This is a genomic window from Vibrio albus (assembly GCF_003144035.1).
GTDB lineage: Bacteria > Pseudomonadota > Gammaproteobacteria > Enterobacterales > Vibrionaceae > Vibrio > Vibrio albus.
This window is the reverse complement of sequence record NZ_QFWT01000002.1, coordinates 1-115,343: the sequence shown is the minus strand read 5'-3', so window position 1 is coordinate 115,343 and position 115,343 is coordinate 1. Positions and strand designations below refer to the sequence as shown.

Below are 115,343 nucleotides of genomic sequence, written 5' to 3'. Positions count from 1 at the left end.
GGATGGAGTGTTGGTAACGGCTCCGGAGAATATGCCCAGAATAACCGGTAGCGGAACGTCAAACAGGTGATAAATGGCCACGGTGACGACACCGCCTAGCAACACAATGAGAGCTGCGAAGGCATTCAGTTTCAGGCCTGAGCTACGCAGTGAAGAGAAAAAGCCGGGACCGACCTGAATCCCTATCGTATACACGAAAAGAATAAGGCCGAATTCCTGAATAAAATGTAAGGTATGCATATCCAGCTCAAGCTGCAGGATTTGTGCATAATGTCCGACGATAAGGCCGCCGAACAACACTCCTCCGATACCTAAACCGACACCGCGTATCCGCCAGTTTCCTATCCATAATCCCAGCACTGCTACCAGCGATAAAAGGCTAATAGAGAGTGCGATAGTACTCATAAGCCAACCTCCAGAAAGTAATTAGAATTCTTTTCCGCATTCGTTGCTTTGTCTGAACCGGGTTATTTTTATTGGGTATTTGCTGTCATTCCCGGTAATGCGATTAATTTTATATGGAAAGAGTATTGCCATTTATAAGCAAAGACTTAAGGTGTCTGTGTGGGTTATGTGCGGAAGAGCAAATAAAATTTCTGAAAAGCGAGCTTTAGATCAGATAATGGTATTTCATGGGGAAATCAGTCGTTCGGTTCAAGCAGGTTATACCAGAGATCCTCGCGATCAAATGGGATATTGTCTGGGAGAAAAGGGTTCTCTAGCTGAAACACTTTCCATGGGTGGGAGTGGAGTAACTCGATATCCTTATGGTTATATTTGAAAAAGACACGATCAAATGTTCCGTCTTTTATCATTATATTCAGGCCTCTTTCTATTCGGTCTGCCAGAGCCTTATTGTCTTTGTTTACAAAGAAAAACTTCGGTAGCGGGTAGTATAAAAGAATAGAATTTTGTATCACCATATCCGGGTATTGGTAAGACCTTTTTTCCAGTTCATCATAGATTTCATTAATACCTCGGGGAAAAAAGTCAAACCGCCCCGACATCAGCATCTTAAACATGCCCTCGTAGGTTGAGCCTTTGATGACTTTAAAATTATTCTGACGCAATATGTCCGCGTCTACCCAGGTTGCGCCTTGCCCGGCGGTGAACTGTTGTAACTCTTCTTTACTGGAGATGGAAGAAAATACGTTCTGGTTCGCCTTATCAATCAGCAGAAGCCGGTATCCCAGAATGCCTTTTCTTAATGGGATAGGAATGGAACGTAAGGCGTCTTCTCGTTTTTTGGTTGTGGAGGCCCAGATAACATTGGGGCCTCTCCCTTGTACTATCTCGTAGCGGAAACGGTCCGGATTCATCCTAAGATCGGTAGGACGAAGTGTGAACGGACCGTCAGTGACTTCTGTTTTCTCCAGAGCCAGACGGAGTATCTCAATAAAGTCGTTATCTCTTGTATCGAAAGCGGACTGTGCCGGAGGATAAATAACCTCCGTTATAGGGTGGCTGATGACCTTATCGGATCCAGATAACGGAACATCTGTGCTGTCTGCATGAGAGATAAAAGTAAGCCCGGAAAGCAGAGCGAACAGTATGAGATAGAAGTAACGTCGGTAAGAATAAGGATACATGTCAGGCAATCATCTACAGGCAAACGAAACAGCTACTTTATATATAGCCATGATCGTCGTAGGTTACCACAGATACAGGTTTAGTTATCCTCTCTGGCTTTTACCGTTTTACCTTGTTTCACCATCATCATCCAGAAATCGCAGGCTTCCCGGTCGGCTTTCGTTGGGTGACCCCAGGCTCCGCAGAGGTCTGTTGCCTTTCCTGGCTGTCGTTCAAATTGGCGGCAGTTACCACAACACTTTTTCATAAACATATCCATGATAAGTTGATTAGCGGGCAGTGTGCCTAAATTCGTCTCTGGATTAACTGATATGTATCAATTTCAGAATAAAAGAGTGCGCAAATGAAACAGGCCGTTAACCTTTATGCTTAAGCGCTATAACGGTATGGCTGTTTATTACGCTGTTACCTCGCTAGCCTGTGGTATCCGGAGTAATTTTCTTGTTTTTACAGAGAGTTGTTCTCTATACTGAAGAAAAGTGGTTCAAAAGGACATGTGATTTATGAAAGCATTTATTCAAACTCTGCCAAAAGTAGAACTCCATCTGCATATTGAAGGCTCTTTAGAGCCAGAATTGATGTTTGAGCTGGCAAAACGCAATCAAATCGAGATCCCTTTTGATTCGCCAGAACAGGTACGCGAAGCGTATCAGTTTGAAAACTTACAGTCCTTTCTGGATATCTATTATCAGGGAGCGAATGTTCTGGTCACTGAGCAGGATTTTTACGATCTGACCTGGGCCTACCTACAGCGCTGCAAAGCGGATAATGTCATCCATACCGAAATCTTTTTTGATCCTCAGACGCATACTCAACGAGGCATCGCTTTTGAAACGGTGATTAATGGTATCTATGGCGCTCTGAAACAAGGCGAATCTGAACTGGGTATATCCAGTCAGATCATTATGTGCTTCCTGCGTCACCTGGACGAAGATGATGCCTTTAAAACTCTGGAACAGGCGCTGCCATACAAAGACAAGATAATCGGTGTCGGGCTGGACTCTTCCGAGCAGGGTAATCCGCCGGAAAAATTTGCGGGTGTATTTAAAAAAGCCCTGGCGGAAGGATTTAAGACGGTCGCTCACGCGGGTGAAGAAGGCCCGGCCCAGAACATTATTGATGCCGAAGAGATGCTGGGAGTCAGCCGGATAGATCATGGTGTGCGCTGTACGGAAGACCGGAAATTGGTGCAGGAGCTGGTGAAAACCCGTATGCCGCTGACGGTCTGCCCTCTGTCTAATATCAAACTTAAGGTGTTTGAAGACATGTCACAGCACAATATCGTGGATCTACTCCGGAAAGGGTTGTGCGTCACCATCAATTCCGATGATCCGGCCTATTTTGGCGGTTATATGAATGATAACTTCCTCGCGGTTGCTGAGGCCCACCCCATCACGGATGAAGAAGCGGCGCAATTTACCTATAACGCGATTGAAGCCAGCTTTATTCCCGATGAGAAAAAAGCGCTTATGCGTGAATTAGTTACAGACTATGTGTTCCATTATCCCTATGAGATAACCTCCTGAGATAAACTGATCACATATTGCGACCTCATGGTTTTGCAAAAAATGAGATGTTTGTTCCAGCGGATTGATTGTATATTTACCGCTCTACCTGGAGAGGGGGTAAGTATATAATGAAAAATAATCAGCCAGTCACACAGAAGGAACAGCGTTTTCTCAGTTCAGAAGATTTGGTCTCAGTGACCGATTTAGATGGGAAAATTAAGTACATTAATGATGCATTTCTGTCGATCAGCGGGTTCACTAAAAAGGAATTGATCGGTCAGGATCACCATATCGTCAGGCATCCGGATATGCCGCCGGCAGCCTTTGCTGACTTATGGAAAACCGTGCGTACCGGTGAGCCCTGGCGGGGCATGGTCAAAAACCGCTGTAAGAATGGTGACTATTATTGGGTGGATGCCTTTGTCACCCCGATAATACGATCTGGTACTGTGATCGGTTATCAGTCGGTGCGTTCAGAACCTTCCCGGAGCCGGGTTGCGGAAGCTGAAGCCCTGTACGCCAAAATGCGTGCAAACCCTTCTATGCGATTACCCAAACTGCCTTTAGTCAGGCGTATCACTCATAAGCAGGTGATGACGATAGCATCGCTGATCAATCTGATCACGCTCGCGGCGGTAATGGCATTAAGCCTGCCGTCTTCTCCGATTCTAAGTTCATTGCTGATCATCCCAGCGTTGATGACAGTCTTTCTCTGGTGGCGAACGACGACGGGTATTCTGAAGCCTCTGGTGTACATCCGGGAGAGGTTACGGGATCTGTCCAGTGGCAATTACAACCAGCCCATTGAACTGAACCGGATGGATGAAATCGGCCGTTGTCTGGCTGGTGTCAAGTTGGTTCAGGCCCGCAATAAAACCATTCTGGGACAAGTGATCAAATCCAGCCAGGACCTGATAGATTCTGCGGAAGAGCTGTCTTCTACCAGCCAGTCTATGCTGACCAATATGCAGGTTCAGTCAAGTCACACAGAGCAAGTTGCGACAGCAATGAATGAAATGAGTGCAACGGTGAAAGAAGTGTCCGGAAACGCTCAGAATTCTTCAGATAAAACCACCGACGCACATAATACTGTTTTGGAAGGCGACAATGTCGTAACAAACGCTTTGTACGCGATGGAAGCCTTTTCTCAGGAGCTGAAAAAAACAACACTGCAAATGAATACCCTATCGACTGAAAGTGAGCAGATCAGTCAAATAACGGATGTGATTAGTGACATTGCGGATCAGACGAATCTGCTGGCTTTGAACGCGGCGATTGAAGCGGCCCGCGCCGGAGAACAGGGCCGGGGCTTTGCTGTTGTAGCCGATGAGGTGAGAAACCTGGCTCAGCGCACGCAGGGAGCAACTCAGGAGATCCGTACCATGCTGGATGCATTATCATCAGGTATTCAGCAATCAGCTTCGACCATTGAAACCAACAATGATGAGGCGCAGCAGACGCTGAAGAAAGTCGCTTCATCAAAAGAGATTTTTGCCGAGATAGCGGGTGATATGACGATGATTAATGACATGAGCATTCAGATAGCCACTGCTGCTGAAGAACAGAGTCAGGTCGCTGTGGATATGAGCCGTAATATAGAGAGCATCAGTGAACAGGCTAACCTGACGGAGCAGGATGCAAACCGTTTGCAGAAAAGAGCGGTCACTATCAATGATAATGCGATTCATCTGCAGGACCTGTTAAGTGATTTTGACCTAGGAATTGAAAAATAACCTTTTATTTTCATTTGGTTACAGTTACAGGGAGTAGCGCAACAGGATAGTCTGTAGGAGGTCACAAACCTTGAGGAGGCCGGAATGAAATATGTGTTACTTTTAGTGTGTACGCTGGTTTTAGCCGGATGCTGTAACGGTACCGGACCGGGGCCGGGCGCTTCGGCTAATAATCACGAAATGCCGTCAGTTGAAGACATGGTGTAGGTAGCTGAGTGACATTGATAACCAGTAAACTTTGATTACAAGGTTACGTTGAGCACACACCCAAGAATAAAGAGGATGGACTTGCGCCACCCTCTTTTTTATCTGCTAAAGGTTCCTGCCGGCTATGAGGTTTCAGATTTCAGATGCTTTTCCTGTTGTGGTAACCGGTTAATGCCAAGATCGTCCAGAATCATAAACATGCACGGTACCACAATGGATGCCAGCAGTGTCGCGGATATCAGCCCAAAGGCAATACTGGCAACGAGCGGGATCAGAAACTGCGCCTGAGTACTGGTTTCCGTCAACAGTGGCAGCAAGCCGGCAAACGTAGTCAGCGAGGTGATAAAAATAGCCCTGAACCGGTCATGAACGGCATCGGTGCATGCTTTGAGCAGGCTACTGCCCTGTGCTACGTGCTCTTTGATAAAATGAACCAGCAGAATATTATCGTTTACCACAATACCTGCAAGGGTGGCAAAACCAACCAGACTAGGAATAGTCAAATCCAGACCCAGCCCAAGGTGCCCCAGTACCACCCCAATCCATGCCATCGGTATTGCCAGTAATACCGCAAACGGCTGGCTGTAGCTCTGAAACAAGAACGTAAGGATTAAATAAATACCGATGATGCCCAGAGCAAAAAAGGTCAGCAGGGAAGTGCCGGTGTCTGCACTTTCTTTATCCTGCCCCTGAGATACAAAGCTGACGTCCGGAAAGCGTTGTTTACTGTTGGGTACAAAATCCTGATAGAACGTCTGCATAATATCCCGTGCGTTAGCGACGGTGGTATTGATGTTCCCCTGCACGGTGACGGTATTCAGTCCGTTAACCCGGTTGATACGAGAGAAAGCCAGCCTCTGCTCAAAATCTGCCACGCTGGATAGCGGCACCAGGCGGCCATTCGATGCGGTAACGGCGAGATCATTCAGCCCTTGAATACTTCCCTGGTGGGTAAATTCATCCAGTCTCACCGAGATGTCGACAACGTCACCGTTCTGAAATACCGTCAGGTCAGTGCTGCCCCGGATGGCACTTCGTAATGTCTGAGCGACCTGAGCTGCACTCACCCCCATCACACCGGCCTCATCCCGGAGCCTGACGTGAATTTCAGAGCGTCCGTACCGCAGATCATCCGAGAGGTTAAATACGCCATCGAAATTTTTCAGCCATTTCTGCAGCGAGCGGCTCACGGTTTTCAGTGTCTTAAGATCCGCGCCCTGAATCCGGATATCAATGCCATTACCGGCGATACCTCTTTCCTTATCGGTAAACTTCAGCGCAATCACATCGGCGACCGGGCCGGTTTTCTTCTTCCATTCCTGCACCAGCTTTTTGATACTGACCTGACGGAACTGAGCCGGTAACAGATCAGCGCTGACCGTGGCAAGGTGTGGGCCGGATTCTTTGGCATCCACATTGGTGTTGTACATAATGGTCTGGCTGTTAATTAAAGGGGGAGAATCCGGGTAATCGGCGGCATATTCTGTGTTGATCTCATCCAGAGCGGCAGTGATTTTCGCCACGACTTCTTCTGTTCGGGACAATAGGGTGCCCTGAGGAAGCAGTACCCGGGCCTGAAGCGTGTCGCTCTCAAGAGCGGGCATCGCTTTGAATTTAAGTAACCCGGCTGGTATGGATGCTGTCACAGCCAGCACCAGCATCAGCAATATGCCTATAGACAGATAAGGCGTTTTTACCGTTTTAGAGGCAACCGGCACGATAACCCGGTTCCGCACCGCTTCAAATCCGCGGATAAACCGGCTTCTTAATGGGTTTGGTGCCGTATTCTGGTGGCTGTGGCTGTGGCTGTGGCTGTGGCTGAGGTGGGCAGGCAGGATCAAAAAAGCTTCAAACAGGCTGACCAGCAGGGTGATCAACAGGATAATCGGGATATAACGCAATACTTCTCCCATCTTTCCGCTCAGGAACATCAGCGGGCCGATGACCATCATAGTGGTGGCAAAAGAGGCGATGACACCGGGGAGCACCTGTTTTGTGCCCTGAATAGCCGAGTCAATGGCGGACAGACCGGACTGACGTTTTGCGGCGATATTTTCCGCAATGATCAGGGAGTCATCCATTAACAGGCCGATGGCGACAATCATCCCCACCATGGTCATCATATTGATGGTGTATCCCAACATATACATCGCAAACACCGAGCCGAGAAAGGATACCGGCAGGCCCATGGTCACCCAGAAACTAAAGCGAATATTAAAGAACACCCACATCACCAGAAATGCCAGCAGTAGCCCCTGGAGTCCATTACTGGTTAGGATACGCAGCCGCTCTTTAATATTGATGCTGACATCCTGAGAAATATGCAGTGACACGCCTTCTGGCGCGATTTGCTGTTCTTTCTCCAGTTGTTTCAGGATGGCGTCTTTGACTTTCAGCGAATCCTGAAAATACGTTTTGGATACCTGCAACAGCGCAGCACGCTGCCCGTTAAACAGAATGGCGTCTTCATCCAGAGTAAATTGCTGCGTGACCCGGGCAATGTCCCCCAACTTCAGCTGAGATCCCTGGTCGCTGGTTTTGACGACAATGTTCTTCAACTCTCGTACGTTGTCACCCAGAGTATCGAAGCGGACACTGATTGCTTCCTGCTCACCGGTTAATACCCCCGCCGCCTGGCTGATGCTCTGCTGTTCTATCAGCCGGGTAAGGTCGGAGATACTCAGGCCATATTGCTTCAGTGTCCGGTCGGAGATGCGAACTTCCAGCTCCTGATCGGAGAATCCGTCAATCGTAACCTGAGCGATAAGAGGGTTGCTCTTAAACCGCTGTTTAACCTGTTTGGCGTACTGATACAGATCTGCCGGGGACATATTGCCGGTAATCGCCACACTGGCGACACTGGCGATCCGATCCAGTTTGGTAACACTGGTCTGTTCTACTTTGTCCGGGAAATCATTAATGGCATTGACCTGCTGCTGAATATCTGTCGTCAGCAGATCAATATCTTCACCGGGTGCAATTTCAGCATTGCCAATCGCACTGTTTTCACGGGCATCGCAGGTAAATTCTTTGATTCCGCTGAGTTGGTCAACGGCATCTTCGAGCAGTGGACAGACTTCGCTGGCGACCTCACCGGGAGTGGCTCCGGGGTATGACACTTTTATTTCGATGTCTTTCGTCGGAGTCACCGGAAAGGTGTCTTTCTGTAGTTTAGGCACAGCAAACAGACCCAACAGAAGAATGGCGATCATCAGGACGTTAGCTACGGTTTTGTGCCGGATAAAGTAACTGATCATTGAGCCTCTCCTTGTTTGCCCGCTGGCGGATATCCGGTTACTTTATTCAGCCACGCCACCATCTTTTTATCTGGCTGGGGTTTGAGGCTCATCCCCTCGACAGCCGATGTCAGCTTGCTGAGTACGACAATATCACCCGGGTTAAGTCCGCCCCGAATGACGGCAACCTGATCCTGAATAAAATCAACTGCGACGGTACGTTTTTCCAGTCTTCCTTCGGGAGTGGCCAGATAAACCTGATCATCATGTAAGGCGCTGACCGGAACCAGCATTTGGTTTTTCAGTGCCGGGGCCTTCAGAGTTACCTGGACAAAGGTGTCACGGATAAGAGGAGGTCGTTTACCCGGAATAGCCTGAGCATAAGGTTTATCCACGGTGATAATAATATTCTGGCTTTGGGTCTGGGCATCAAGACGTCCGCCGGAGCGGCTGACTTTTCCCTGCCAGCGGATAATGTTTTCTCCGGCTTTGAGCTCGACGATGGCCTCAAGGCTGGTATGGGCAGAGTTATCGGCTGCACTGTTGCTGCTGACGGCCTGATGCAGAGGACGCATTTTCCCTATCGGAAACTGGGCGTTAATTTCGACAGCATTAATACTGTCCGCCTGTAGCAGCGAGGTGCCTTTGTTGACGTAATCGGCCAGTCCGGTGCGGGTTTCGGTGATCCGGCAGTCAAATGGCGCACGGATAGTCGTGAGTTTGAGATCCCGGTTAGCCAGATCGAGCCGGGTTTTCAGTACCTGCTGTTCAGCCTGGTTAATGGCGAGATTATTCTTCAGTGTCTGTAACTGCTGCTTACTGGTTAGCAGGCTTCTCTGACTTTTCTCTTTTTCGGTACTGGAAATATGTCCGGTTTTACTTAAACGGGTGACTCGTTGTACCTCTGCTTCCTGCAACCGGAAGTCTTGTTCCGCGATACGGATAGAAGCATTTATGGTGTCATCTTTCAGACGGGCAACCTGAAGCTCCGCTTCTAACTGAGCAATAGTGAGCTGGTAGGCTGAAGGATCCAGCTTTAGCAGCGGCTCATCCTGATGGACAATAGCGCCATTTTTAAATTGTTCGGATACCCAGATAACGCGACCGGCGAGCTCTGACTGAGCGTCCCATTCATGTTCCGGCATCGTATGACCATACCCTTTGGCTGTTGGCTGAATAAGCCGGGGGGCCATCTTCAGCACTCTGACCACCTTTTTATTTACTTTAGGTTCGGCTTTGGGGGGCTCGGCTTTCATGCCCGGGGCGAGGGCGAGAAGGATACCGCCTAACAGGAGTGGCGGAATGATCATGGCTCTCTGTTTCCAACTGAATGTCGTCATGTTGTTATGTCCTTATTGACGAAATAAGCCCATACGGTATGGGCTTATGATGAACGGCTATTGAACGTTACCTCCAACAGAGGCTCACTGTTGGTTTATCCGGCGGCTGTTTGTTTGATGTTCCTGAAACTCAGCCCGGCTGATAAAACCGTCGCCATCCGTATCCAGATCGGCAAAATTTCTTGCCTGAATACTGTTTCTCAGCATACGTTGTTCATTTTGCCGTTCCGTTATTCTCTCCTGCCGAAACGCCGCAAATTCTGACGGGGAGATCATGTCATCACCATTGCTGTCAATTTTTCCGAACTGTGGTGCCTGGGCATTTTGGTTTGCCTGGCGGCCTTGACCTCCGCCTTTACCGTAGCTATTCATTTCGCTGGCATTTGCTGAATTAGCCCCATTTCCGGAGCCATTATTTCCCGGTCCTTTTCCTGCAATAGAAGGCATGGATATGATGCTCAGGGTCATTAATGCGACGGTCGTGATGTGTTTGATGTTCATAGAGCGTGCTCCTTTTGGCTTCTCTATAAGCATAGCTCTGAAAGAGAATGGTAAAAGTCCTAATACTGTAAAGTTAAGTAAATGCTAATGTAGATAGTCTAACAGAAAAAAGCCTGGGAGAGCGGGGAGGTTCTCCCAATATATTGAACTACACTAACACTATTGCAGTAATAAAAATGGCAGTAGGAAGATACAATTCTGATTGACTCTGAGGAGTGCACGATGGAGACAAATACCGGAGTAATTATCCTGATTTTTGTTGTTCTGGCGTTGCTGCTTGGAGCATTAGTCAAGTCCCTGCCCAGAGTGTTTAAATCACCCTATAGTGTGATCCTGCTGGTGATTGGCCTGGTCATCGCCTCTGTCAGCCGAACCAGTTATGTGCAGCAGAGCTATCCGGAGTTTCGGCAGGCGATGCTCGTGCTGACTGATATCGATCCTCATCTGATCCTGCTGGTGTTTCTGCCGACTCTGATTTTTGAATCTGCTTTCGGTATGGAAACTCACCTGTTCCGGCGAATGTTTAGTCAGATTGCCATACTGGCCGTACCAGGTTTGTTGCTAGCTTCCGCGCTGACAGCCGCACTCGCCCATTATGCCTTCCCCTGGGGGTGGTCCTGGACGGTCTGTTTCCTGTTTGGGGCCCTGATAAGTGCAACGGATCCGGTCGCTGTTGTTGCGTTACTGAAAGAAGTCAGTTCGAGAAAGCGCCTGGAAACGCTGATAGAGGGAGAATCACTGCTGAATGATGGTACGGCCATTGTTCTGTTTACGCTGTTTTACGGTATGTTAACGCTGTCTGGCCATGCGGAGACCGGCATTATAAGCATTAGCGGTCAGTTCTTGCTGGTCGTCTTGCTGGGAATGGGTATCGGAGCCTTGGTTGGGGCGATCGTTCTATTCTGGTGTAGCCGCCTGTTTAACCGGCCACTGGTGGAGATTACCTTAACGATCATTGCCGCTTACATTACTTACTATGTGGCAGAGAACCTGTTTCACGTTTCCGGGGTGGTGGCTGTGGTGACTCTTGGTTTGATGTTGGCCGGGTTTGGCCGGACGCGCATCTCCCCCGAAGTTTCCGACTTTTTACACCATTTCTGGCATATGATGGCGCATATTGCCAATACCATTATCTTTGTTCTGGTCGGTATTATTATCGCTACCCGTATCCGGCTGGATGTCCTTGACTGGTGGCAGTCTCTGCTGATCTTATATTTAGGCATTCAGGTAATTCGGGCTCTCACCGTTATGGTGTTTATGCCGCTGTTAAGACGGATCGGGGTAGGGATTACCAGGGAAAAAGCGATCGTACTGGTATGGGGAGGACTTCGGGGTGCCGTATCTCTGGCGTTGGCTCTGATCGTGACTCAGCATCATGTCCTAGAGAAGGAGCTGGCTGACCAGATTCTGTTTCTCACCGCTGGGGTGGTTGCTCTGACCATCATTATTAATTCTACCTCAATGACCTGGGTGCTGGAAAAGCTCGGTCTGGATAAGCTTCCTCCGGCCAAACAGGCCAGTTTGAATAAAGCCAAATACAGTATTAAACAACATATGCTGGAAGAGTTGCCTCAGCTGAAGAAGAATGAATTTCTGCATCGGGCAAACTGGAGCGCGTTGAGTAAGCCGTTAGATGATGTTTTAGCTCCAGAACTGCCAGTAAAACCAGAGAAAGCGAGTGCCGAGGAGCTAAGAGTTGCTTTTTATCGTCGCTTGCTGGAAACGGAGCGGCAGTTTTACTGGTCACAATTTAAACAGGGAGCCTTAACCGGAGCTGCGACATCACAACTGGTCAATGCAGTAGAGCATGCGCTGGACGGCGAACCTGAACTTGCTCCGCGTCAGAGCTTATTCGAGTTCTGGAAAACGCCGGCTTATATTAAGTTTTTCAGCAATACTCCCGTTATCAATAAAATGGTGGTTAATCTCTCGTTTGAGCGGCTGGCGCTCAGCTATGATACGGCGCGTGGTTTTATACAGGCACAGGAAGAGGTGGCCCGTCATGTCGCTGCTTTGGCTCCTTGTGTGAAAGACAGCGAAGGGGCGCTTCAGGATATTGAAATAAACAAAAGTCAGACTCGCGCTCATATTGACGCCTTGCGGGAGTATTTTCCCGATCTGTCGTACAGTCTGGAGACTCACTCAGCACATCGTCTGATGCTCAACCTTGAGCGAGCCCACACACAGAAGCTGATTGATGAGGGAGTCGTGGATGACAGTGAAGCACAGAAAATGATTCAGGCTGTCGAATATAAATTATCCCACCTGAAGCAGCAGCCCCACCGAGTCAGTGCCAGAGAGATCACCCGGCAGATAAGGGATATGCAATGGGCTGAAAAGTTAAAAGATAAAACGGTGATGGCTCTGGGTAAAATTGCCCACAGGCAGATATTTCAGGAAGGGGAACTTATTTTCCGTCAGCACCAGCACGCCCACGCGATAGCGATAGTGCTGCATGGCAAAGTCGGTGTTATCAGCACGCATGATGAACAAACAGCGGAATATGGGACTATTGTAGGTTGCAGTGCCTTTCTGACCGACAGCTACCGAACCAGTGCGAAAGCCGTGACACCAACAGAACTGATTTGGCTGGATCTGCCCAATCTGAAAGCGATCGCCTCGAAGGATAAATATCTGGAGGAGCTGCTTGCGGATGAGCTGGAAAGAGAAGTTCATCAATAGGCATGATGACATATCGGCACGCTCTGGTGACCGGCAGCGGATACCGGCAAAAACCAAGATAAAGATCTCTTTTTCATATTTTAATTAAAAAAAATACTCGGTTTCCTTGAAATTCACTGTATTGTCCCCATTTCTTCATCAAAGTTGGTGACGCAGACGGATTTTTCGCTGTTTTTGGTTAACTTTTTGAGAGAATTCAGGCTACGACTCGACAGCCAAATAGCATATCGCTAAAATGGCGCGTCTATTTTTGTCCTGAGGCTAATGAGAGATACCTTTTCCCTTCTTAGTTACGGGTCAGGATATCGCTGATTAGCCCGGTGCGGGAAATGATTTTCGTGCCGATACCCGATTTGAAACGGTGCCCGAGGGCGCAACACAAGGATGCAGTCGCACGTAATGCTGTGCGGCTCATACGCTCAGTAACACTGAGACAGTTTTGAGGTTTATAAATAATGCAAGCTACTGTTGAAACTCTAGAGGGCCTAGCGCGCCGTCTGACCATTACTGTTCCTGCTGCAAACATTGAAGATGCAGTAACAGCTGAACTTCGCAACATCGCGAAAAATCGTCGTTTTGACGGTTTCCGTAAAGGTAAAGTGCCTTTGAAAATGGTTGCGCAGATGTACGGTAAATCAGTACGTCAAGATGTGATGGGTGAAGTAATGCAGCGTCACTTTATCGAAGCCATTGTAAAAGAAAAAATCAATCCGGCTGGCGCTCCTACTTTCGAACCAGTAGAAAATGAAGCAGGTAAAGACCTTGTATTTAACGCAAGTTTCGAAGTTTACCCTGAAATCGAACTGAAAGGTCTGGAAAACATCGTTGTTGAAAAACCAGCAACTGAAGTAAACGACTCTGATGTTGATGAGATGATCGACACTCTGCGTAAGCAGCAGGCTGAGTGGGTTGAAGTTGACGAAGCGGCTGAAGAAGGCAAGCGTGCAACTATCGACTTCACTGGCTCTATCGACGGTGAAGAGTTTGAAGGCGGTAAAGCAGAAAGCTTCCCTCTGGAAATGGGTGCAGGCCGCATGATCCCTGGTTTTGAAGATGGCATCGCTGGTAAAACTGCGGGCATGGAATTCGAAATCGATGTGACTTTCCCAGAAGATTACCACGCAGAAAACCTGAAAGGTAAAGCAGCTAAGTTCCTGATCAAATTGATCAAAGTTGAAGCTCGTGAGCTTCCTGAACTGACAGACGAGTTCGTTGCTAAGTTTGGTGTTGCTGAAGGCGGCGTTGACGCACTTAAAGCAGAAGTTCGTAAGAACATGGAACGTGAACTGAAACAAGCTGTTAAGAGCCGTATCAAAGAACAAGCGCTTGACGGTCTGGTTAAAGAAAACGAAATCGATGTTCCTGCAGCACTTATCGATCAGGAAATCGGTGCGCTTCGTCAGCAAGCTGCACAACGTTTCGGTGGCAACCCTGAAGCGGCAGAACAACTGCCACGTGAACTGTTCGAAGAACAAGCTAAGCGTCGCGTAATGGTTGGTCTTCTGCTGGGCGAAGTAATCTCTTCTGAAGAGCTGAAAGCTGACGATGAAAAAGTTAAAGAGCTGATCACTGAAATGGCGACTGCTTACGAAGATCCTACTGAAGTTGTTGCTTACTACGAGCAAAATGAGCAAATGATGCAAAACATGCGTAATGTTGCTCTGGAAGAGCAGGCGATTGATGCGATTCTGGCAAAAGCTCAGGTTTCAGATAAAGAAATCGGCTTCAATGAGCTGATGAATCAGCAGCAGCCAGCAGCTTAATCTTAATAAAACTATACAGAAAGTTTGACATTGTTTTTACTTTTCTGTTAACAATGGTCCGTGTGAGGTATTCATTCGGGCCATTTATTTTAGGGATATAAGAACATGAGCTACCAAAACAACGACGCGATGTCACCAATTATGAATGCGCTGGTACCAATGGTGGTAGAACAAACTTCCCGTGGAGAGCGCTCATACGATATCTATTCACGACTGCTGAAAGAACGCATTATCTTCCTGACCGGTCAGGTTGAAGATCAGATGGCAAACATTGTTGCCGCTCAATTGTTATTTCTTGAGTCTGAGAATCCGGACAAGGATATTTTCCTGTACATCAACTCTCCGGGCGGGAGTGTGACAGCCGGTATGTCTATCTACGATACGATGCAGTTTATTAAGCCGGACGTCAGTACCGTGTGTATGGGACAGGCATGTTCTATGGGTGCATTCCTGCTTGCCGGTGGTGCTCAGGGCAAACGTCATGTGCTGCCAAACTCAAGAGTGATGATTCACCAGCCATTGGGTGGTTTCCAGGGCCAGGCATCCGATATTCAGATCCATGCACAGGAAATTCTGAGTATCAAACAGAAATTGAATCAACTGCTGGCAGATCATACCGGTCAGCCACTGGAAGTGATTGAGCGTGATACCGACCGTGATAACTTCATGTCAGGTGAACAGGCAGTTGAATACGGGCTGGTTGATTCAGTGCTGACTCGTCGCGGGGAATAAATTCCCCGAGGCAATTTGGTTAGAATTGATATACACTGAATCATATAAGTAAAGGCTAAAGAGGTTAGCGAATGACAGATAAAGGCAAAGAGAGTAGTAGCGGTAAGCTGCTGTATTGCTCTTTCTGCGGTAAAAGCCAGCACGAAGTGCGTAAGCTGATTGCAGGCCCTTCAGTATACATCTGTGATGAATGTGTTGATCTCTGTAACGATATTATTCGTGAAGAGATCAAAGAGGCTATGCCAACGAAAGAGTCGGAAGCATTGCCGACTCCGCGAGAAATTCGCAATCATCTGGATGATTATGTTATCGGTCAGGAACACGCCAAAAAGGTTCTTGCGGTTGCCGTTTATAATCACTACAAACGTCTTCGTAATGGTGATGTTACCGCTGATGGCGTGGAGTTAGGCAAAAGTAATATTCTGCTTATTGGCCCGACAGGTAGTGGTAAAACGTTGCTGGCTGAAACTCTGGCGCGTTTTCTTGACGTACCATTTACCATGGCTGATGCAACGACGCTTACTGAAGCCGGTTATGTGGGTGAAGACGTAGAAAACATCATCCAGAAACTACTGCAGAAATGTGACTATGACGTAGCAAAAGCTGAGCGCGGTATTGTCTACATTGATGAAATTGACAAGATTTCCCGTAAGGCTGAAAACCCATCCATAACGCGTGATGTATCTGGTGAAGGTGTTCAGCAGGCATTGCTGAAATTGGTTGAAGGTACCATTGCTTCTGTTCCGCCTCAGGGTGGACGTAAGCATCCTCAACAGGAATTTCTTCAGGTAGATACCTCCAAGATCCTGTTTATCTGTGGTGGTGCATTTGCCGGACTGGATAAAGTCATCGAGCAACGAGTTGCAACCGGAACGGGAATCGGCTTTGGTGCGGAAGTGCGTTCAAAAGACGAAACCAAGACGGTTGGCGAATTGTTCACTCAGGTTGAACCTGAAGATCTGGTTAAATATGGTCTGATTCCTGAATTTATCGGTCGTCTGCCGGTAACTGCAACGCTTACTGAGTTGGATCAGGACGCTCTTATTCAGATTCTTTGTGAACCTAAGAACGCATTGACTAAGCAGTATTCGGCATTGTTTGATTTGGAAAACACTGAGCTGGAGTTCCGGGAAGACGCGCTGCGTGCCATCGCTAAAAAAGCCATGGAACGTAAAACTGGTGCTCGAGGCCTTCGCTCTATTCTGGAAGGTGTGCTGCTTGAAACGATGTACGAGCTGCCATCTTCAAACGATGTGAGCAAAGTGGTTATCGATGAATCGGTTATCAATGGAGAGTCTGAACCTCTGCTGATATATGATGGCGCTGATAATCAGGCCGCCGGGGCTGAGTAAGTCATTCTTATAAATTAATCGAAAAGGGGGTAAGAAATTACTCCCTTTTTTTGTCTTTATTTTGTTGAATCCCCTGAAATTGCCCCCATATAATTTTGATAAGAACAAGCGGATAGAGAGACATATATGAACTTGGAGCGTTCCGAGCGTATCGAGATTCCCGTATTGCCGTTGCGAGATGTGGTTGTATATCCACACATGGTAATTCCTTTGTTTGTTGGTCGAGAAAAGTCCATTCGTTGCCTTGAGTCAGCGATGGAAAGCAACAAACAAATCTTGTTAGTCGCCCAAAAAGAAGCTGACACTGATGAGCCGAAAATAGATGATCTTTTCTCTATTGGTACTGTTGCGACGATTCTGCAACTTCTGAAGCTGCCTGATGGCACAGTGAAAGTACTGGTAGAAGGACAACAGAGAGCGAAAATCCATAGCTTTAAAGAAGACGATTTCTTTGTTGCTGATGCGGAGTTTCTGACAACACCTCTGATGGACGAAAAAGAAGAAGAGGTGATTGTACGTAGTGCGATCAATCAGTTTGAAGGCTTTATCAAACTGAACAAGAAAATTCCACCAGAAGTACTGACTTCTCTGAATGGTATTGAAGAAGCCGCTCGTCTGGCGGACACCATTGCGGCACACATGCCACTTAAATTGCCGGAAAAACAACAGGTACTTGAAATTATTGACGTCAATGAGCGTCTTGAGTTCCTGATGGGGCAGATGGAGTCGGAAATCGACCTGCTGCAGGTGGAAAAACGCATCCGTGGACGCGTCAAGAAGCAGATGGAAAAATCCCAGCGTGAGTATTATCTGAATGAGCAGATGAAAGCCATTCAGAAAGAACTGGGAGAAATGGATGATGCTCCGGATGAATTTGAGACTCTGAAGAATAAAATCGAAGAGTCAAAAATGCCGAAGGAAGCCAAAGATAAAACTGAGCAGGAACTGAACAAGCTGAAGATGATGTCACCGATGTCTGCGGAAGCGACAGTGGTGCGCAGTTATATCGACTGGATGGTTAGTGTTCCTTGGGCTAAGCGCTCTAAGGTCAAGAAAAACCTGTCAAAAGCGGAAGAAATTCTAAATGAAGACCATTATGGTCTGGAACGGGTGAAAGAGCGTATTCTGGAATACCTTGCCGTGCAGAATCGGGTCAACAAGCTGAAAGGCCCTATCTTGTGTTTGGTCGGTCCTCCGGGTGTAGGTAAAACGTCTCTGGGGCGCTCTATTGCGGCGGCAACCGGACGTAAGTATACCCGTATGGCTTTGGGTGGGGTGCGTGATGAAGCGGAAATTCGCGGTCACCGCCGTACTTATATCGGTTCTTTACCGGGCAAGCTGATCCAGAAAATGTCCAAAGTCGGAGTGAGAAACCCACTGTTCCTGCTGGATGAGATCGACAAAATGTCATCGGATATGCGTGGTGACCCGTCATCAGCGCTGCTGGAAGTATTGGATCCGGAGCAGAATAACTCGTTCAACGATCATTATCTGGAAGTGGATTATGATTTGTCCGACGTTATGTTTGTGGCAACCTCAAACTCGATGAATATTCCGGGCCCGCTGCTGGATCGTATGGAAGTGATTCGCCTGTCCGGTTATACCGAAGACGAAAAGCTGAACATCGCTAAGCGCCACCTGGTTGGCAAACAACTGCAGCGTAATGGTCTGAAACCGCATGAAGTTGAGATCGAAGATTCAGCCATCATTGGTATTATCCGTTACTACACTCGTGAAGCGGGTGTGCGGAGTATGGAGCGTGAGATTTCCAAAATCTGTCGTAAGGCAGTGAAAAATATCCTGCTTGACTCAAATCTGAAACAGGTGGTCGTTAACATCGATAACCTTAAAGATTACCTGGGTGTTCGCCGCTTTGATTACGGTAAGGCTGATGAGCATAACCGTATCGGTCAGGTAACCGGTCTGGCATGGACTGAAGTGGGTGGCGATTTGCTTACCATTGAAACTGAAGCTATGCCGGGTAAAGGTAAGCTGACTCAGACCGGCTCTCTGGGTGATGTGATGCAGGAGTCCGTACAGGCAGCAATGACTGTGGTGCGTACTCGCGCAGCGAATCTGGGAATCAACGAAGATTTCTATGAAAAGCGTGATATTCATGTGCATGTACCGGAAGGGGCGACACCAAAAGACGGTCCGAGTGCCGGTATCGCAATGTGTACTGCTCTGGTTTCAAGCCTGACAGGAAACCCGGTTCGAGCTGATGTAGCGATGACGGGTGAGATCACCTTGCGTGGTGAAGTGCTGCCGATTGGCGGACTGAAAGAGAAACTGCTTGCTGCTCATCGCGGAGGCATCAAAACGGTACTGATTCCGAAGGAAAATGAGCGTGATCTGGAAGAGATTCCGGATAACGTCATTGCTGACCTGGTCGTGAAGCCAGTACAGTGGATTGACGAAGTGCTCAGTGTTGCGCTGGAGAATGATCCCTCTGGATTTACTTTTGAGTCAGAAAAATAGTGATGTAGAGCATAAATAACTAAAAGAATCACGCTGATAGGTTGAAAAACACTTGTCAGCGTTTTTTTAGGAAGCTAAGTTAACCAACTATGGCGGAAGCTAGGTATTTCAAGGCTTGCGCTTAATTTTACATCAAATGGAACGTAAGTTACCGACTAAAAAAATAACGGGTAACGTTAAGGGGAATTACAGTGAACAAAACACAATTAGTGGAAAAAATTGCAGAAAACGCAGATCTTTCAAAAGCGTCAGCAGGCCGCGCACTGGATGCATTTATCGATGCAGTGAGTGAAACTCTTCAGGCTGACGACCAGGTTGCGCTGGTAGGTTTCGGTACATTCAGCGTACGTACACGTGCGGCTCGCACCGGCCGTAATCCAAAAACAGGCGAAGAAATTCAAATTGCAGAAGCTAAAGTACCGGCTTTCAAAGCGGGTAAAGCTCTAAAAGACGCTTGTAACTAATTTGAACTTATTGTCGTTGCATCCCTCATAATATGGCGGGTGCAGACTCTTAATTATGCGCATCAGTATGATGCGCATTTCTTTTTCTGATATTATTCTGCACATTCAATTTCCTTGAGCGGTATTAGCTTCTATTTCCGGAGAAACGTTAGATTATGATGGATCGGCTGCGCGAAGGCGTAAACAGCCTCGCGGTTAAAATAATTCTTGGACTCATTATCCTCTCTTTTGTATTTGCCGGTGTGGGTAATTACATCATTGGTGGCAGCGGAAATGCGGCCGCGAAAGTAGGCAACACTGAAATTGGTCGTGGTGCGTTTGAGCAGGCATACCAGAGTGAACGTAATCGCATGCAGGCGCAGATGGGCGACTATTTTGCCAATCTTCTGGCTGATCCCGCTTATGTTCAGTCTTTCCGTAAGTCAGTTCTGGACCGTATGATTGATGAAGTGCTTCTGGAACAGTATGCCGACTCATTAGGGATGAGAATCAGCGATGAACAGATTCGGGCTGAAATCCTCAGTATGGCACCATTTCAGAATAATGGTGAATTTGATCAGGAGATTTATCAGTCCGCACTGCGCAGAGCCGGTTACTCCGTAGACAGCTTTGCTGAATATCTGCGCCGGGATATGACTCGTCGTCAGGTGCTGACTGCAATACAAGGCAGTGAGTTTGCTCTTGATAGCGAAGTTCAGGCGCAAAGCAGCCTGATTACTCAGACTCGTGATATTCAGACCATTACACTGATGCTGGATGATTTCGCGAAAAATGCGGAGCTGACGGATGAAGAGCTTCAGGCTTACTACAAAGCTAACCCGGATAATTATACTCGTCCGGAGCAGATAAAAGTGGCCTACCTTGAACTGTCAGCGGATGCCCTGAAAGAACAAATTAGTGTGTCTGACGAGGATGCAAAGAAGTATTACAACGAGCACCTGGACAGTTACTCAACTCAGGAACAGCGTCAACTTAGCCATATTATGGTTGAAGGTGATGATGAAGCGAAAGCGCAGACGATTCTTGATGAGTTGAATGCTGGCGCAGATTTCGCTGAACTGGCAAAAGAAAAGTCAGAAGACATTGGCAGTGCCGAACTCGGTGGTTCTTTGGGTTGGGTAGAAAAAGGCGTTATGGATCCTGCGTTTGAAGAAGCGGCCTTCGCTTTGGAAAATAAGGGTGATACCACGGGGTTGGTTAAATCTTCTTTTGGCTATCATATTATTCGCCTGGACGCTTTGAAAGCGGCAGAAGCAAAGCCGTTTGACCAGATTGCCGATGAAGTAAAATCAGAGATAGCAGAGCAGAAGGCTGTTGAGCGTTTTTATGAGCTGCAAACAAAACTGGAAACAGTGGCCTTTGAATATCCTAACTCACTGGATGATGCCGCTAAAGCCATAGACCAGCCGGTACAATCTACGGACTTTATCTCTCCATCGGAAGCGCCGGATATTCTAAGTTCAGCAGCGGTAATGCAGGCATTACAGTCCGCTGAAGTGAAAGAAGACGGCTTGAACTCTGAAGTCATCGAAGTGGCTCCGGAGCATGTTATCGTGGTTCGTGTCAATGACGTGCGTGATGAGACTGTTCTTCCGTTCGAAGATGTAAAGCAGCAGGTAATCGCTCAACTGTCTGAACAAAAGGGTGAACAGCAGGCTCAGGAACTGGCAACAACCGTGGTTGATGAACTGAAATCCGGTCATCAGGATGTTCTGGCTGAGCATAACCTGGCGTTCGGTGAAACGGAATCCGTTAACCGTGGTTCTGAATTCTCTGCAACGGTCTTTGCGATGCCTAAGCCGGAAGAAGGGCAGGTTGACTATGCTCAAACCAAAGACAGAGAGGGTAACATTGTGATTGTTGCATTGTCTGGTGTGAACGCAGAGGTCAACCCTCAGTACACTGATCAGATAAGCACTCAGATGGCGAACTCCGGGGCTCAGCAGGGTCTTAGTGCTCTGCTAAGCGGACTGCGGGCTCAGGCTGAAATTGAGTACTATGCTATCAGTACTCAGCCGTAAGTTTTTGCAATAGAAATAAAATACAACGGGCCGCTTATGCGGCCCGTTGTATTTTGAACTGCCGTAAAACGACATTATGTCAGTAACCGCTATAGTGACTCTTTCTACTCAAAAGGGAACTATTACATGAAGTATCTGAAACTATTTGTTATTACATTACTGGCCGGTTGTTTTTCTCTGTCTGCTCTGTCAGCGGAAGACACTGCAAAAGAAAAACCTGATACCCATGCAGGTATTGAAATCACCGTTAACATCAACACGGCTTCAGCAGAAGAACTATCAACATTGTTGGTCGGTATCGGGATAAAAAAGGCAGAAAGTATCGTGGAGTATCGCAGTGAGCATGGAGAGTTTAAAGCTGCGGAAGATTTACAAAAAGTAAAAGGTATCGGGGCAGCAACGGTAGAGAAAAACAAAGACAGAATTCTCTTATAGCTCTGCTCGTGCTCAAGAGAGCATGTACTGCCGGTTTATATCATTTTCGGTGCATTCCGGCAGCTCATCGTGGTTCTATTTTATTGCGTAAGTTGTATATTCTTGCGTAAGTTGTATATTCCCGCCAGGCAGCCACCAGCGATGCCTCCCGCTAAATGCGCTTCAATCGCGACTCTTGCTCCAATAAGGCTGGCGGTTTCTGGGGAGGCTCCGTACAGCTGTTCCCAGGCTATTTTCGCTACGACTCCCACGACTAACAACCAACTGGATTTTCTTCCGCTTAGGGCTTCACTCAAAGCGTAATAAGTAAATATTCCATGCAGGGCACCAGATAAGCCGACATATACCTGCATGGATGAAAGAAGAATAGCGGCTCCAACGAACAAAGAGGTGAAGAAGAGAGTGGTCAGGAAACTTTTCACTGTGGGTTGAAACAAATAGCCCATGACCCACAATGCTAACAGGTTCATACCCATATGCGGTAAGTTGGTGTGGGTGAAGTTCCCTGTTAAAATGCGCCACCATTGCCCTTGTCGAATTAATGCAGCATTCCATTCGGCTACTGTCTGGAGTGCCGGGATTTGCAGCATGGTAATGATTAAGCTGATCAGTAACAGAACAGAGTACAGGCGCATTGTATGTCTCAGAGTCATTCTACATCCCGGTATTGCCAGCACTGCGGCAAAGCAAAAAAAGCGTGTATTTGTCAGTGGATACAGCCAGTTGATACGGATGTAGAGCTTATCATTCTTCAGCACCCGACAGAAGTTAACCGCTCGAAGGGAACAGAGAAAATTCTGACTCTGTCGCTAAAAAACAGCCGCTGTCTGGTGGGGGAAAATTTTACACAACATGTGGAGCTGAACCAGTTACTGAAGGATAAGAATTACCGTTACCTGCTCCTCTATCCGAAAGAAGGGGCTCAGCCTCTGGAGCGGATATTAAAGGAACAGGCTTTTGAGGCAGATCATCGACCATGGCGGGTCATTCTGCTGGATGGAACCTGGAAGAAAGCCTTTAAAATGTATCAGCTGTCAGTCAATCTGCACGCTATTCCAGCGGTTACCTTACCAGAGTCATTACAGGGGAACTATCGTATTCGTAAGGCTCCGGGCGAAAATCATCTTTCTACTGCTGAAGCGGGTTATTATCTCCTTTCTGCGTTGGATAAAAGCGGAGATTTCACACCACTTATTGATGCGTTTGAACGGATGATTGATTTTCAGATAGCTCAGCTACCTGAAGGGGTGTATCAGAGTAATTATCTGGATTAACGTGCGGCAAACAGTTCCTGATGCAGCCGTTGTGCATAACCGTCTGTCATGGCTGCGATATAATCACAGATAACCCGCATACCACTTTCTTCGTGAGAGCTTACCGTTTGCCATTTTTTCCGTGTGGTTTCCGGTAATAGCCGCTCAGGGTCGGCGCTCAGTGCCTCAAACAGATCCATGATTATCTGCTGGCCTTTATATTCAAACCGCTGAACTTTGGGTATCTGGATAACGTAATCATTGACAAAGCGTTTAAATATTTCCAATGCATCACTAAGGTGGGTATCTAAAACGGCGTTATACGCAAGCAAGTCATTGTGAAATACCGCATCTTGTACTTTATTGATTGTGACGTTCGTCAGCAGAGTATTTACAATGCCACCGATGGCGTCTTTTCGCAGATAGTGTTCACCGGAAAATAGCATCTGACTGATTTTTGCAATGTTTTCTTCGAACCAGGGATCACCGCAGTCTGCCAGATTTTTGGCAGCAGACTCTTGCCATTGGTGTCGGTTAATAAGCCCGAGAACGATGGCATCTTCAAGATCGTGTACACCATAAGCAATATCATCAGCCAGCTCCATAATGGAACAGTCTAAAGACTTATAGCGGGTTTTTTTATGTTCACCTGGCGCGATATTATCGTCACGCATCGTGGATAATTTGGTCCGGTCTGTTTTGGTAAGCGGAGAGAATACCCAGGCCAGCTCTTCACTGTCGCAATCGTAGATGCCTTTAGCAGGAACCCACTCTTTGGCTTTCATTTGCCGCTGATGAACCACTGATGGCGGCTGTTGTTTGCGCTGGGTCTGACTGAGCAGTGCTGGGTATTTAAGCAGCCCCAGCAACGTTCGCCGTGACAGGTTCATTCCGTTGGTTTTGGTGTAAGGCTCCAGTCGGGTAACGATACGGAAGGTTTGGGCATTTCCCTCAAAACCACCGTAGTCACGCATGACATAATTGAGCGCGGTTTCTCCGCCATGCCCATAGGGCGGATGACCGATATCATGAGCCAGACAGAGGGCTTCTATCAGGCTCATACTGGGCAATAAAGGCGTGAATTCTGGTTGCTTTCTTTTCAGTTGCTCAAGAATCCCGGAACCGATCTGGGCCGCCTCCAGAGAGTGAGTGAGCCGGGTACGGTGAAAATCATTCACACCGGTACCGTGTATCTGGGTTTTGGCCTGCAGGCGGCGAAAAGCAGCAGAGTGGAGTATCCGGGCCCGATCCCGCTGGTAAGGGTCACGATGATCCTGACGTCTTAATTTATGCTCGTTATTAATTCGCTGTTGCCAGAGTTCTTGCTGGTGTGTATCCATTTCTGCTCCAACTCGCTATTTTCCCTATCTTTCTTTACGTTACGCTGATTAATTCGTCTCGTCCATAAGTCAATTTTTTCTATGGCTTTTTCTTCAATAGTTGTCTCGATTTCCCAATATTCGTTCGGGCCACCTTTGTCTGCTGTCTGAAATAAATGATTCAGGCCATGCATGGTATGAACTTCGGAGTCCTGGTGAGTCAGCAATTTTCGTACGGGTTCTTCATTGATCGATGCAGAAACCAGCAAGTCTTTTGAGCCATATAAACTCAATACAGGGCCGTTATAACTTTTCAACAGAACTGTGTCATCAAGGCGAACCTCTTCGAACCACCAGTTGGTCGCAAAGTGGTCGATAAATTTCTGTATTTTATCATCTTCGGTAACGCCTGAATTAACGGCATATTCTCGTAACCTTAACTTCGCATCATTTATATTTTCAGCAGCTTTAAGTATATCCATAGTAGCCGCTAACTCCTGTGTGATTCTTTCTATTGTAGACGGATCAACACTTTGTGCTGAGAGGATTTTCTGATTCTGCCTGACCAAAAATTCTTTTGATGTTTCAACATCTAATCCCGCTAAGCTCACGATATAATCTGGTCGTTCATGAGCCTCGGCCATCAGAGCCTTGACCCCGCCTTGCGAATGTCCTAAAAAACCACTTGAGGAAAGTTTGATTCCTGAGTCTTTTCTTAACCACTGCAGAGCCGCTGCAGCATCAGAGGCAAAATCACGATCTGAAGCAGTGGTGTAATCACCAGAGCTTTCACCCACTCCACGGTTATCATAGCGTAACACTGCATATCCGTGCTTGGTTAATAAATCAGAAATGACTAAGAAGTACTTATGACCCGTGATGTGATAATTTTTGTCTGCCGGAGGAGCACCATCTTCATGACCAGATATCAACACAAATGCTGGAAAATGACTTCCCGAGCGGGGATAGGTTAGCTCACCAGAAAGTTGGGTTCCGTCTCTCGGGTTAGTGAACTCTACAGGTTTTGTTATGTATGGCCGCTCTTTAGGCTCCTGGGGGTGAGGCGTCAGACTAAAAAGGAGTTCATCAAAAGAGCCAGAGCAAGCGGTAAGTAGGCCTGCAAGAAGAATGAGTGGTATTTTTTTATAAGCAAAGGACATGGTGACCTACTGATGTTATTCGCTTTTTCATTACCACGAAAATAAAAAAACCATTAGACAATCAGTCAGAACATAGAGCACCCGTCAACTTAAGAAAGGCTGTCACAATAGGATCAATCGTATTCGCGCGGGAAAGAATTAGCTTCATTTTTAGAAATGAGAGTAGTATTACCAAAAATGAAGCTAACAACGTGTCCCAATTTGCTGTTTGTGGTTAATTCCTAGGGCTCACCCTAGAGTCAGAAGGTATGGCACGCATGAATGCGTGCTGGCTTGCTTTTCTTTATAGGGAGTTAGCCAGAAATTTTATCAAATGTTGTTGTACAGCTATCACAAAAAACATCCATAAAATCTTTTACCTCCGGCATAGTTTCCATAAGTTTCTCTATTCTGGGGGAGAGGCCTTCGGCAACGTGTATGAATTCATCATTACTGAATCTTAATTCATTCAATGCCTTAATGTAGGCAGATAGGATATCTGCTGCTTTAACTATGGCCTTATATTCAGCATCGACATTTTTTTGAACCAGTAGGCCTGCGAACTCATCCCGCAAATCTTCTGGTAAGGTTTCCAGGCACTCCTGTTCAGCAATATCTTCAAGTTTTTTAAATGCAGCTGTAAATTCCGGACTGTGGTACTTTGTTTTTGAATTGATATCCTGAAGCTTAGTTTCTGAAATTTCATGATAAATGGCCACGACGGCAGCCCTTTCAGGACTCAGATTTCCTCCATAGCGTTTGTTTTTAATTACGGTAAGCAGGTGAGCAATGACAGACACCTGGTGGGAATGTTCTGAGACGTTTTCTTCCTGAAAACAATGCATCAAGGCCCAGCGCTTAATAAGAGGCATACGCGTTACCCATGCCATAAATGTGCTTTGTTTCTTTCTCACATGATTATCCTTTTAATCATACTTCGTCAACACGCCCTAATCACAGGAGTGAATCGTTGGCTATAGTCACTCATTGATTATAGCTGAATAGAAAAACGGCCCCTCAGAGAGGAGCCGTTATCATGTTGTTTTATTGACGGTATGTTGAAAGGAAACGTTCAAACCGTCCGATAGCGATTTCCAGATCCTCGACATGAGGCAGGGTAACAATACGGAAGTGATCCGGTTTCGGCCAGTTAAAGCCGGTTCCCTGTACCAGCAGGACTTTTTCCTGAATCAGAAAATCGAGGATCAACTTCTGGTCATCTGTAATGTTATACATTTTAGTGTCGATTTTCGGGAACAGATACATCGCGCCTTTTGGCTTAATGCAACTGACCCCCGGGATCTGGTTAATCAATTCCCAGGCTTTATCCCGCTGCTCAAGCAAACGACCACCCGGCAGGATCAGTTCATTAATGCTCTGATAGCCCCCCAGAGCTGTCTGAATGGCGTGCTGCATGGGCACATTGGCACACAGACGCATAGAGGCCAGCATATCCAGCCCGGAGATGTATGCCTGAGCATGCTGTTTCGGTCCGGTCAGGAACATCCACCCGGCACGAAAGCCGCAGACACGGTAGGCTTTTGACAAGCCATTGAACGTGACAATCAGTACATCATCAGCTAGTGTCGCGATAGACGTATGAGTGGCCCCGTCGTACAGGATTTTATCGTAGATTTCGTCAGCGAAGATGATCAGCTTATGCTTGCGGGCAATTTCCAGTACTTCCAGAAGAAAATCACGGCTATAAACCGCCCCGGTTGGGTTGTTCGGGTTGATCAGTACAATACCCCGGGTCTTTGACGTGATTTTGCTTTTGATATCATCCAGTGCCGGTAACCAGTCAGACTCTTCGTCACAAAGGTAGTGCACGGCTTTACCGCCAGACAGAGAGACGGCTGCGGTCCATAGCGGATAGTCAGGTGCCGGAACCAGCATTTCATCACCGTTATTCAGCAGGGCTTGCATGGCCATGACGATCAGTTCAGAAGCGCCGTTGCCGATATAGACATCTTCTACATCCAGAGAGCGCAGGCCTCTTTTCTGATAATGCTGAACGACAGCTTTGCGGGCTGAATACAGTCCTTTTGAATCCGCATATCCCTGAGAAGTCGGCAGGTTACGGATTACATCAACCAGGATTTCATCCGGGGCATCAAAACCAAACGGGGCGGGATTTCCGATATTGAGCTTTAGTATTTTGTGCCCCTCTTCTTCCATGCGTTTAGCATGTTTGAGCACTGGCCCCCGAATGTCGTAGCAGACATTATCGAGTTTTTTTGACATCTCGATGTTTTGCATTGTTTTGCTTCCTGATTTTCCTCATTTCTTATATTAAAGTACACCAAATCAGAGCCTGAAAGTATAAAAATCTGACTTTAATTGGTTGGTCTTTAGACGTTTAATGCCGGAATAGCATTAAATGAGAGAGCTGAACTTGATTTGCATTCTACCACGCCATAGAGTAGCCGAATGGTTAAAATAGGTTGAAGAGGTTGATTTGTTTCACTTACGTCAAGTTGTTACAGAGCTCATTACGCAGATAAAGGCTGCCGGAGATTCTGATGTACGTGTTACACAGCCTGTTCCCACAGAGCTTAACCCCGGGCTGATTGACTGGCTGAACGCGCAACCTCTGTTCCCCAAATTTTACTGGCAGGCCAGAAATGGCGAGGAAGAGGTCGCAGCGTTAGGCCAACTCTGCACTTTCTCCGATCCGGCCCAGGCTTACCCACTGTTAAAAGAAGATCAGCGGGTCTGGGGAGGACGTACCTTTGACGGTGGCACAGAAAAAAATCCGAATAGCCCGTCCTCGTTGTTCTTTCTGCCGCAGTTGGAATTGTCCCGCCGTGAACAGGACTGGAGTCTTGCGGTGAATCTTGATTCAGACAGAGAGAGAACCATCAAGACACTACAGTCACTTCTTTCTGTTTATCCGCCACTGGCACCGGTTACCAGTTGTGTTGAGTCTGTTACGCATTCTCCGGATTTTTCTGGATGGCAGACCCTGATTCATGACTCGTTACAACGAATTGAAAGTAACGAATTCAAAAAGGTCGTTCTGGCGCGACAAAGTACGGTGGCGACTGACCATCCGGTTTCTGCTTTTCAACTGATAAAATCCAGCCTGAAAAAGAACAGTAACAGCTTCCACTTTTTACTGGCTCGTGACAGTAATGATTGTTTTCTTGGCTCAACACCAGAGCGTTTGTATCTGAGGGACGGTCTTAATTTAGAAACGGAAGCGCTGGCAGGTACCATAGGGCGAGGAGACAATGAGCTGCAGGATCAACAGTTGGCTGACTGGCTGGTCCACGACGCCAAAAATCTGGCTGAAAATCAGTATGTGGTCGATGATATCGTCGAATGCCTTTCTCCCCATTCAGAATCCATTCAGGTGCAGCCTCAGGCGCATTTAATCTGCTTACGTCAGGTTCAGCATCTGAAACGCAAGATTTACGCGAGCCTTTCGCCGGGGGTCAACGGAGTCCATCTGCTGGGAGCTTTGCAACCCACCGCGGCAGTCGCCGGCTTACCTCGTGAGGAGGCGCTTCAGTATATTCTGTCAAATGAGCCTTTTTGTCGTGGCTGGTATGCCGGCTCTATGGGGTATATCAGTCACCAGAAAGCGGAGTTTTGTGTCGCCATTCGTAGTGCTTCAATGATGGGTAATCAGATTAATCTGTATGCCGGGGCGGGTATCCTTCCCGGATCCGATGCTGAGTTTGAATGGCAGGAACTGGACCGGAAAATGTCGACACTACTGAGTTTGTTTAATACACCTGAGTTACCAGAACCGGAAGAGGTCACTGATCATGAGTAAACGTGCTCAGGAACAGGCTCTGCTTAATCGCCTGTGGAGCCAACTGATTCTCGAAGAGTTGGTGCGTTTTGGTGTTACGCAGGTTTGTATTGCTCCGGGGTCCCGTTCCACGCCTCTGACCCTTGAAGCGGAGATGCATTCTGCCCTGACGATTCATACCCATTTTGATGAACGGGGATTAGGCTTTTTGGCTCTGGGGATGGCGAAGGCAGGGAAAGCACCCGTTGCGATCGTAGTAACATCGGGAACGGCCGTCGCTAACCTGCTTCCGGCCATTGCTGAAGCGAAGCTGACCGGAGAGAAGCTGGTTGTGCTGACGGCCGACCGTCCTCCGGAATTAATTAACTGCGGGGCAAATCAGGCGATTGAGCAGCCGGGTATCTTTTCTTCTCATGTGACGTCGTCACTCAATCTGCCTTGTCCGGAATTGTCGGTATCGCCGGGCTGGCTGCTGACCTCGTTGGATCAGGTGTTGTACGCGCAAAAACAGTCCGGGAGTGCGGTTCATATCAATTGCCCGTTTCCTGAGCCCCTATACACCAACCAGAATAAAGAGGAGCTGGCCCGTTACCTGACGCCTGTTCATAAGTGGCTGGAAGAGCAGTCGCCATATACTCACCAACTTATCAGTCCGGTGATGGATAAGGTCGCTCTGCCTGATGAGTTTATTGATAAAAAAACCATTGTGATCGCCGGGAAGCTTGAGCTGCATGAGGCGCAGGCCGTAAAGGCGTTTGCACATGCCATGGGCTTCCCTTTGCTGTGTGACCCTCAAGCGGGGATCAGCAGCGACTGGGCACACTATGACCTCTGGCTTCAGGCCGATCAATTTCGGGACGCACTGGCAGAAGGTGATCTCATTATCCAGTTTGGTGCCAGGATAGTATCTAAGCGACTGAACGCATTTATTCGTCAGCAATGTGAAAATGGAGAGTGTGGTTACTGGCTGATTTCACTAGAAAACCGACGGCTGAACCCGGACCATCTGCCACAGATTCATATGGTATCGGAAGTGACCTCATGGCTCCGGCAGCAGAATCATCAGGGAAAGCGTGGCAACTATTCCGGATGGGCGGATACACTCAAAACGGTTTCCAAACAGGTTCAGTATTTGCAACAGCAGGAAGCGGCGCTAACCGAGCTGAATCTGGCAGGCTGCCTTGCTGGGATTGTCGGGGAGCATGATCTGTTTATCGGTAATAGCCTGATTGTGCGGCTGGTGGATATGGTTTCCTCGTTACGAGGAAATAGGGTATTTACTAACCGAGGGGCATCGGGAATTGATGGCCTGATCGCCACCGCCGCCGGTGCTCAGCGTATCACACGGTCACCGCTGCTGGTACTGGTCGGTGATACGTCACTCTTGTATGACATTAACTCTCTCGCTTTGCTGAGCAAGGTCAGTGAGCCGGTTGTGGTGCTGGTGACAAATAACGATGGTGGTGCGATATTCGACCTGCTGCCGGTTCCGGAGGAACAAAAGCAAAGGCTGTATCAGATGCCGCATGGCTTTACCTTTGAGTTTGCCGCCAGACAATTTGGCCTGGAGTATGTGCTTCCTGATTCATTAGCGGCGCTTCAGTCGCAGGTGACAGAGCATCTGGCTGGTGGTACCGGTGCGTTGGTGGTTGAAGTTATGACCCCGCCTTCTCAGGCGGCTGAAGAGATAAAACAGCGGGTACAACAGATCCATGCTCTGCGCTAATTATACGTCGGCCACCTCTGTCGAAAACGGGAAAGCAGAGACTCTGATTTTTCTGCATGGCCTGCTGGGTGATGGCAGTGACTGGAATGACGTTGTTTCTGAGCTGACAGATTACAATATTCTTACCATTGATTTACCGGGGCATGGTGGAAGCCGGGCGGTATCCTGTGACGGATTTGAGCATTGCTGCGCCCTTATTCAGGATGCGATTCGACACGGGTTACCAGAAAAAAAAGGGTTACCAGAGGAAAAACCGCAACAGCCGCTTTTCCTTATTGGTTATTCGCTCGGTGCCAGAATCATGATGTATGGCCTTACCCACAATGGATTTAGTCAACTGAATATCGGTGGGGGCGTTATAGAAGGCGGCAACTTTGGCCTTGATTCGGAGCAGGAAAAGCAGACCCGGTTTATCAATGATCAGGCATGGGCCCGGCGTTTTCAGCAAGAGTCCATTGAGCAAGTTTTGTTCGCCTGGTACGGTCAGCCGGTATTTTCCTCACTAAACCCTGAGCAAAAACAACATATGGTGCAAAAACGCAGTCATAATCAGGGGAAAGCGGTGGCTGATATGTTGCTGGCGACGTCACTGGCCAAACAGCCATACCTGTTGAATCAGCTCAGGCAGTGCGACATACCTGTACATTACCTTTGTGGTACTCAGGACAAGAAATTTTCCGAATTAGCGAAGCAAAGTGGATTATCTTTTACGTGCGTCGAGAACGCCGGACATAACGCTCATAGCGATCAGCCACGCCACTATGCGACGCTGATTCGAACCATAGTAACTCAGATACAAACAAAACAACTGGAATAAACCATGGCAAGAACCGTTGGAATTACTGAAGAAGAATTGTATGCACCGGTAAACTGGAGTGACTGTAGCTCCGGTTACGAAGATATTCATTACCACAAATCTGAAGATGGAATCGCGAAGATCACCATCGCCCGCCCCCAGGTGCGCAATGCGTTCCGCCCCCAGACCGTTAATGAGATGCTGAAAGCACTGGCCGATGCTCGTTATGACGAGAAAGTCGGTGTGATTATTCTGACCGGGCTGGGTGAAGATGCCTTCTGTTCCGGTGGTGATCAAAAGATCCGTGGCGACTACGGTGGCTATCGGGATGATGAAGGCACCCACCATCTGAATGTTCTGGACTTCCAGCGTCAGATCCGTACCTGTCCAAAACCCGTGATTGCTTCTGTTGCCGGTTATGCGGTGGGTGGCGGTCATGTACTGCATATGATGTGTGACCTGACCATTGCGGCTGAGAATGCGCAGTTCGGTCAGACCGGGCCCAAAGTAGGCTCGTTTGATGGTGGCTGGGGCGCATCTTATATGGCTCGTATCGTTGGTCAGAAGAAAGCCCGTGAAATCTGGTTCTTATGCCGCTTCTACGATGCTCAGGAAGCGCTGGATATGGGGCTGGTGAATACGGTTGTACCGGTTAAAGATCTGGAAAAAGAGACCATTCGCTGGAGTCGTGAAGTGCTGCAGCATAGCCCGATGGCTCTGCGCTGTCTGAAAGCTGCGTTAAATGCTGACTGTGACGGTCAGGCCGGTCTGCAGGAACTGGCGGGTAACGCCACCATGTTGTTCTATATGACGGAAGAAGGTCAGGAAGGCCGTAACTCATTCAACGAAAAACGTCGTCCGGACTTTTCTAAGTTTCCGAGGAATCCATAAAGAATAAGAATACAGAGCGGCCGCTAGCGTCCTTAAGATTACAGAAGTTCAACTGGTTTTGCTTTTTTGTATTCTCAAAGCGAAGCGCTCTGTATTCGGTGTTACTTCAGAACATACCCTACAAAATAAAAATCAAGAGAAATATTACCATGCGTCAAGCAAAACTATACCGTTACCGACTCCCCATGGATAGCGGCTTTGTCTTACGTGACAATAAACTTACTGAACGTGAAGGATGGATTGTTGAGCTAACTCAGGATGGCCAGACCGGCTATGGTGAAATCGCGCCGTTACCTGGTTTTAGCGTTGAAACCGCCGAGGAGGCAGGGCTACAGGCTCAGCTCCAACTGGAGTTGTGGGTGAAAGGAACGGAATTTACCTACGATGAACAATACCCTTCGGTTGCCTTTGCTCTGTCTATGGCGGTTTGTGAGCTCAAAGGTGAGTTACCTCAAGAAGGGAATTACTTTGCCGCGCCGCTCTGTACCGGTGATCCGGATGGTATGATGCCATTACTGAATATGATCCCGAGTGAGCGTAAAGTTGCTAAAGTTAAGGTAGGGATGTACGAGCCTATCCGAGATGGCATGATCGTCAACCTGTTTCTGGAAAGTATGCCGGAACTCATGTTACGACTGGATTCCAACCGAAGCTGGACTGCTGAGCAGGCGAGTAAATTTGCCAGTTATATTAACCCGTCATTCCGTCACCGGATAGAATACCTGGAAGAGCCGTGTAAAGAACCGGGCAAGAGCTTTTCATTTGCTATTGAGACTGGTATTGCCATCGCCTGGGATGAAACCTTACAGCAGGCTGTCAGGGAACCAGGTTTTGACCTGACAGAGTTAACCGGGGCAAAAGTGATTGTTATCAAGCCCACATTGATTGGTTCGGTACCGCGTTGTATCTCCCTGATTGAGCAGGCGAACCGGCAGGGTATGGGCGTCGTGATCAGTTCTTCTATTGAATCCAGTCTGGCACTCAATCAACTGGCGCGGCTGGCCAAATGGCAGACACCGGATCAGGTTCCGGGGCTGGATACCATGCGTTTTTATCAGGCTCAGCTGGAAGTTACGTGGCCAGGGTGTGAACTTCCGGTGCAGTCATTGGCAGATCAGGAGCTGGTCTGGAGTAGTCATTAGATTAACGGGCAGGCAGGTGTGATGGATTATTCTTTGTATCGTCTAGTGAAAAAATGGGCTTCGGACAGGCCTGAGGACATTGCACTCAGCAGTGTTGGTTCCAGCATCTCATGGGCGCAACTGGACGATGCTGTGCATAATATGAGTCAGTGCCTGCGTGAACAGGACATAAGCCGCGGCGATGTGATTGCCGCAGTATCGAAAAATTCCGTAGAACTCTTACTCTTGTATCTTGCCTGTCTGAATATCGGGGCATTATGTGCTTTGCTGGCACCTCAGCCTTTTACCCGCCTGGAGGCTAAGCTGAAGGTCTTAGGTACAGACAAAGTATGGCTGGGTAAGGGACATGGGAAGGTACTGGAGAATATGACCTCGCAGCAGAAATCGGTGTTCTCCAGTTTGTGTTCGGTTGATCTTTCTACCTCTTTTTTCCGTCATATTGACTGGGGAGAGGAGTATCAGGACCATCCTCTGGATCTGGCCAGCATCGTGTTTACCTCTGGATCAACTGCAGAACCTAAGGCTGTTGCTCACAGCGCGGCCCAGCATATTGCTTCTGCGGACGGGTTGTTACAGAAACTGCGCTTTACCCAAACGGATAGCTGGCTGTTAAGTTTACCCATGTACCATGTATCAGGACTGGCGATTGTCTGGCGCTGGCTGTTCACTGGAGCAAAGCTGATCATTGGTGAAGGGAAAGATTTGCAGGCGGATCTGCAGGGAGCCACACATGCCTCTCTCGTTCCGACTCAGTTGCAGCGGTTGCTTGAAAAAGGGGTGAAACTGCCTCTGACTCATGTCCTGCTGGGCGGAGCGCGTATTCCCGTCAGCCTCGCTCAGGAAGCCCGCCAGCAGGGTATTGAAACCTGGCTGGGTTATGGCATGACAGAGTCAGCCTCAACAGTGACGGCTAAACAGGTAGATGGCAAAGAAGGTGTTGGGGATATTCTGCCCAACCGTGATTTGAAAGTTGATGGTAAGTATATCTATATTGGCGGCAAGACACTGGCATCGGGCTATTATAAGCAGGGTAAGCTGACACCACTGACCCAGAACGGCTGGTTTAATACCCGGGATTTGGGAGACTGGCAGGATGGTGAGCTCAAAATTCTGGGGCGGGAAGATAACCTTTTTGTGTCCGGTGGAGAGAATATCCACTGTGAGTCGATAGAAAGGGTACTTAACGAGTTATCTGACATTCGTTATTCCGTCGTGATCCCTGTCGCTGACAGTGAGTTTGGTGCTCGTCCGGTAGCGGTACTGGCCTGTGAAAGAATGCCAGAGAAGCTGTATCTGGAAAATCATCTGGCCGGTAAGCTGGAAAAATATAAATGGCCGATTGCTTATTACCTGATGCCAGATGAACTGATGGCAAGTGAGGGGATTAAGGCCCCCCGGCAGGCGGTTAACCAGTGGTTTTTTGATAACCATCGCTATTTCAGCCGGGTTAAGGCCTGAACGCTTAACGAAAGTCGCCCCTGAGCCGGGCGACTTTTTTCTGCATAATGTCTGCGGTAGCCTGTTTCGGGTCAACTGGAGCACCCGCTTCAATCTCTAATTTAGACCAGAAACGTTCGGGGAGTCCTTTGCAGGCGCGTCCCTTATAACGGCTGAAATAGCTGCCCCATAATCCTTTCAGGGCCATAGGAATGACAGGTACAGGGGAGCGCCGCAGGATAATATCCATACCACGCATAAATTCGTTCATCTCACCATCAGAGGTTAAGCGTCCTTCCGGGAAAATGCAGACAAGGTGTCCGTCATGCAGGGCCTGTTCCACTTCTGTAAAGGCTCGCCGTATCGAACGGTTGTTGTCCTGCGCAATTGGTATTACCCCGGCTCGTTTCAGGAAACGGCGCAGAGGCGGCAGGTTTGCATACTCTTCTTCCATCACAAAACGGATCAGTCTAGGGCACACCGCGCTCAGAAGAAGCGCATCCATATAGCTGACATGGTTACACACGATAAGCGCTCCTCCTTCTTCAGGGAGGTGATGCAGGTTTTTGTGCGTCACCCGGTACATAGTATGAGTGAGAAACCAGACCAGAAAACGGGTGACAAATATGGGGGCCTGAAAAAACAGATAGACAGCCATGATCAGATTCAGCACAGCAAGTAGTACAAACAGCTCGGGAATCGACATCTTTAGAACAGAAAGAGTGACGATACCAAGCAGCGCACTGCCGACCATAAATAACGCATTGTAAATATTATTGGCTGCGATTACCTGTGAGCGTTCCGTCGCCTTCGCTCTTTGCTGAAGGAGCGTGTAGAGAGGGACAATAAATACGCCTCCTGAAGCCCCGAGTAAGAGCAGGCTGGCGAATACCGGCCAAAGAGAAGGAAAGACAATGAACTGGGTAAACGTGGTGAACTCTGGCAGTTGTTCCGGTATGGATAATGGCATCAGTGCACCGAAAATGGTGATAAAAAAACTGCCGATGGGTACCAGGCCATATTCGATTCTGTGGTTGGATAGTTTGGCGCACAACAGGGAGCCAAGGGCGATACCGATAGAAAATAGCGCCAATAAGAAAGAGACGGCACTCTCGCTTCCGTTCAGGTGAAGGTGAGTAAAGTTAGGGAACTGCGTAAGATAACAGGCTCCCAGAAACCAGAACCAGCTGATGGCCATAATTGCCTGCTGAATGATCCTGTCACTTCTGGCGATGGACAGCGTATGTCTGGTATGCCGTATTGGCCTCCAGCGAACGCTGGCTTTGGGATCAGCAGCCGGTGTCAGAGGAATATAGCGGCTGGCCAGGTAGCCGGTAAGGGCAAACAGTACGACGGCTGCGGCTGCTATGGTGACCGAATGTTCGTGCGAGGCGATAATTCCGGCCCCGATGGTACCAAGTAAAATCGCCAGGAAAGTCCCGGTTTCGACCAGTGCATTACCGGACACCAGCTCACGTTGGTTGAGGTGCTGTGGCAGCAAAGCGTATTTGACCGGGCCAAAGAAGGCTGACTGGGTGCCCATCAGAAACAGTAGCAACAACAGGGTCAGGTAGCTATGGGTGAGAAACCCGATAGCCCCAAGTATCATGATACCGATTTCTGCCTGTTTGACCCGGCGGATAAACCAGTCTTTATCATATTTATCGGCCAGAGCTCCGGCAGTCGCTGAAAACAGGAAAAACGGCAGAATAAACAACCCGGCAGCCAGGTTGATAAACAGATTAGAAGACACAGGAAGCGTATCGGTGGCCGCGAACGCAACAAACAGCAGTAGGATATTTTTAAAGATATTGTCGTTAAATGCCCCGAAGAACTGGGTGATAAAATAGGGCAGAAAACGTCGCTGGGTGAGTAGAGAAGCTTCAGTAGACATAATGACTGTACCCGAATGAGATGAGAGCCCGCATTATTATTGCCAGGTTTCCAGGTAGTTGTCCAAGAGGTTAGCGATCAACTGCCGGCCATCGACAGGCGTGGAGGCATAAAACATATCATCAACACTCAACAGGGTTATCCCATGTACACCAGCCCACAGTACCCGGCTGGCTTCCAGGCGCTCCTGCTCTGAGCGTAATGGTGCCAGTTGTTCTAATATGTTTTCCAGCATGCTGGTCATTTGGCTAATGCGTTCAGTTTGCCACTCAGGCAGAGACTCCCCGTTCATACTGTGTTGAAAAATTAACTGCCATCGGTAAAGGTTCTGCTTGGCAAAGTCATGATAACACCAGGCTAGTTCATACAAAGCCTGTTTCGGTGTCTGTACCGGTTCTAACGCGGTGACAGATTCTGCCTGTAGCTCATCAACGGTCTGAGCAACGACACGTAACAATAGTAGGTTGTAGCTGCCGAATATGTTCACCAGCGTACTGGGTACATAACCAATCATCCCTGCAATTTTCCGCAGGCTAAGCTCGTGATGAGGGTGGTCGGTAAGAAACTCTTTTACGGTGCTCAGTGTCAGCGCTATAAGTTCTTCCCGGGTATGATCGTTTCTGCGTGCCATGATGAGTTATTTTAAATGGTTAGTTGCATTAAATGAACAATGTTCAAATTGTATTGGGGGATGCGAACAGCGTCAAGATAGCAGAAGAGTCAATGCTCTATTAGTGATAGGTTTAACAGTATAAATAATTATTAATTATGCTATATGTGGGGTGTGATAAGTCAGCAGATAACGGTAAGATGATTGTGTCAATACTGTGTAAAAAGGAAGAAGATGAAACGTATTTTTGCAATCGTTGCACTGTTAATGTTGTCAGTGGCGGTTACACCAGTCGCAGAAGCCAAAAGGTTCGGAGGGGGGAAATCTTTCGGTAAGCTGTTTAAGACGGCTCCAGCCCCTAAACAAAAAGCGACTAACACCAGTTCAATTAACAAACAGCCAACAGCGTCTCAGACGAACAGACGGGGTCTGATGGGAGGACTTCTTGGAGGTTTGCTTGCAGGTGGTCTGCTGGCTGCTTTCTTTGGCGGTGCTTTTAACGGTATCCAGTTTATGGATATTTTAATTATTGGTCTTATCGCTTATTTCATCTTTAAGTTTATGCGCGGTATGCTGGGTGCTAAAGCGGGTAGCATGAACCAGCGGCAGGGGTATGCCTACACGGGCTCTGAACAGTTCGAAACAAGCCAGCCGAATTTCCAGAATGTCGATCAGCCTCAGTCTGCGGGCTTTGGCGCTACCGGGCATAGTGATGTGCCGCATAACACTCCGCCGGGCTTTGATCACACCGCTTTCATTGACGGTGCGCGGGAACACTACCGTATTATTCAGGGTGCCTGGAACTATAACGAACTGCACACCATTCAGGAATACGTATCGACTGAGCTGTTTGAACAGTTAAAAGAAGAGCGGGCCCAGTTACAAGGCGAGCAGCACACGGATGTGATGTATATCGACGCTGAGATTGTGCGTGCAGACTATGATGCTTCACATGCGCAGCTAAGCCTGCAGTTTAAAGGTCGCTACAGAGATGCCGTTGAAGGTGTTGAAGAGGATATCGATGATACCTGGCATCTGGAGCGTGATCTGACTATTCCGAATGCTCCATGGTTGATTGTAGGTATTCAGGGTTCGTAACGAAACTAGAGGCTAGATCGCTACGCTTCTAGAGACTATACAAACAGACAGATACAAAAAAGCCTATTAACTTTGTAATTGTTAATAGGCTTTTATTTTTCTAGTTTATTCAGCTTGTGCAGCCTGAATCGCTGTCAGAGCAACGGTGTAGACGATGTCGTCAACCAGAGCACCACGAGACAGGTCGTTTACAGGCTTGCGCATACCTTGCAGCATTGGACCGATGGAAACCAGGTCCGCTGAACGCTGTACCGCTTTATAAGTGGTGTTACCAGTGTTCAGATCAGGGAATACGAATACCGTCGCTTTACCGGCTACAGGAGAGTTAGGTGCTTTAGAAGCAGCGACGTTTTCCATGATAGCGGCATCGTACTGAAGTGGGCCATCGATAACCAGATCAGGACGTTTAGCTTGTGCCAGCTCAGTTGCTTCACGTACTTTATCGACATCCGCACCCTTACCAGATGTACCAGTAGAGTAGGAGATCATAGCAACGCGAGGGTCGATACCGAATGCTTTTGCAGATTCAGCAGACTGGATAGCGATTTCAGCCAGTTGCTCTGCTGTTGGATCTGGGTTGATCGCACAGTCACCGTATACCAGAACCTGATCAGGCAGCAGCATAAAGAAGATAGATGATACGATAGACGTATCCGGAGCTGTCTTGATGATCTGGAACGGAGGAACGATAGTGTTTGCGGTAGTGTGAACAGCACCGGAAACCAGGCCGTCAACTTCACCATTTTCCAGCATCATGGTGCCAAGGAATACAGAGTCTTCCAGTTTTTCACGGGCAACAATTTCTGTCATGCCTTTCTTAGCACGCAGTTCAACCAGACGAGGCACATAGTTTTCACGTACTTTGGCAGAGTCGATGATATCAACGCCTGCACCCAGCTCTACACCTTGCTGCTCCGCAACACGGCGGATTTCGTCAGGGTTACCAAGAAGTACACAGTTAGCGATACCACGTTCTGCACAGATAGCCGCAGCTTTTACGGTACGAGGTTCATCACCTTCCGGTAGTACGATACGCTTACCGGCTTTACGCGCCAGCTCTGTAAGCTGGAATCGGAATGCTGGTGGGCTCAGGCGACGGATAGCCTGAGTGCTTTCTGCCAGAGAGTCGATCCATGGACCGTCAATATGGCGAGCAACGTGATCATTAACAAACTCAATACGTTGTTTATCGTCAGCAGGTACTTCAAGGCTGAAGCTCTGAAGGTTCAGAGAAGTCTGCCAGGTATTGCCTTCTGCAGAGAACACAGGAAGACCAGTATCGAATGCACGCTTACAAAGGTCAGCCACTTTGTCTGACATTTCATAGCCACCAGTCAGCAGCAGGGCACCGATTTCTACGCCGTTCATAGCAGCCAGAGCCGCTGCAACGATAACATCCGGACGGTCTGCTGAAGTTACCAGCAGTGAACCCGGCTTAAAGTGTTCAACCATATGTGGCAGAGAACGGGCACAGAAAGTGATGCTCTTGATACGACGAGTGGTTAGTTCACCTTCGTTAATCACTTCAGCTTTCAGGTGTTTCGCCATATCGATGGCACGAGTGGCAATCAGCTCGATATTCCATGGCACACAACCCAGAACCCGGATAGGGCTGGAGTTGATGATTTCCATCGCATCGATGTTAGCCTGTATTGCACTGTCAGCATCATCGAAGACTTCTGACAGGTCAGGGCGTGTACGGCCTTCTTCATCGACAGGTGCATTCAGTTTGTTGACGATAACGCCTGAAATGCTCTTGTTCTTGGTTCCGCCAAAGTTAGATACCGCAATTTCAATACGCTCTTTTAGCTGAACAGGGTTGTAAGTGCCTGGAGTCGCCACGAAAACAATCTCAGCACCAAGAGTACTGGCGATCTCGTAGTTTACCTGGTTAGCAAACGGGTGCTTACGGGTTGGGACCAGACCTTCAATCAGAGTCACAGCTGAATCATTGAGCTGATTGTAACGCTCAACGATCGTTTCCAGCAGAACGTCCATCTGTTCATTACCCAAAAGCTCTTCTGCTTTGGACATCTGAACCGGTTCAGCGGTTTTGATATTGCTGTTGGCTTCGATAATGGTGGAAGTTAGGTCAGGTTGATCGCCACCGTGACGTGGTTGGGCGATAGGCTTAAAGAACGAAACACTGACGCCTTTACGCTCCATCGCGCGAATTACACCCATACTAACACTGGTAAGACCAACACCAGCGCTAATGGGTATAAGCATGATAGTTCGGGACATTCTTAGATTACCTTCTAAATTATCCGGGGAAAAGAAAGCCCAATGGTTCTTATGAATTTTATTGGGCCCCAATACAAAACTGGCTAACTTTCGTTAGCCAGTGATTCTTTAATTAGATATTTGCTAATCGAGCTGTATCTTCTGCAATGACCAGTTCTTCGTTAGTAGAAATAACCATTGCTGGGATACGGCTGTCAGCAGAAGTGATAACGCCTTCACCACCGAAGCGAGCTTTCAGGTTTGCTTCGCCATCCAGTTCAATACCAAATACGCCCAGGCGGTTTAGTACCATTTCACGGATTGGTGCAGAGTTTTCACCGATACCGCCAGTAAATACGATAGCGTCCAGACGACCGTCAAGAGTCGACGTGTAGCCAGCCACATATTTAGCCAGACGGTGACAGAAAACATCCATCGCACGAGTCGCTTCTTCTTTCTCGCCGTAGTTGTCTTCAACAAAGCGGCAGTCAGAAGTTACGCCGGTCAGGCCAAGAAGACCAGACTCTTTAGTCAGCATCGTGTTGATTTCTTCTACAGAGTAGTTCAGTGCGTCGTGCAGGTGGAAAATGATAGCAGGGTCGATGTCACCACAACGAGTACCCATTACCAGACCTTCAAGTGGAGTCAGCCCCATAGAAGTGTCTACAGATTTACCGTTTTTGATGGCACAAACAGATGCACCGTTACCCAGGTGACAGTTAATGATGTTAACTTCATCAGCTGGTTTGCCAAGGCGCTCTGCTGCTTCACGTGCAATAAACAGGTGTGAAGTGCCGTGCATGCCGTAACGACGGATACCGTTTTCCTTATAAAGGTTATACGGAAGCGCATACAGGTAAGCTTCTTCAGGCATAGTCTGGTGGAATGCTGTGTCAAATACAGCGGCATTCTTCAGTTCAGGGAATGCTTTTTGTGCTGCTTTGATACCGATAATGTGAGCTGGGTTATGAAGAGGTGCTAGTGTTGAACAGTCTTCAATACCTTTAAGTACGTCGTCATCAATCAGTACTGATTGAGTAAATTTCTCGCCTCCGTGTACCACGCGGTGGCCGATCGCTTTCAGTTGCTCAGCAAGTTCTGGCTTAGAAGCAAGGATAGTTTCTACGATGAACTGTAGAGCTTCATCGTGCGCAGCACCTTCGCCAAGTTGTGCTTCATGCTTTCCATCCAGCTTCCACTTAATGCGAGCTTCAGGAAGGTGAAGACATTCGGCAAGACCTGTTAAATATTCATCGCCATTTACTGCATCTACAATGGCAAATTTAAGGGAGGAGCTTCCGCAGTTTAAAACTAAAACCAGCTTAGACATGTGTTGGTTACCTGTATCGTCTGAATAATTATCGAGTTGAGTGAAGAACCCTCATAAGCCTAGTGAAAATAGACTAAATGTCCCACTAAGATCCTGAGATATGTTTCAACAATCCCTATTGCTTTGCTATCACACTTTTGGTGTGATAAAGCTTATAATCCTTGCAAAGAACGTCATTAATTTGCCTAATCTAAGAATAAGGTCAACAATGACATTAAGGGCTTGCAAAGGATAACGATAATAGCCCAAGATAACAAAAAAATTTTGAGTAAATATTAACTTTTGTCAAAGTTTTTATGGTTTTTGTTGAATTATTCAACTTTTTTTTAGTGAGAGGTCGGTATGAGGAGTAACCCCGGACTGGTTCACAGTTTAAGAGATGGTCAGAAGTACATGAGCACCTGGCCAATGAGAAAAGAGTTGTCACCGATTTTCCCGGAGAACCGCATTATAAAGGCGACCAGGTTCGGTATTAAAATAATGCCGGCTGTGGCAGCCATCAGCGTGTTAACTCAGATGGTTTTTCAGAACCAGCAGGCGCTTCCACAGGCGATTGTGGTGGCATTATTTGCCATTAGTCTGCCATTGCAGGGGATTTGGTGGCTGGGAACTCGTTCTAATACACAGCTTCCTCCGGGGCTTGCTGGCTGGTATCGAGAATTGCATCAGAAAATCACTGAGTCAGGTGTCGCTTTAGAGCCGGTTAAACCGCAACCCAGATATAAAGAGTTAGCCTTAATCCTGAATCGGGCCTTTCGCCAGCTTGACCGGACTGTATTGGAGCGCTGGTTCTAAATTTAAATTGGTCTGAATTAATAAGCCAGTAGTTCTGAACTACTGGTTTTTTTATTTGTAGATAAACAAAGGCTGATTTTGGTTTGTAGATAAACGGGTAGAAAGAGAAAACAGTAAGGATAGAAGGCCGGTGGGGGTAAAAAAGGCAAAAAAAAATCGTGGTATAGCCGGGGGGACCATACCACGGGTGTCAAAGACACCTTCGCTTGCTGCCGGAGTGGCATGGCGGATGCCATACCACTTCTGGAATTCAGTAATGTGTTTCTTTTCGATGGAGAAACTATAAATGTGTTGAATGGTTTTATTTATATAAATAACGACAAGTGGATATAACAAAAACGACACTTTGTTTATGGTTTATTTAAGTTGTTGTTTTTGCTGGTTATTTTTGTTTCTCTTCAGTTTTTATTATTGGAAGTATTAAGAAGATCCCTTTCCATAGCATCTAATTTGACGGTTTTAACATGCTGGTTTTTGACGTTTTTAACGTTAAATCGGTCAGTCAGAGAGAGGTTAGAGCCGGGTTGAGATAAGGATGGTTTCAGCAGGCAAAAAAACGCTGAGTCGATGGACTCAGCGCTTTTAGTATTAAATGAAATACATAGTATCAGTACTGAAAATTATGATCTTTGGCTAATTCATCTCTTATCTGGCGGATCATAAGCGTCTGCTCTGCTTCTGTTCGTTGTTTCCCGGTCGTATTACCCCATATCGGGCCGGGCCAGGCTTCATCAGAGATATAGCGAACAATGTGGTGAACATGAAGTTGAGGCACCAGGTTACCCAATGCGCCAAAATTAAGCTTATCTGGCATAAAAAGCTTTTCCAACGCACAGTTAATTCGCTGGCTTTCCAGCAAAAACTGCTGCTGATCCTGCAAGGGCATATGGTGAATCTCACGTACACCATCAACTTTTGGTACAAGAATAACCCATGGCACGCTTGCATCTTTACTGAGTAAAGCAAGACAAAGTGGAAACTCCCCAATCAGGTCAGTATCGCTTTCAAGCCTGGGATGCAGTGTAAATGCCATAGGTTTATTCCTTAATAAGTAAAGATTCTTTATACCTGTTACCAGAGCCTGTATTACATACGATCCAGTGTATTGATACCCAGAAGCGACAGACCTTGTTTGATGGTTTTTGCTGTCAGAGCGGCCAGTTTCATTCGGCTCTGCTTAACTGATTCATCTTCCGCTACCAGAATCGGGCATGCTTCGTAGAAGCTTGAGAACTGACCAGCAAGCTCAAACAGGTATCCACACATGATATGAGGCTGGCCTTCGCTTGCGACTGACTGAACGGCTTCTTCAAATTGAAGCAGTTTGGCGATCAGGGCTTTTTCTTTTTCATCAGTAATGCTGATGTCGCCTGAAAGCTGATCCATAGGAATGCCTGCTTTGGCAAAAATAGACGCTACACGAGTATAAGCATACTGCATATATGGGGCAGTATTACCTTCAAACGCCAGCATGTTGTCCCAGTCAAAAATATAATCGGTGGTACGGTGCTTAGACAGGTCTGAATATTTTACTGATGCCATTGCAACCGTTGCAGCAATGTCTTTTTTCTCTTCTTCGGAAAGCTCTGGGTTTTTGCTGTCAATCAGCTTATAAGCGCGGTCTTCTGCTTCATCCAGCAGGTCAACCAAACGAACGGTTCCGCCTGCACGAGTCTTAAATGGACGACCATCTTTACCCAGCATCATGCCAAATGCATGGTGTTCTAGTGTCACTTCTTCAGGCACATAACCAGCTTTGCGTACGATAGTCCACGCCTGCATCAGGTGCTGGTGCTGACGTGAGTCGATAAAGTACAGAACACGGTCTGCGCCCAGTTTTTCGTAGCGGTATTTAGCACACGCAATATCCGTTGTCGTATACAGGAAGCCACCGTCACGCTTCTGGATAATAACCCCCATCGGATCGCCTTCCTTGTTTTTGTACTCATCAAGGAAAACAACCTGAGCACCATCATCTTCTGTCGCGATCCCTTTTTCTTTCAGATCAGCAACGATGCCTGGAAGCATGTCGTTGTACATACTTTCGCCCGCCAAATCGTCATTGGTCAGAGACACATTCAGGCGGTCGTAGTTACGCTGATTGGTTGTCATGGTGATATCAACCAGCTTTTTCCACATCTCATTACAGTACTGATCGCCACCCTGCAGTTTTACTACGTAATTACGTGCTTTTTCTGCGAAGACCTCATCTTCATCATACATTTTTTTCGATTCGCGATAGAAAGCCTCCAGATCGGAGATTTCCATTGATACGTCACCAGATTCCTGATGCACTCGCTCGAGGTTCGCGATAAGCATGCCAAACTGGGTACCCCAGTCACCGATATGGTTAGCCCGGATAACTTTGTTGCCCAAAAACTCAAGGGTACGAACCACCGCATCACCAATGATCGTTGAACGCAGGTGGCCGACGTGCATCTCTTTTGCAACGTTTGGTGCTGAGTAGTCAACAACGATAGTTTTTTCTTCGTCTTTTGCGACACCAAGGCGCTCGTCACTAAGTGCTGCTTCTGCCTGCTGAGCCAAAAACGCTTCGCTAAGGAAAATATTGATAAAACCTGGTCCCGCGATTTCTGTCTTGCTTGCGATACCATCAAGATCCAGAACATCCAGTACTTTCTGTGCAAATTCTCGAGGGTTCGTCCCTAGTTTTTTAGCGACACCCATTACACCATTTGCCTGATAGTCGCCAAACTGTGGTTTTGCTGATTGGCGTACAGCAGCAGGGCTTCCGGCTGGTGCTCCAGCGGCTTCTAAAGCCTGAGATACTTTGTCATTAATTAGTGCTTGGATATTCACACGCGTTTCCTTCAATTCTTCGAATTGTCTTAGTATGCAAATTGATAGATACCGGAAGGTATAAACTGGTGGGCATACTTTATCTGATCATAAAAATGGTGCTAATCATATCAATTTACAGCGCACGCTAACAGTCGGCGAAAAACGATTTTTCCTACTTTTTTTCGTGTCAGAAAAGGAATTTTGGGGCTGGGAAGGTAATATAAGCCGTTTCGTTAACAATAAGGCCAAAGTCATGAGCGAACAGTTACAGGAATACGGACTCACACCAGAACAGATGCTTGATTGTTTAGAGGCGTTTGGAGAAAGAGTGAGAGAGTTATTATCGCAACTAGGACTAGATCTTCGCTCCTGTCAGGCTGACCATATTGCATTACGCATTAATAGCCCGATGCTTGCTGAGAAAGCGCATAACGTATGGAAGACTCTGGGAAAAGAAATATCTTCAGCACATATAAACGGTAGGCCCATTATCGTGTTTAAGCTGACGAACGGTATTCATTTTGCTGACTGGTCAGTGGATTGTCTCGAGTTGCCTTATCCTGCGGAAGGGAAGATATACCCGGCCCAGGGATGGGAGCATGTCGAATTTGTTATTCACTCAAAAGCGCAGACGGCGGACGAGTATCTTGCTGATCTAAAACAACGCTTTCCAGAATTAGAGCGTAAATGGGCATCTTTGTCTGAAATGGGCATAAAGGCGAAGTTATCGAGTCCAAAAGGAGAGGCTGAACGGCTGGCAAATCCAACCGTGGCATTTAAGAAAGACGGCGTATGTATCAAACTGCATCCTCACAGTCTGGAAGAGGTTATACAGTCAGAACAAGCGGCCTGATCCCAGACAATTCCAGATTCTCGTTCCTACGCAGGAGTGTCGGAACGAGAATAATCTGGGTGTTAGCAAGCGTGAAGCCTACCCTTCCAGACCTGCTGTCGCTTGTTTATTCTGGATCAGTTCGATCATATAACCGTCAGGGTCTTTCACAAAGGCGATCTCAGTGGTGCCACCTTTTACCGGACCAGGTTCACGGGTGACATTACCACCTGCCGCCTTGATAGCATCACAGGTAGAGTAGATATCGTCGACGCCAATCGCGATATGACCAAAAGCATTACCCATATCATACTCACTGGTGCCCCAGTTGTAGGTCAGTTCAATAACGGCACCTTCTGATTCATCACCAAAACCGACAAAAGCCAGTGTATACTCGTAAGCGGCATTTTCGTTTTTTCGCAGCAGCTTCATACCCATAACGTCAGTATAAAACTCGATAGATTTGTCCAGATCACCCACGCGTAGCATGGTGTGTAATACTCTTCCGTTTGCCATGGTTTTCCCCTTTGAATTGAAATTATTCGTCCGGATAAACTTTGTCTTTATACTCACACAGATCTTCGATAATACAGCTGCCACAGCGAGGTTTTCTCGCGACGCAGGTATAACGTCCATGCAGTATCAGCCAGTGGTGTACATCCAGTTTGAATTCTTTTGGTACGACTTTTAACAGCTTTTGTTCAACGTCATCAACCGTTTTTCCCATCGCGAACTTGGTACGATTGGAAACGCGGTAAATATGGGTATCAACAGCAATCGTTGGCCAGCCAAAAGCGGTATTCAGTACGACGTTTGCTGTTTTTCTGCCGACCCCCGGTAATGCTTCCAGAGCGGTGCGATCTTCAGGAACTTCGCCGTTATACTTTTCCAGTAACATGCGGCAGGTTTTGATGACATTTTCTGCTTTAGAGTTGAACAGGCCGATGGTTTTGATGTATTCCTTAACGCCATCGACACCCAGTTCTAATAGGGTTTGTGGCGTATTCGCAACCGGATAGAGTTTATCGGTTGCTTTGTTTACGCTGACGTCTGTTGCCTGAGCCGATAATAAGACCGCAATCAGCAGCTCAAATGGGCTGTTCCAGTTGAGCTCTGTCTGCGGGTTTGGATTATGTTCTCTGAGCCGCTTGAGTATTTCGACTCGTTTTGTATTGTTCATAGTGTAATTGAGCGTGTCTGACTTTTATAAGAGTCTGAATGGTATGAGATCAGACTCTTTTTTATTTAATGAGTCACTTTAACATGCTCAACATCACTTTGCCTCTGCTTTGAGGCTGACTGTTGTAATTTGGAATCAATCACATTCTTTAATGCGATCATAAATCCCACTCCAATAAAGGCACCGGGTGGAAGCAGAGCCAGCAGAAAATTATTACTGACTTCGAATACTTCGATTCTCAGAGAGGCGGCCCAGCTTCCCAGTAATAAATCGGCACCGTCAAACAGGGTTCCATTACCCAGGATTTCACGCATAGCACCCAGTGTTACCAGTACTGAACTCATACCCATGCCCATCCAGAAGCCATCCAGAGCTGAGGGTAACGGCGCATTTTTCGAAGCGTAAGATTCTGCCCGGCCGATAATAATGCAGTTGGTTACAATCAGAGGAATAAAGATACCCAGTGACAGATACAGTCCGTAGGCGTAGGCATTCATCAGTAGCTGTACACAGGTCACCAGAGAGGCGATGATCATAACAAAGATAGGGATTCGTACTTCTTTAGGTACATACTCTCTGACCAGAGAAACCGTCAGATTGGAACCAATGAGTACTAATGTTGTTGCAATCCCCAGACCCAGGGCATTGGTAATACTGGACGATACCGCCAGCAAAGGGCACAGCCCCAGCAGCTGAACCAGCGCCGGGTTATTTTTCCACATGCCTTCTTTGATCAGATTTTTATGATCCATTATTTCTCTCCTCCACAGTTAAGTGGCTGAGCAAACAGCTGCTCACGATTCTGATTATAGAAAATCACGCTGTTTTTGACAGCCCGGACGACGGCTCTGGGCGTAATTGTTGCGCCGGTAAACTGGTCGAACTCTCCGCCGTCTTTGCGTACCTGCCATTTATCCAGATTGTCTTTGGTGACCTTTTTACCGGTAAAACTGAGAATCCAGTCAGTAATACGAATATCAATCCTGTCGCCAAGTCCTGGCGTTTCCTGATGTTCAAGTACCCGCGTTCCGGTGATGGTACCCTTATAGTCCACGCCGATAATAAGCTTAATCGCCCCGTTATAACCGTCAGGGGCAATGGCTTCAATGGCTGCGCCACTGGGGGAGCCATCGGTTCTTCTGGCGAGATACGCATGCAGAAGTTCTTGGGTTCCCAGTAGTTCACTCTGCACTAGTGTGCATGCAGAGAAGAGTTCGTTGTCATGTAACGAATGGGGAACAACCTGATTCAAGGTGGTTTTTAAACGTTCCTGTTGCTGACGCAGGATTTGATCTTGGGTCAGATAGTTGGTGACAGCTACCAACCCGGCTGACGCACAGGCAAAGATAGCTAGTATCGCCCCGTTTTTTCTGATAGCGGTAAGCATAGTCGTTCCTTAGTGCCCGTACGTTCTTGGTTTTGTATAATGGTCAATCAACGGAACCGTCATATTGGCCAGTAAGACTGAGAATGCGACACCGTCCGGAAAGCCACCCCAGGAACGAATCATAAACACCATGAGACCGATCATAGCACCGAAAATCAGTCGGCCTTTCACCGTAGTAGAAGCAGTAACTGGATCGGTGGCGATAAAAAATGCGCCAAGCATAGTCGCTCCGGATAAAAGGTGTAGCACAGGGTTCGCCAGAGTATCCGGTGCCAGGATATAACCCAGTCCGCTTGCCACTAGCAAACCACCTAGTATGCCAGCCGGAATATGCCATTGAATGACTCGTACTTTTATCAGTATCAGTCCGCCCGCCAGATACGCCAGATTTACCCATTCCCAGCCAATACCGGCGAAGCTGGAAAACGGTGGCAGTTCAAGTGCCTCCGCAGAGGTTACGCCGGTTTTGATTGCGGTTTTAAACGCATCGAGTGGTGTGGCCATGGTGATGCCGTCGATACCGGTACGCACTTGTTGCAGCGAGTAGCCATCACTGTCAAATCCGGTAAAGATTAAGCTCCAGGCATCGTACAAGCTAATATGGTTCGGATTGAGTACCTGAGGTGCAAGCCAGCTTGTCATCTGTAGCGGAAAAGAAATCAGCAACACAATGTAGCCGATCATAGCTGGGTTAAAAGGGTTCTGGCCCAGTCCGCCGTAGAGCTGTTTGGCAACGACGACAGCAAAGAACAGGCCGATAACCAGCATCCACCAGGGAGACAGCGGGGGAATGGCTACGGCAAGTAACCATGCTGTCACGAAAACACTATAGTCTCGCAGAGCCGCGTGTGGGGAGCGTTTACGCAGCAGCATTACGAGTGATTCGTAGCTCCCGGCAATGACGAATGCTAATACAAGCTGGATCAATGTACCCCAGCCGAAAAAATAGGTCTGAGTAAGTAAGCCGGGCAGGGCGGCAAGTGCCACCCACTTCATCAGTTCAGGGGTGTTTTTCCTGATATGAGTATGGGGTGAGCTGGCAATAAAAAAGGCCACTACTCTTTCTCCTTCGTATCGGGTTGTTTGTTTTGTGCTGCTTTCTTCGCTTTGGCTCGGGCGATGGCAGCGGCGACAGCGGCTTTCTTCGGATCAACCGGTGTATCAGTGTCTACTTTTTCAGTATCCGGTGCCGGCTGAGGCTCGCTGGTTTCTGCTTCGGCTTGTTTGGCCTTTTTCGCTTTGGCTCGTGCAATGGCGGCGGCGACAGCGGCTTTCTTCGGATCAACCGGTGCATCAGTGTCTACTTTTTCAGTATCCGGTGCCGGCTGAGGCTCGCTGGTTTCTGCTTCGGCTTGTTTAGCCTTTTTCGCTTTGGCTCGTGCAATGGCGGCGGCGACAACGGCTTTCTTCGGATCAACCGGTGCATCAGTGTCTACTTTTTCAGTATCCGGTGCCGGCTGAGGCTCGCTGGTTTCTGCTTCAGCTTGTTGGGCCTTTTTCGCCTTGGCTCGGGCAATGGCGGCCGCAACCGCCGCTTTTTTATCTTCTTTGCCTTCGGCCACCGAAGCAGAGGAATCGGACGATGTTTTTGCGGCTTCTTTTTCAGCCTTCCGCTGCTGGGCCTGACGTTTACGCTCTTCACGTAGTTTTGCCATTTCAGAATTGTCTGGAATATCGCTATTCGCTTTGGCTGCTTCGGCCTGTTTGGCTTTTGCTCTGGCAATGGCGGCAGCAACGGCTGGTTTCGGCCCGGCTTCAGCCGCCGGAGAGGCCTGTTTCGCTTTTACCCGGGCAATCGCAGCCGCAATCGCGTCTCCGTCCTGCGATTGTTGCATTTCTTTACGCCGCTCTTCTGCTGCCCGTTTGCTGCGTTGTTCCCGTTCGGCTTTATCTCTTTCCATACGGGCTTGCTTTTCTTCAAAGCGTTGTTTTGCCCGTTCAGCCGCACGCGCTTCTTCTCTTTTTTCTCTGATCTCGGCTTTGGCTTTACGGTAGTAATGTACCAGAGGTATTTCACTCGGGCATACGTAAGCGCAGACACCGCACTCCATGCAATCAAACAGGTTCAGCTCTTCACACTTATCGTAATCCTGATCTTTTGCGTACCACTGAAGTTGCTGAGGCAAGAGAGTAACCGGGCAGGCATCCGCACATTGACTGCATCGAATACACGCTAATTCCGGTGATGGTGGTGGTATCTCTTTGGCACCCGGGGCCAGGATACAGTTGGCTGTTTTGGTTATCGGTACCTGAGCACTCGGCAGGGTAAAGCCCATCATTGGCCCCCCCATGATCAGGCGGGGATGTTTCTTCTCAGCCTGATAACCAAACTCATCTAAAAGTGCCTGAACCGGGGTACCCAGTTTGACAAGGACATTTCTCGGGTACCGGAAGGCATTACCGGTTAACGTTACGATACGTTCAGTAAGAGGCTCACCGTCAATAATGGCGCGTTTAATGGCATACACTGAGGTGACATTCTGTACCAGTGTATTGATATCAGCCGGGATCCCACCTTTGGGAACCTCTTGATTAGTCAGGATTTTGATCAGCTGCTTTTCACCACCGGACGGGTATTTCGTCGGCACCACCCGGATGACCAAGTCATGGTTGATGGCTGCCTGCTCCAGAGCCGTAATAGCTTCAGGCTTATTATCCTCAATGCCGATGATGACCAGTTTGGGCCTGAGAATGTGCTGAAGTATTTCAATACCCTGAATGATTTCGGGTGCTTTCTCCCGCATCAGCATATCATCGGCAGTAATATACGGTTCACACTCTGCCGCATTAATGATCAGAATGTCAGTTTTTCCCAGCCCGGAGTGGATTTTTTTCGCTGTTGGAAAACCGGCACCGCCCATTCCGGAGATACCAGCATTGCGGATTACCTCAATGAGTTCTTCCGGGGACTCGCTGCGGAATTCAGGGTAGGTGGTTTTATCGATCCACTTATCTTCACCGTCCGGCCGGAGAATAATGCTCATCTCGCTAAGACCTGACGGGTGGGCCATCATTTTGGGCTCGATCGACGTGATGACACCTGAGGTCGGGGCATGGACCGGTAGCATAAAGGTATTAATATATGAGGTCAGGGCTTGCCCTTTCAGTACCCGGTCACCAACCTGTACGGTCAGTTCACCCGGTTTACCGATATGTTGTTTAAGCGGAAGCACCAGTTCATCCGGCATGGTGGCTTCGGTGACAGGAAGCTGCACCGATTGCTGTTTATTTTCCGCAGGATGGGTACCACCATGAAAGTCCCAGATGTAGCCATGGCGGATTTTTTCGATCAGTGACAGCATACTTATCCTTTACTCATGGTGTTCTGGTTGGGGGTGTTGGTGACATCGAGAATGGGAATACTATTCAACTGCCACTTCCAGTTATCTGTCGTGGTAGGCACCGGGATCATCTCTATACAATCTGTCGGACACGGGTCAACACAGAGCTTACACCCGGTACACTCGTCTTTGATGACCGTATGCAGAGATTTGGTGCCACCGGCAATGGCGTCGACAGGGCAGGCCTGAATGCATTTGGTGCAACCGATACACATGTCTTCATGGATAAAAGCCACCAGTTTGTCCTGCTCTTCTTCGTGTGCCGGTGCTTCCGGTTCCACGCCCATCAATTCCGCTATTTTATCGACAGTAGCCTGGCCACCCGGGGCGCACTTATTGATGGCGTCACCATTAGCGACTGCCTCGGCGTAAGGCTTACAGCCCGGATAACCGCACTGGCCGCACTGCGTCTGAGGCAGGATGGCGTCAATTTGTTCAACGATAGGGTCAGATTCGACTTTAAAGCGGATAGAAGCGAAACCCAGAATAGCACCGAATACGGCCGCCAGGCAGACGATGACAGCGATTGCGATAAGTATCGTCAGCATTATAGTTTCACCAGTCCCGTAAAACCCATAAAGGCAAGCGACATCAGGCCGGCCGTAATCATTGCAATCGAGGCTCCCTGAAATGGCCCCGGTATATCTGCAGCGGCAATGCGTTCCCGGATAGCGGCAAACAGTATCAGAACCAGAGAAAAGCCGACTGCTGCGCCAAAGCCATACACGATGGATTCAATAAAATTGTGGTTTTCGTTTACGTTCAGCAGGGCGACACCCAGTACCGCACAGTTGGTGGTAATCAGGGGCAGGAAAATACCCAGCAGGCGGTAAAGGGTAGGGCTGGTTTTATGCACCACCATTTCCGTAAACTGAACCACAACTGCGATAACCAGAATAAAACTCATGGTTCGCAGGTATTGAATACCTAGTGGTGCAAGCAGATAAGTTTCAACCAGATAGGCGGATACCGACGCAAGGGTCAGTACAAATGTGGTTGCCAGGCCCATCCCGACGGCCGTTTCCAGTTTTTTGGAAACACCCATAAAGGGACATAAGCCCAAGAATTTTACCAGAACGAAGTTGTTAACCAGTACCGTGCCGATTAACAGAAGAAGATACTCAGTCATTGCCAGTTAGCTTATATAAAAATTATCTGAACCATTATCGTGGTTTAAAGCACGAATAACAACTTATCATCTATAGGGTTTTCAGTTATAGAGTCTAACTAAAGTGTAGGATCAAAAAAGCCACGTCGTGAAACGTGGCTTCAGAATATGGCTCCCCCTGCGGGACTCGAACCTGCGACATACGGATTAACAGTCCGCCGTTCTACCAACTGAACTAAGGGGGAATTGCATTAAGTGGCGAGCATACTAACACCGTGTTTTTCCAAAATCTACCCGAAATAAAATATTTTTTCCTGACCGGTGAAAAAATATCCGGGCGTCTTTTTCCTCAGGCTCGTTTCGCTTCTGGTGCGCTGGCTGCAGAGCGGTTCTTGTCGGTACTGACAGTACTGTGTTTTGACTGCTTCTCATACAGAAAACGCAGGACTGACTGGCGGTATTTCTGGTACTGGCTGTTATCCGCGAGTGCGACGCGATCTCTTGGCCGGGGAAGGTCGATATCCAGCACTTCACCGATCGTGGCTGCAGGACCGTTGGTCATCATAACGATTTTGTCAGAGAGCAGTACCGCTTCATCAACATCGTGGGTGATCATTATGACGGTATTATTCAGTTCAGCCTGGATACGCATCAATGAGTCCTGCAGGTGCGCTCTTGTCAGAGCATCCAGTGCACCAAAAGGCTCGTCCATAAGTAATACTTTGGGCTGCAGGGCCAGAGCCCTGGCAATGCCCACCCGTTGTTTCATCCCGCCGGAAATCTCTCCTGGTTTTTTATCAGCGGCATGCTGCATCTGGATCAGTTCAAGGTAATGCTCTACCTGTTCCCGAATCCAGGTTTTGCCCTGATTGCCCGCAATCTGTTTGACGGCCAGTTCAACGTTCTGATACACAGTCAGCCAGGGCAGCAGAGAATGATTCTGAAATACAACCGCTCGTTCTGGTCCGGGGCCGCTGATCTCTCTGCCGTCGACAATGACTCCGCCATCTGTCGCCTGGTGCAGTCCGGCGACCAAATTCAGTACGGTTGATTTTCCGCAGCCGGAATGGCCGATCAGAGACACAAATTCTCCTTTATTGATCCGAAGATTAACGTTTTTCAGCGCAATAAACTCACCGTCAGGGGTGGGAAAGCGCATACCCAGTTGGGTTAAATCAAGTAATGCGTTAGACATAATGCGCTCCTTTTATCTCAGTTCCTGTTGTTTGTCCCACGATAGCCACTTCTGTAGCTGTAACATGCCACGGTCGAGTAGCAGTCCGATAAAACCGATGGTAATTACGGCGACCATAATACGGCCAAGCGAGTCTGAGCTGCCATTCTGGAATTCATCCCAGACAAACTTACCCAGTCCCGGATTTTGAGCCAGCATTTCCGCGGCAATCAGTACCATCCAGGCAATACCCAGCGAGAGGCGCAAACCGGTAAAGATCATCGGAATAGCCGATGGCAGAACGATGGTGCGGATATGCTGGTACCAAGAGAGTTGCAGCACCTTACTGACATTAAGCAGGTCCTTGTCTACACTGGTGACGCCGACAGCAGTGTTGATCAACGTTGGCCACAGGCTGCAAAGTGCGACGGTAAGCAGTGAATTAACGAATGATTTCGCAAACAGAGGATCACTGCTGACATAGGTTGCACTCACCACCATAGTGACGATAGGCAGCCAGGCGAGTGGTGAGACGGGTTTTAGCAACTGAATGACCGGATTAAATGCCCGGTAGGCATCCTGATTCAGCCCCAGAACAATACCCAGAGGGATAGCCAGCAGAGAAGCCAGAATAAATCCGCTGGCGACCGTGATTAAGCTGGTACCAATCTGGTCAAAAAAGGTTGGCTTGCCGGTATACGGACGGATTCTGACCTTCGCATCCGGGTTTTTAGCCAGTTTGGCCGCATTGCGTTTTTCTTGTCTCTGGATAAAGGCTTTTTCTTTATCCCGCTCCTCCCAATGTTCACTGACTAAGTTGTTGAATTGCTGAAAAGTCTGCACGGGCCCCGGAAGGGAGCCCAGAGAGGTATCTACCTGACGTGCAGCGATGTTCCAGAGCAGTAAAAATACCAGAATACCAATGAGCGGCAGTAAAATAAGTTTACTTTTGTTGGTGATCACAGTACGGCTCGGCAGTAGTGAAATAACGTTACCAGACATACAGACTCCTACACTTTTTCGTTATCTTTCAGGCCAATACTGAACTTCTTCAGATAGTCGTTAGGCTTGTGACCGTCATAGACGACGTTATCGATGAAGTGAGTCTGGGGAGCTCTGAATCCGTCTTCCTGACCGAAATTCGGGAAGTCTTTGTCGGTCAGAATACCGTCGTCAATCAGAGCTTCTGCTGCCTGTTGATAAATGTCCGGGCGATAGACTTTTTTAGCTATATCCATATACCAGTCATCCGGTTTGGCTTCAGCAACCTGTCCCCAGCGGCGCATTTGAGTCAGGTACCAGATAGCGTCACTGTAGTAGGGGTAGGTGGCGTTATGACGGAAAAATACATTGAAGTCCGGAACGTCACGCTTATCGCCTTTTTCATATTCGAAGGTACCGGTCATCGAGTTCGCGATGACCTCGGCGTCGGCACCGACGTACTGACTTTTTGACAGTAACTTCACGGCTTCCTGACGGTTGGCGTTGTTGTTCTCATCCAGCCAGTGAGCGGCTCGTATCAAAGCCTTAACGACCCGGATATGTGTGTTCGGGTATTTTTCCGCCCATTCTTTTGAAACACCAAATACCTTTTCCGGATTGTTTTTCCAGATTTCATAGTCGGTGACCACTGGTGCGCCCAGCCCTTTAAACACGGCCTGCTGGTTCCAGGGTTCGCCCACGCAGTAGCCCTGAATGGTCCCAGCTTCCATGGTAGATGGCATCTGAGGCGGTGGGGTGACACTCAATAGTACATCGGCATTAACCTGCCCGCTGTTATCACCTGACTCAGGTGCGTAATAACCCGGATGAATACCACCGGCGGCCAGCCAGTAACGAAGTTCGTAGTTGTGGGTCGAAACCGGGAAAACCATGCCCATGTTGAATGGCTTACCTTCATCCTGATAGCCCTTAATAACAGGTTTCAATGCATCCGCTTTTATTGGGTGGACCGGTTTTCCGTCAGCCTGTTTTTCTACATAAGGTTTCATTTTCTCCCAGGTGTCGTTGGAGACAGTAATGGCATTTCCGTTGAGATCCATACTGAAAGCGGTGATAACCTCAGCTTGTGTACCGATACCGATGGTGGCACCCAGTGGTTGTCCGGCCAGCATATGCGCGCCGTCCAGTTCGCCATCAATTACCCTATCCAGTAATACCTTCCAGTTTGCCTGAGATTCGAGTGTCACATACAGGCCTTCATCTTCGAAAAAGTGTTTCTCATACGCGACGGCCAGCGGGGCCATATCCGTGAGTTTGATAAAACCGAATTTAAGATCTTCTATTTCCGGTTCGCCGATTTCAGCTGCTGCGTTTGCCCCATACAGGCTTAAACACAGAGTGGCCGACAATGTTGATGCTTTAAGCTTTGATGTCCATTTCATTGACTTACTCCTGGTAAAAAAAAGCGCCACGACTCGTAAGAGTCGCAGCGCCATTGCTGTTCTTTGTTGCTATTTTTCTGATTACCGCCGTTGATAACCGAATGTAGCCATTGACTATCTGTGTCAGGGTTACTGTTCCAGATGTCCTGTTTTCAGTATAAGTAATCCAATTAGCGTGCCAATGTGTATTTTTTCTTATTTATCAGCCTATTATGGTATATTCTCTCGCTGGTACCTGTCTGGCTGTTAAATCATGGTGCAGTTCGCACCATTTCGGAAAAAATTATCTAATACCAAAGGGTTAGGTCATAATACTAAAGGGGTAGGTGTTTACTCGAAAGTTTGTAAGGTATTAATCAGATTTTTGGCGATCTGAGATAAACTCTGGCCTGACTGCATGGCAGAATTCCTCATGGCTTTATAAGCAGTATCCTCATCGACCTGATGGCATTTCATCAGCAGGCCTTTGGCTTTTTCAACCACTTTTCTTTCATTCATTTTGTTGGTCAGGCTGACAATTTTTTGCTCCATGTGATTAAAAGACTGACGTAGAAGACGTGCCTGTTCCAGCCACGGCTGAAGGCAAAAGCCGGAGTCTCTTGGCATCAATACATAATCCGTCTTTTCCGGTAAGCGGTTAATATCTAACGAAGAAAATTGTCTAAGAATGATAAGTAGGGGGTGGCTCTGGTGGCGACATAACTCAATGATCAGCCGTAATTCGGCGCTGGGTTGCTGCCATCCTGCGATGACTAATGCTTCAGGGTTACCGGTTAGGGTGGTGTCTAGCTGAGCTAACCGGCAACCAATGATATGGCGGTATTTATGTGCCAGAAGCGTGCGGATTCTTTCCTGCTCCTGCAGGTCATCGCAGCAAATAATAATGGGTTTTTCAGAGCTGAACTTCGACATAGATTTACCTTGTTGTTATCTCTTTCACTAAGAGGGATATAACAAGGAGCGTGCCAGACACATTTTATAAGCCGTCATACAGCCGGGCTATGCCATTCAGTTGTTTATAACTTATTGCTCTGTATATATTTTTTCCATAACTCGTAGGCTTTTCGGAATGCGTTTTCTTTATCCCGACACTCCGCAAACAGTACGGCTGCGAGAGAGGCGACCACGGTATTCGCCATCATAACCCGGTCGTCTTCAGGTGTATTAAACGGACAGTCAGAAGGAAGAGGGATTTCGGTCAGCATCTGTTCTGCCCAGTAAAATGACTGAACGGTATCCGGTGTTCCCAGCCATACCGTCTGACTGACTTTAGGGTTGTATTCAGATTCTCCGGACTGCCCTTTAAATGAAATTACGGCCTGAGTATTGCCGATTTCCGATTCCACTTCAGCATGTAATTGCTGAAAACCGGGATGAAAGCTGCCGCGTAATCCATATTGTGCTCCTCCGGGGTTGAGCGCCCTTACGACGGTATTAATAGGGGTGCGCAGGCCGTAGCGCCGTTTCCAGCCGATCATGGTTTCCGCCTGAGGGGCGAAATGATGCAGTGGTAAATAGGTAATACCATTTTCTTCCAGCAACTGCCGGGCATGCTCGGCAGAGTCTGCGACAGAGATATTGAGCGCAGCCAGGTAATCTTCTGCATGTTCTCTGTTGCCGGAGGTATCATGATAGCCGTGCAGTAGCACCTTATAGCCGTTATCTGCCAGAATCTTTGCTGACAGCAGGTGCCATGGTTTGCCTGCACTGGTGCGCTTCCCTGCATAGCAAGGCCAGTCAATATCGGCTCCTAAATCCGGCATTCGTGACTGAAATGCTTTGACGAAACCGGCGATTTCCTGTCTGGTTTCGTTCTGAACCCGGATTAACATCAGTAACATGGCCATCTGATCATCGTCAAACTGACCGTCAAGATATTCATCCATGACCTGATAGGCCTGTTCAAAGCTTAATGGCTTTCTGCCTCTTTCACCGCGTCCGACGGTGCGGATACACTCCAGAATTGTACTCATACTTCCTCGTTTGCTTTATTTTTCCGGGTAATACTATGTTAATAAGCATAGCTCCGGTTCAGGCTGTTAACTGTGTTATGTCATTGTTCTCGCAGTTTGACGACTTCACTCAGAATAATCAACACGCCCTAATTACGGACAAAAAAAAGCCTCTTTCCCTTAAGGAAAGAGGCAGCGTTGCCTGTATCGTAGGTATTATTCTGCAAATAGTGGGCTTAATAGCCGATCTGCAAGTATTGTACTTAATAGATAAGCAAAGTGAATGCCAGGATATTTTATCTTTATTTTACAATGAGATAACTTGCATTTTAGATCATGATCGTCTGAAAAGTGCACATATTGGGTGCAGTTTTTCTTGTGCAAGGTGCAAGCTGTATTGAAAAGCGAATTTGACGTAAAAAAAGGTTGATTTTTCTGAACACCGCACCGGTAAAAGGCTAAACACAGTTATCCACCAAATTTGTGGATAACTGTGTTGATGAATGCTTAACAACATTGAAAAGAAAAATCTTAGAGTTATTACTCAGTAAAGGTATTTATATAACTAGTTATTTTATAATGGATTTTTCTTAATGTTAAAGCTGTTGATAACAATCTTAGAAATGCAGGTAATGACGAAAATAAGCTAAAAATGCACTATTTTGGGGAAAAGCCGTGGATTAAATTGTAGGTGATTTCGTGGTTCTTATCGAAAGGGCGGAAACAATACCAGATTTTTTATAGGTAATCTACGTTCAGGTTAACTTTTCGGACAAAATCTGGGATATTTTTATTGACCCTCCAAGAGTCATCCGCTGACAATAGATAGTAGCGACCCTTCAGACGGAAATATTAAAACAAAATGAGTAAAGAATTTGAACTGGTGTCGGATTACCAGCCTTCAGGTGATCAACCCACTGCTATTGCCCAACTTCTCGACGGACTTGATTCCGGGCTGGCCCATCAGACGCTACTGGGGGTTACCGGCTCCGGTAAAACGTTTACCCTTGCTAATGTCATCGCCAGCGCCAGACGGCCGGCCATTTTGCTGGCCCCTAATAAAACGCTGGCGGCTCAGCTTTATGGTGAAATGAAAGCGTTTTTTCCCAACAATGCCGTAGAGTATTTTGTTTCTTATTACGACTATTATCAGCCCGAAGCTTATGTGCCAACCACTGACACCTTTATTGAAAAAGATGCATCAGTGAACGCGCATATTGAGCAGATGCGTCTGTCAGCAACAAAAGCACTGCTCGAGCGTAAAGATGCCATTATTGTGGCGTCTGTTTCTGCTATTTATGGCCTGGGTGATCCGGATTCGTATCTGAAAATGATGCTGCATGTGTGTCGGGGGGACGTGATTGACCAGCGCGATATTCTGCGCCGACTGGCCGAGCTGCAGTACTCCCGGAATGATGTCACTTTCGAGCGGGGGCAGTTTCGGGTCCGGGGTGAGGTGATCGATATTTTTCCTGCAGAATCAGAGCAGGATGCAGTCCGTATCGAAATGTTTGACGATGAAGTCGATTGTATCAGTGTGTTTGATCCCCTGACCGGTGTGGTAAAACAGCGGGATCTTCCCCGCTATACCATTTATCCCAAAACGCACTATGTGACGCCAAGAGACAGGGTGCTTGAAGCGATTGAACAGATAAAAGCAGAATTGAAGGTTCGCCAGGCATACCTGAAAGAGCACAATAAACTGCTGGAGGAGCAGCGTATTACTCAGCGAACTCAGTTTGATATTGAAATGCTGAATGAGCTGGGTTTCTGCTCTGGCATCGAAAACTACTCACGCTTTCTCAGTGGTCGTAGTGAAGGTGAGCCACCACCGACGCTGTTTGACTATCTGCCGCATGATGGCCTGCTTATTATTGATGAGTCGCACGTGACCGTGCCACAGATAGGGGCAATGTATAAAGGTGACCGTTCCCGAAAAGAGACATTAGTAGAGTATGGGTTCCGTCTGCCTTCTGCACTGGATAACCGGCCACTGAAATTTGACGAATTTGAAGCACTGGCACCACAAACCATTTTTGTTTCTGCCACACCCGGAAATTACGAACTGGAAAAATCCGGGGGTGAGGTTGCCGATCAGGTGGTCAGACCGACAGGGTTACTTGATCCTGAGCTGGAAGTGAGACCGGTCGCGACTCAGGTCGATGACCTTCTGTCCGAAGTGCGGATTCGGGCGGCCAGTGATGAAAGAGTGCTGGTGACCACGCTAACCAAACGTATGGCTGAAGATTTGACTGAGTACCTGCATGAGCATGATGTCCGGGTTCGTTACCTTCACTCAGATATCGATACGGTGGAACGGGTTGAGATTATACGTGACCTGCGACTGGGTGAATTCGATGTGTTAGTGGGTATTAACTTACTTCGAGAAGGCCTGGATATGCCAGAAGTCTCTCTGGTCGCAATATTGGATGCGGATAAAGAAGGCTTCCTGCGTTCTGAACGTTCATTGATCCAGACCATCGGACGGGCCGCGCGTAACCTGAAAGGGAAAGCGATTCTGTATGCTGATTCCATTACACGTTCGATGAAAAAGGCGATGGATGAAACGAACCGTCGCAGGGAGAAACAGCAGGCATATAACGAAAAGCTCGGAGTTCAGCCTCGGGCCCTGAAGAAGAATGTTCAGGATATTCTTGAAATCGGTGATATTGCTAAGACCCGTAAACAGAAAAAATCAAAACAAGTGCCGCTGTCGAAGGTGGCAGAACCATCCCAAAGCTACGTATCTTTAACGCCTCAGGAGCTCGAAAAAGAGATTATGAAGCTGGAAGGGGAAATGTATCAGCATGCTCAGAATCTGGAGTTTGAGCTAGCGGCAGAAAAACGGGATCAGATTGATACACTGAGAAAGCAGTTTATCAGCAATAGTTGATAGCTATTCGTTGCTTGCTACCTTGAATACCCGGCCGTAGCACAAATTGCAGATAAAAAAAGAGCCAACAGGAAATAAGTTCTGTTGGCTTCAATTTGTGGATATTTTCCACTAACAACGTCAGTTGGCTAGGTGACCCGTTAGGGTCAGGTATATATAAGCAGACTTCGTGCCAGTTTTTCTTTGTCAGATGGTAAATAATAGAAATGTTAATAAAAAGAATAAAAAAACACCCGACAAATGAAAGTATGAGCTAATCAGGAAATAAAATACATCAGTATATTAGCGAATTCATGCGTGAGTATGATCGCTTTCTGCTACTTTTGAAGTAGTCGATTTTCCACTTTATTTTTTCTGAATTGCAAAATGCAAAGCATAATGCGAAAATTTATAAAAATGCAAAAATAGAATGGCCTAAAAATGAGCAATTTGTCAGTTGAAAGTCCCAAAGTCAGACACCTATTAATGGTAGAAGATACTGCTTCTGTTGCGGCCCTGTATCGATCATTTCTGATGCCGTTGGGGTTAGAGGTTTGTATTGTCGGTACCGGTAAAGCGGCTATTGAGAGTGTTACCGAGAAAGTGCCTGATCTGATTCTCCTTGATCTACGTTTGCCTGATATGACAGGAATGGATGTGCTTCATTCTGTCAGGAAATCCAACCCTGATGTACCGGTAATTTTTATGACCGCTCACGGTTCGATTGATACAGCCGTTGAGGCCATGAGGCATGGGGCCCAGGATTTTCTCATCAAACCCTGCAAGGCGGATCGGCTCAGGGTAACGGTCAATAATGCGCTGCGAAAGGCCACGAAACGGAAAGAGGAAACGCGCAGAGGTGATACCTCTGAACATAATCAATATCAAGGGTTTATAGGCAGCAGCCAAACCATGCAATCAGTGTATAAAACCATTGACTCTGCGGCAGCCAGTAAAGCCAGCATTTTCATTACCGGAGAAAGTGGTACGGGTAAAGAGGTATGTGCGGAAGCGATTCATGCCGCCAGTAAAAGAGGTGACAAACCTTTTATTGCTATCAACTGTGCCGCCATCCCGAAAGATCTGATTGAGAGTGAACTGTTTGGTCATGTGAAAGGGGCCTTTACCGGGGCGGCAACGGAAAGACAGGGTGCGGCGGAGTTGGCGGATGGAGGCACACTGTTTCTGGATGAATTGTGTGAAATGGACCTGGATCTGCAGACCAAACTGTTGCGCTTTATTCAGACCGGTACGTTCCAGAAAGTCGGCTCATCCAAAATGAAAAGTGTGGATGTACGTTTTGTTTGTGCGACAAACCGAGACCCATGGAAAGAGGTTCAGGAAGGTCGTTTTCGTGAAGACTTGTATTACCGTCTCTATGTTATTCCACTGCACCTGCCTCCACTGCGGGACAGAGGCGAAGATGTGGTAGAAATAGCCTATTCACTACTGGGCTTTATGTCATTGGAAGAAGGCAAACAGTTTGCCCGTTTCTCTCCGGAAGTCGAAGACCGGTTTATCCACTATGAGTGGCCAGGGAACGTCAGACAATTACAAAACGTACTGCGTAACGCAGTGGTACTTAACCACGGTAAAGAAATTACCCTGGATATGCTGCCACCGCCTCTGAATCAGACAAGCGCCATTAAAAAAATGGAAAAAAACATAGCGGGTACAAAAATTGCAGGTGTTGGTTTAGATTCTGCTTCTGCAGAAGAGGAGTTGTTGCCTGAAAATATTCAGCCGCTGTGGATGGTTGAAAAACGGACAATCGAGCAGGCGATAGATGCCTATGAGGGAAATATTCCTAAAGCGGCACATGCGCTTGGGGTAAGTCCATCAACGATTTATCGTAAAATTCAGGCGTGGAATGAGAACCAGTAAGTAAGGATTTGCAGTGACTGCTTATTTAAACTCAAGCAAAGTAGCAGACCTATGCTACGAAGTGGGTAAGGAGAACTTACCGACTCTTGTGAGTATATTTCTCAATGAGCTTGATGGGTACAAAGACGTGTTGTCCGGAGAACCGGATGAGCTGGAATATCCTTTGAGTGAAATAAGCCATGCACTAAAGAGTAGTGCCGCAAGTTTTGGTGCAGACAATTTATGCGAAATGGCGGTATATTTTGATTCTCTGGTCAAAGCAGGACAGAAAATCAATACCAGCCAAAATCGCGACTCTATTTTACGGTGTCTCAATAAGACCATCCTGGCTTATCGAGACCTCTCAACGGATAACTTTAGCTAGGGCTCGTTCTAGCGGATAATAACTTTATAATGGCCTGGTGAAGTTTTTTCCTGTCATGACGCCAGTCCCGGTTAGGAGAAGCCAGGTCATCTGTTACATAATCCCATTTCCCCGTAAGATCCGGATGTTCATTCGGTGTCAGGATCAGGTCGATTTTTCGTCCCCGACAGGCGCGCTCACACCATTCCAGCTTTTTCTGTAAAGACATCCGTTCTGCTGGCCCATATTCCGGGGACAGGTTTTCTACAAAAATGACTTTTGCACGGCGGTTCTGGTCAATCGCATACCCTAATTCGGGCAGAAGCAGTGGTGGCATTATGCTGGTCAGAAAGCTACCGGGACCAAGAATAATACAGTCGGCCTGTGCTATTGCGCTGACTGCTTCATCGGTCGCCGGTACTTCCGGATCCAGATCCAGACGTTGTAAATCTTCCGCCATCTCATCCACACTGGTTTCACCATGCACCCACTTTCCGTCTACCGACAATGCACGCAGGTCTGAAGGGTGTTCTGACATCGGAAGAATATTAACATCGATCTTCAACATATCGCGGATAAGATTAATGGCATCCAGTGGGCGGACCGACAGGTTATCCAGTGCGGTGAGCATCAGATTGCCAAGGTTATGACCTTGAAGTTCACCAGTACCTTTAAAGCGGTATTCAAACATCATTGAGCTGATAGAAGGTTCGGTAATCAACTGATTGATACAGTTGCGGGTATCTCCCCAGGCAATGCCTCCCTGGCAGTCTCGTATTCTGCCTGTTGAGCCGCCATTATCCGTGGTAGTGACAATGCCGGTGGCGTTGCTGCCAAACTCTTTCAGAGCGGCAAGCATCCGGCCCAGTCCGTGTCCTCCACCGATAGCGACCACTTTTTTACTTGTATAAAAATCTTCTGGCTGACTCATTCTGGTTTGCACTCATATGTCGTAACGCTGTCACCAGCGTTGGGTGGATAAATTTACTGTAAACGGTATGTCCCGACAAAATAAAACAAAAACGCAGGCTTACCTACCCCTTAAGTAGTGTTTTGGGTTGATAACAACATTTTGAGAGAGGAAACGCTGGTATTCTGACCCGTGATTCATTACTTTTTAACTAGGCCTTTATTGAAGACGTTACTTTTTATTCTCCGTTAATAGGGAAAAAAGAAGCTGGTAACGTAACGAAAGGGCCATATTGAAAATATAAGGTAAGTAACTGCCATTGAACAGCGGCAGTTGCCATAGCTCCGAGCCTGTTAGCGCTAAGTTCTGTTGAATATGCCTGCCAGGCCGTGGGGTTATTACTCTGTTATGGATAATAACCCAAAGGGTTTACTGAGAAATGAGTATGCCTCCCGTGTTTGGAAAGGTGTGACGTGGCAAAACAGTTAGAAGACAGATTCAGACGCAGGTTTTATTATCTGCGGCTATCGGTTACAGATGTCTGTAACTTCAAATGCACTTATTGTCTGCCTGATGGATATCAGCCATCTGGGCGTAAAAACTCGTCTTTTTTATCTCTGCCGGAGATAGAGCGCGTGGTGCGCGCATTTGTTGAGTGCGGTACCAGTAAGGTTCGTATTACCGGTGGAGAGCCCAGCCTGAGAAAAGACTTCACAGATATTATTCATACCGTTGCTTCCACCCCCGGAGTGGAAAAGGTTGCGGTGACCACGAATGGTTATCGTATGGCAAATCATGTTGAAAGATGGCTGCAAGCCGGATTAACTCATATCAATGTCAGTGTGGATAGCCTTGATCCACGCATGTTTCATCAAATTACAGGACAAAACCGGTTTAATGACGTTATGGCAGGGATAGAGCGGGCTCTGGAGATTGGCGGTTGTCAGGTTAAAGTAAACGCGGTACTGATGAAGGGCTTAAATGGCCAGGAGCTACCACAGTTTCTGCACTGGGTGAAGGATCGGCCGGTCCAGCTGCGTTTTATCGAGCTGATGCAAACCGGCGAGATGGACGAACTATTCAGTCAGCACCATATTGCCGGAACCGATATTCGGGCTCAGTTGCTCCGGAATGGCTGGGTACCTAAAGTGAGAGAACGGACAGACGGTCCGGCTCAGGTTTTTGTGCATCCGGATTATTGTGGTTCAGTTGGCCTGATCATGCCTTATGAAAAAGGGTTTTGTCAGGACTGTAATCGACTCCGGGTATCCGCTTTGGGGAAACTGCATCTTTGCCTGTTCGGAGAGCAGGGGGTAGAACTGCGGGATTTGATGCAGCAGGATGATCAGCAAGATCAACTGATTGAACGTATTAGCCGTGCTTTAGACAATAAAGCCGAAACGCACTTTCTGCATGACGGCAATACGGGGATAACGCCACACCTGGCTTCAATTGGCGGTTAGTCCACTATTCGGCAGATAACAGAACAATTAGGCAGACAATAGAAAAATGGATGACGGGCAGAGGCTGTTGGTCATCTTAAAATCATGAACGGATTAAAAAGGGGAAAGTATGGGGCACGCTACCGGTGGATTTATTCCTGCCAATATTGCGGTATTAACGGTATCCGATACGCGCACGGAAGAGAATGACACGTCTGGACAGTATTTTGTCGAACAGCTTCAGGAAGCGGGGCATAAACTGGCAGATAAAAAAATAGTAATTGATGACGTTTATCTGCTTAGGGCTATCGTTTCTCAATGGATCGCAGATGAGAGCATACAAGTGGTACTCATTACTGGTGGAACCGGGTTTACCACCCGTGACAGTACGCCAGAGGCATTAATTCCTCTGTTTGATAAACAAATTGAAGGGTTTGGTGAATTGTTCCGGGCGATTTCGTACGAGGAAATCGGCACTTCTACCATTCAGTCCCGGGCGGTTGCCGGAATGGCAAATCACACGGCTATTTTTGCGGTTCCGGGATCAACTGGGGCCTGTAAAACCGCCTGGACTAAAATCCTCCGCCAACAGTTGGATGCCAGCCATGGGCCATGTAATTTTATGCCACACCTTACCAAATAAGAAATACCATGAGTGAGTTAACCCATATTAACGCGTCGGGAGAAGCGAACATGGTGGACGTTTCGGCAAAAGCCGAGACGGTCAGAGAAGCGCGGGCGGAAGCGTACGTGGCCATGAACGCCCAAACCCTGCAGCTGATTTTATCTGGCCACCATCATAAGGGCGATGTATTTGCGACTGCCCGAATTGCGGGCATTCAGGCCGCGAAACGAACCTGGGAACTGATCCCTTTATGCCATCCCCTCATGCTCTCTAAAGTCGAGGTAAAGCTGGAAGCTCTTGAACACGAGAACCGGGTTCGTATTGAGTCGGTGTGTAAGCTGGCCGGAAAAACCGGTGTTGAGATGGAGGCATTAACCGCCGCCTCTGTCGCTGCCCTGACCATTTACGATATGTGTAAAGCCGTACAGAAAGATATCGTCGTTGAGCAGGTTCGGCTACTGGAAAAGACCGGAGGTAAATCCGGGCATTTTAAGGCTCAGTCTGACCAGGGTGTGTCCTGAAGAGCGGATGTTTAAGAAGGTAATGATATGATTAAAGTTCTGTTTTTTGCTCAGACCAGAGAGCTGGTCGGAACGGATAGTCTTGAGCTGGAAGCCAACTATGCGGATGTCGAAGCATTGAGGGCAAACCTGAGTGAAAGGGGCGACAAGTGGTCTCTTGCAATGGAAGATGGGAAGTTACTGGCAGCGGTTAATCAGACCCTTGTTGCGCCTCAGCATGCATTATCTGATGGTGATGAGGTGGCCTTTTTCCCACCGGTAACCGGAGGTTAAGTATGGGCTACCGTGTTCAGGTTTCCCGCGAGGATTTTTCTGTCGGGAAGGAGTATGAGCAACTGGCGACCGGCAGTGAAGCGGGTGCCGTAGTCACTTTTGTTGGTAAAGTGCGGGATATGAATCTCGGCGATGATATTGTCAGTTTATCATTAGAGCACTACCCCGGTATGACAGAGAAAGTCCTGGGGGACATTTGTAAGCAGGCCGCAGAACGTTGGTCTTTGTGTGATGTCAGAGTGATTCACCGGATTGGTGAGATACAGGCAGGGGAACAGATTGTATTTGTCGGTGTGACCAGTGCTCACCGCAGTGATTCATTTTCTGCCTGTGAATTCATTATGGATTTTCTTAAAACTAACGCACCGTTCTGGAAAAAAGAGATAACGACAGAGAGCACCCGTTGGGTTGAATCTAAACAGTCGGATCATCAGGCAACTGACAGGTGGTTATCCCGTTAACAGAAGTTAACAAAAAAATCCGGCTCAATATGACGTTGAAAGCCTATTTCTGAACCAGCCATTACGGTTGGTTTTTTTGTTTTTCTTGGCTGATTTTTATACTGTTTTTATTTTAATACCTTGATCGGGTTAATGTTTTTTCTTGTGCTTGCATTACATTACATGCCTATATGTGATTTATGTCTCATCATTTAATGCTTTTCTTCTTTGTGCAATATCAATAATATTGCGGGTTTTGTGGTGTTTAATATCGCATTTTTGATATGGACCAAAAAATAATATCTTTGTTACGATGTTTTTATGGTAAATCATGCTAATGGTTGGTAACTTGTTCGCGATCCTCTATATGAGGAAAAGGTGATTTAGTCTTTTTGCGCACTAAATTGTCGTGATGACCTTCAGTCCGAGCCGTTCGGACGGTCTGTCATATTCAGGTTCGATTGCCCTGAATTAAAGATAAAAACAGTTATGCAGTCATGGATGCACATTACAAAATCTGGAGTTTAATCAATATGTACAAGAATAATATTACCCGGGCGCTTCTTCTGAGCGCCGGGCTTTCTCTTGCTCTTTCAGGGTGTGGTGATGAGCCAAAACAGGCAAAAACAACGCCGGCACCAAAGAAAGAGGAAACTCAGGCAACCGCTGAGAGTGGTGAAATCAAGTACGCAGCCGTTCAGGAACTGGTTCGGGGTAACGGGTCAGAGATCGCGTCCGTTGACCCACATAAAACAGAAGGTGTACCTGAATCACACGTCATTCGTGATCTTCTGGAAGGCCTGGTCAATCAGGATGCCGATGGCAATACCATCCCGGGTGTAGCGGAAAGCTGGGAAACCGAAGACAACCGCACTTTCACCTTCCATCTGCGCAAAGACGCTAAGTGGTCTAATGGCGACCCGGTAACCGCCCATGATTTCGAATACAGCTTTAAGCGAGCGGTTGATCCAAACACGGCTTCCCCTTATTCCTGGTATTTTGAAATGACGACCATGGAAAATGCAGCGGATATCATTGCCGGTAAAAAAGACAAAGAAACACTGGGTGTAAAAGCGCTGGATGACTATACACTGGAAGTGAAGCTGGAATCAGCGGTTCCTTACTTTGTGAAGATGGCCGGTCACACAACAATGAAGCCAGTGAATAAAACCGTGGTTGAAAAATACGGTGATACGTGGACTAAACCTGAGCATTTTGTTGGCAATGGTGCATTTGTTTTAGATAACTGGGTGGTGAATGAGCGTATTGAGCTGAAGCAAAACCCTTATTACTGGGATAAAGCCAATACTAAACTGACCAAAGTGACCTACCTGCCTATTGAAAATCAGGTTTCTGAAATGAACCGCTTCCTGTCAGGTGAGATTGATTTTACTTTTGAGTTGCCAAATGAACACTTCAAACGTTTACAGAAAGAGCACCCTGAATCGTTGTCAATCGTAGGTAACCTGTGTTCTTACTACTACGGTTTCAACAACAAGCGAGCACCATTTGATGATGTCCGCGTACGTAAGGCTCTGTCTTACGCTATTGACCGTGATGTGATTACTAAAGCGCTGCTGGGCCAGGGTCAGAAGCCAGCCTACTTCCTGACACCGGAAATTACCGCTAATTTTGAGCCGGAAATGCCGGCATACGGTAAGATGACACAGGAAGAGCGTAATTCAGAAGCGAAACGTCTGCTGGAAGAAGCGGGCTTTAATGACACTAATCCGCTGAAATTTACTCTTCTGTACAATACGAATGAAAACCACAAAAAACTGGCTGTTGCGATTGCCTCTATGTGGAAGAAAACTCTGGGCGCAGAAGCGGTACTGGAAAACCAGGAATGGAAAACCTATCTGGACACCCGCCGTCAGGGTAACTTTGACGTAACCCGAGCTGGCTGGTGTGGTGACTACAATGAAGCCTCCAGCTTCCTGTCACTGATGCAGTCTAACAACAGCTCTAACGATCCTAAATACTACAGTGATGAGTACGATGCCGTTATGCAAAAAGCACTGGAATCAACCAGTGAAGAGGAACGCACTAAGCTGTATGCGGAAGCAGAAAAACTGCTGGCTCGTGATATGCCGATTGCACCGATTTACCAGTATGTTAAGTCTCGTCTGCTGAATCCTCGCGTTGGTGGCTTCCCGTCAAATAACGCCGAAGAAAAAGTCTTTTCTAAAGATCTTTATATCAAAGCGGAATAATAATTCATAAATAATAATGAGTTTGACACTGCATGTGGAAACACATGCAGTGTCTTTTAGCGTCTATTTTTTGTATAGACCCTCTGAATAGCTGGTGCAGTAATAAGTCTATTTGTGAATATTTTGTGTGATTCACAGTTGAAAACACTCACAAATGAACTCAATATCGTAGCGCTATGATGAGCAACTATGTCACAGACTGAATAAGAAGTTGTTATGCTTAAATTCATTGCAAAAAGGGTATTTGAGGCCATACCAACCATGTTGGTACTGATCACAATCTCTTTCTTTCTGATGCGTTTCGCCCCGGGTAACCCGTTTTCCAGCGAACGCCCGTTGCCGCCGGAAGTGATGGCAAACATTAACGCAAAATATGGTTTGGATAAGCCGGTGTTTGAACAGTACACCACTTATTTGACCAATGTTGTCCACGGCGACTTTGGCCCTTCGTTTAAATATAAAGATTTCAGTGTCAACGAGCTGATTGCCGGGGCTCTGCCTGTGTCTGCAAAAGTCGGGATCGCAGCCTTTATCTTTACCGTTATTCTTGGGGTGGGCATAGGTACCATCGCAGCCCTGAAACAGAATACCTGGGTAGACTATGCCATCATGTCCACCTCGATGCTCGGGGTAGTCTTGCCCTCGTTCGTGTTGGCACCAGTTTTGATCTATCTGTTTGCTATTAATCTTGGCTGGTTTGAAGCCGGGGGGTGGATGGATGGTTCATTCAAATATATGTTCCTGCCGGTTATCGCCATGTCTCTGCTGTATGTCGCCACTTTTGCCCGGATTACCCGGGGCAGCATGATTGAAACTCTTAACAGCAACTTCATCCGCACTGCGCGGGCGAAAGGGCTAAGCTTCGGCTACATCATTTTCAAACATGCACTCAAGCCGGCTATGCTGCCCGTTGTGTCCTACATGGGACCGGCATTCGTCGGTATCATCACCGGTTCTGTGGTTGTTGAAACGATTTTCGGCCTGCCGGGTATCGGCAAGCTGTTTGTTAACGCCGCCTTTAACCGTGACTATTCGCTGGTAATGGGAGTGACCATTCTGATTGGTTTCCTCTTCATTCTGTTCAACGCCATCGTTGATATTTTACTGGCTTATATCGATCCAAAAATTCGTTATTAATTGGGAACGGTGGTTATGTTAACGAAAAAAAACAATCTTGAAGCGGTTGAAAAGTTCTCAGAGAACCTGGAAATAGCCGGCCGCAGCCTCTGGCAGGATGCCCGTATCCGCTTTATGCGTAACAAAGCGGCGATGGTGAGCCTGGCAATCCTGTTTGTCATGGTGTTAGCCGTGATCTTCCTGCCAATGCTGGCTCAGTACCATTATGACGATACTGACTGGTACGCTCTGCACGCCGCACCATCAGCGGAGCATCTGTTTGGTACCGATGCATTAGGCCGTGATCTGTATGTACGTACTCTGATTGGCGGACGCATTTCTCTTATGGTGGGGGTTCTTGGCGCGCTGGTGGCGGTGATTATTGGCACCTTGTATGGTGCAACATCCGGCTTTATTGGTGGCAGAACCGACCGTGTTATGATGCGTCTGCTGGAAATCCTGTATGCAGTACCCTTTATGTTTCTGGTTATTGTATTGGTGACGTTTTTTGGCCGGAACATTATCCTTATCTTTGTGGCCATCGGGGCGATTGCCTGGCTGGACATGGCGCGTATTGTGCGTGGTCAGACTCTCAGTCTGCGCAGCAAAGAATTTATTGAAGCAGCCCATGTATGTGGTGTCAGTCGCTGGAAAATCATTACCCGCCATATCGTGCCGAACGTACTGGGTATTGTGGCCGTGTATTCGACCCTGCTTATTCCTAGCATGATTCTGACGGAATCATTCTTATCTTTCCTGGGCCTGGGGGTTCAGGAGCCAATGACCAGTTGGGGCGCACTGCTTCAGGAAGGAGCTCAGACAATGGAGCTCGCTATCTGGCAATTAGCCTTCCCGGCACTGTTTATGGTGGTGACCCTGTTCTGCTTTAACTATGTGGGTGACGGTCTGCGTGATGCGCTGGATCCGAAGGACCGATAACGCAGTAATTCATTAATTACATACTGTGTAACCAAGACTATTACATTGGAAAGAATGATGAGTTTATTAGATGTCAAAGATCTGCGTGTCGAGTTTACTACTCAGGACGGTATCGTCACCGCAGTTAATGATTTGAATTTTTCTCTGAACCAGGGCGAGACTCTGGGGATTGTGGGCGAATCCGGATCGGGTAAATCCCAGACGGTATTCTCCATTATGGGCCTGCTGGCTAAGAACGGCATTATCAAGGGTAGTGCTAAATTTGAAGGCCGTGAGATCCTGAACCTGCCGGAAAAAGAACTGAACAAAGTTCGTGCTGAGCAGATTGCCATGATTTTCCAGGATCCGATGACCTCTCTGAACCCGTACCTGAAAGTCAGCGATCAGCTGATGGAAGTTCTGATGCTACATAAAGGTATGAGCAAGGCTGAAGCGTTTGAAGAATCGGTACGCATGCTGGAGGCAGTGAAAATCCCGGAAGCGCGTAAACGTATTACCATGTATCCGCATGAGTTCTCCGGTGGTATGCGTCAGCGGGTGATGATAGCGATGGCGCTGCTGTGTCGTCCTAAACTGCTGATTGCCGATGAACCGACCACGGCTCTGGACGTAACGGTTCAGGCGCAGATCATGGATCTGCTGAATGAACTGAAGAAAGAGTTCAACACGGCGATCATTATGATCACCCACGACCTGGGGGTGGTTGCTGGTTCCTGTGACAAGGTACTGGTAATGTACGCCGGCCGCACCATGGAGTACGGTAACGTAAACGATATTTTCTATAACCCGAGTCATCCCTATTCAGAAGGTCTGCTGAAAGCGATCCCTCGTCTGGATACGGAAGGGGATGTCCTGCCGACAATTCCGGGTAATCCGCCAAATCTGCTGCGTCTGCCTCCGGGTTGTCCTTATCAGGAGCGATGTCACCGGGTTTCAGATCGCTGTATGCGTGAAGCACCGACACTGAAGCCGTTTGCTGGCAACCGTCAGCGTGCATGTTTTTCTGACTGGGAGAGCTGGAACAAATGAGTGCCGATAAGAAGCTAATTCTGGATGTTAAAGACCTGAAAGTTCACTTCAGCATTGCATCCAAATCCGCCTGGCCTTGGTCAAAACCTGCGACACTGAAAGCGGTTGACGGGGTAAATGTACACCTGTACGAAGGGGAAACACTGGGTGTGGTCGGTGAGTCTGGTTGTGGTAAATCCACCTTTGCGCGCGCCATTATCGGTCTGGTAGAAGCCACCGATGGTGATGTAGTCTGGATGGGCCAGGATCTGACCAAAATGAAAGACGTACAACGCCGTGAGACCCGTAAAGAAATCCAGATGATTTTCCAGGATCCGCTGGCGTCACTGAACCCGCGTATGACCATCGGGGATATTATCGCAGAGCCTCTGGAAACTTTTTATCCGAAGCTGTCTAAAGCCGAAGTAAAAGACCGGGTGAAAGAGATGATGATGCGGGTTGGTCTGCTGCCAAACGTGATCAACCGTTATCCGCATGAATTCTCGGGTGGTCAGTGTCAGCGTATTGGTATTGCCCGCGCTCTGATCCTGAAACCGAAGATGATCATCTGTGACGAACCGGTTTCGGCTCTGGACGTATCCATTCAGGCTCAGGTGGTTAACCTGTTGAAAGAGCTTCAGAAAGAACTGGGATTGAGTTTGGTATTTATCGCTCATGACCTGTCAGTGGTGAAACATATCTCAGACCGCGTACTGGTGATGTATCTGGGTAATGCCGTGGAGCTGGGTGAATCCGATGAACTGTTTGCGAATCCTAAGCACCCTTATACCCGGGCGCTGATGTCTGCTGTGCCCATTCCGGATCCGGAAATTGAGCGCAATAAAACGATTCAGATGCTGGAAGGGGATCTGCCGTCACCGATCAACCCACCATCAGGCTGTGTGTTCCGCACCCGTTGCCCGATGGCAAAAGAGATTTGTGCCCAGCATAAACCTCAGATTAAAGGCGGTGATAAACACTCAGTCTCTTGTCTGCTGGTTGATTAACGGCTGTTAATTGCTGATATTTATATAGAGCGCGGCTTTTCCGGTTAACGGTGAAGCCGCGTTTTTTTATCTTTTTTCCTATACTTAGAGGAAAAGAGGTCTCTTTATGCAGGTATTTCGCGGAACGATATTTCACTTTCTTTCCAATCCGGCTCTGGTGAAAAGGGAGGAGGACAGTTACCAGTTTATCAATGACGGTCTGCTGATTACTGAACAGGGAAAGGTACGCGAAGTAAGACCCTTTCAGAAAGAAGATAAGAACAAGTACAAAGTCATTCAGGATTACAGCGGAAAACTGCTTTTGCCCGGCTTTGTGGATGCCCACCTGCATTATCCTCAGACCGAGATTATCGCTTCATACGGTGAACAGCTGCTGATCTGGCTGCAGAAATACACCTACCCGGCTGAACTCAAATTTTCAGACCGGGCATACGCAGTTCAAGCTGCGCAGTTTTTCCTGGGGGAACTACTGAGAAACGGGACAACTTGTGCGGCGGTTTTTCCTACCGTACATAAAATCTCAGCAGAAGTCCTGTTTGAACAGGCGTTAGTCAATAACATGAGTATCATCAGCGGTAAGGTCTTGATGGACCGTAATGCCCCGGAAGGCTTATTAGACTCAGCGGACAGTGGTTATAAAGACAGCCGGGAGTTAATAGAAAAATGGCATCACACAGGACGTCTTCGTTATGCCGTGACACCCAGATTTGCCCCGACTTCAAGCCCTCACCAGTTGGAAATGGCTTTGAAATTGAAGGAGGAATATCCGGATATCTATATCCAGACTCACCTTTCAGAGAATGAGGCGGAGGTTGAATGGGTGAGAAGGCTTTTTCCTGATCATTCGAGTTATATGGGGGTTTACCACGAGTTCGGTCTGACAGGGCACCATAGTCTTTTCGCACATAGTATCCACCTGAATGACGCCGAATGGACTATTATGCAGGAGACCAATTCCGCTGCGGTTTTCTGCCCTTCAGCAAACTTATTTCTGGGAAGTGGGTTATTTGAGCTGAATAAAGCCAGAGAAAATGGGGTGCCTGTTGCTCTGGGAAGTGATATCGGGGCCGGGACCAGCTTTTCCGCTTTGAAAAATATGAGTGATGCTTACAAGGTGTCCCGGCTGTCAGGTTACTCATTCTCACCGTTAGACAGTTTTTATATGGCCACACTGGGCGGTGCCAGTGCGCTGGATCTGGATAGTGAGACTGGCAATTTCTCAGCGGGAAAATACGCAGACTTTGTGGTTCTGGACTGGAATGCATCGGCATTGCAAGCCAGGCGACAGCAACCGTTGCAGACTATTAAAGAAAAGCTATTTGCATTAATGATGCTGGGTGACGATCGCAATGTGGTCGCGACTTATATTGCAGGACAAAAGCGATATAGCAAAGTGTAAATGCGGCGGAATTAATGGAGATTGTTTTGATAAGAAGAGAGAGAAAATGGTGGAGGGGGACGGATTCGAACCATCGAAGGCGGAGCCGGCAGATTTACAGTCTGCTCCCTTTGGCCACTCGGGAACCCCTCCAGGGGTGTTGATACTATAAAGCGTATCCTTAACTGCTGTTTTCCCAACACAGGCAATCAAGTGTGCTTCGTTTTTCACAAGGAAAAGTGAAGCGAAAATGGTGGAGGGGGACGGATTCGAACCATCGAAGGCGGAGCCGGCAGATTTACAGTCTGCTCCCTTTGGCCACTCGGGAACCCCTCCAGGGGTGTTGATACTATAAAGCGTATCCTTAATTGCTGTTTTCCCAACACAAGCAATCAAGTGTGCTTTGTATTTTCCCAAGGAAAAGACGAAAGCAAATATGGTGGAGGGGGACGGATTCGAACCATCGAAGGCGGAGCCGGCAGATTTACAGTCTGCTCCCTTTGGCCACTCGGGAACCCCTCCAGGGGTGTTGATACTATAAAGAGTATCCTTAACTGCCGTTTTCCCAACACAAGCAATCAAGTGTGCTTCGTTTTTCACAAGGAAAAGTGAAGCGAAAATGGTGGAGGGGGACGGATTCGAACCATCGAAGGCGGAGCCGGCAGATTTACAGTCTGCTCCCTTTGGCCACTCGGGAACCCCTCCAGGGTATTTCATACTACCAAGTAGTATACTGAACAACAGATTTCCCAACACTGTCGCTAAGTGCGGAGCGCATAATAGCAAACTGCGTTTTGCTGTAAAGAGATTTCTTATGATTTTGAATCAAATGCTGTCTTTTTGGGCAAAGATGGCAGAAACTGTTCGATTATGTAGAAATGACAGCGTGAATAAGTGTCATCTCTGGCTGCTATTTTTATCTGTATTCAGTTTTCTTAACGTTACACGCTCCAGAGTGCGATATAAACTAAAACAATAACTTCTAATCAGTATCATCTATGAAAATTATAAACATAACGATTCTTTTATCCATAGTAATAGCGGCTGTCTCAGCCTCAGTTTTGGCTGCTGGTAACGGTTCGGGAATGGGCAAACAAAAGTCAGCCAGTCCGGGCATTACTGTGGTCACTCAAACTGTCGATCAGCATACCATTTCTCAGTCTCTTTCTCTGATCGGGAAGCTGGCATCGAGAGAGTCCGTTATCATCTCTTCTGAAGTGTCCGGTAAAGTCGAATCGATTCTGGTGTCTGAAAATCAGAAAGTGAAAGCGGGTGAACTTCTGCTGCAGCTGGAAAGTGATAAAGTGACGGCGGCACTGGCTGAGGCGCAGGCTTACCTTAACGATGAACAGAGAAAACTGAAAGAATATAGCCGTCTGGCCAAGCGCGGGGCGATTACCAGTACGGAAGTGGATGCACAGCAGACCAGTGTGGATATTGCGAGGGCCCGGCTTCAGGCTCAGCAAGCTAATCTGAAGGATTTAAATATCCGGGCACCTTTTTCGGGCACCATCGGTCTGATTGATTTCAGTCTGGGAAAAATGGTCAGTTCCGGAGAAAGCCTGATGACGCTGGATAATCTGTCCATCATGCAACTGGATCTGAATGTGCCTGAACGTTACCTCTCTATGTTAGCCAAAGGCATGCAGGTATCAGCCACCAGTAGTGCGTGGCAGGACATGACCTTTCAAGGCGCTTTGGTGAGTATTGACTCCCGGGTGAACAGTGAAACGCTGAATCTGCGGGTACGGGTTGAATTTCCCAATCCTGATGTGCGGTTAAAACCGGGCATGATGCTTCAGGCGACGGTGGGTTTTCCACCGCTGAGTGCGCCTATTATCCCGGCTCAGGCTCTTGAATATTCCGGTACTAAACGGTTTGTGTATGTGGTGGATGAACACGACAAAGCGAAACGAACTCAGGTATATCTTGGCTCGAGGATCGGTAATAACGTTGTGATTGAAAAAGGGGTGAATATCGGTGACCGCATCGTTGTGCAGGGAACGGTGAATATGCGTGATGGTGTCCGGGTAACTGAGAGTGAACCTGCTGCACAACATCAACGCTCCGACACGACTCAGGGAGCAGAGTGATGTGGTTATCTGATGTATCGGTAAAGCGGCCAGTCGCGGCCATTGTGTTGAGTATGCTGCTTTGCGTCTTCGGCATCGTGTCGTTCAGCAAACTGGCGGTCAGGGAAATGCCGGATATTGAAAGCCCGGTCGTCTCTATTTCCACCCGCTATGAGGGAGCCTCAGCCAGTATCATTGAAAGTCAAATCACATCAGTGATTGAAGATCAGCTTTCCGGTATCAGCGGAATTGATGACATTACCTCGACCTCCCGCAATGGTCGCTCGCGGATCAGGGTCACTTTTTATCTTGGTTATGATCTGGATTCCGGTGTCAGTGATGTGAGGGATGCGGTCGCGCGAGCCAGACGCAGTCTGCCGGATGAGGCAGATGAGCCAACGGTATACAAAAACAACGGCAGTGGTGAAGCGTCCTTATATATTAACCTGAGCTCTGCGGTGATGGACCGTACCCAACTAACGGATTATATAGAGCGGGTACTGGTAGACAGGTTTAGCCTGCTAACGGGTGTCAGTTCGGTAGACGTTTCCGGTGGCTTGTATAAGGTGATGTATGTACGCCTGAAACCTGTACTGATGGCGGGGCGAGGCATTACGAGTTCAGACATTTCTGCGGCACTGAGAGCCGAAAACCTGGAAAGTCCGGGGGGCGAAGTTCGGAATGATACAACAGTGATGTCAGTTCGAACGGCAAGATCATATCAGTCGGATCAGGATTTTCAGTATTTGGTCGTAAAGAAAGCGGGTGATGGTTCGCTGGTTTACCTGAAAGATGTGGCGGATGTTTTTCTCGGTGCTGAAAATGAAGCCTCGACCTTTAAAAGTGACGGTGTAGTCAATGTCAGTATGGGGGTTGTTGCTCAGTCGGATGCCAACCCTCTTGATGTTGCCCTGCGGGTTCGTGAAGAAGTTGCCAGAGTGCAGAAATTTTTGCCGGAAGGGACCCGCCTGGCGATCGATTATGATGCCACGACGTTTATCGACCGCTCAATTGGCGAGGTTTATAACACGCTGTTTATTACCGGCGGATTAGTGATACTGGTGTTGTATGTGTTTATCGGTCAGGCCCGGGCGACGTTAATCCCGGCGGTGACGGTTCCCGTGTCTCTGATTTCTGCGTTTATTGCCGCCTATTTCTTTGGATTTTCTATTAACCTGATCACTCTGATGGCTCTGATCCTTTCTATCGGTCTGGTGGTGGATGACGCCATTGTGGTGGTGGAAAATATTTTTCATCATATTGAACAGGGAGAGAAACCGCTGTTGGCGGCTTATAAAGGTACCCGGGAAGTAGGGTTTGCGGTGATTGCGACAACACTGGTTCTGGTGATGGTGTTTCTGCCTATTTCGTTTATGGAGGGCATGGTCGGGCTTTTGTTTACCGAGTTTTCGGTGTTGCTTGCCATGGCCGTGATCTTTTCGTCTCTTATCGCTCTGACGCTGACCCCGGTTTTAGGAAGTAAGCTTCTAAAAGAAAAAGCCCGGCAGAGTCGGTTTAACCGCTTTCTGGAGCGCATGTTCGTAAAACTGGAAAACCGTTATCGCTTTGCTCTGAGTAAGGCTATTGGAGCTCGTGTTGTTGCGCCTTTCGTTATCCTGGCGTGTATTGGTGGTAGCTATGGCATGATGCAACTGGTTCCCAGTCAGTTGACGCCGAAAGAAGACCGTGGCGTGTTATTCGCCTTTGTGCGTGGTGCGGATGGCACCAGTTATAACCGGATGGCGGCGAACATGGATCAGGTAGAAGCGCGGCTGATGCCTTTGCTGGGGAAAGGGATGTTGAAATCGTTCAGCATTCAGTCTCCGGCATTTGGAGGAATGGCCGGTGATCAGACTGGCTTTGTGATTATGATCCTCGAAGACTGGAGCGAGCGTACCGTGACAGCTCAACAGGCGCTGGGCGTTGTCAGAAATGCGTTATCGGGTATTCCTGACGTGCGTATTTTTCCAAGAATGCCGGGATTCCGTGGCGGATCCAGTGAGCCGGTTCAGTTCGTGCTGGGCGGCTCTGATTATACCGAACTACAGCAGTGGGCCGAACTGGTTAAACAGGAGGCGGAAAACAGCCCGGTGATGGAAGGGGCTGATACCAACTACTCTGAAAAGACACCGGAACTTATGGTCGCAATTGATAAAGCAAGAGCCGCTCAACTGGGGATAAGCGTCGCGGACATTTCCGATACACTGGAAGTGATGCTGGGCGGGAAAAGTGTGACCACGTTTGTGGAACGGGGCGAAGAATATGATGTGTATCTGCGTGGCGATGAAAACAGCTTTAATAGTGCCGCGGATCTCAGTCAGATTTATATGCGTACCCGATCCGGGGAACTGGTCACTCTGGATTCTGTTACCAGTATTGAAGAGGTGGCTACGGCTCACCGTCTTGCCCATAACAATAAACAGAAATCGATAACGGTTTCTGCGAATCTGAGTAGTGGCCATACGCTGGGTGAAGCGCTGGATTTTCTGGACCAGATAGCGATAGAGAAATTACCGCCGGACATTTCGGTCAGTTATTCGGGCGAATCGAAAGACTTTAAAGAGAATCAGTCCAGTGTTGCGGTGGTCTTCGGACTGGCTTTGTTGGTGGCGTATCTGGTACTGGCCGCCCAGTTTGAAAGCTTTATTAACCCGTTGGTGGTCATGTTTACCGTTCCTATGGGGGTATTTGGTGGCTTTATGGGGCTGTACCTAATGCAGCAGGGGCTGAATGTTTACAGTCAGATAGGCATGATCATGCTGATTGGTATGGTGACGAAAAACGGCATCCTGATTGTCGAGTTTGCCAACCAGCTCCGGAACAAAGGCGTGGTGTTTGAAAAAGCGATTATTGATGCTTCAGCGCGGCGTCTGCGTCCTATTCTGATGACGGCGTTTACCACATTAGCCGGTTCGATCCCTCTTATCACATCAACAGGTGCCGGGTATGAAAGCCGGATTGCGGTTGGTACGGTCATTTTCTTCGGTATGGCTTTTGCCACTCTGGTTACCCTGTTTGTTATTCCGGCCATGTACCGTTTGCTGTCGGCAGGAACGTCAGCTCCGGGGCATGTTGAAGATCTGCTGAACAGCGAGTTAGCGGGCGATGTGAAAGTCAGGATCACTCACCCATAGCTGGCTGTACGTCACTAACTCAGATACACTTTGCCCTTCATATTTAAAGGGCAAAGCTGTGCAATTCATTATTCAGACACTTTCAAATCGCACCATGCACCGTCAGGTGTTATGGCTTGCGATTCCGATGGTTCTGTCCAACATTACCATTCCGCTGCTTGGACTGGTGGATGCGGCGGTTATCGGTCATCTGGACCATTCCTGGTATTTGGGTGGCGTTGCTTTGGGCAGTACGATGATCAGTGTAGCTTTCTGGTTACTTGGCTTTTTGCGTATGTCGACGACAGGCCTGACCGCACAAGCGCTTGGGGCAAAACAGCCTTTACAGTTGGCACGGGTATTTCTACAGGGAACGTTGATGGCGCTGGGCTTTGCAGCCCTCTTTCTGCTGGTTCATCGTGTTATGGCCCATCATATCTTTACGCTCAGTGATGCCAGCGAACAGGTGAAACTGTACGGGCAGCAATACTTTGTTATCCGGGCATGGAGCGCACCGGCTGCGCTGATGAACTATGTCATTCTGGGCTGGCTGCTCGGTACCCAGAATGCCAGAGCGCCAATGTGGATGGTGATTATTACCAACAGTGCCAATATTGCTCTGGATGTTCTGTTTGTGATTGGCTTAGGCTGGAAAGTCGAAGGAGCGGCGCTGGCGTCAGTGATCGCTGATTATTCCGGTATGGGGTTTGGGTTGTTATGCGTGTGGCGGTATTGGAAGCGGCATAACCTGCCTTCGCTCCGTTCTCAGTTGAGCGTAAGTACGGATGGGTTAGGACGATTTGTTAAGCTGAACAGGGATATATTTTTGCGTTCACTTTGCCTGCAGGCCGCTTTCAGCTTTATGACCTTTCAGGGGGCGGCTTTTGGTGATCAGACCGTCGCTGCAAACGCCGTTTTAATGAGTTTTCTGATGGTAATTTCCTATGGAATGGATGGCTTCGCTTACGCGATGGAAGCCATGGTCGGTAAAGCGATTGGTGCGAATAGTGAATCACAGTTAAAAGCCGCGATAACCGGCAGCTTTTTCTGGAGCCTGATGATCTGTCTTGGCCTTACCCTGGTATTTGGCTATTACGGAGAGGCTCTAATCCGTTTGATCACGGATATTCCTCAGGTTCAGAGCACGGCTGAACGCTACTTGCCCTGGCTGGTAGCCATGCCGTTAACGTCAATGTGGTGCTTTCTGCTGGACGGTATCTTTATCGGTGCCACGAAAGGGCGGGAGATGCGCAACACCATGTTTGTGGCGGCCTGTACCTTTTTTGTCGTTTTTTACCTGTTCTATCCGCTACAGAACCATGCGTTATGGGCGGCGATGCTGAGCTTTATGGCTATGCGTGGCCTGAGTCTTGGGGTGATCCTGACACTGCAATGGCGAAGAGAGGCATTTTTGGTGTAGAGACGGCTGCAATCTTCCTTTCTGGGATGAAATGGTCTATCTTTCTCTTTAAATTCCATGATGAAGAAAAATTTTCTCTTTCAGGCTCGTTATGAAACTCGATAAAACGGACAGAACGCTGCTTTCTCTGTTACAAAAAGACAGTACTATTTCGCTGAATGAACTGGCAGACAAAGTGAACCTGACGACGACTCCCTGCTGGAAACGCTTAAAGCGTCTGGAGGATGAGGGGGTGATCAGCAAGCGGGTGGCATTGCTGAATCCGGAGAAGTTAGGGCTGCTGTTTACGGCATTTGTGCTGGTCAAAACCAGCGACCACTCCCATGAATGGTACAGCCGGTTTGCCGATACTGTGTCGGACTTTCCTGAAGTGATGGAGTTTTACCGGATGGCGGGTGAGTACGACTACATGATGAAAGTGCAGGTGGAAGATATGAAGCGGTTTGACGAGTTCTATAAAAAACTCGTCAACAGTATTGATGGCATCTCCAATGTGACCTCCACTTTTGCTATGGAGTCATTGAAATACACGACGGCATTGCCAATCTAAACCGCCTTATTCACCATAATATCCAGGATCTGTGCATCCGTCTGGGTCATCGAGCCATTGGCCAGGGTTGATAAATTGCGGATGGATGTGTCTACGTCGTCAGCAACGATTCCTTCATTGCCGGTGACATAAACCCCGTCAATCGCCATCAGTGCCGCTTTAACGGCCGCTCCGGCAGACGAAGAGACTTTCATGGCACAGCTGGCTTTGGCTCCGTCACAGATAATCCCGGCAATATCACCTATCATACTGCTGATGGCATGACTGATTTGCTGATAGTTTCCGCCCAGAAGATAGGTTATTCCGGCTGCTGCCCCCATGCCGGCTGTGGTTGCTCCGCAAAGGGCTGACAGCTTGTTTTGCTGCTTTTTAATATAGATAGCCATCATGTGAGACAAAACCAGAGCGCGGAGCGTTTTTTCTTTATCCGCTTTCAGGTAGTTTGCGGTCACAACGACTGGCATGGTCGCGGTAATGCCCTGATTCCCTGAGCCGGAATTACTCATGGCGGGCTTCATCGCTCCGTCCATTCGGGCATCTGAAGCAGAAGAAGTACGGGTAAGCACCTCAGTCAGCAGGTCACCACTCAGCAGGCCGCGTTCAACATTACGCCGGAATGTGACGCCGATTTGCAGACCATAATCACCAACCAACCCCTCTTGAGACAGAGCGTCATTTAATTCAGCGGCCTGTTCAATAAAACGGATATGCTCAACCGGAACATGCAGGGCAAACTGATAAACGTCTTTAGCGGTCAGTTTTGCAAGCAGGTGGTTATCAGAGGGCGTCTGCGGAGATTGACTGGCAGAATGTTGTGGAATAAGCGTTGTGATGCCGTTTTCTTCGATCGAAAGCACATGGGTATGGCTGTCTGCGATAGTTACGGCCACATAGTCAGTTCCGTTACTGACCATGACTTTTGCATAAAAAATATGAGTGACGTCTGCAACCTGTACAGAAACTGCACCGTTTTTAAGAAGCGTTTTTGCCTGTGTAACATCGGTGTCAGTGATATCTTTCAGTACTTCTAATCCTGCGTTTGGGTTACCCGCAATGGCACCCACCGCTGCGGCAATAGGTAGCCCGACCATACCGGTACCAGGTACACCAACTCCCATGCCGTTTTTCATCAGGTTTGGAGATACCTGGGCAACAATCTGTGTCAGTTGACCGGACAGTTTTGCTGCAGCAATGGCAGAAGCCAGGGCAACGGATACCGGCTCGGTACAGCCCAGAGCCGGTACGACTTCCTGTTTCATCACTTTAATTAAGCTATCCCACATAGGCGTTTTCATCTGTTTATCCTTTCCTAACGGCGAATAAGATAAATATATGTCTTATCGTGGGAAAAATTTTTGCTTTGTTTGCTTTAAAAAGGATAAAAAGGAGAATTATTTTCTATTCAGTAAACCGCATTACCCCTTCCTGAACGGCTGAAGCGACCAGATTGCCCTGACGATCAAAGATTTCGCCACGGACCAGCCCCCGGGTATTGGAAGCCGTGGGACTTTCGATAACATAAAGCAGCCAGTCATCCATCTTGAACGGACGGTGGAACCACATGGAGTGATCGATGGTGGCAACCTGGAGTTTCGGCGTCATTAAGGTGACCCCATGTGGATGGAGGGCAGTCGGCAGAAATCCCCAGTCGGAAGCGTAGGCCAGCAGGTATTGGTGAATAAGCTGGTCATTCGGCATTTCACCGTTGGTTTTGATCCAAAGGTATTGCTTTGGTTCTTCTTTCGTTGGTTTCAGCGGGTTGACAACTTTTACCGGTCGCACTTCTATAGGCTTTTCACCTAAAAGCATCTGCTTAATATTGTCCGGTAGATGATCCGCCACCATTTTTGCCAGGTTAGATTCAGAAACAAAGTTTTCCGGTCCCGGAATATCTGGCATGGTGTTCTGGTGTTCAAAACCCTGTTCTTCACCATGATAGGAAGCGGTTAAGAAAAAAATCGGGCGGCCATTCTGAATCGCTTTCACTCGCCGCGTACTCAGGCTTCTCCCGTCACGTAGGTTTTCTACATCGTAAACGATCGGTTTCTGAGGATCGCCAGGATAAAGGAAGTAGCTATGAAATGAGTGAACCATTCTGTCGTTGTTTACCGTGTAACGGGCCGCAGAGAGGGCTTGACCGACAACTTGTCCACCATAAACCTGAGGTAAGCCTAAGTGTTCACTTTGACCGCGAAATAACCCTTGTTCTAGCTGCTCTAACTGCAATAACGATAAAAGTGACTCTAATGGCTGACTCATTTATATTCTCCGTAAATTTGCCGTCAAACTTCTGTAAATAAATTACCTCTCTAGAGATTTAACTTCAAGATAAACTTATACTCTTCCTGAATTAAATATTAAGGTCGGAATACAGTCCTTAAATATACTCTAGATATCGCAGGAGACGATTATGAAAAAGGTATTAATTTTAGTCAGTTCTATATTTGCAATATTCCTTGTAGGTTGTCAGAAAGAAAGTGATGTATCTGTAAATGTGAAAGATGAAATGGCTGATGTTCAGGTTAGTCCTGAATCCGGAGATCAGAATACAGAAGAGCTGGCTTCAATGGCCCAGAAAAATACAGATGACAGCATGACTGATACTGAGACTGTCATTATTGAATCAGAGAGCGTTCCTTCAGAGGATGAAAATAGTGAACCACTGGCAGATATCGCGGCTCCGGGGATCATTGAAGGCAATATTACCACCACCGAGCCAGTGACATTACCTCAAGACGCTGTAGTCACCGTCACTCTGGAAGATATCTCTTCTTCAGATGTTCCGGCTGAAGTGGTTTCTGAGCAGACTTTTGTCGTCGACGGTGTACAAATACCTTTCGATTTTGAATTGAATTTTGATGAGAATAAAATAGAACCCAATCACAAATATAGTATTCGAGCTAAAGTTGAATTTGACGGTAAATTAAAATTAACTACGGACAAAGTATATTCAGTTATTACTGATGAGAATGGAACTAAGAAAGTTAATTTATCCCTTGTAGGAGTTTAATGACAAAAAACACAGGTGGTGTCATGGGTGCCACCTGTATTTTTTCAAGTTTATTTTTCCATTCTCTGAGACTTCAACACCTTCTTTTTCAAGTTTTTCTTTTTGCCTGAGCATATTTTCTCCCTGAAGAGACAGTTTGCCTTTGCTGTTTATCACCCGATACCAGGGAAGTCGGGAGCCATCTGGTAACTGGCTGAGAGCCTTTCCGACCTGCCGGGCATAGCCAGGAAATCCACTCATTTTTGCAACGTCACCGTAAGTTGTTACTTTTCCAATTGGAATTTGGTGAATTACGCTGAAGATTTGTAATAAAAATTGTTCCATACTGAAGGGGTTCCGTTGGTTATCTGTAGATGTAATGACAACAGTAGAAGGAGTTTCTATGGTGCTTCACATCACTCAGTTTGTAATGACGACATTGCTGGTGGTAGTGTGCGCACGGGCCATTAGTATGAGTGAAGGTGATATACCGTTACTTGCTATCGTGGTGCCTGCTTTGTGGATTTTACCTAAAAATGGCGTGGCTGGTATCCTCCTTCTTGTCGCTATGGGGGTATATGGCTTAGCTCTCCCGGTACAGCCTATAGCACTTTCCCTGAGTACCTGGGTTCTATTTCCTGCTCTGGTGGTGGCTTTCTCAGAGCGTAGCAGCAGTTTTGTCCGTGTCACTCTTGGCTTGTGTGTTCTGTCTATGGAAGCGGGGATCATGATTACCCAACTGAATGGGCGGTTAGAGGGGAGTGCGCTGGCCACATTAAGCCAGCTATTGTGTGTATCGTTGGCATGGTTCGCCTCAATACACTGGAAAAGCTCCTCACGCCACAGCTGGTGGATGCTGATATTTATCCCGATTCTGTGGCTGGCCGGCTGGAAAGACGCCGCCTTAGTGGCCTTGTCGGTGACCGGCATCCTGGCGGCATCACAAACGCTGCAAAGCATCGACTCCGGGCAATGGAAAAAACTGCTGATCTGGACTTTGCCTACCGTTGGGTTTGCGGCATTACTGATGTTTCCTGAGGTTGAGATACCGAATCAGGTACTGGTTGCCTGGTTGTTTATCCTCGGCTGTTCCTGGGCTGCTGATTACATTCTTAACTCTCAGGAAGATGAAATGGATGACTAAGGTGGCACTAAAAGAACAATTATTAGGCACTTAACGATAAATTAAAAGAATTGAGTTGCCTGCCTCTTGCATTGGCTCCGGGGATGACTCATAATCCCCGCACTCTCTGGTTAATCACACCGAGACGCAAAATCTATGGAGGCCCTGGTCCTCCCGCAACAATACCCCGTTTACCTGGTCAGGTCCGGAAGGAAGCAGCCAAGGCGGGTGACTTGTGTGCCGGGATGTGGCTGGGGCTTCCACCCATCTTTGTCGCTGAAAGCATATGCTGTCCCAAAAAAACCATAAGATGTCCTTTTAAAACCCATAAAGTGTCCTAAACTTAATTTGGTTGTTTTATTACAACGAAATGAGGACAGGTTATGTACGTTCGCAATCTTAGAAAACCATCTGCAAACAAAAACGTTTATAAGTTTGTTAGTGCCAAAAATGGCTGCACCATCATGTGTGAAAGTTCACTCGAATATGATTGTTGCTACCATCTAGAATATTCCGATGATGTTGTTAGTTATTGTTCGCAACCGAAAGGATATAAATACACTTTTAATGGTGTATCTCATTCATATACACCTGATTTTTATGTCGTTTATCGTGATGGCTCGACAGGATTTATTGAAGTAAAACCATTGAAAATGACCTTTGAACCTGGTTTTAAAGAAATCTTTAGATGTATGCAGGCAGAGGCACACAATCTCAATACACAACTTATTTTGGTTACAGACCGACAGATACGTAATGGGATATATCTTGAGAACCTGAAGTTAGTGAATCGTTATAGCGGTTGTATTGAAAATACCTGTTTAGTAGAAAAAGTATGGTTTATGCTCAATCAATACGTATCTGTTTGTGTTAAACAATTATCACAAGCCCTAAATATTTCTGTAGGAGATGTGTTGGCTACAGTTTTCCGACTTGTTAGTTTGGGGCGAGCAAAAACTAAGTTGGATATGAAAATTGATGAAAGCACATTAATTTCGGTGGCTTAGCATGGGAGTGGGGCCATTTGAGGATGAGTTGGGTTCAATTACCAATGAAGTTCAACAACAGTATGAGGCTAGTCCCGAAGCTAAGTTAGCCCGCCTTAAGTATTCATCCCTTGAAACTACGAAAGTTATTGAGCGAGATCTGTCTTCCTTTCCCGAAGAACAGAAACTAAAAGCGCTGGAGCGTTATAAATTAATCTCTTTGATTGCTAAGGAAATAAATGGTGGTTGGACACCTAAAAACCTTAATCCTCTAATCGATAAGCATATCGATACTCTTTCGATACCAAAACCCAGTGATAGAACAGTAAAGCGTTGGTATAAAGCTTTTTGTGAAAGTAATGGTGATATAAAAAGCCTTATTGATAGCCACCATTTAAAAGGGAATCGCCAGTCTAGGGTGGATAATGATGAGCCATATTTCATTAAGGCGGTTGAACGATTTCTGGATGCTGTTCGCCCTTCTTACGCTGCTGCTTATACGGTCTATAAAGATCTTATTGAAATTGAAAACAGCACAATTGTTTCAGGCAAAATAGCGCAAGTGAGCTACGAAGCATTTAAAAATAGAATTAAGAAGCTCCCACCTTATACCGTTGCTCTCAAACGCCATGGTAAATATTACGCCGATAAGCTGTTTAATTACTATGAGTCGGTAAAAAAGCCGACACGGATACTTGAACGGGTTGAGATTGACCACACTCCGCTTGATTTAATTTTACTTGATGACGAATTGCTTGTGCCATTGGGAAGAGCATATTTAACATTATTAGTTGATGTGTTTAGTGGTTGTATTATTGGCTTCCATCTTGGTTTTAAAGCTCCAAGTTATGTTGCTGTTTCTAAGGCAATCATTCATTCAGTGAAGTCGAAAAACTATACAGATGAATTGCCAATAGAGCTCTTTAATCAATGGGTTTGTCACGGAAAAATCGAGAATTTGGTTGTGGATAATGGAGCAGAATTTTGGTCTGACAGTTTGGATCAAGCGTGCACTGAGGCAGGTATCAATATTATCTATAACAAAGTACGTAAGCCTTGGCTAAAGCCATTTGTTGAGAGAAAGTTTGGCGAACTAATACAGGGTATGGTTGGTTGGGTTCCAGGTAAGACGTTTTCCAACATACTTGAAAAAGAAGATTATGATCCGCAAAAAGATGCCGTGATGCGGTTTAGTGTTTTTGTTGAAGAGCTGCATCGCTGGATTATCGATGTTCACAATGCCTCAGCGGATAGCCGGAATACAAGGATACCAAATTATCATTGGCAAAAGAGTGAAGAGGTATTACCGCCTCCTGCATTAAGTGAAGATGATGAGAAAAAATTTCGTGTAATTATGGGAGTGATTCACAAAGGGGCATTAACCAGTAAAGGCATAAAATTTAAACACTTAATGTATGATAATGTCCCTTTAGAGCATTATCGTAAACAGTACCCTCAGTCCAAAGAAAGCAAAATTAAAATGATCAAGATTGATCCTGATGACTTATCTAGGATATTTGTTTTTTTGGAAGAAATAGAAGGCTATATAGAGGTGCCATGTAAATATGACCCGCTTGGATACACTAAAAAGCTTAGCCTTTGTGAGCATACCAGAATAATTAAAGTCCATCATGATTTTATAAAAGGGCAAGTCAATGCATTATCTCTAGCGAAAGCTCGGCAGGCTCTGCATGACAGAATCAAGCAAGAGCACGAAAACTTACGTCAGATGTCATTACCTCAACGCAGCAAAAAGGCGAAAAATGCTAAGAAAATGGCAGCTCTGGCTGGTGTAGATAGTGATAATCCAAAATCCATGACTGCTGATTATCCAACAGACGTCATTGAAGATAAAAAAGAAGCTACTCCGGTTGATGATCTCCAATCACTTTGGAATAAACGTAAGGCATTGAGACGGGGGGATAAATGAAAGTGGATCAGTCATTAAGTAATGATATTGATGGTATATTAGCCAATTTCCATCAGTCTTTTATTGTTTATCCTGATGTGAAAAAAATATTTGAGGGCTTAGACTGGATTATTCGCCGAAGCGAATTTGGAAAATTTTCGCCGTCGATGCTGATTACTGGTGGAACGGGGGCTGGAAAGTCGTCGTTAGTTGAACGTTATTTAAATGAACATTTTTCCGCTTCGGAAGTTTTGATTACGCGAGTCAGGCCAAGTTTTGTAGAAACCCTTGTATGGGCAATTGACAAACTTAATATTCCGTATAACAGCCGCTCTAAACGCTCAGAAATAGGGCTACAAGATTACTTTATTGCCGCTGTTAAAAAGTCCAAACTCAAACTTCTCGTCATTGAAGAAGCACAAGAGCTTTTCGAATGCGCGTCTGCAAAAGAAAGGCAGAAGATTCGAGACCGCTTAAAAATGATCAGCGACGAGTGCCACTTACCGATTGTGTTTATAGGCATCCCAACTGCGAAGCTGATTCTCGAAGACTCACAGTGGGATAGACGGATCATGGTGAAACGAGACTTGCCATACATTCGAATAATTGATGAAGCGTCTCTTGATGTATATATTGATTTATTAGATGGGATTGAGCAGCAATTACCGATTCCTGTATCACCAGAGTTATCAGATATGGAAATCGCTATGCGTCTGCTCGCTGCTAGCAAAGGAATGCTAGGTTTAATCAAAGAATTGGTTGGTTATGCACTTGAACTGGCTTTAAGTTCTGGAAAGACCAAGATTACGAATGCAGATTTTATTCATGCATTTAAAACCATCTATGGCCCTGATGCCCTAAATCCTTTTGAAACGGAACTTAAAAAACTGCTTATTCCACAAATAATTGAGTACGAAGGCTATGTCATTGATCCCGATAGCGGTGACATCAAATTTACCCAACAGATTTTCCAAGAAAAGTCTTTAACAGATTTGCTTCGTTAGGCACTCTTTTCAGAGTTCAGTTTCTTCAATAGCTCAGTTTTCTCTTCATCACTCAACTTATCAATCAAACAAACCAATTCAGCTGTCACATCATCCTTACAAAAGAAATAATTTAACGGTACACCCAATTCTTCAGCCATACGAGTTAACGTTCCGATATCCGGAACATGGCGACCTTTTTCATAATGGTTCATACGGCCACTTGCCGAACTTTCTTCCATTCCTATTTTAACCCCAAGATCTTTTTGGGTGATTTTAGCTTTTTTACGCGCTGCTTTGAGCCTCGCTGGGATTGGGTTTTCCACTTCGACATTCTTTTTTGTTCCTATTGATAACTTAGATTGTCTAAGTTTTACTTATTTTTGTATACTTAGCAATCCTAAGTTTTTACGTGTTAAGTGGTCACAATGAAACAAATAAAGAAACTCAGCCTGCCAATTTATAACTTATTGATAAATAATGAGCTCAATGATTTTTCCGTTATTCAAGCGCGTGATGAGCTACAGAAATCGGAGTATCGTTTTTCCGATGATAATGAGGCTCGGCTCTACATTTATCGCCAGTTGCATCGTTTGGTAGCAAATGGGTTACTTCAAACTGAGGGTGAAGAGCGTGACAAAAAGTATCGTAAAACTGAACTTTTTGATCAGACTAGGTTTGCTGTCAAATTGGTGAAGAAACATATTGTTCATAAGTCCACGTCTCGTACAGTTCCGGACGTAGAGGTGTCTAAAGTTTCAAATAAGACTGATGTGCTTGAAAAAGAATGTACTGAAATCCAAGCGAACCTTTCCGTTTCTCTGGCTGAAGTTGAAGAATATCGTCAGTTGATGCTGCGTTTCCCTGAAACAAGAGAACTGTTATCTTCTGTTTTTCATGAAGAAAAAGAACGTTCAGTGAGACTGTTGGCACAACTTAATACGAGAAACTATCTATTGAATGCACTCAAATCAGAGGTCGATACATCATGTTGAGAGCTTGGCAAAAAGAGTGCGTGGAACTGGCGCTAGAAAAATATTTATCTGGGCAAGAACACTTCTTGTCCCAGGCGACCCCTGGTGCAGGAAAAACGGTGATGGCGGCAGAACTCGCCTCCCAGTTATTCGAGCTTGATGAGATCGACTTAGTGCTCTGTTTTTCTCCATCTCTTAGTGTTGCTGAGAATATGAAAGAGACATTTGCATGGAAGTTAAATTGTGTTTTTGATGGAACGCTAGGCGCTATTGGTGGTTCATACACTTACCAGAGCTTAAAGTTTTTGGGGCAAGGTTATTGGAAGGCGGTGAGTAAGTATCGAATACTGGTTGTATTTGATGAAATTCACCATTGTTCCGCTGATGATGATGGCAGGATGAATGTTTGGGGAGAGCAGATCATCAGTAACATTCAATCCAGAGCAAAATATACTTTGGCCTTGACCGGAACACCATGGCGTTCGGATTCAGTACCGATTGCAATGGCGAAGTATACTGATCCCGAAGGTCACATTATTTGCGATTATCAATACAGCTTAAGTCAAGCGGTTAGGGATAAAGTGTGCCGTTCGCCTAAGCTAGTATTGGTTGATAACGATCACCTCACAGTGAAAGAACGTGGTGAGACAAAGTCATTTTCTTCAATTTTTGAATTGCTCAAGCAATCGAGTGCGTCCTATCAACAGGTCATTCATAATCCGCAGGCAATCAGGTATATCCTTTCTTTGGCTTGTGACAAATTATCAGCAATACGCACAATCAACCCAAATGCTGGGGGGCTGATTGTTGCAGCGTCAGTAAAGCATGCTGAATATATCCAAAAACTGCTTGTTGAAGAGTTTGGGCAAACCGCCGCTTTGGTTACTTACCAGCATGATTCCCCCCTTAAAATTATTGACCAGTTCCGTAATGATTCAAGCCAGTGGATTGTTAGTGTTGGAATGATCAGTGAAGGAACTGATATACCAAGGCTTCAGGTGTGCTGTCATTTAAGTGCGGTGAAAACAGAACTTTATTTCAGACAGGTTTTGGGCAGAATATTGCGAGTAAACGATTCACTCAATCAGGAAGCCTGGCTTTACACCTTTGCCGAAGAAAATTTGGTTGGTTTCGCTGAACGGATTGAACAAGATATTCCCGAAACTTGCCAGTTTGTTCGCTTTACGGATAAGGAAAGTAAAGCGGACATTCCCGCTATCGAATTGAAATCAAATCGGTTGGTTGAATCGAATAGCAGCAAATCGGCTATTCCATCCAGTGCTTTGGTTTGGAACTCAACGTTACCAAGTGTTGATACAGATGCTGGTAGATTGTCCGAACGGGATTTACTGAGCCTTGGGCAATTTAGACAGAGGGTAATCGCAGCGTTCTTGTAGCTTAAATCCAACCCACTGACGCAAATCATGATTCACGCGATTAACTCTCGGATTTCCTTCAATCTTTCGGTATATTGCTACTTAAACGGTTTCATATCGAGTCAGTGGCATGGAAGCAAATATAAATAAAGCAAAGTTGTCGGAAACCGACATCATCACTAAATTCATTTTGCCAGCGGTTAAATCTGCCGGATGGGATGATTTTTCCCAAATCCGCCAAGAAGTGAAATTGCGTGACGGTAAAGTGATCGTCCGTGGTAATGCAGCGGCGCGGCGTAAGGTTAAATCGGCTGATATCGTGCTTTATCATAAACCGAGTATGCCTTTGGCGGTGATAGAAGCGAAAGCGAATAAGCATGAGATCGGGAAAGGGATGCAGCAAGGGCTGGATTACGCCAACCTGCTTGAAGTGCCGTTTATCTTTGCCTCCAATGGCGATGGCTTTATTTTTCATGACAAAACCAATCCCACGCAACTCGAAACCGAAATCCGCTTAGAAGACTTTCCAACCCCACAACAACTTTGGGATAAATACTGCATCTGGAAAGGCTATAAAGCGGAACACTTACCGATCATTACTCAAGATTACTATGATGATGGCAGTGGTAAGTCGCCGCGTTATTATCAGCTACAGGCGATTAATAAAACCGTTGAAGCGGTGGCCGCAGGGCAAGATCGCGTCTTACTGGTTATGGCAACCGGTACGGGCAAAACTTATACCGCGTTTCAGATTATCTGGCGCTTATGGAAAGCACGTAAAGCCAAACGTATTCTGTTTTTAGCCGACCGCAATATCCTTGTCGATCAGACTAAGACCAATGATTTTCAGCCTTTTGGTCAGGCGATGACCAAAATAACGGGGCGTACCGTTGATCCCGCCTACGAAGTGCATTTAGCGTTATATCAAGCACTGACAGGGCCGGAAGAGCATCAAAAAGCCTATAAGCAGGTTGATCCTGATTTCTTCGATTTAATTGTAATTGACGAATGTCACCGTGGCAGTGCTGCGGAAGACAGCGCATGGCGTGAAATTCTCGATTACTTCTCCAGTGCTACGCATGTCGGATTAACCGCCACGCCGAAAGAGACAGACCAAGTTTCCAATATCGAATACTTCGGTGATCCGGTATATACCTATTCACTCAAGCAGGGTATTGAAGATGGCTTTCTTGCTCCTTATAAAGTGATTCGGGTAGATATTGATGTCGATGTGCAAGGCTGGCGACCAACCAAAGGTCAGCTCGATAAAAATGGCGAAGTGATTCAAGACCGAATCTATAACCAGAAAGATTTTGACCGCACCTTAGTGATTGATGAGCGTACTGAACTGGTAGCAAAAACCATTACTCAATACCTGCAAAAAACCGACCCCATGGCAAAAACCATCGTTTTCTGTAACGACATCGATCACGCCGAGCGGATGCGCCGTGCTTTGGTGAACCTCAACCCTGAGCAGGTTGCCAAGAACGAAAAATACGTAATGAAAATTACCGGTGATGATGAACTGGGTAAAGCGCAGCTAGATTATTTCATCGATCCGAAAAAGAAATATCCGGTAATAGCGACTACGTCAGAGCTGATGACCACAGGTGTGGATGCCAAAACTTGTAAATTGGTGGTGCTTGACCAAGGAATTCAGTCAATGACCAAGTTTAAGCAGATCATTGGTCGTGGTACGCGTATTGATGACCGCTACGGCAAGCTGTGGTTCACCATTCTCGATTTCAAAAAAGCGACTGAGTTATTTGCTGATGAACGATTCGATGGCGAGCCAGAACGGGTCAAAGTGGTGAAGCCGGAAGACTTTACCGATGATGATGAGATCACCGATATCATTGATGGTATTGATGATGGGAATACCAGCGACCCATTCGACGACGAAGATATTGATCCAGAAACCATTCAGGAACCGCCAGCAACGGATGATCTGACTTCTAGTAGCTCACCATCGGGTTCTACCGGACAAGGCGGCGGAGAAATCATCGATGAGCCTCAAGAAGTGCGTAAGTTCTATGTTAATGGTGTCACGGTGAGCGCCTTGGCTGAACGTGTGCAGTATTACGACAGTGATGGCAAGCTGGTGACTGAATCATTTAAGGATTACACCCGTAAAACTATCAGTAAGCAGTTTACTTCGATGGATGACTTTTCTAAAAAGTGGAATCAGGCAGATCGTAAGAAAGCGATTATTGATGAACTTGCCGAAGAAGGCGTCATTTGGGAAGTACTTGAGCAAGAAATCGGCAAAGAGCTCGACCCATTCGATATGATCTGTCATGTCGTATATGATATGCCGCCGCTGACCCGTAAAGAGCGGGCTGAGAACGTCAAAAAGCGTAACTACTTCACTAAATATGGTGAGGTGGCGCAGCAGGTGCTGAGTAACCTGCTCGACAAATATGCCGATGATGGCGTGTTAGAAGTCGAAAACATTACTGTGTTGAAAGTCGCGCCGTTTAGCGAGATTGGCAGCATGGCAGAAATCATTAAGAAAGGCTTTGGTGGCAAGCCGCAATATGAACAGGCCATTCAAGAACTGGAAGCCGAAATTTATCAGCTTGAACCAAAGTCAGCGTGAGCTTTTTAAGTTTACTTTTACCCAAGAATTATTAAGAGAAAATCATGTCAATCAGTTCAGTTATTAAATCGATTCAAGACATTATGCGTAAAGATGCCGGTGTAGACGGCGATGCGCAGCGTTTAGGGCAAATGTCTTGGCTGCTATTTCTTAAAGTGTTTGATGCGCAGGAAGAAGAGTTAGAGCTAGAACTGGATGACTACAAAACACCAATCCCAGAGAAATTTTTGTGGCGTAACTGGGCGCAAGATCCGGAAGGAATTACAGGCGAACAGCTACTGGATTTTGTAAACGATGAACTATTCTACAGCCTGAAAAACCTCACTGCGCCGATAGATTTAAACCCGCGTGGTCATGTGGTGCGCGAAGCGTTTAGTGATGCGTTTAACTATATGAAAAACGGCACCTTATTGCGTCAGGTGATCAATAAACTTAACGAGATTGATTTTACCAGCTCCAGTGAACGCCATATGTTTGGCGATATCTACGAACAGATTTTAAAAGATCTGCAAAGTGCCGGAAATGCGGGCGAGTTCTACACCCCGCGTGCGGTGACTCAATTTATCGTCAATCGTCTTGACCCGAAACTGGGCGAAAGCATTATGGATCCGGCCTGTGGCACGGGTGGCTTTTTGGCGTGCAGTTTTGACCATGTGAAAAACAACTATGTGAAAAACGCGACCGATCACCAAACCCTGCAACAGCAGATTCATGGGGTGGAGAAGAAGCAGCTACCGCACCTGCTCTGTGTTACCAATATGATGCTGCATGGTATCGAAGTACCGGTACAAATTAAGCACGGTAATACCCTGAATAAGCCACTTTCCAGTTGGGACAGCAATATCGATGTGATTGCAACCAACCCTCCATTTGGTGGCACGGAAGAAGATGGGATTGAAAAGAACTTTCCTGCCGAGATGCAAACCCGCGAAACCGCCGATCTGTTTTTACAGTTAATTATTGAAGTGTTGGCAGAGCCTTCAGCGAATAAAGAAGGTGGTCGTGCAGGTGTGGTTTTACCCGATGGTACGTTGTTTGGTGAAGGTGTAAAAACCAAAATTAAGAAACTGCTGACCGAAGAGTGTAACCTGCATACCATCGTGCGCTTGCCAAATGGTGTGTTTAACCCATATACAGGGATTAAAACCAATATTCTGTTCTTTACTAAAGGCAAACCAACCAAAGAGGTGTGGTTCTACGAGCACCCGTATCCTGATGGCGTGAAGAACTACAACAAAACCAAACCGATGAAGTTTGAAGAGTTCCAAACTGAAATTGATTGGTGGGGCACAGAAGAAGATGGTTTTGCCAGCAGAGTTGAAACCAAGCAGGCGTGGAAAGTCTCTATCGATGACATTATCGAACGTAACTTCAACCTGGATATTAAAAACCCGTACCAAGGAGAAGTGGTCAATCACGATCCGGAAGAGTTGTTAGCCAGTTATCAGCAGCAACAGCAAGAGATCACCGCGCTACGTAACCAGTTAAAAGACATTCTTGGTAATGCGCTGCAATCAACTGTGAATGGTGAGGCATAAGCATGTCTGTAGAAAACCTGATTACTCAACATATTGATATCTGGACATCTGCGGTACAAACCAAATCAACGGCAGGTCGTGGTACCAGCAGCAAGCTCGATTTATATGGCATTAAAAAACTGCGCGAGTTGATTTTAGAATTGGCAGTGCGCGGTAAGTTAGTGCCGCAAGATCCAAATGATGAGCCTGCTTCGGTGTTGCTTGAGCGAATTGAGAAAGAAAAAACTCAATTAGTAAAAGAAAAGAAAATCAAGAAGCCCAAAAAATTAGAATATATTTCTGAAAATGAAATGTTTTTTGAACTCCCCCTAGGGTGGAAGTGGGTTCGTTTAAATGATTTAGGAGAATGGGGTTCTGGTTCAACTCCGAAGAGAAGTATTTCTGAATATTATGGCGGTGAAATCCCTTGGTTTAAGTCTGGTGAGCTTAATCAAGATTATATATCTGAATCAGAAGAATATATTACTGAACTAGCGTTAAAAGAAACATCGGTAAGATATAACAATATTGGTGATGTTTTAGTTGCTATGTATGGAGCAACAATTGGTAAGACATCAATTTTGTCTGTAAGAGCTACGACTAATCAAGCAGTTTGTGCATGTACGCCATTCACCGGTCTCGTCAATACTTACTTGTTACTTTTGCTTAAAGCATACAAGTCGAGATTGGTTGGTATGGGGGCGGGTGGTGCTCAGCCAAATATTTCTCGTGAAAAGATTATAAATACAGTCACTGCGTTACCTCCAGAAAAAGAACAACACCGCATCGTCGCCAAAGTCGATGAATTAATGAAGCTCTGCGACCAACTGGAACAGCAAACCGAAGCCAGTATTGCAGCGCATCAGGTGTTGGTAGAAACCCTGTTGGCAACCTTAACCAACAGCAAAAATGCTGAAGAGTTAATGGAAAACTGGCAGCGCATCAGCGCCCATTTCGATACCCTATTCACCACCGAAGATAGCATCGACCAGCTTAAACAAACCATTCTGCAACTAGCGGTTATGGGTAAACTGGTAGCGCAAAATCCTGCGGATGAACCTGCATCAGAGCTACTTAAGCGTATCGCCAAAGAAAAAGCTCAGTTGGTGAAAGATAAGAAAATCAAAAAACAAAAAGCGTTGCCGCCGATTGCCGATGATGAAAAGCCGTTTGAACTGCCGAATGGGTGGGAGTGGTGTCGTGTTCAAGATGTGGCAATGTTCACTACATCCGGTTCACGAGACTGGGCCAGGTATTATTCTGAGACTGGTGCTTTGTTTGTAACTATGGGTAATCTATCTCGTGGAAGCTATGATTTGCGTTTGGATAATTTACGGTATGTTCATCCACCTGAGGGAGGTGAAGGTTCACGCACCAAGCTTGAAGCTAATGATTTACTAATTTCAATTACCGGTGATGTTGGCAATCTAGGGCTGATACCAGAAAACTTTGGTGAAGCTTATATAAATCAACACACATGTTTGCTGAGATTTATGCCGGAATGTAAGGACAGGTACTTTCCTGAATTCATGAGATCGCCTTGGGCTAAATTTCAATTTGATGCACCACAGCGTGGAATAAAGAATAGTTTCCGATTGAGTGATGTTGGGGATATGTTTTTGCCATTACCGCCAAAACAAGAACGTTTTAGAATTGCTTCAAAAATAGATGAACTATTAAGGGTATGTGATTTGCTGAAGTTTTCATTTAGCAAGTCTCAAGCTACCCAGCTTGTTTTTACTGATGCTATTGTCGAACAGGTGATATAAGTTATGAGCCTATACAACATTTCAAATAAACATCTCACCGCACTGTCGCCAACCAGCTTTTCAGCCGAAGGGCTGCAAGAGCGTCAGGATCTTCAAGAGGCTTTGAAGCGTTGTATTGATGCGATTGCACCTGATTGTTTGGTGATATCAGAAGAGTTCTCTGACTGGGAAGATAGCCGCCGCCGTATTGATTTATTGGCAATCGATAAGAATGCCAATTTAGTGGTAATCGAACTAAAACGTGATGAAGTTGGTGCGCATATGGAGCTTCAAGCACTTCGTTATGCAGCAATGATTTCGACAATGACCTTTGATAAAGCGTGTGAGTATTTTGCTCAATACCTGCAAAAAGAAGGCTCTGAACTGAATGCACGAGAAACCATCCTTGATTTCGTCGATCTCGACGAAAGCAGCCTCGATGATTTTGGGAATGATGTGCGGATTGTTTTAGCCTCAGCAGACTTCGGTAAAGAACTCACCACCTCTGTCTTGTGGTTGCGTGATAAAGGCATCGATATCAGTTGCGTGCGTTTAACCCCGTACAAGTACAAAGGCGATGTGCTGATTGATGCTAGTCAGATTATTCCGGTGCCAGAAGCAGAAGAATATCAGGTTAAATTCAGAGAAAAACGAGCAGAGCAGCGTTCGAGTAGTCAGAAAAGCGAAAAGGATTATTCTGAGTACAGTTATAAAGGGCAAACCTACAATAAGCGTCATTTAGCTTTAGCACTTGTTACTGACTGGATTGAGAAGAATCAGCCAACCTCTTTAGAGCGAGTTTTAGTATCCTTTAATGATACGGTTCGTCGTCGGATTGCTATTCTCGCAGAAGATATTCCTCAAGGACGAATTCGCCGATTTCATAGTGATGAAGACTCCCTGATTACTCTTTCAAGTGGAGAAATTATAGCGATATCGAACCAATGGGGATTAGAAAATACCACTCGTCTTATTGAGTTTGTTGGGAAGAGTGGTTTGATTGTTGAAAAAGTGAATTAACAATAGACTAAAAGCGTAGGAAATATATGAAAATCAGTCGTTCGTTAGCATCGTTACATGCCTTTTTGAGTAAAAAAGAAACCAGTGGCGATACTTTTACTAAAGAAGATATTTTGTTAGCGACCAACTGGAAAGAGGCAACATTTAGAACTTACTGGAATAAAGGGCAACTTGCTGATTTTATCAGTGAAGCAAGCCCTAATGTATATGAAGCATCAAACTGTAATGATAAATCGGAAGTTGAATTTTCGAAGTTATTATCTCAAAGCAAGCACCGAAGAGGGCTTGGACATAATTGCAAGTCTAAGTTGGCAAAAGCATTACTCAGTAAGTCTAAAGATAATATGTTGCTTGCTTTGGAATTATATAACAGACCGTCACTCGAGAATCGCATGGATGCGTTTGTTATGTGTTTCTGTACTGCTTGGGAACAGTTTTTAAAGGCATACTTGATTGAACGTGATGGAGAAGCCTCAGTTTTTAGAAAAGCAGGTAAGAAAGGCTTAAAGGAAACAATTTCTTTGAGAGAGTGTTTAGAAAAAGCATATCCAGCTCAATCAAACGTCAGGAAAAATATTGAACAGGTCGTTTATTTACGTGATCAAGCTGTACATCTACTTATGCCTGAAGTCCAAGGGATTATGTCAAGGGTGTTTCAATCTGGTGTGCTGAACTTTACCTCAAAGTTTGAAGAGTTTACTGAAGTTTCATTTTTAAATAGTAGTCATGCAGGAATGATTTCGCTTGTTGGCGAGTTTAAATTACCCCCGGTGGCTGTTATGAAATCTACCTACGGCAGTATAGCTGACGATATATTAGATTTGGCGTCAACTGTAAGACATGATGTGGAAGAAAGCGATAATATTGAATTTGCGATTCCGTTGAACGTTAAGTTAGTTTTTGCCACAGATGCTGATGATGGTACCACGGTAACAATTGCAAAAGCAGATGAAGGCATGGAAGGCTTAAAGCGAGCTCTTGTCATTGAAAAGCCGGTTGATCGATCAAAATCTCACCCACTGTTGCGAAAAGACGCAATCAAAGAGATAAATGACAAATTACTAGAACGTTATGAAGTTGAAAAATTGAAGGTGCATTTAACTAGTCGATGTAAGAAAACTGGTAAGCCTGTTATTAACAGTAACTGTTTTGAATCCGTACTTGCTAAAAATAAATGGAAAAATGCTGACAATAAGTATCACTATAAAAATGCCAATCCAGAATATCACTACTATTCACACGCCCTAGTAGAAGAATTTATTAAAAAAGTGATGGATAAAGAAGACTATTTAACAACGGCAAAAAAATGGTTTAATTCAAGAAAGTAACTCTGTGATTGTTGTGGTAAAACATACGACTAAGCTCTTCTTAAATTTGACAATACAGATTTCTCGTTAATACTAAAACTTAGATATTCTAAGTTTTGGGCTGACAATGGATACGGAAATCGAACTCTACCCCGATGAATCACTAGAAAGCTTCTTACTGCGGTTAAGCAAGTACCAAGGCTACGAACGATTTGCTCATTTTGCTGAGGACATTTGGCAAAATACCCTACTGCAACATGAAGCCATTCCTGGCGCTTTTCCGTTTGAACTAAGCCGAGTCAATATCTACAAAGCACAGACAACCAGCCAGATGCGCGTTCGCGTGCTGATTGATTTAGAAAAGCTGCTCGGATTAACCAATTTCGGTGTACTGAGATTAGCGTTAGCTCACTCCAAAGCCTCGTTTTCACCGGAATACAAAGCAGTCCATCGTTTCGGCGTAGATTACCCGCAAGCCTTTTTACGCAAACGCTTTACGCCGGTTTGCCCTCAATGCTTGGAAGAATCCCCATACATTCGCCAACTGTGGCAATTCATTCCCTATCAGGCATGTCATAAGCACCACTGCAAGCTTGTTCACCAGTGCCCAGAATGCGGTAATCGACTTGAATATCAGCATTCGGAATTTATCGAACATTGTGACTGCGGTTTTCGTCTGGCTCGTTGTCTGGCGGAAACAGCCAATGATGCATCGCTTACCGTGGCGCAGTGGTTAGCCGGTGAAGAGTTGGATAAATCCGGCATATTCAATCAGCCGTTGACTCAATCCAGCCAGTTTGGTTTTTTGCTTTGGTATGTGAATCGATATGGTGATGTCGATAACATTAGCTTCGAGGATTTTGTGCGATGTTGTGAGGCTTGGCCGCAGAGATTAAATGAAGATCTCGATGCGATTGTTGCAAAGGCCGATATGTTGCGGATTCAGCCTTGGCACAAAACCTACTTTAGCGAAGTATTTGCTGGGTTATTGAAAGAGTGCCGACATCTCCCAAGCCGTGAAGTCGGTAAAAACCCTGTTTTACAGTCGGTCGTTCAGTACTTTATTGAACTGGTTGCTAAATACCCCAGAGCAAAAGCTGCCAATATTGCGGAAATGCTATTAAGCCCGCTAGAGGCTTCTGCACTGCTTTCATGTTCTACGGATGAGATTCTTCGGCTATATCAATTTGGTCAGCTTAAAGCGCATCTCACGCCCAAATTGCATGGAAAAATCGAAAATCATCAGTCTGTTTTTACCCTACGCAGCATTATTGAGCTCAAATTATCCAGAATGTGCAGCGAAACCGATGGTTTAATGCATTATCTACCGGAGTGGTAAGCGATGACGACACTGCAACAATTGATTGAAATTGATGATGATAAGCTTCGTTTTAGCGAACTCAAAAAGGCATTTATGCCCTATACCCGTCCAATTGAAATTGATGGCAATGAAAAGCAGGCATTAACCATCTTATTGAACCTTTCTCTTGGTAAACCTGTGGCGAAAGATTGGTTAGATATTTCACGGGCCGAGCGGTATTTTGCTGATCCTGAAAGCCTGGCAAAAGCAGAGCAGGAAATTCAGTGGTTTCATACCCATAACCTGAAATTTCCGGATTGCCGTGTTGCTGATCAGCGTATTTTAGCGACACCACTTCCAAGTGAAACGCCAACGTTAACCAGTCAGTCATTAGAACAAGCTTACGGTTGGGCGCATAATTCAGCCGCCTACAAACACACGATCTGGTTATTGAACACGTTTCTGTGGCGAGGAAAGACGGAGAATGTATTCAGCCTTATTCGTCTTGGTGATGAATTTTGGCAAGCACTTTTAGCCGAATTCGGATTCACGCCCACAGCGCAATTTCAGTTAAAAACATTAGTCGAACGCCAATTGCCTGACACACATTTCCCAGAAGAAGTTTCTCGCTATAGCAAGCAAGTGCGATTTCCTTGGCGGAATGATTACCTATCGGTAACGCCAGTGGTGAGTCATGCGATGCAGCAAGAGATTGCAGTATTATCTCGCCATCGTGAATGCTCACTTCGCTTTAAAAGCATGGGTTATCCCAATTCTGCCAGTATCGGTAATCTATGTGGTTCTCTCGGTGGGCATATAAATGTGCTCAATTACCCAGTTGATGTAGTCCCAGATTCGTATCAGACGTTGGCTGCAAGCCGAGAACGAACCAGCCGTTATTTTGATGACTACCAACTGACTTCAAAAAGAACCTGTGATGTGCTGGCTCATTTAGCTGGATTCGAGCAATTGAAATCACGTAAAGCACAAAAACATGTTCGCCAATATCAGCTTAAAATTATTCGCAAACAAATTGCCCGCTGGCTACTGCCATTGATTGAGCTTCGCGATAATTTGGTTACGGAACCTTTAGGTATTAATCACGAATTTGATGATCAGCTAGCCAAGCAGTTTCTTACCATTAAAGAAGACGACTTTTTAGATTTGACAACCAGTTTAAATCAACGCTTGAACTTGGCGTTGCAAAACAATCGCTTCGCTTCCCGTTTTGCATACCATCCCAAATTGATGCGAGTTTTAAAAACAGAACTGATTTGGGTGTTAACCCAATTGAGTCGTCCTGAACCTAGCTTACCAAATGTTTCAAATTACAGTGTTCAGTATATCTATTTGTCCTCGATGAGAGCCTTTGACGTTGCTGCGCTGAGTTGCCCTTATTTATCAGGTGCTCCATCAATGACTGCGATATGGGGATTTATTCATCGTTATCAGAAAGAACTCGAAGCACTGATGCCTCATGAACACGGCCGAATCTCTTTCAACGAGTTCGCATTTTTCATTCGTCATGAATCGGTACAAACCAGTGCAAAGCTAACCGAACCGAGTGTCCTTGCCAAAGTAAGGGAAGTTTCGCCGGTTAAGCGACCTACGATTATTCGTGAAGATTATGCTGATTTGGTGTTTGACTTGGTCATTAGGGTCGAGAGCAATCAGCGAATTTCTGATTATCATGATCAATTAAAGGCAGCGTTGCCAACCAACTTTGCCGGTGGAACGTTGTTGCAGCCAGAAATAGATTTAAATATTCCATGGTTGAGAACCTACACAACTAAATCGGAATTATTTCAAGTGGTAAAAGGGTTGCCAGGGTATGGTACATGGTTATCCCCATATTCCTATCAGCCACAGAGTTTGACGGAGCTAGAAAATACCTTAGCTAAGGATACGTCATTGATTCCGATAGTGAACGGTTTTCATCTGCTGGAAAAACCAATCAATAGAAAGAACGGATTAACCAATCGGCATGCTTATGCAGAAAACAATATCGCGTTGGCAAAGCGGGTCAATCCAATTGAAGTTCGATTTGGTGGAAGAGATCACTTTTTTGAACAAGCGTTTTGGTCGCTAGACGTAACAGAGCAAACTATTCTTATAAAAAACTCAAGGAATTAGTGGCTTATGGAACTTTGTAGTCAGTTGAATTACGTTCGTTCATTATCACCAGGTAAAGCCTATTTTTATTATCTGGATGATAATCAGAGAATGTGCCCGCTCCAGATAGATCGAACACATTTACGAGCGCCGAAAAGTGGATATGCGGAAGCTTACACCGGTAACTTCAAAGCAAAGAACGTAGCTCCTCAAGATCTAGCATTCTCTAATCCCCAGTATATTGAAGAGTGTTACGTCTCTCCTGGTGTTGATGACATCTATTGTGCATTTTCACTGCGTATTCGAGCTAATACACTCTTTCCTGAAGTTTGTGCCGATGCTGCCACTCGTGAAACTCTTACTGGTCTTGCCGAAACATACAAAGAGTTAGGTGGATATAAGGAACTTGCCAAGCGATATGCAAAGAATATTTTAATGGCGACTTGGGTATGGCGTAACCGTGAGTGCCGAAATATTGAAATAGAAGTAAAAACGGAAAAGAAAAACTGGAAGATCGCGGATGCTCGGCACTTGGAATGGTACGGAACGTGGGATAAAAAGTCACAATCTGCTTTAGACGGGTTAACTGACTATTTGACTAAAGCACTATCCGATCGCTCTGGATATTTCAATATGGATATCAAGGCCAAACTAACTGTTGGTTGGGGTGATGAGGTATACCCTAGCCAAGAGTTTTTGGATGTTAAAGAATCCGGTAAACCCACCAAAAAACTCGCAAAAGTCGTTTTAAATGGAGAAGAGGAATCTGCGGCATATCATTCACAAAAAGTGGGGGCGGCCATCCAGCTTATTGATGATTGGTGGGATGAAGAAGCCGACAAACCCTTACGCGTGAATGAGTATGGCGCAGATAAAGAATACGTGATAGCGAGGCGGCATAGTTCATTAAAACGAGACTTTTACTCGTTGATTTCTCAGGCGGAAGACCATATTGAGTCTATGCGTAAAGCTAATGACATTTCAAATGACATTCACTTCATCATGGCGGTGCTAGCCAAAGGTGGTGTGTTTAGCGGTGCGAGTAAGAAAAATAAGAAGGAAGAGTAATGGAACCACGATACTATTTCTCCATTCGCTTTATACCGGAACATGCTGACAATGAACTTTTGGCCGGTCGCTGTATTGCAAATATGCATGGTTTTTTGTCCCATGAACGCAATAGAGTATTTAAAAACAGCGTAGGCGTATGTTTCCCTCATTGGTCAGATAAGACTGTGGGGAATGAGATAGCGTTCGTATCACCCCACGAAAGCATTTTGACGGGGTTATCATATCAACCCTACTTTTCAACGATGGTTAATGAAGGGCTTTTTGATATTTCGGATATCAAGATTGTTCCTGATGACGTTGACGAAGTTCGGTTTGTGTTTAATAAAACGATTCAGAAAATCTTTAATGGTTCGAAGAAGAGAAGAATCAAACGTTCGATGCTGCGTGCCGAGACGCAAGGCCGTATTTATACACCGATATCAACCGAAGAACGGGAATTTGAGTTATTCCATGAAATTCCCATCAGTAGCCAGTCATCAGGTCATGCGTTTGTTTTACATATACAGCGTCAATTCCCTGTATATCCAGAAATAGGACAGAGCTTTAATGGTTATGGTTTTGCTTCAAACCAACGCTGGCAAGGAACAGTCCCTCTTGTTACTTTTTAACCTCATTTTTAATGGAAGGAGGTTAGTTTCGTTAAATCAATTAGTTACAGGAAGGCCGTAAAAGAAAGGGTATTTTGTGTCAAAGTGATAGATAGTTATGTGTTTCAGTAAGTTATCGTCTATTATTGATAGTGTTCCGCCGAATAGGCGGCTAAGAAAAAGGATGGGACATCTTGGGAGGCAAACCTGCAGTGTTCCGCCGAATAGGCGGCTAAGAATAGGGCTGGAAGTAAGCAACCTTTTTCCGCTGGGCTAGCGGTAAATAAGCCAATTAATCAACCACAGGTGAAAGCTTGTGGTTTTGGTTTTTATGGGCGCTAGAACAGGGTACGACAGAATCGCTTGGTGATCACACGCTAGAACGGGGTGTGCTAAATTGAAATTGCCCCAATCCTTCTCAGAACAGTCGAACGAAGTCCTTTTGATACTTTAGAATAGACCAAATTATTCTCACCAGAAGAGGCTCAGTTTGAAATGCTAAACGTTTAAGCAACAATTTGATTAGGCAACTAAAGTCACAATAACAGAATTAATTCAACCTTCGTTTTCAAGACTCCTTGACAGTAATACATATAGCAAGAATTATTGAGATAAGTTCTTATTATAAACTAAGTTAATATGAATATTTGTACTCGCTATAAATGTGATACATGCGACACTTTGATAGATTGTCGTATAGGGTTCTCTAACCGTGACGTTCAGCCATTTCAGTTCGCTTGTCCCGAGTGTGGTGAGCAAATCACATTTACTTTAGGGCTTGACAATCTTGAAGGTGCAACCGAAATCAAAGAGTTCGAAGGTCCATTTACTGGCGAAAACCCTTTCGTAGACCTACATCTAGATTTTCCGGTGTCATTCGACTCGTACAAACAAGGTGAAACAGCATTTATGCGTGTCGTTAGCTCGATAGGGCAGGATTCGTTCTATCATTTGTCATCACGACTAGACCTTCTTAACAGGCTTGGAGAGCATCACCGAAGTTTAAAAAGACTGATATCACAGTATAAACGGGGCAACATCAAAGGATTTGAGAAAGTAATCAAAGGACTAGATGACCTAGATTTTATAAAACTGAAGTCCCACAAGAATGAAGATGTTGTTGCGGCTCTTTACAGTGCTACATCTGTCATTTCTTCACCACTAACCATTTATGAACACAATAAAGAACTTAGCGAAGAGATGCCCAAGTTGCTTTTCAAGCTATATAACGAGCATTACGATAATCTAAATGAATTCTTCGACAGCCTTCTCAATACTGGTTTTCTGAAAACAGTCCATCATGACACTATCAGCTTGTACCCTAGGCTAATCAAATTAGAATTGCCTTTGCGCCCTGCTTTGTATTATGACTATGCAGAAGAAGAACTCGGTGATGTTCCTGCCAGAGTATCAACTCAAAGCTTTGACACGTGCAACGATACCTATAAAGATCTGGCTGAAGTTTACTCTAGACAACTAGTACTTGTTGCTGGCCTCAACAACATGATACATCGCGGTGACTTCAACTTGTTTTCAGATGACGTTCGACTCAGCAAAAAAAAAGGAGATGTGATCAAAGCTTTCTCTTCACTCGATGACTACGCCAATGTTGACCTTGGTAAAAAATTAACTGCTATCGATGACTCATTCTTTAAATTTGATGAAAATGCCATTGATAACCGTTTAAGAAACGGTATTGCACACTATAAGCACGACTATAATGAAGCAACTCAGATAATAACTTATAGCTCAGCTAAAGAAGGGTTGACGAGAGATAAAACTGTTGAAATAAGTTTCATGACATTTCTAAGAAAGATGCTTCTTTTATTTCGAGAAGTCCATAGCTTAAATCATGTCATCAAGGCTCTCCTCTATCACACTATCTTGATATTAAAAAAAGATATTTGAATGGTATTTAGCCTAATATTTCAATCACCCGTAGAAATTTAGCTACTAAAATTCTAGGGTTAGGTCTTGCCTTTTGCCAATCGGAGTTTTCCATACTTGAGTTAATAGATATTTTGGTGATTTATTAGGGGTGCTGACTCATTTTTTCCAGATTCGAGCTGACAGGGCAGTTTGCTAAAACAGAATTGTCGAGTAGACGACACCTGTTACCAAGTGTCGTCCCTCTAAGAACCCAGCGTGCAACTTTCACCGCACTAGGCTCAAGCCTTCACGAAGGCACCGATTGGCACCCAGCAACTTATAAAGCAGTGAGAACAGGCTCATGCCAAGAGTTACGGCATTGCTTCTTTGATTTTCTCTTTGCCAAGTATTCTTGGTATTGAGGATCAAAAGGCGTAGCGGCACTCCTGATTTTCACATGTCTCTCTATTGGTACCTTGGCTATTTGAAACAGATTGAACTGACAATCCATATTCATGATCTTCTGCCAACCGTGAAAATGCCATTGACCTTGACGGTTGATGAAGTATTTAAGAGCGATCCAAGTTCTCGATTTTGTTGGATGACGCCTTTTAGCCCAGTGCCATAACGTATGGAATAGCTTGTGACCTACATATCCGAATACCTGTTTAGCTACGCAGTGTCGATAGTAATTCGACCAGCCCCTGAGTTTCGGATTTATCAACTTGATTAAATCGTTGACGGGGATAGTTGCGTGCTTTTTGATGAGTTCGCGCAAGTTACTCAAGAACAGCAGTGTGTTGGATTTGTTCGGTTTAATGAGCAACTTCCCTTTGTACTTCCTATGATTAAAACCTAGGAAGTCAAAACCACGGCTGATGTGGGTAATGTGCGTTTTCTCTTCGGAGAGTGTTAAGCCTCTTTCTGCTAAGAAATCAGCAATCAACGGTTTGATATCGTTCTCCAGCACTTCCTTTGAAGCACAGGTGACGACGAAATCATCGGCGTATCCAATAAAGTTGGCTCTCGCCCCCTTTTTGAGGGCGGTAGATTTTATGCGCTGTTCTAGGCCTGCAAGTGTCATCAACATCAGAGTGGGGGATATAATCCCACCCTGCGGTGTACCCTCGTCGGTATGGTAGAACAACCCTTTATCTATAAAGCCAGCTTTCAGCCATTGTTCCAGCATCCGTTTGTCTGCTGGTATATTTTCGATAAGCCATTGATGTCCAATTTTATCGAAACAGGCTTTAATATCTCCCTCAAGCACCCATTGTGCGGATTTCTTTTGACTTAAACAGATAAAACACTGTGCAATTGCATCAGCAGTACTTCGGTTCGGTCGGAAGCCGTAGCTATTGGGATCGGCGATAGTTTCAGATATTGGCTCTAGTGCAAGAAGGTGGAGCGCTTGTTGCGCTCTGTCGATCATGCAGGGGATGCCCAATGGTCTGAGCTTGCCGTTTTTCTTGGGGATGTAGATACGCTTGAGCGGTTTGGCTTGATAAGCTTTTCTGCTCAATAGATTGACTGCTTTCATGCGGCGCGTATCTGTATTCCAGATAACGCCGTCAATTCCAGGCGTTTTACTGCCTTTATTTTGTGATACCCGCTTAACAGCAAGAAGTTTTGCTGAACGCGAGTGAGTCAGTATCCACTGCAACGCTTTCGCTTTGCCGTGTTTACCTTCTCGTGCTGCCTTTGCAATACGCATCTGAAGCTTTAAAACATGGGATTCAACGTCTTTCCAATTTATGGATTGCCATTGAGCACTGTCAGGAGAGGCACTAATCTCTTTTGAAATCATCATTTGCGTTTATATGAACGTTTCCCCATTTGCTAGGTCATCATAAAATAATTTCAAACTAGGTTAAGTGGCAGTTTTATATTCGGTCTACATTGGCAGACTTCAACTTCCTGCCGACCCTAATGATTTCCGCAGCCTTATTCCTCATTTCTCCTGCGAGCTTATAACTCTAACGCAAATTCAGGTTTTATAAGGCTTGGTCTTACCCTGTTTGTCATTATTTTTTGATACACCTTGGCAAACTTTCAGTTAACATCTAAGGTTGATTTAGATTTGTGAAAACTGCCTTCTTAGCATGGTTGATACTCTGTTTGGTTAGCAACCAATGCCCAAACAGTTCGTGCTGTCTTGTTCGCTAACGCAACAGTTGTAATATTTTTCGGTCTTCGTGCTTGTAAAGATTGAAGCCATTCACTCTTTTCTTTACTGCGACTTATTACTGATCTGGCTCCATGGATAAGTAGAGTACGCAAATAAATATCGCCTCTTTTACTGATACCATGCAAATGGACTCTGCCTCCTGTTCCCGTTTGTCGTGGAACCATGCCTATCCAAGCAGCAAACTCTCGACTTGATTTAAATACCGATGCATCTCCCATGGATGCAATAAGTGCTGTTGCTGTTAGTGGCCCAACTCCTGGAACCTTGCTGATGCGCTGACAATCCACATTATGCTTAAACCAGATTTGTATTTGCATTTCCAATCGTTTGATATCGGTATCCAAATGAGACAACTGTTCGATTTGAACTTGCAAAGCATGCATAAAGGCACTCGGCACTTTACTTTCCAATTTTGCCAAGCAGTTAGGTAATTGTTCTTTGAATGCTTTTTTGCCTTTTGGCATAACAAGCCCAAACTCTGTCAAAAGTTCACGTATCGAATTGATTTGTGCCGTTCTGTGCTTGACTAGTAGCTCTCTCATCCGATGTATACTAAGGATGGATTGCTGCTCTTCGGTTTTAACAGCTATAAACTTCATACCTGGTTGCTGCATCGCTGTCCAAATTGCACGGGCATCAACCATATCGTTTTTGTTACCAACAACGAATGGCTTCACCTTATTCGCTGGCAACAATTTCACCGAGTGCCCCATTTTTTTGAACAACCGTCCCCAATGATGAGCACCACCACAAGCTTCCATACCAATTACTGAAGGCTGCTGATTGGCAAAGTAGTTAATAAAATCTTTTCGCTTTACTTTGTCAGAGTGTATTTCTCCGGTTTCTTTATCGACCCAGTGAATTTGAAATACTTGCTTTGCGATATCAATGCCGAATACGTTACTGTTCATGGTGGTTACTCCCAATGTCGATGATTCACTTTATTGAACTACACTGAGCACTTTGATGACGTGATAGAGAGTATTTTTCCTCATCAAACGAATCATCGTCAGTCTCCGAGGGTTGGGGAAACGTTCATATCATTTCTCCTTGAATAAAGTTCTTCAAATTCTCTTGCAACGGAAGACCAGTCGGAAGTCAGCTCACTTTCGTGATCAGATATGAATCTGTATCTGCATCGTTACAATGCAGCGTTCGCTTTTTCCAACATCCTCTACCTGCATCACTATCGGCCACAAAGGCTTTCCCAAAGGGAGTGATACAGGCTTACCGTGTTCCGTATGTCGCGCAATGTCAGTTTAGATGTCCGCTATGGTGCGGAGAGTTCAATGATCACGAAAGAGCATGGGGCAATCTCTTTCCGACTCTCTTGCCTTTTGGCTACAGCGTATTAACCACTTCCGCTGTTTCAACACATAACGCACCTTATGCGAATTCACGTATGTTCATCATGCTGACTACCTAGCACTCACCCGATTTATGTGGTTATCAGGAGGATCGTCCTCTCACGATTTCAATCCCGATTGGCAGATGCCAACCTTCGTTACATTGTCAGAGCCGCTACTTGATTCAGGCTCCTAGGTTCATCTGGTGATACAGATGGTTCACACATCAAGCGGTGAACAGCGCTTCATACGACCTCACGTCGCACGCCCCTTTCTGCGTTAGAGTAATTACTTAGTGAGAATCATGGTACGCAATTTTGATGTACATCTCTTTATGATGGCGGGGCGGTGTAACATGGCGGAATTAATCCCTACTTCTACTTCGTTCACCTGTTCAGGGAGCTACCGAAACGTTCACTAAGTGATGATTTAACCGCTTTTTTGCCGTGGAATATTTACTAAAGATCAGAATGTTCAATTACGCTGAGTATTAGTCGCTTACGAATAACCGGTTGATAAGGTTAGAAACGAAAGTGTTTTAGATAACTAAAGTACCATCTTCGATGGACAGCACTAAGATGTAGATTCAAACATAGTGTTTATAGCATCGACTAAGACGCCCATTAAGCTCCCTCCAGGCCCAAAAATATACGTAACTAGCGTTGCTATGGCTACCGCAATGACCGCATATTCGATGACGGTAACACCATACTGATCATCTCTGAACTTTTTCAGGTTTAGTTTTATCTTTGAATAAATCGACATTAGCACAACCTGTCTCAGTATGGGGAAATGACATATCAAAAGTATAGTTCACTAAAGGAGCCTCCTTTTAGTATTAGTAATTACTATTTCTATCATTTATCAGAAATGAGCCACTCAAACTTGAACACTTCTGCTACTACTTAAAAGGGAAAGTGTTTTTCGAGTAATGTAATTAGCCCCATAAATGGGAGCGAGGTAAAGACATGAAATATCTAATGTTATCAATCTTAGCGGTGCTAATGAGCCTATCTGCTGGGGTTATGGCGAAACAAGATCCACAGGATGCTCCCGGACAAGGAGCGGACTTTCAAATGCGAATCGACTGTGGCATACCTAGTGATACGGTAGTTATCAGTGCTGACGGAACAACATTAAACCAAGTAATCAATGGTTTTATTTATGAATTATGTAAGGACGAAAATATTTTTTTAGATTTAGAGGACGGAACTACAGTGCAAGAAATTGGAGCCACCTTTAAAGATACCGCAGAAGATATTGCCGCTGACGTTGCTCTACAAATAGCATATCACTATGACTATACTGTTGAGCTGACAGATCATAGCTGCCAAGTATTACGGCTAAACCCTGGCGGACAAACTAAACTAATGTGTGACACTCAAGAGGGTGTAAAAAACTCTCTTACTTGTGAATATTTAACTGAAGAAGAAAAAATCGAAATCAAATTGTTATGTCATGATTTTGAATAGTAAGTTGTGTGGACACATATTGTGCTATGTTTTTAAGTACCGCTCCTATGATGCTTTACTTGTAGTGATCCCGCCCGGAAAACGATAGGCAAAGCCTCAGTTGTCTGTATGACATCACCGGAATGAGGCTTTTTCTAATGAGTAAACTCTTAGGAGCGTTTCTATTTGTAATTTTTAAATCTCTAGCTTGTACACGTCTTGAGATATCAATATCGCAATGAAAACCTATGAGTACTTGATTATTAGCATCAAGCGACAATTTCCTGTTTTTGGTTGTCCAGTATCTTTAACATAGAACTGATAGCTATTTTGTGAGACTTTAACGTTGTATCAGTGGAAAATTCTAGGCTGGTAATAAGAGAACGTAAATATTCTACTTTTGTATTTTCTTCGTTCCTTACAGCATCATCAAACAGGCTTTTTAGACAGCGTAAATTATGCTCTGAGCGCACCCTCTTCATTGATTTCAAAGAAACTGGCTTACTAACATATTTAAAGCAAGACTCTAAATCAGCTCTTAATCTATCAAGTTGTTTCTGCTCTATATTCGTCATGACTACCACCTTTTATACTGGTTCTGGTAAGAACGCATTACCACAGGCTTACATTATTAATATTAGTATTAAAAATTGGGCTAATAGGTAAAAAACTAAGAGGTATGACCAACTTTGTCTGAGTGGACACAGAGTGAAATAATAGTGCAGACGTCTCTGGAGTCAGCACTAAGTAAGAAGGTTTTTGCCCTTTTTGTTTTTACTCAGCATCACGTGATTATCTTTCTTATTCTATTTCGGATAAATTTTCGTAATGTAACAATACTTCAAGTTGAAAATTAGACAAACATCAGTTCCTGAAAGCCATTCAACCTTCTATCAAAATATCAAGCTCATGTAACCGGCAGGGCGGGAGCATACTTTGCTCAGTTCTTAACCAAAGAAAACCTGGGCCCGGTAATCATCGCTCCAGCCAGCTTTTTTCAACTTGTTTCGCTGACTTGGGACACCACAGTGGCACTGCTTCAGCATGTTCATAACAAACCGTCTGAACAGAGCGATATTTTCTACCGCTCCTTCTAACATGATCCTTGAGTCATCTTCTTTGAAAACCACATCCAGCACGTAGTGTTG

The 115,343-nt window shown here is 46.2% G+C and carries 96 protein-coding genes, 5 tRNA genes, 1 other RNA gene, 2 pseudogenes and 1 riboswitch (1 of these 105 running past the window's edge); of the genes and pseudogenes, 59 read left to right on the top strand and 45 right to left on the bottom strand.

The genetic code is table 11. The features are described from left to right. The 3 genes from DI392_RS04135 to DI392_RS04125 all read right to left on the bottom strand — a co-directional run. Positions 1–405, bottom strand: the 5' portion of a protein-coding gene (locus DI392_RS04135; protein WP_109318648.1) for a putative transporter. Its footprint begins 1,257 nt before the window's first position; 405 of the gene's 1,662 nt are visible here — the first part of the coding sequence; it begins with the start codon at positions 403–405; its stop codon lies beyond the left edge, outside the window. Positions 406–641: 236 nt separating this feature from the next. Then, the gene (locus DI392_RS04130) at positions 642–1,589 is read right to left on the bottom strand and encodes a substrate-binding periplasmic protein (RefSeq protein ID WP_109318647.1); all 948 of its coding nucleotides are present in this window, start codon (positions 1,587–1,589) and stop codon (positions 642–644) included. A gap of 80 nt (positions 1,590–1,669) precedes the next feature. Further along, positions 1,670–1,837, bottom strand: a complete 168-nt coding sequence (locus DI392_RS04125) for a hypothetical protein (protein WP_181388371.1) — start codon at positions 1,835–1,837, stop codon at positions 1,670–1,672. A gap of 256 nt (positions 1,838–2,093) precedes the next feature. Between DI392_RS04125 and DI392_RS04120 the strand changes: the two genes are divergently transcribed. The 3 genes and pseudogenes from DI392_RS04120 (at position 2,094) to DI392_RS19905 (ending at position 5,038) form a co-directional block, all read left to right on the top strand. Next, positions 2,094–3,116 carry an adenosine deaminase gene (locus DI392_RS04120; RefSeq protein WP_109318645.1) on the top strand — a complete coding sequence of 341 codons (1,023 nt, stop codon included), beginning with the start codon at positions 2,094–2,096 and terminating at the stop codon, positions 3,114–3,116. A gap of 164 nt (positions 3,117–3,280) precedes the next feature. Then, positions 3,281–4,831 (top strand): annotated as a pseudogene (locus DI392_RS04115) (methyl-accepting chemotaxis protein); the annotation flags it as partial. Between the two features lie 84 nt (positions 4,832–4,915). After that, positions 4,916–5,038, top strand: a complete 123-nt coding sequence (locus DI392_RS19905) for a hypothetical protein (protein ID WP_281259817.1) — start codon at positions 4,916–4,918, stop codon at positions 5,036–5,038. Between the two features lie 122 nt (positions 5,039–5,160). On the opposite strand, the gene DI392_RS04110 is transcribed toward DI392_RS19905, so the two are convergent. From DI392_RS04110 to DI392_RS04100, 3 genes are all read right to left on the bottom strand, one after another. Then, the gene (locus DI392_RS04110; protein ID WP_109318643.1) at positions 5,161–8,295 is read right to left on the bottom strand and encodes an efflux RND transporter permease subunit; all 3,135 of its coding nucleotides are present in this window, start codon (positions 8,293–8,295) and stop codon (positions 5,161–5,163) included. Then, positions 8,292–9,614 carry an efflux RND transporter periplasmic adaptor subunit gene (locus tag DI392_RS04105; protein WP_109318642.1) on the bottom strand — a complete coding sequence of 441 codons (1,323 nt, stop codon included), beginning with the start codon at positions 9,612–9,614 and terminating at the stop codon, positions 8,292–8,294. Before DI392_RS04105 ends, DI392_RS04110 begins: the two co-directional genes overlap by 4 nt. An 84-nt stretch (positions 9,615–9,698) precedes the next feature. Continuing rightward, a complete protein-coding gene (locus tag DI392_RS04100) occupies positions 9,699–10,115 on the bottom strand; it encodes an EF-hand domain-containing protein (protein WP_181388356.1) in 417 nt (138 codons plus the stop codon). A gap of 222 nt (positions 10,116–10,337) precedes the next feature. On the opposite strand from DI392_RS04100, the gene DI392_RS04095 reads away from it, so the two are divergent. The 8 genes from DI392_RS04095 (at position 10,338) to DI392_RS04060 (ending at position 22,042) form a co-directional block, all read left to right on the top strand. Then, the gene (locus tag DI392_RS04095) at positions 10,338–12,797 is read left to right on the top strand and encodes a cation:proton antiporter (protein ID WP_109318640.1); all 2,460 of its coding nucleotides are present in this window, start codon (positions 10,338–10,340) and stop codon (positions 12,795–12,797) included. A 455-nt stretch (positions 12,798–13,252) separates the two neighbouring features. Further along, positions 13,253–14,560, top strand: a complete 1,308-nt coding sequence (tig, locus tag DI392_RS04090; RefSeq protein WP_109318639.1) for a trigger factor — start codon at positions 13,253–13,255, stop codon at positions 14,558–14,560. Positions 14,561–14,665: 105 nt separating this feature from the next. Further along, positions 14,666–15,292, top strand: a complete 627-nt coding sequence (clpP, locus tag DI392_RS04085) for an ATP-dependent Clp endopeptidase proteolytic subunit ClpP (RefSeq protein WP_109318638.1) — start codon at positions 14,666–14,668, stop codon at positions 15,290–15,292. 71 nt (positions 15,293–15,363) lie between these two features. Then, positions 15,364–16,644, top strand: coding sequence for an ATP-dependent protease ATP-binding subunit ClpX (gene clpX, locus DI392_RS04080; RefSeq protein WP_109318637.1), 1,281 nt, complete (start codon positions 15,364–15,366; stop codon positions 16,642–16,644). 126 nt (positions 16,645–16,770) lie between these two features. Further along, positions 16,771–19,122 (top strand): endopeptidase La, encoded by a 2,352-nt coding sequence (gene lon, locus DI392_RS04075; protein WP_109318636.1) that lies wholly within the window; start codon positions 16,771–16,773, stop codon positions 19,120–19,122. A gap of 191 nt (positions 19,123–19,313) precedes the next feature. Beyond that, positions 19,314–19,586 carry an HU family DNA-binding protein gene (locus DI392_RS04070; RefSeq protein ID WP_109318635.1) on the top strand — a complete coding sequence of 91 codons (273 nt, stop codon included), beginning with the start codon at positions 19,314–19,316 and terminating at the stop codon, positions 19,584–19,586. 155 nt (positions 19,587–19,741) lie between these two features. Continuing rightward, on the top strand, positions 19,742–21,607 hold the full coding sequence (gene ppiD / locus DI392_RS04065) for a peptidylprolyl isomerase (RefSeq protein WP_109318634.1): 1,866 nt from the start codon (positions 19,742–19,744) through the stop codon (positions 21,605–21,607). Positions 21,608–21,733: 126 nt separating this feature from the next. Next, positions 21,734–22,042 carry a ComEA family DNA-binding protein gene (locus DI392_RS04060; RefSeq protein ID WP_109318633.1) on the top strand — a complete coding sequence of 103 codons (309 nt, stop codon included), beginning with the start codon at positions 21,734–21,736 and terminating at the stop codon, positions 22,040–22,042. Positions 22,043–22,122: 80 nt separating this feature from the next. Here the strand turns inward: DI392_RS04060 and rrtA are convergent, their stop codons facing one another. Continuing rightward, the gene (gene rrtA, locus DI392_RS04055; RefSeq protein WP_425445677.1) at positions 22,123–22,800 is read right to left on the bottom strand and encodes a rhombosortase; all 678 of its coding nucleotides are present in this window, start codon (positions 22,798–22,800) and stop codon (positions 22,123–22,125) included. Here rrtA and DI392_RS04050 point away from each other — a divergent pair. Beyond that, positions 22,681–23,316, top strand: a complete 636-nt coding sequence (locus DI392_RS04050; RefSeq protein ID WP_109318632.1) for a tRNA-uridine aminocarboxypropyltransferase — start codon at positions 22,681–22,683, stop codon at positions 23,314–23,316. The two genes, rrtA and DI392_RS04050, sit on opposite strands and share 120 nt — an antisense overlap. Here the strand turns inward: DI392_RS04050 and DI392_RS04045 are convergent. From DI392_RS04045 to DI392_RS04030, 4 genes are all read right to left on the bottom strand, one after another. Further along, positions 23,313–24,635: an anti-phage deoxyguanosine triphosphatase gene (locus DI392_RS04045; RefSeq protein WP_109318631.1), complete on the bottom strand. Its 1,323-nt coding sequence runs from the start codon at positions 24,633–24,635 to the stop codon at positions 23,313–23,315. The genes DI392_RS04050 and DI392_RS04045 overlap by 4 nt on opposite strands. After that, on the bottom strand, positions 24,578–25,774 hold the full coding sequence (locus DI392_RS04040) for an alpha/beta hydrolase (RefSeq protein WP_109318630.1): 1,197 nt from the start codon (positions 25,772–25,774) through the stop codon (positions 24,578–24,580). Before DI392_RS04040 ends, DI392_RS04045 begins: the two co-directional genes overlap by 58 nt. 293 nt (positions 25,775–26,067) lie before the next feature. Next, entirely contained in the window at positions 26,068–26,667 is a 600-nt protein-coding gene (gene yfbR / locus DI392_RS04035) for a 5'-deoxynucleotidase (protein WP_109318629.1), read from the bottom strand. 130 nt (positions 26,668–26,797) lie between these two features. Then, positions 26,798–28,012 carry a pyridoxal phosphate-dependent aminotransferase gene (locus DI392_RS04030; RefSeq protein ID WP_109318628.1) on the bottom strand — a complete coding sequence of 405 codons (1,215 nt, stop codon included), beginning with the start codon at positions 28,010–28,012 and terminating at the stop codon, positions 26,798–26,800. A 199-nt stretch (positions 28,013–28,211) separates the two neighbouring features. Here DI392_RS04030 and DI392_RS04025 point away from each other — a divergent pair, with 199 nt between their 5' ends. The 6 genes from DI392_RS04025 (at position 28,212) to menE (ending at position 35,526) form a co-directional block, all read left to right on the top strand. Continuing rightward, on the top strand, positions 28,212–29,534 hold the full coding sequence (locus tag DI392_RS04025; RefSeq protein ID WP_109318627.1) for an isochorismate synthase: 1,323 nt from the start codon (positions 28,212–28,214) through the stop codon (positions 29,532–29,534). Next, positions 29,527–31,239, top strand: coding sequence for a 2-succinyl-5-enolpyruvyl-6-hydroxy-3-cyclohexene-1-carboxylic-acid synthase (gene menD / locus DI392_RS04020; RefSeq protein WP_109318626.1), 1,713 nt, complete (start codon positions 29,527–29,529; stop codon positions 31,237–31,239). The genes DI392_RS04025 and menD overlap by 8 nt, the downstream gene beginning before the upstream one ends. Beyond that, positions 31,226–32,056: a 2-succinyl-6-hydroxy-2,4-cyclohexadiene-1-carboxylate synthase gene (menH, locus tag DI392_RS04015; RefSeq protein WP_109318625.1), complete on the top strand. Its 831-nt coding sequence runs from the start codon at positions 31,226–31,228 to the stop codon at positions 32,054–32,056. Before menD ends, menH begins: the two co-directional genes overlap by 14 nt. A gap of 3 nt (positions 32,057–32,059) precedes the next feature. After that, positions 32,060–32,926 carry a 1,4-dihydroxy-2-naphthoyl-CoA synthase gene (gene menB, locus DI392_RS04010; RefSeq protein ID WP_109318624.1) on the top strand — a complete coding sequence of 289 codons (867 nt, stop codon included), beginning with the start codon at positions 32,060–32,062 and terminating at the stop codon, positions 32,924–32,926. Positions 32,927–33,075: 149 nt separating this feature from the next. Continuing rightward, positions 33,076–34,068 carry an o-succinylbenzoate synthase gene (gene menC, locus DI392_RS04005; protein ID WP_109318623.1) on the top strand — a complete coding sequence of 331 codons (993 nt, stop codon included), beginning with the start codon at positions 33,076–33,078 and terminating at the stop codon, positions 34,066–34,068. 21 nt (positions 34,069–34,089) lie between these two features. Further along, a complete protein-coding gene (menE, locus tag DI392_RS04000) occupies positions 34,090–35,526 on the top strand; it encodes an o-succinylbenzoate--CoA ligase (RefSeq protein WP_109318622.1) in 1,437 nt (478 codons plus the stop codon). A 4-nt stretch (positions 35,527–35,530) separates the two neighbouring features. On the opposite strand, the gene DI392_RS03995 is transcribed toward menE, so the two are convergent. Then, positions 35,531–37,399 (bottom strand): MFS transporter, encoded by a 1,869-nt coding sequence (locus DI392_RS03995; protein WP_181388355.1) that lies wholly within the window; start codon positions 37,397–37,399, stop codon positions 35,531–35,533. A gap of 36 nt (positions 37,400–37,435) precedes the next feature. Continuing rightward, positions 37,436–38,029 (bottom strand): TetR/AcrR family transcriptional regulator, encoded by a 594-nt coding sequence (locus tag DI392_RS03990; RefSeq protein ID WP_109318620.1) that lies wholly within the window; start codon positions 38,027–38,029, stop codon positions 37,436–37,438. Positions 38,030–38,242: 213 nt separating this feature from the next. Here DI392_RS03990 and DI392_RS03985 point away from each other — a divergent pair, with 213 nt between their 5' ends. After that, positions 38,243–39,106, top strand: a complete 864-nt coding sequence (locus tag DI392_RS03985; protein WP_109318619.1) for a Tim44 domain-containing protein — start codon at positions 38,243–38,245, stop codon at positions 39,104–39,106. 105 nt (positions 39,107–39,211) lie between these two features. Here DI392_RS03985 and pta read toward each other — a convergent pair whose 3' ends face one another. Both pta and DI392_RS03975 read right to left on the bottom strand, forming a co-directional pair. Continuing rightward, positions 39,212–41,350, bottom strand: coding sequence for a phosphate acetyltransferase (gene pta / locus DI392_RS03980; RefSeq protein WP_109318618.1), 2,139 nt, complete (start codon positions 41,348–41,350; stop codon positions 39,212–39,214). A gap of 112 nt (positions 41,351–41,462) precedes the next feature. Then, on the bottom strand, positions 41,463–42,659 hold the full coding sequence (locus DI392_RS03975; RefSeq protein ID WP_109318617.1) for an acetate kinase: 1,197 nt from the start codon (positions 42,657–42,659) through the stop codon (positions 41,463–41,465). A gap of 342 nt (positions 42,660–43,001) precedes the next feature. Here DI392_RS03975 and yfbV point away from each other — a divergent pair, with 342 nt between their 5' ends. Further along, the gene (gene yfbV, locus DI392_RS03970; protein WP_109318616.1) at positions 43,002–43,454 is read left to right on the top strand and encodes a terminus macrodomain insulation protein YfbV; all 453 of its coding nucleotides are present in this window, start codon (positions 43,002–43,004) and stop codon (positions 43,452–43,454) included. A gap of 607 nt (positions 43,455–44,061) precedes the next feature. Here the strand turns inward: yfbV and DI392_RS03965 are convergent. Then, on the bottom strand, positions 44,062–44,487 hold the full coding sequence (locus DI392_RS03965) for an HIT domain-containing protein (RefSeq protein WP_109318615.1): 426 nt from the start codon (positions 44,485–44,487) through the stop codon (positions 44,062–44,064). A 53-nt stretch (positions 44,488–44,540) separates the two neighbouring features. Continuing rightward, positions 44,541–46,274, bottom strand: coding sequence for an arginine--tRNA ligase (argS, locus tag DI392_RS03960; RefSeq protein WP_109318614.1), 1,734 nt, complete (start codon positions 46,272–46,274; stop codon positions 44,541–44,543). A 235-nt stretch (positions 46,275–46,509) separates the two neighbouring features. On the opposite strand from argS, the gene DI392_RS03955 reads away from it, so the two are divergent. Beyond that, the gene (locus tag DI392_RS03955; RefSeq protein ID WP_109319017.1) at positions 46,510–47,109 is read left to right on the top strand and encodes a VOC family protein; all 600 of its coding nucleotides are present in this window, start codon (positions 46,510–46,512) and stop codon (positions 47,107–47,109) included. Positions 47,110–47,187: 78 nt separating this feature from the next. On the opposite strand, the gene gloA is transcribed toward DI392_RS03955, so the two are convergent. From gloA to DI392_RS03885, 14 genes are all read right to left on the bottom strand, one after another. Next, the gene (gene gloA / locus DI392_RS03950; protein WP_109318613.1) at positions 47,188–47,604 is read right to left on the bottom strand and encodes a lactoylglutathione lyase; all 417 of its coding nucleotides are present in this window, start codon (positions 47,602–47,604) and stop codon (positions 47,188–47,190) included. Between the two features lie 22 nt (positions 47,605–47,626). Then, positions 47,627–48,268: an endonuclease III gene (gene nth / locus DI392_RS03945; protein ID WP_109318612.1), complete on the bottom strand. Its 642-nt coding sequence runs from the start codon at positions 48,266–48,268 to the stop codon at positions 47,627–47,629. A gap of 65 nt (positions 48,269–48,333) precedes the next feature. Then, positions 48,334–49,020: an electron transport complex subunit E gene (locus DI392_RS03940; protein WP_425445676.1), complete on the bottom strand. Its 687-nt coding sequence runs from the start codon at positions 49,018–49,020 to the stop codon at positions 48,334–48,336. Then, entirely contained in the window at positions 49,020–49,655 is a 636-nt protein-coding gene (rsxG, locus tag DI392_RS03935; protein ID WP_109318610.1) for an electron transport complex subunit RsxG, read from the bottom strand. Before rsxG ends, DI392_RS03940 begins: the two co-directional genes overlap by 1 nt. 9 nt (positions 49,656–49,664) lie before the next feature. Then, positions 49,665–50,711 (bottom strand): electron transport complex subunit RsxD, encoded by a 1,047-nt coding sequence (rsxD, locus tag DI392_RS03930; protein ID WP_109318609.1) that lies wholly within the window; start codon positions 50,709–50,711, stop codon positions 49,665–49,667. Further along, a complete protein-coding gene (gene rsxC / locus DI392_RS03925) occupies positions 50,711–52,957 on the bottom strand; it encodes an electron transport complex subunit RsxC (RefSeq protein WP_109318608.1) in 2,247 nt (748 codons plus the stop codon). The genes rsxD and rsxC overlap by 1 nt, the downstream gene beginning before the upstream one ends. Positions 52,958–52,959: 2 nt before the next feature. Further along, complete coding sequence (gene rsxB / locus DI392_RS03920) at positions 52,960–53,544, bottom strand: electron transport complex subunit RsxB (RefSeq protein ID WP_109318607.1); 585 nt, start codon at positions 53,542–53,544, stop codon at positions 52,960–52,962. Next, a complete protein-coding gene (rsxA, locus tag DI392_RS03915; RefSeq protein ID WP_109318606.1) occupies positions 53,544–54,125 on the bottom strand; it encodes an electron transport complex subunit RsxA in 582 nt (193 codons plus the stop codon). The genes rsxB and rsxA overlap by 1 nt, the downstream gene beginning before the upstream one ends. 148 nt (positions 54,126–54,273) lie before the next feature. Next, a tRNA-Asn gene (locus DI392_RS03910) sits at positions 54,274–54,349 on the bottom strand. 104 nt (positions 54,350–54,453) lie between these two features. Beyond that, complete coding sequence (locus DI392_RS03905; RefSeq protein WP_109318605.1) at positions 54,454–55,299, bottom strand: ABC transporter ATP-binding protein; 846 nt, start codon at positions 55,297–55,299, stop codon at positions 54,454–54,456. A gap of 12 nt (positions 55,300–55,311) precedes the next feature. Next, on the bottom strand, positions 55,312–56,280 hold the full coding sequence (locus DI392_RS03900) for an ABC transporter permease (protein WP_109318604.1): 969 nt from the start codon (positions 56,278–56,280) through the stop codon (positions 55,312–55,314). Positions 56,281–56,288: 8 nt separating this feature from the next. Continuing rightward, the gene (locus DI392_RS03895) at positions 56,289–57,662 is read right to left on the bottom strand and encodes a CmpA/NrtA family ABC transporter substrate-binding protein (RefSeq protein ID WP_109318603.1); all 1,374 of its coding nucleotides are present in this window, start codon (positions 57,660–57,662) and stop codon (positions 56,289–56,291) included. A gap of 330 nt (positions 57,663–57,992) precedes the next feature. Then, entirely contained in the window at positions 57,993–58,574 is a 582-nt protein-coding gene (locus DI392_RS03890; RefSeq protein ID WP_109318602.1) for an ANTAR domain-containing response regulator, read from the bottom strand. A 104-nt stretch (positions 58,575–58,678) separates the two neighbouring features. Next, entirely contained in the window at positions 58,679–59,635 is a 957-nt protein-coding gene (locus DI392_RS03885) for a glycosyl transferase family protein (protein WP_109318601.1), read from the bottom strand. An 841-nt stretch (positions 59,636–60,476) separates the two neighbouring features. Here DI392_RS03885 and uvrB point away from each other — a divergent pair. The 3 genes from uvrB to DI392_RS03865 all read left to right on the top strand — a co-directional run bounded on the left by uvrB (position 60,477) and on the right by DI392_RS03865 (position 64,734). Further along, positions 60,477–62,507: an excinuclease ABC subunit UvrB gene (uvrB, locus tag DI392_RS03875; RefSeq protein WP_109318599.1), complete on the top strand. Its 2,031-nt coding sequence runs from the start codon at positions 60,477–60,479 to the stop codon at positions 62,505–62,507. 420 nt (positions 62,508–62,927) lie between these two features. Continuing rightward, positions 62,928–64,370 carry a quorum-sensing sigma-54 dependent transcriptional regulator LuxO gene (gene luxO, locus DI392_RS03870; RefSeq protein ID WP_181388354.1) on the top strand — a complete coding sequence of 481 codons (1,443 nt, stop codon included), beginning with the start codon at positions 62,928–62,930 and terminating at the stop codon, positions 64,368–64,370. Positions 64,371–64,383: 13 nt separating this feature from the next. Then, positions 64,384–64,734 (top strand): Hpt domain-containing protein, encoded by a 351-nt coding sequence (locus DI392_RS03865; RefSeq protein WP_109318597.1) that lies wholly within the window; start codon positions 64,384–64,386, stop codon positions 64,732–64,734. Here DI392_RS03865 and DI392_RS03860 read toward each other — a convergent pair. Further along, positions 64,727–65,644 (bottom strand): YvcK family protein, encoded by a 918-nt coding sequence (locus tag DI392_RS03860; RefSeq protein ID WP_109318596.1) that lies wholly within the window; start codon positions 65,642–65,644, stop codon positions 64,727–64,729. The genes DI392_RS03865 and DI392_RS03860 overlap by 8 nt on opposite strands. A gap of 311 nt (positions 65,645–65,955) precedes the next feature. Continuing rightward, positions 65,956–66,108, top strand: a riboswitch (molybdenum cofactor riboswitch). Here DI392_RS03860 and moaA point away from each other — a divergent pair. From moaA to guaD, 11 genes are all read left to right on the top strand, one after another. Further along, positions 66,097–67,086: a GTP 3',8-cyclase MoaA gene (gene moaA / locus DI392_RS03855; RefSeq protein ID WP_109319016.1), complete on the top strand. Its 990-nt coding sequence runs from the start codon at positions 66,097–66,099 to the stop codon at positions 67,084–67,086. It overlaps the preceding riboswitch by 12 nt. A 109-nt stretch (positions 67,087–67,195) precedes the next feature. Further along, positions 67,196–67,708, top strand: coding sequence for a molybdenum cofactor biosynthesis protein B (gene moaB, locus DI392_RS03850; protein WP_109318595.1), 513 nt, complete (start codon positions 67,196–67,198; stop codon positions 67,706–67,708). Between the two features lie 8 nt (positions 67,709–67,716). Further along, positions 67,717–68,211 (top strand): cyclic pyranopterin monophosphate synthase MoaC, encoded by a 495-nt coding sequence (gene moaC, locus DI392_RS03845; RefSeq protein ID WP_109318594.1) that lies wholly within the window; start codon positions 67,717–67,719, stop codon positions 68,209–68,211. A 27-nt stretch (positions 68,212–68,238) separates the two neighbouring features. Next, the gene (gene moaD, locus DI392_RS03840) at positions 68,239–68,484 is read left to right on the top strand and encodes a molybdopterin synthase sulfur carrier subunit (RefSeq protein ID WP_109318593.1); all 246 of its coding nucleotides are present in this window, start codon (positions 68,239–68,241) and stop codon (positions 68,482–68,484) included. Positions 68,485–68,486: 2 nt separating this feature from the next. Beyond that, positions 68,487–68,945, top strand: a complete 459-nt coding sequence (moaE, locus tag DI392_RS03835) for a molybdopterin synthase catalytic subunit MoaE (protein ID WP_109318592.1) — start codon at positions 68,487–68,489, stop codon at positions 68,943–68,945. Positions 68,946–69,457: 512 nt separating this feature from the next. Next, positions 69,458–71,137 (top strand): ABC transporter substrate-binding protein, encoded by a 1,680-nt coding sequence (locus DI392_RS03830; RefSeq protein WP_109318591.1) that lies wholly within the window; start codon positions 69,458–69,460, stop codon positions 71,135–71,137. Positions 71,138–71,353: 216 nt separating this feature from the next. Next, positions 71,354–72,274, top strand: coding sequence for an oligopeptide ABC transporter permease OppB (oppB, locus tag DI392_RS03825; protein WP_109318590.1), 921 nt, complete (start codon positions 71,354–71,356; stop codon positions 72,272–72,274). Positions 72,275–72,289: 15 nt separating this feature from the next. Further along, positions 72,290–73,192: an oligopeptide ABC transporter permease OppC gene (gene oppC / locus DI392_RS03820; protein ID WP_109318589.1), complete on the top strand. Its 903-nt coding sequence runs from the start codon at positions 72,290–72,292 to the stop codon at positions 73,190–73,192. A gap of 57 nt (positions 73,193–73,249) precedes the next feature. Continuing rightward, entirely contained in the window at positions 73,250–74,221 is a 972-nt protein-coding gene (gene oppD, locus DI392_RS03815) for an ABC transporter ATP-binding protein (protein ID WP_245883941.1), read from the top strand. Next, a complete protein-coding gene (oppF, locus tag DI392_RS03810; protein WP_281259816.1) occupies positions 74,218–75,207 on the top strand; it encodes a murein tripeptide/oligopeptide ABC transporter ATP binding protein OppF in 990 nt (329 codons plus the stop codon). Before oppD ends, oppF begins: the two co-directional genes overlap by 4 nt. A gap of 106 nt (positions 75,208–75,313) precedes the next feature. Then, the gene (guaD, locus tag DI392_RS03805; protein WP_109318586.1) at positions 75,314–76,606 is read left to right on the top strand and encodes a guanine deaminase; all 1,293 of its coding nucleotides are present in this window, start codon (positions 75,314–75,316) and stop codon (positions 76,604–76,606) included. 47 nt (positions 76,607–76,653) lie between these two features. On the opposite strand, the gene DI392_RS03800 is transcribed toward guaD, so the two are convergent. The 4 genes from DI392_RS03800 to DI392_RS03785 form a co-directional block, all read right to left on the bottom strand. Next, a tRNA-Tyr gene (locus tag DI392_RS03800) sits at positions 76,654–76,738 on the bottom strand. A 98-nt stretch (positions 76,739–76,836) separates the two neighbouring features. Continuing rightward, positions 76,837–76,921 (bottom strand) — tRNA-Tyr (locus tag DI392_RS03795). 101 nt (positions 76,922–77,022) lie between these two features. Continuing rightward, positions 77,023–77,107: transfer RNA gene (locus DI392_RS03790), tRNA-Tyr, on the bottom strand. A gap of 98 nt (positions 77,108–77,205) precedes the next feature. Beyond that, positions 77,206–77,290: transfer RNA gene (locus tag DI392_RS03785), tRNA-Tyr, on the bottom strand. Positions 77,291–77,583: 293 nt separating this feature from the next. Here DI392_RS03785 and DI392_RS03780 point away from each other — a divergent pair. From DI392_RS03780 to DI392_RS03765, 4 genes are all read left to right on the top strand, one after another. Further along, positions 77,584–78,678 (top strand): efflux RND transporter periplasmic adaptor subunit, encoded by a 1,095-nt coding sequence (locus DI392_RS03780; RefSeq protein WP_109318585.1) that lies wholly within the window; start codon positions 77,584–77,586, stop codon positions 78,676–78,678. Further along, complete coding sequence (vexH, locus tag DI392_RS03775) at positions 78,678–81,791, top strand: vibriobactin export RND transporter permease subunit VexH (RefSeq protein WP_109318584.1); 3,114 nt, start codon at positions 78,678–78,680, stop codon at positions 81,789–81,791. Before DI392_RS03780 ends, vexH begins: the two co-directional genes overlap by 1 nt. A gap of 94 nt (positions 81,792–81,885) precedes the next feature. After that, the gene (dinF, locus tag DI392_RS03770) at positions 81,886–83,190 is read left to right on the top strand and encodes an MATE family efflux transporter DinF (RefSeq protein WP_109319015.1); all 1,305 of its coding nucleotides are present in this window, start codon (positions 81,886–81,888) and stop codon (positions 83,188–83,190) included. A gap of 91 nt (positions 83,191–83,281) precedes the next feature. Then, positions 83,282–83,740, top strand: a complete 459-nt coding sequence (locus tag DI392_RS03765) for an Lrp/AsnC family transcriptional regulator (protein ID WP_109318583.1) — start codon at positions 83,282–83,284, stop codon at positions 83,738–83,740. On the opposite strand, the gene DI392_RS03760 is transcribed toward DI392_RS03765, so the two are convergent. Both DI392_RS03760 and tesB read right to left on the bottom strand, forming a co-directional pair. Beyond that, positions 83,737–85,035 carry an L-cysteine desulfidase family protein gene (locus DI392_RS03760; protein ID WP_109318582.1) on the bottom strand — a complete coding sequence of 433 codons (1,299 nt, stop codon included), beginning with the start codon at positions 85,033–85,035 and terminating at the stop codon, positions 83,737–83,739. The genes DI392_RS03765 and DI392_RS03760 overlap by 4 nt on opposite strands. 103 nt (positions 85,036–85,138) lie before the next feature. After that, positions 85,139–85,999 (bottom strand): acyl-CoA thioesterase II, encoded by an 861-nt coding sequence (gene tesB / locus DI392_RS03755; protein WP_109318581.1) that lies wholly within the window; start codon positions 85,997–85,999, stop codon positions 85,139–85,141. 151 nt (positions 86,000–86,150) lie between these two features. On the opposite strand from tesB, the gene DI392_RS03750 reads away from it, so the two are divergent. Then, positions 86,151–86,750, top strand: coding sequence for a YbaY family lipoprotein (locus tag DI392_RS03750; RefSeq protein WP_109318580.1), 600 nt, complete (start codon positions 86,151–86,153; stop codon positions 86,748–86,750). Between the two features lie 21 nt (positions 86,751–86,771). Here the strand turns inward: DI392_RS03750 and DI392_RS03745 are convergent, their stop codons facing one another. Then, on the bottom strand, positions 86,772–87,074 hold the full coding sequence (locus DI392_RS03745) for an MGMT family protein (protein ID WP_109318579.1): 303 nt from the start codon (positions 87,072–87,074) through the stop codon (positions 86,772–86,774). Positions 87,075–87,132: 58 nt separating this feature from the next. On the opposite strand from DI392_RS03745, the gene DI392_RS03740 reads away from it, so the two are divergent. The 5 genes from DI392_RS03740 (at position 87,133) to DI392_RS03720 (ending at position 91,751) form a co-directional block, all read left to right on the top strand. Further along, on the top strand, positions 87,133–87,873 hold the full coding sequence (locus DI392_RS03740) for a VP0952 family biofilm-associated protein (protein WP_109318578.1): 741 nt from the start codon (positions 87,133–87,135) through the stop codon (positions 87,871–87,873). 142 nt (positions 87,874–88,015) lie between these two features. Beyond that, an RNA gene (gene ffs, locus DI392_RS03735) (signal recognition particle sRNA small type) lies at positions 88,016–88,112 on the top strand. A 123-nt stretch (positions 88,113–88,235) separates the two neighbouring features. Then, positions 88,236–88,859: a TnsA endonuclease N-terminal domain-containing protein gene (locus tag DI392_RS03730; protein ID WP_109318577.1), complete on the top strand. Its 624-nt coding sequence runs from the start codon at positions 88,236–88,238 to the stop codon at positions 88,857–88,859. Between the two features lies 1 nt (position 88,860). Beyond that, complete coding sequence (locus DI392_RS03725; protein WP_109318576.1) at positions 88,861–90,768, top strand: DDE-type integrase/transposase/recombinase; 1,908 nt, start codon at positions 88,861–88,863, stop codon at positions 90,766–90,768. Beyond that, entirely contained in the window at positions 90,765–91,751 is a 987-nt protein-coding gene (locus DI392_RS03720; RefSeq protein ID WP_109318575.1) for a TniB family NTP-binding protein, read from the top strand. Before DI392_RS03725 ends, DI392_RS03720 begins: the two co-directional genes overlap by 4 nt. On the opposite strand, the gene DI392_RS03715 is transcribed toward DI392_RS03720, so the two are convergent. Beyond that, positions 91,748–92,056: a helix-turn-helix domain-containing protein gene (locus DI392_RS03715; RefSeq protein ID WP_181388353.1), complete on the bottom strand. Its 309-nt coding sequence runs from the start codon at positions 92,054–92,056 to the stop codon at positions 91,748–91,750. The genes DI392_RS03720 and DI392_RS03715 overlap by 4 nt on opposite strands. A 102-nt stretch (positions 92,057–92,158) precedes the next feature. Here DI392_RS03715 and DI392_RS03710 point away from each other — a divergent pair, with 102 nt between their 5' ends. The 12 genes from DI392_RS03710 (at position 92,159) to DI392_RS03655 (ending at position 109,249) form a co-directional block, all read left to right on the top strand. Next, complete coding sequence (locus DI392_RS03710) at positions 92,159–92,725, top strand: hypothetical protein (RefSeq protein ID WP_109318573.1); 567 nt, start codon at positions 92,159–92,161, stop codon at positions 92,723–92,725. Continuing rightward, positions 92,719–94,101: a DEAD/DEAH box helicase gene (locus DI392_RS03705; protein ID WP_109318572.1), complete on the top strand. Its 1,383-nt coding sequence runs from the start codon at positions 92,719–92,721 to the stop codon at positions 94,099–94,101. Before DI392_RS03710 ends, DI392_RS03705 begins: the two co-directional genes overlap by 7 nt. A gap of 109 nt (positions 94,102–94,210) precedes the next feature. Beyond that, on the top strand, positions 94,211–96,679 hold the full coding sequence (gene hsdR / locus DI392_RS03700; RefSeq protein WP_109318571.1) for an EcoAI/FtnUII family type I restriction enzme subunit R: 2,469 nt from the start codon (positions 94,211–94,213) through the stop codon (positions 96,677–96,679). A gap of 44 nt (positions 96,680–96,723) precedes the next feature. Further along, positions 96,724–98,217, top strand: coding sequence for an N-6 DNA methylase (locus tag DI392_RS03695; RefSeq protein ID WP_109318570.1), 1,494 nt, complete (start codon positions 96,724–96,726; stop codon positions 98,215–98,217). A gap of 2 nt (positions 98,218–98,219) precedes the next feature. Then, entirely contained in the window at positions 98,220–99,965 is a 1,746-nt protein-coding gene (locus DI392_RS03690) for a restriction endonuclease subunit S (protein WP_109318569.1), read from the top strand. Positions 99,966–99,968: 3 nt separating this feature from the next. Then, positions 99,969–100,964: a PDDEXK family nuclease gene (locus tag DI392_RS03685; RefSeq protein WP_109318568.1), complete on the top strand. Its 996-nt coding sequence runs from the start codon at positions 99,969–99,971 to the stop codon at positions 100,962–100,964. 26 nt (positions 100,965–100,990) lie between these two features. Next, a complete protein-coding gene (locus DI392_RS03680) occupies positions 100,991–102,292 on the top strand; it encodes a DUF3644 domain-containing protein (protein ID WP_109318567.1) in 1,302 nt (433 codons plus the stop codon). 106 nt (positions 102,293–102,398) lie between these two features. Next, positions 102,399–103,610 (top strand): TniQ family protein, encoded by a 1,212-nt coding sequence (locus DI392_RS03675; RefSeq protein ID WP_109318566.1) that lies wholly within the window; start codon positions 102,399–102,401, stop codon positions 103,608–103,610. 3 nt (positions 103,611–103,613) lie between these two features. After that, on the top strand, positions 103,614–105,704 hold the full coding sequence (locus DI392_RS03670) for a type I-F CRISPR-associated protein Csy2 (RefSeq protein ID WP_109318565.1): 2,091 nt from the start codon (positions 103,614–103,616) through the stop codon (positions 105,702–105,704). 6 nt (positions 105,705–105,710) lie between these two features. Further along, on the top strand, positions 105,711–106,751 hold the full coding sequence (gene csy3 / locus DI392_RS03665; protein WP_109318564.1) for a type I-F CRISPR-associated protein Csy3: 1,041 nt from the start codon (positions 105,711–105,713) through the stop codon (positions 106,749–106,751). Then, a complete protein-coding gene (cas6f, locus tag DI392_RS03660; RefSeq protein ID WP_109318563.1) occupies positions 106,751–107,362 on the top strand; it encodes a type I-F CRISPR-associated endoribonuclease Cas6/Csy4 in 612 nt (203 codons plus the stop codon). The genes csy3 and cas6f overlap by 1 nt, the downstream gene beginning before the upstream one ends. Before the next feature lie 660 nt (positions 107,363–108,022). Then, complete coding sequence (locus DI392_RS03655) at positions 108,023–109,249, top strand: hypothetical protein (RefSeq protein ID WP_245883939.1); 1,227 nt, start codon at positions 108,023–108,025, stop codon at positions 109,247–109,249. 298 nt (positions 109,250–109,547) lie between these two features. Here the strand turns inward: DI392_RS03655 and ltrA are convergent, their stop codons facing one another. Both ltrA and DI392_RS03640 read right to left on the bottom strand, forming a co-directional pair. Then, a complete protein-coding gene (gene ltrA, locus DI392_RS03645; RefSeq protein WP_109318560.1) occupies positions 109,548–111,020 on the bottom strand; it encodes a group II intron reverse transcriptase/maturase in 1,473 nt (490 codons plus the stop codon). Between the two features lie 287 nt (positions 111,021–111,307). Further along, entirely contained in the window at positions 111,308–112,309 is a 1,002-nt protein-coding gene (locus tag DI392_RS03640) for an IS110 family RNA-guided transposase (protein WP_109318559.1), read from the bottom strand. A 798-nt stretch (positions 112,310–113,107) separates the two neighbouring features. On the opposite strand from DI392_RS03640, the pseudogene DI392_RS19995 reads away from it, so the two are divergent. Continuing rightward, positions 113,108–113,206: pseudogene (locus DI392_RS19995) on the top strand (transposase domain-containing protein); the annotation flags it as partial. Positions 113,207–113,317: 111 nt separating this feature from the next. Here DI392_RS19995 and DI392_RS19990 read toward each other — a convergent pair. Beyond that, positions 113,318–113,509 (bottom strand): Flp family type IVb pilin, encoded by a 192-nt coding sequence (locus DI392_RS19990; protein WP_109318558.1) that lies wholly within the window; start codon positions 113,507–113,509, stop codon positions 113,318–113,320. A 203-nt stretch (positions 113,510–113,712) separates the two neighbouring features. On the opposite strand from DI392_RS19990, the gene DI392_RS03625 reads away from it, so the two are divergent. Then, on the top strand, positions 113,713–114,216 hold the full coding sequence (locus tag DI392_RS03625) for a hypothetical protein (RefSeq protein WP_109318557.1): 504 nt from the start codon (positions 113,713–113,715) through the stop codon (positions 114,214–114,216). Positions 114,217–114,464: 248 nt separating this feature from the next. Here DI392_RS03625 and DI392_RS03620 read toward each other — a convergent pair whose 3' ends face one another. Further along, a complete protein-coding gene (locus DI392_RS03620) occupies positions 114,465–114,770 on the bottom strand; it encodes a hypothetical protein (RefSeq protein WP_109318556.1) in 306 nt (101 codons plus the stop codon). 372 nt (positions 114,771–115,142) lie between these two features. Beyond that, a partial coding sequence (locus DI392_RS03615; RefSeq protein WP_425445675.1) for a transposase occupies positions 115,143–115,343 on the bottom strand: 201 nt, incomplete at its 5' end.

What these genes read in the sequence shown, in the direction of transcription:
- DI392_RS04130 (WP_109318647.1), bottom strand. Translation starts at nt 1,589, where the DNA reads ATGTATCCTTATTCTTACCGACGTTACTTCTATCTCATACTGTTCGCT.
- DI392_RS04125 (WP_181388371.1), bottom strand. Translation starts at nt 1,837, where the DNA reads ATGAAAAAGTGTTGTGGTAACTGCCGCCAATTTGAACGACAGCCAGGA.
- DI392_RS04120 (WP_109318645.1), top strand. Translation starts at nt 2,094, where the DNA reads ATGAAAGCATTTATTCAAACTCTGCCAAAAGTAGAACTCCATCTGCAT.
- DI392_RS19905 (WP_281259817.1), top strand. Translation starts at nt 4,916, where the DNA reads ATGAAATATGTGTTACTTTTAGTGTGTACGCTGGTTTTAGCCGGATGC.
- DI392_RS04110 (WP_109318643.1), bottom strand. Translation starts at nt 8,295, where the DNA reads ATGATCAGTTACTTTATCCGGCACAAAACCGTAGCTAACGTCCTGATG.
- DI392_RS04105 (WP_109318642.1), bottom strand. Translation starts at nt 9,614, where the DNA reads ATGACGACATTCAGTTGGAAACAGAGAGCCATGATCATTCCGCCACTC.
- DI392_RS04100 (WP_181388356.1), bottom strand. Translation starts at nt 10,115, where the DNA reads ATGAACATCAAACACATCACGACCGTCGCATTAATGACCCTGAGCATC.
- DI392_RS04095 (WP_109318640.1), top strand. Translation starts at nt 10,338, where the DNA reads ATGGAGACAAATACCGGAGTAATTATCCTGATTTTTGTTGTTCTGGCG.
- tig (WP_109318639.1), top strand. Translation starts at nt 13,253, where the DNA reads ATGCAAGCTACTGTTGAAACTCTAGAGGGCCTAGCGCGCCGTCTGACC.
- clpP (WP_109318638.1), top strand. Translation starts at nt 14,666, where the DNA reads ATGAGCTACCAAAACAACGACGCGATGTCACCAATTATGAATGCGCTG.
- clpX (WP_109318637.1), top strand. Translation starts at nt 15,364, where the DNA reads ATGACAGATAAAGGCAAAGAGAGTAGTAGCGGTAAGCTGCTGTATTGC.
- lon (WP_109318636.1), top strand. Translation starts at nt 16,771, where the DNA reads ATGAACTTGGAGCGTTCCGAGCGTATCGAGATTCCCGTATTGCCGTTG.
- ppiD (WP_109318634.1), top strand. Translation starts at nt 19,742, where the DNA reads ATGATGGATCGGCTGCGCGAAGGCGTAAACAGCCTCGCGGTTAAAATA.
- DI392_RS04060 (WP_109318633.1), top strand. Translation starts at nt 21,734, where the DNA reads ATGAAGTATCTGAAACTATTTGTTATTACATTACTGGCCGGTTGTTTT.
- DI392_RS04050 (WP_109318632.1), top strand. Translation starts at nt 22,681, where the DNA reads ATGTCTCAGAGTCATTCTACATCCCGGTATTGCCAGCACTGCGGCAAA.
- DI392_RS04045 (WP_109318631.1), bottom strand. Translation starts at nt 24,635, where the DNA reads ATGGATACACACCAGCAAGAACTCTGGCAACAGCGAATTAATAACGAG.
- DI392_RS04040 (WP_109318630.1), bottom strand. Translation starts at nt 25,774, where the DNA reads ATGTCCTTTGCTTATAAAAAAATACCACTCATTCTTCTTGCAGGCCTA.
- DI392_RS04030 (WP_109318628.1), bottom strand. Translation starts at nt 28,012, where the DNA reads ATGCAAAACATCGAGATGTCAAAAAAACTCGATAATGTCTGCTACGAC.
- menD (WP_109318626.1), top strand. Translation starts at nt 29,527, where the DNA reads ATGAGTAAACGTGCTCAGGAACAGGCTCTGCTTAATCGCCTGTGGAGC.
- menH (WP_109318625.1), top strand. Translation starts at nt 31,226, where the DNA reads ATGCTCTGCGCTAATTATACGTCGGCCACCTCTGTCGAAAACGGGAAA.
- menB (WP_109318624.1), top strand. Translation starts at nt 32,060, where the DNA reads ATGGCAAGAACCGTTGGAATTACTGAAGAAGAATTGTATGCACCGGTA.
- menC (WP_109318623.1), top strand. Translation starts at nt 33,076, where the DNA reads ATGCGTCAAGCAAAACTATACCGTTACCGACTCCCCATGGATAGCGGC.
- menE (WP_109318622.1), top strand. Translation starts at nt 34,090, where the DNA reads ATGGATTATTCTTTGTATCGTCTAGTGAAAAAATGGGCTTCGGACAGG.
- DI392_RS03995 (WP_181388355.1), bottom strand. Translation starts at nt 37,399, where the DNA reads ATGTCTACTGAAGCTTCTCTACTCACCCAGCGACGTTTTCTGCCCTAT.
- DI392_RS03990 (WP_109318620.1), bottom strand. Translation starts at nt 38,029, where the DNA reads ATGGCACGCAGAAACGATCATACCCGGGAAGAACTTATAGCGCTGACA.
- DI392_RS03985 (WP_109318619.1), top strand. Translation starts at nt 38,243, where the DNA reads ATGAAACGTATTTTTGCAATCGTTGCACTGTTAATGTTGTCAGTGGCG.
- pta (WP_109318618.1), bottom strand. Translation starts at nt 41,350, where the DNA reads ATGTCCCGAACTATCATGCTTATACCCATTAGCGCTGGTGTTGGTCTT.
- DI392_RS03975 (WP_109318617.1), bottom strand. Translation starts at nt 42,659, where the DNA reads ATGTCTAAGCTGGTTTTAGTTTTAAACTGCGGAAGCTCCTCCCTTAAA.
- yfbV (WP_109318616.1), top strand. Translation starts at nt 43,002, where the DNA reads ATGAGGAGTAACCCCGGACTGGTTCACAGTTTAAGAGATGGTCAGAAG.
- DI392_RS03965 (WP_109318615.1), bottom strand. Translation starts at nt 44,487, where the DNA reads ATGGCATTTACACTGCATCCCAGGCTTGAAAGCGATACTGACCTGATT.
- DI392_RS03955 (WP_109319017.1), top strand. Translation starts at nt 46,510, where the DNA reads ATGAGCGAACAGTTACAGGAATACGGACTCACACCAGAACAGATGCTT.
- gloA (WP_109318613.1), bottom strand. Translation starts at nt 47,604, where the DNA reads ATGGCAAACGGAAGAGTATTACACACCATGCTACGCGTGGGTGATCTG.
- nth (WP_109318612.1), bottom strand. Translation starts at nt 48,268, where the DNA reads ATGAACAATACAAAACGAGTCGAAATACTCAAGCGGCTCAGAGAACAT.
- DI392_RS03940 (WP_425445676.1), bottom strand. Translation starts at nt 49,020, where the DNA reads ATGGATCATAAAAATCTGATCAAAGAAGGCATGTGGAAAAATAACCCG.
- rsxG (WP_109318610.1), bottom strand. Translation starts at nt 49,655, where the DNA reads ATGCTTACCGCTATCAGAAAAAACGGGGCGATACTAGCTATCTTTGCC.
- rsxC (WP_109318608.1), bottom strand. Translation starts at nt 52,957, where the DNA reads ATGCTGTCACTGATCGAAAAAATCCGCCATGGCTACATCTGGGACTTT.
- rsxB (WP_109318607.1), bottom strand. Translation starts at nt 53,544, where the DNA reads ATGCTGACGATACTTATCGCAATCGCTGTCATCGTCTGCCTGGCGGCC.
- rsxA (WP_109318606.1), bottom strand. Translation starts at nt 54,125, where the DNA reads ATGACTGAGTATCTTCTTCTGTTAATCGGCACGGTACTGGTTAACAAC.
- DI392_RS03905 (WP_109318605.1), bottom strand. Translation starts at nt 55,299, where the DNA reads ATGTCTAACGCATTACTTGATTTAACCCAACTGGGTATGCGCTTTCCC.
- DI392_RS03900 (WP_109318604.1), bottom strand. Translation starts at nt 56,280, where the DNA reads ATGTCTGGTAACGTTATTTCACTACTGCCGAGCCGTACTGTGATCACC.
- DI392_RS03895 (WP_109318603.1), bottom strand. Translation starts at nt 57,662, where the DNA reads ATGAAATGGACATCAAAGCTTAAAGCATCAACATTGTCGGCCACTCTG.
- DI392_RS03890 (WP_109318602.1), bottom strand. Translation starts at nt 58,574, where the DNA reads ATGTCGAAGTTCAGCTCTGAAAAACCCATTATTATTTGCTGCGATGAC.
- DI392_RS03885 (WP_109318601.1), bottom strand. Translation starts at nt 59,635, where the DNA reads ATGAGTACAATTCTGGAGTGTATCCGCACCGTCGGACGCGGTGAAAGA.
- uvrB (WP_109318599.1), top strand. Translation starts at nt 60,477, where the DNA reads ATGAGTAAAGAATTTGAACTGGTGTCGGATTACCAGCCTTCAGGTGAT.
- luxO (WP_181388354.1), top strand. Translation starts at nt 62,928, where the DNA reads ATGAGCAATTTGTCAGTTGAAAGTCCCAAAGTCAGACACCTATTAATG.
- DI392_RS03860 (WP_109318596.1), bottom strand. Translation starts at nt 65,644, where the DNA reads ATGAGTCAGCCAGAAGATTTTTATACAAGTAAAAAAGTGGTCGCTATC.
- moaB (WP_109318595.1), top strand. Translation starts at nt 67,196, where the DNA reads ATGGGGCACGCTACCGGTGGATTTATTCCTGCCAATATTGCGGTATTA.
- moaC (WP_109318594.1), top strand. Translation starts at nt 67,717, where the DNA reads ATGAGTGAGTTAACCCATATTAACGCGTCGGGAGAAGCGAACATGGTG.
- moaD (WP_109318593.1), top strand. Translation starts at nt 68,239, where the DNA reads ATGATTAAAGTTCTGTTTTTTGCTCAGACCAGAGAGCTGGTCGGAACG.
- moaE (WP_109318592.1), top strand. Translation starts at nt 68,487, where the DNA reads ATGGGCTACCGTGTTCAGGTTTCCCGCGAGGATTTTTCTGTCGGGAAG.
- DI392_RS03830 (WP_109318591.1), top strand. Translation starts at nt 69,458, where the DNA reads ATGTACAAGAATAATATTACCCGGGCGCTTCTTCTGAGCGCCGGGCTT.
- oppB (WP_109318590.1), top strand. Translation starts at nt 71,354, where the DNA reads ATGCTTAAATTCATTGCAAAAAGGGTATTTGAGGCCATACCAACCATG.
- oppC (WP_109318589.1), top strand. Translation starts at nt 72,290, where the DNA reads ATGTTAACGAAAAAAAACAATCTTGAAGCGGTTGAAAAGTTCTCAGAG.
- oppD (WP_245883941.1), top strand. Translation starts at nt 73,250, where the DNA reads ATGAGTTTATTAGATGTCAAAGATCTGCGTGTCGAGTTTACTACTCAG.
- oppF (WP_281259816.1), top strand. Translation starts at nt 74,218, where the DNA reads ATGAGTGCCGATAAGAAGCTAATTCTGGATGTTAAAGACCTGAAAGTT.
- guaD (WP_109318586.1), top strand. Translation starts at nt 75,314, where the DNA reads ATGCAGGTATTTCGCGGAACGATATTTCACTTTCTTTCCAATCCGGCT.
- DI392_RS03780 (WP_109318585.1), top strand. Translation starts at nt 77,584, where the DNA reads ATGAAAATTATAAACATAACGATTCTTTTATCCATAGTAATAGCGGCT.
- vexH (WP_109318584.1), top strand. Translation starts at nt 78,678, where the DNA reads ATGTGGTTATCTGATGTATCGGTAAAGCGGCCAGTCGCGGCCATTGTG.
- dinF (WP_109319015.1), top strand. Translation starts at nt 81,886, where the DNA reads ATGCACCGTCAGGTGTTATGGCTTGCGATTCCGATGGTTCTGTCCAAC.
- DI392_RS03765 (WP_109318583.1), top strand. Translation starts at nt 83,282, where the DNA reads ATGAAACTCGATAAAACGGACAGAACGCTGCTTTCTCTGTTACAAAAA.
- DI392_RS03760 (WP_109318582.1), bottom strand. Translation starts at nt 85,035, where the DNA reads ATGAAAACGCCTATGTGGGATAGCTTAATTAAAGTGATGAAACAGGAA.
- tesB (WP_109318581.1), bottom strand. Translation starts at nt 85,999, where the DNA reads ATGAGTCAGCCATTAGAGTCACTTTTATCGTTATTGCAGTTAGAGCAG.
- DI392_RS03750 (WP_109318580.1), top strand. Translation starts at nt 86,151, where the DNA reads ATGAAAAAGGTATTAATTTTAGTCAGTTCTATATTTGCAATATTCCTT.
- DI392_RS03745 (WP_109318579.1), bottom strand. Translation starts at nt 87,074, where the DNA reads ATGGAACAATTTTTATTACAAATCTTCAGCGTAATTCACCAAATTCCA.
- DI392_RS03740 (WP_109318578.1), top strand. Translation starts at nt 87,133, where the DNA reads ATGGTGCTTCACATCACTCAGTTTGTAATGACGACATTGCTGGTGGTA.
- DI392_RS03730 (WP_109318577.1), top strand. Translation starts at nt 88,236, where the DNA reads ATGTACGTTCGCAATCTTAGAAAACCATCTGCAAACAAAAACGTTTAT.
- DI392_RS03725 (WP_109318576.1), top strand. Translation starts at nt 88,861, where the DNA reads ATGGGAGTGGGGCCATTTGAGGATGAGTTGGGTTCAATTACCAATGAA.
- DI392_RS03720 (WP_109318575.1), top strand. Translation starts at nt 90,765, where the DNA reads ATGAAAGTGGATCAGTCATTAAGTAATGATATTGATGGTATATTAGCC.
- DI392_RS03710 (WP_109318573.1), top strand. Translation starts at nt 92,159, where the DNA reads ATGAAACAAATAAAGAAACTCAGCCTGCCAATTTATAACTTATTGATA.
- DI392_RS03705 (WP_109318572.1), top strand. Translation starts at nt 92,719, where the DNA reads ATGTTGAGAGCTTGGCAAAAAGAGTGCGTGGAACTGGCGCTAGAAAAA.
- hsdR (WP_109318571.1), top strand. Translation starts at nt 94,211, where the DNA reads ATGGAAGCAAATATAAATAAAGCAAAGTTGTCGGAAACCGACATCATC.
- DI392_RS03695 (WP_109318570.1), top strand. Translation starts at nt 96,724, where the DNA reads ATGTCAATCAGTTCAGTTATTAAATCGATTCAAGACATTATGCGTAAA.
- DI392_RS03690 (WP_109318569.1), top strand. Translation starts at nt 98,220, where the DNA reads ATGTCTGTAGAAAACCTGATTACTCAACATATTGATATCTGGACATCT.
- DI392_RS03685 (WP_109318568.1), top strand. Translation starts at nt 99,969, where the DNA reads ATGAGCCTATACAACATTTCAAATAAACATCTCACCGCACTGTCGCCA.
- DI392_RS03680 (WP_109318567.1), top strand. Translation starts at nt 100,991, where the DNA reads ATGAAAATCAGTCGTTCGTTAGCATCGTTACATGCCTTTTTGAGTAAA.
- DI392_RS03675 (WP_109318566.1), top strand. Translation starts at nt 102,399, where the DNA reads ATGGATACGGAAATCGAACTCTACCCCGATGAATCACTAGAAAGCTTC.
- DI392_RS03670 (WP_109318565.1), top strand. Translation starts at nt 103,614, where the DNA reads ATGACGACACTGCAACAATTGATTGAAATTGATGATGATAAGCTTCGT.
- csy3 (WP_109318564.1), top strand. Translation starts at nt 105,711, where the DNA reads ATGGAACTTTGTAGTCAGTTGAATTACGTTCGTTCATTATCACCAGGT.
- cas6f (WP_109318563.1), top strand. Translation starts at nt 106,751, where the DNA reads ATGGAACCACGATACTATTTCTCCATTCGCTTTATACCGGAACATGCT.
- ltrA (WP_109318560.1), bottom strand. Translation starts at nt 111,020, where the DNA reads ATGATGATTTCAAAAGAGATTAGTGCCTCTCCTGACAGTGCTCAATGG.
- DI392_RS03640 (WP_109318559.1), bottom strand. Translation starts at nt 112,309, where the DNA reads ATGAACAGTAACGTATTCGGCATTGATATCGCAAAGCAAGTATTTCAA.
- DI392_RS19990 (WP_109318558.1), bottom strand. Translation starts at nt 113,509, where the DNA reads ATGTCGATTTATTCAAAGATAAAACTAAACCTGAAAAAGTTCAGAGAT.
- DI392_RS03625 (WP_109318557.1), top strand. Translation starts at nt 113,713, where the DNA reads ATGAAATATCTAATGTTATCAATCTTAGCGGTGCTAATGAGCCTATCT.
- DI392_RS03620 (WP_109318556.1), bottom strand. Translation starts at nt 114,770, where the DNA reads ATGACGAATATAGAGCAGAAACAACTTGATAGATTAAGAGCTGATTTA.